Origin of the sequence: Streptosporangium sp. NPDC004379 (genome assembly GCF_042873875.1) — a bacterium.
In the GTDB taxonomy this organism is placed as follows: Bacteria; Actinomycetota; Actinomycetes; order Streptosporangiales; family Streptosporangiaceae; genus Streptosporangium.
This window is the reverse complement of record NZ_JBIAMC010000003.1, coordinates 112,167-226,491: the sequence shown is the minus strand read 5'-3', so window position 1 is coordinate 226,491 and position 114,325 is coordinate 112,167. Positions and strand designations below refer to the sequence as shown.

The 114,325-nt window shown below is 72.7% G+C and carries 98 protein-coding genes (2 of these 98 only partly in view); 39 read left to right on the top strand and 59 right to left on the bottom strand.

Going from position 1 to position 114,325, the window contains the following annotated elements:
• The 11 genes from ACFYSC_RS08280 to ACFYSC_RS08230 form a co-directional block, all read right to left on the bottom strand.
• On the bottom strand, positions 1–1,127 hold the 5' portion of the coding sequence (locus ACFYSC_RS08280; RefSeq protein ID WP_389958414.1) for an ADP-ribosylglycohydrolase family protein. Its footprint begins 85 nt before the window's first position; only the first 1,127 of its 1,212 coding nucleotides appear in the window; its start codon is at positions 1,125–1,127; the stop codon falls past the left edge of the window.
• Positions 1,124–2,095, bottom strand: a complete 972-nt coding sequence (locus ACFYSC_RS08275) for an ADP-ribosylglycohydrolase family protein (protein WP_389958410.1) — start codon at positions 2,093–2,095, stop codon at positions 1,124–1,126. The genes ACFYSC_RS08280 and ACFYSC_RS08275 overlap by 4 nt, the downstream gene beginning before the upstream one ends.
• A gap of 48 nt (positions 2,096–2,143) precedes the next feature.
• Complete coding sequence (locus ACFYSC_RS08270; RefSeq protein WP_389958407.1) at positions 2,144–3,106, bottom strand: ADP-ribosylglycohydrolase family protein; 963 nt, start codon at positions 3,104–3,106, stop codon at positions 2,144–2,146.
• A complete protein-coding gene (locus tag ACFYSC_RS08265) occupies positions 3,103–4,407 on the bottom strand; it encodes an ABC transporter substrate-binding protein (RefSeq protein WP_389958404.1) in 1,305 nt (434 codons plus the stop codon). Before ACFYSC_RS08265 ends, ACFYSC_RS08270 begins: the two co-directional genes overlap by 4 nt.
• 84 nt (positions 4,408–4,491) lie before the next feature.
• Entirely contained in the window at positions 4,492–5,310 is an 819-nt protein-coding gene (locus ACFYSC_RS08260; RefSeq protein WP_389958401.1) for a carbohydrate ABC transporter permease, read from the bottom strand.
• 1 nt (position 5,311) lies between these two features.
• Complete coding sequence (locus tag ACFYSC_RS08255; protein ID WP_362928823.1) at positions 5,312–6,244, bottom strand: sugar ABC transporter permease; 933 nt, start codon at positions 6,242–6,244, stop codon at positions 5,312–5,314.
• Positions 6,241–7,254: a LacI family DNA-binding transcriptional regulator gene (locus tag ACFYSC_RS08250; protein ID WP_389958397.1), complete on the bottom strand. Its 1,014-nt coding sequence runs from the start codon at positions 7,252–7,254 to the stop codon at positions 6,241–6,243. The genes ACFYSC_RS08255 and ACFYSC_RS08250 overlap by 4 nt, the downstream gene beginning before the upstream one ends.
• A 210-nt stretch (positions 7,255–7,464) precedes the next feature.
• Positions 7,465–8,280 carry a carbohydrate ABC transporter permease gene (locus tag ACFYSC_RS08245; RefSeq protein WP_389958394.1) on the bottom strand — a complete coding sequence of 272 codons (816 nt, stop codon included), beginning with the start codon at positions 8,278–8,280 and terminating at the stop codon, positions 7,465–7,467.
• The gene (locus ACFYSC_RS08240; protein WP_389958391.1) at positions 8,277–9,155 is read right to left on the bottom strand and encodes a carbohydrate ABC transporter permease; all 879 of its coding nucleotides are present in this window, start codon (positions 9,153–9,155) and stop codon (positions 8,277–8,279) included. Before ACFYSC_RS08240 ends, ACFYSC_RS08245 begins: the two co-directional genes overlap by 4 nt.
• 72 nt (positions 9,156–9,227) lie before the next feature.
• A complete protein-coding gene (locus tag ACFYSC_RS08235; protein ID WP_389958388.1) occupies positions 9,228–10,547 on the bottom strand; it encodes an ABC transporter substrate-binding protein in 1,320 nt (439 codons plus the stop codon).
• Between the two features lie 9 nt (positions 10,548–10,556).
• Entirely contained in the window at positions 10,557–12,845 is a 2,289-nt protein-coding gene (locus ACFYSC_RS08230) for a TIM-barrel domain-containing protein (protein ID WP_389958384.1), read from the bottom strand.
• A gap of 474 nt (positions 12,846–13,319) precedes the next feature.
• Here ACFYSC_RS08230 and ACFYSC_RS08225 point away from each other — a divergent pair, with 474 nt between their 5' ends.
• The gene (locus ACFYSC_RS08225) at positions 13,320–14,318 is read left to right on the top strand and encodes a pentapeptide repeat-containing protein (protein WP_389958381.1); all 999 of its coding nucleotides are present in this window, start codon (positions 13,320–13,322) and stop codon (positions 14,316–14,318) included.
• Positions 14,319–14,479: 161 nt separating this feature from the next.
• Here the strand turns inward: ACFYSC_RS08225 and ACFYSC_RS08220 are convergent, their stop codons facing one another.
• On the bottom strand, positions 14,480–15,874 hold the full coding sequence (locus ACFYSC_RS08220; RefSeq protein WP_362928809.1) for an NAD(P)H-quinone dehydrogenase: 1,395 nt from the start codon (positions 15,872–15,874) through the stop codon (positions 14,480–14,482).
• A gap of 140 nt (positions 15,875–16,014) precedes the next feature.
• On the opposite strand from ACFYSC_RS08220, the gene ACFYSC_RS08215 reads away from it, so the two are divergent.
• The 6 genes from ACFYSC_RS08215 (at position 16,015) to ACFYSC_RS08190 (ending at position 21,980) form a co-directional block, all read left to right on the top strand.
• Positions 16,015–16,467 (top strand): gamma-glutamylcyclotransferase, encoded by a 453-nt coding sequence (locus tag ACFYSC_RS08215; protein WP_179819533.1) that lies wholly within the window; start codon positions 16,015–16,017, stop codon positions 16,465–16,467.
• A gap of 99 nt (positions 16,468–16,566) precedes the next feature.
• Complete coding sequence (locus ACFYSC_RS08210) at positions 16,567–17,370, top strand: purine-nucleoside phosphorylase (RefSeq protein ID WP_389958373.1); 804 nt, start codon at positions 16,567–16,569, stop codon at positions 17,368–17,370.
• Positions 17,371–17,503: 133 nt separating this feature from the next.
• Entirely contained in the window at positions 17,504–19,150 is a 1,647-nt protein-coding gene (locus ACFYSC_RS08205) for a phospho-sugar mutase (RefSeq protein WP_389958370.1), read from the top strand.
• Positions 19,151–19,292: 142 nt separating this feature from the next.
• A complete protein-coding gene (locus ACFYSC_RS08200) occupies positions 19,293–19,904 on the top strand; it encodes a DUF1989 domain-containing protein (RefSeq protein ID WP_389958367.1) in 612 nt (203 codons plus the stop codon).
• A gap of 42 nt (positions 19,905–19,946) precedes the next feature.
• Positions 19,947–21,086, top strand: a complete 1,140-nt coding sequence (locus tag ACFYSC_RS08195) for an alkene reductase (RefSeq protein ID WP_389958363.1) — start codon at positions 19,947–19,949, stop codon at positions 21,084–21,086.
• Between the two features lie 27 nt (positions 21,087–21,113).
• Positions 21,114–21,980, top strand: a complete 867-nt coding sequence (locus ACFYSC_RS08190) for a polysaccharide deacetylase (protein WP_389958360.1) — start codon at positions 21,114–21,116, stop codon at positions 21,978–21,980.
• Positions 21,981–22,110: 130 nt separating this feature from the next.
• Here the strand turns inward: ACFYSC_RS08190 and ACFYSC_RS08185 are convergent, their stop codons facing one another.
• Positions 22,111–23,676, bottom strand: a complete 1,566-nt coding sequence (locus ACFYSC_RS08185) for a PucR family transcriptional regulator (protein WP_389958357.1) — start codon at positions 23,674–23,676, stop codon at positions 22,111–22,113.
• 104 nt (positions 23,677–23,780) lie between these two features.
• Between ACFYSC_RS08185 and ACFYSC_RS08180 the strand changes: the two genes are divergently transcribed.
• From ACFYSC_RS08180 to ACFYSC_RS08170, 3 genes are all read left to right on the top strand, one after another.
• On the top strand, positions 23,781–25,223 hold the full coding sequence (locus tag ACFYSC_RS08180; RefSeq protein ID WP_389958354.1) for a cytosine permease: 1,443 nt from the start codon (positions 23,781–23,783) through the stop codon (positions 25,221–25,223).
• Positions 25,223–26,206: an asparaginase gene (locus tag ACFYSC_RS08175; RefSeq protein WP_389958352.1), complete on the top strand. Its 984-nt coding sequence runs from the start codon at positions 25,223–25,225 to the stop codon at positions 26,204–26,206. The genes ACFYSC_RS08180 and ACFYSC_RS08175 overlap by 1 nt, the downstream gene beginning before the upstream one ends.
• A gap of 89 nt (positions 26,207–26,295) precedes the next feature.
• Positions 26,296–27,762 (top strand): ATP-binding protein, encoded by a 1,467-nt coding sequence (locus ACFYSC_RS08170; protein WP_389958350.1) that lies wholly within the window; start codon positions 26,296–26,298, stop codon positions 27,760–27,762.
• A gap of 469 nt (positions 27,763–28,231) precedes the next feature.
• Here the strand turns inward: ACFYSC_RS08170 and ACFYSC_RS08165 are convergent, their stop codons facing one another.
• The 5 genes from ACFYSC_RS08165 to ACFYSC_RS08145 all read right to left on the bottom strand — a co-directional run bounded on the left by ACFYSC_RS08165 (position 28,232) and on the right by ACFYSC_RS08145 (position 33,077).
• On the bottom strand, positions 28,232–28,969 hold the full coding sequence (locus ACFYSC_RS08165; RefSeq protein ID WP_389958347.1) for a PH domain-containing protein: 738 nt from the start codon (positions 28,967–28,969) through the stop codon (positions 28,232–28,234).
• A gap of 28 nt (positions 28,970–28,997) precedes the next feature.
• Positions 28,998–30,077, bottom strand: a complete 1,080-nt coding sequence (locus ACFYSC_RS08160; protein ID WP_362928786.1) for an adenosine deaminase — start codon at positions 30,075–30,077, stop codon at positions 28,998–29,000.
• A gap of 73 nt (positions 30,078–30,150) precedes the next feature.
• Positions 30,151–30,504, bottom strand: coding sequence for a cupin domain-containing protein (locus tag ACFYSC_RS08155; RefSeq protein ID WP_389958343.1), 354 nt, complete (start codon positions 30,502–30,504; stop codon positions 30,151–30,153).
• Between the two features lie 153 nt (positions 30,505–30,657).
• Positions 30,658–31,320 carry a hypothetical protein gene (locus tag ACFYSC_RS08150; protein ID WP_389958341.1) on the bottom strand — a complete coding sequence of 221 codons (663 nt, stop codon included), beginning with the start codon at positions 31,318–31,320 and terminating at the stop codon, positions 30,658–30,660.
• 317 nt (positions 31,321–31,637) lie between these two features.
• Complete coding sequence (locus tag ACFYSC_RS08145; RefSeq protein ID WP_389958338.1) at positions 31,638–33,077, bottom strand: MFS transporter; 1,440 nt, start codon at positions 33,075–33,077, stop codon at positions 31,638–31,640.
• A gap of 86 nt (positions 33,078–33,163) precedes the next feature.
• Here ACFYSC_RS08145 and ACFYSC_RS08140 point away from each other — a divergent pair, with 86 nt between their 5' ends.
• The 3 genes from ACFYSC_RS08140 to ACFYSC_RS08130 all read left to right on the top strand — a co-directional run bounded on the left by ACFYSC_RS08140 (position 33,164) and on the right by ACFYSC_RS08130 (position 35,376).
• Positions 33,164–33,559: a MarR family transcriptional regulator gene (locus ACFYSC_RS08140; protein WP_362928778.1), complete on the top strand. Its 396-nt coding sequence runs from the start codon at positions 33,164–33,166 to the stop codon at positions 33,557–33,559.
• A gap of 210 nt (positions 33,560–33,769) precedes the next feature.
• Positions 33,770–34,108 (top strand): PadR family transcriptional regulator, encoded by a 339-nt coding sequence (locus ACFYSC_RS08135; RefSeq protein ID WP_389958334.1) that lies wholly within the window; start codon positions 33,770–33,772, stop codon positions 34,106–34,108.
• Between the two features lie 113 nt (positions 34,109–34,221).
• Positions 34,222–35,376: a hypothetical protein gene (locus ACFYSC_RS08130; RefSeq protein WP_389958332.1), complete on the top strand. Its 1,155-nt coding sequence runs from the start codon at positions 34,222–34,224 to the stop codon at positions 35,374–35,376.
• 198 nt (positions 35,377–35,574) lie between these two features.
• On the opposite strand, the gene ACFYSC_RS08125 is transcribed toward ACFYSC_RS08130, so the two are convergent.
• The 7 genes from ACFYSC_RS08125 to ACFYSC_RS08095 form a co-directional block, all read right to left on the bottom strand.
• Positions 35,575–36,855, bottom strand: a complete 1,281-nt coding sequence (locus ACFYSC_RS08125) for a thymidine phosphorylase (RefSeq protein ID WP_389958329.1) — start codon at positions 36,853–36,855, stop codon at positions 35,575–35,577.
• Positions 36,856–36,857: 2 nt separating this feature from the next.
• Positions 36,858–37,271, bottom strand: a complete 414-nt coding sequence (locus tag ACFYSC_RS08120; protein WP_389958327.1) for a cytidine deaminase — start codon at positions 37,269–37,271, stop codon at positions 36,858–36,860.
• A gap of 23 nt (positions 37,272–37,294) precedes the next feature.
• Positions 37,295–38,572 (bottom strand): ABC transporter permease, encoded by a 1,278-nt coding sequence (locus ACFYSC_RS08115; protein WP_389958324.1) that lies wholly within the window; start codon positions 38,570–38,572, stop codon positions 37,295–37,297.
• Entirely contained in the window at positions 38,569–39,720 is a 1,152-nt protein-coding gene (locus ACFYSC_RS08110) for an ABC transporter permease (RefSeq protein WP_389958321.1), read from the bottom strand. Before ACFYSC_RS08110 ends, ACFYSC_RS08115 begins: the two co-directional genes overlap by 4 nt.
• Before the next feature lie 37 nt (positions 39,721–39,757).
• Positions 39,758–41,314: an ABC transporter ATP-binding protein gene (locus tag ACFYSC_RS08105; RefSeq protein ID WP_389958318.1), complete on the bottom strand. Its 1,557-nt coding sequence runs from the start codon at positions 41,312–41,314 to the stop codon at positions 39,758–39,760.
• A 91-nt stretch (positions 41,315–41,405) separates the two neighbouring features.
• Positions 41,406–42,485 carry a BMP family protein gene (locus ACFYSC_RS08100; RefSeq protein ID WP_389958315.1) on the bottom strand — a complete coding sequence of 360 codons (1,080 nt, stop codon included), beginning with the start codon at positions 42,483–42,485 and terminating at the stop codon, positions 41,406–41,408.
• 378 nt (positions 42,486–42,863) lie between these two features.
• Positions 42,864–44,105, bottom strand: a complete 1,242-nt coding sequence (locus ACFYSC_RS08095) for an amidohydrolase (RefSeq protein ID WP_362945209.1) — start codon at positions 44,103–44,105, stop codon at positions 42,864–42,866.
• Between the two features lie 674 nt (positions 44,106–44,779).
• Between ACFYSC_RS08095 and ACFYSC_RS08090 the strand changes: the two genes are divergently transcribed.
• Positions 44,780–46,126 carry a peptide ligase PGM1-related protein gene (locus tag ACFYSC_RS08090; RefSeq protein WP_389959254.1) on the top strand — a complete coding sequence of 449 codons (1,347 nt, stop codon included), beginning with the start codon at positions 44,780–44,782 and terminating at the stop codon, positions 46,124–46,126.
• Here the strand turns inward: ACFYSC_RS08090 and ACFYSC_RS08085 are convergent.
• Positions 46,085–46,348: an SCO4848 family membrane protein gene (locus ACFYSC_RS08085; protein WP_389958312.1), complete on the bottom strand. Its 264-nt coding sequence runs from the start codon at positions 46,346–46,348 to the stop codon at positions 46,085–46,087. The genes ACFYSC_RS08090 and ACFYSC_RS08085 overlap by 42 nt on opposite strands.
• Before the next feature lie 87 nt (positions 46,349–46,435).
• Between ACFYSC_RS08085 and ACFYSC_RS08080 the strand changes: the two genes are divergently transcribed.
• On the top strand, positions 46,436–47,680 hold the full coding sequence (locus tag ACFYSC_RS08080) for a D-alanyl-D-alanine carboxypeptidase family protein (protein WP_389958309.1): 1,245 nt from the start codon (positions 46,436–46,438) through the stop codon (positions 47,678–47,680).
• A 34-nt stretch (positions 47,681–47,714) separates the two neighbouring features.
• Here ACFYSC_RS08080 and ACFYSC_RS08075 read toward each other — a convergent pair whose 3' ends face one another.
• From ACFYSC_RS08075 to ACFYSC_RS08065, 3 genes are all read right to left on the bottom strand, one after another.
• Entirely contained in the window at positions 47,715–48,788 is a 1,074-nt protein-coding gene (locus ACFYSC_RS08075) for a YihY/virulence factor BrkB family protein (RefSeq protein ID WP_389958306.1), read from the bottom strand.
• A 104-nt stretch (positions 48,789–48,892) separates the two neighbouring features.
• Positions 48,893–49,897 carry a tryptophan--tRNA ligase gene (gene trpS, locus ACFYSC_RS08070; protein ID WP_389958303.1) on the bottom strand — a complete coding sequence of 335 codons (1,005 nt, stop codon included), beginning with the start codon at positions 49,895–49,897 and terminating at the stop codon, positions 48,893–48,895.
• Between the two features lie 14 nt (positions 49,898–49,911).
• Positions 49,912–51,297 (bottom strand): hemolysin family protein, encoded by a 1,386-nt coding sequence (locus tag ACFYSC_RS08065; protein ID WP_389958300.1) that lies wholly within the window; start codon positions 51,295–51,297, stop codon positions 49,912–49,914.
• Positions 51,298–51,419: 122 nt separating this feature from the next.
• Here ACFYSC_RS08065 and galE point away from each other — a divergent pair, with 122 nt between their 5' ends.
• Positions 51,420–52,379, top strand: coding sequence for a UDP-glucose 4-epimerase GalE (galE, locus tag ACFYSC_RS08060; protein WP_389958297.1), 960 nt, complete (start codon positions 51,420–51,422; stop codon positions 52,377–52,379).
• Between the two features lie 191 nt (positions 52,380–52,570).
• Here galE and ACFYSC_RS08055 read toward each other — a convergent pair whose 3' ends face one another.
• The 3 genes from ACFYSC_RS08055 to ACFYSC_RS08045 form a co-directional block, all read right to left on the bottom strand.
• Positions 52,571–53,407 carry a hypothetical protein gene (locus tag ACFYSC_RS08055; protein ID WP_389958295.1) on the bottom strand — a complete coding sequence of 279 codons (837 nt, stop codon included), beginning with the start codon at positions 53,405–53,407 and terminating at the stop codon, positions 52,571–52,573.
• A gap of 268 nt (positions 53,408–53,675) precedes the next feature.
• Positions 53,676–54,653, bottom strand: coding sequence for a malate dehydrogenase (locus ACFYSC_RS08050; RefSeq protein WP_362945193.1), 978 nt, complete (start codon positions 54,651–54,653; stop codon positions 53,676–53,678).
• Positions 54,654–54,784: 131 nt separating this feature from the next.
• Positions 54,785–57,166: a protein kinase gene (locus tag ACFYSC_RS08045; RefSeq protein ID WP_389958292.1), complete on the bottom strand. Its 2,382-nt coding sequence runs from the start codon at positions 57,164–57,166 to the stop codon at positions 54,785–54,787.
• Positions 57,167–57,490: 324 nt separating this feature from the next.
• Here ACFYSC_RS08045 and ACFYSC_RS08040 point away from each other — a divergent pair, with 324 nt between their 5' ends.
• Positions 57,491–59,026, top strand: a complete 1,536-nt coding sequence (locus ACFYSC_RS08040; RefSeq protein WP_389958289.1) for a sigma factor-like helix-turn-helix DNA-binding protein — start codon at positions 57,491–57,493, stop codon at positions 59,024–59,026.
• Between the two features lie 186 nt (positions 59,027–59,212).
• Here ACFYSC_RS08040 and ACFYSC_RS08035 read toward each other — a convergent pair whose 3' ends face one another.
• From ACFYSC_RS08035 to ACFYSC_RS08025, 3 genes are all read right to left on the bottom strand, one after another.
• Entirely contained in the window at positions 59,213–60,430 is a 1,218-nt protein-coding gene (locus ACFYSC_RS08035; RefSeq protein WP_389958286.1) for an NADP-dependent isocitrate dehydrogenase, read from the bottom strand.
• Between the two features lie 129 nt (positions 60,431–60,559).
• Positions 60,560–60,844: a DUF3017 domain-containing protein gene (locus ACFYSC_RS08030; protein WP_389958283.1), complete on the bottom strand. Its 285-nt coding sequence runs from the start codon at positions 60,842–60,844 to the stop codon at positions 60,560–60,562.
• A gap of 67 nt (positions 60,845–60,911) precedes the next feature.
• Positions 60,912–62,033, bottom strand: a complete 1,122-nt coding sequence (locus tag ACFYSC_RS08025) for a citrate/2-methylcitrate synthase (protein WP_389958280.1) — start codon at positions 62,031–62,033, stop codon at positions 60,912–60,914.
• A gap of 180 nt (positions 62,034–62,213) precedes the next feature.
• On the opposite strand from ACFYSC_RS08025, the gene ACFYSC_RS08020 reads away from it, so the two are divergent.
• On the top strand, positions 62,214–62,867 hold the full coding sequence (locus ACFYSC_RS08020) for an FHA domain-containing protein (RefSeq protein WP_362945181.1): 654 nt from the start codon (positions 62,214–62,216) through the stop codon (positions 62,865–62,867).
• A 22-nt stretch (positions 62,868–62,889) separates the two neighbouring features.
• Here ACFYSC_RS08020 and ACFYSC_RS08015 read toward each other — a convergent pair whose 3' ends face one another.
• From ACFYSC_RS08015 to purN, 4 genes are all read right to left on the bottom strand, one after another.
• Positions 62,890–63,747 carry a bifunctional methylenetetrahydrofolate dehydrogenase/methenyltetrahydrofolate cyclohydrolase gene (locus ACFYSC_RS08015; RefSeq protein WP_389958276.1) on the bottom strand — a complete coding sequence of 286 codons (858 nt, stop codon included), beginning with the start codon at positions 63,745–63,747 and terminating at the stop codon, positions 62,890–62,892.
• 71 nt (positions 63,748–63,818) lie between these two features.
• Positions 63,819–64,001 (bottom strand): hypothetical protein, encoded by a 183-nt coding sequence (locus ACFYSC_RS08010; protein WP_389958274.1) that lies wholly within the window; start codon positions 63,999–64,001, stop codon positions 63,819–63,821.
• Positions 64,002–64,230: 229 nt separating this feature from the next.
• Positions 64,231–65,775, bottom strand: coding sequence for a bifunctional phosphoribosylaminoimidazolecarboxamide formyltransferase/IMP cyclohydrolase (gene purH, locus ACFYSC_RS08005; protein WP_389958272.1), 1,545 nt, complete (start codon positions 65,773–65,775; stop codon positions 64,231–64,233).
• 82 nt (positions 65,776–65,857) lie between these two features.
• Positions 65,858–66,478 (bottom strand): phosphoribosylglycinamide formyltransferase, encoded by a 621-nt coding sequence (gene purN, locus ACFYSC_RS08000; protein ID WP_389958269.1) that lies wholly within the window; start codon positions 66,476–66,478, stop codon positions 65,858–65,860.
• A gap of 79 nt (positions 66,479–66,557) precedes the next feature.
• On the opposite strand from purN, the gene ACFYSC_RS07995 reads away from it, so the two are divergent.
• The 4 genes from ACFYSC_RS07995 (at position 66,558) to ACFYSC_RS07980 (ending at position 69,503) form a co-directional block, all read left to right on the top strand.
• Positions 66,558–66,968, top strand: coding sequence for a hypothetical protein (locus ACFYSC_RS07995; RefSeq protein ID WP_389958266.1), 411 nt, complete (start codon positions 66,558–66,560; stop codon positions 66,966–66,968).
• 305 nt (positions 66,969–67,273) lie between these two features.
• Positions 67,274–67,888 carry a dihydrofolate reductase family protein gene (locus ACFYSC_RS07990; protein WP_389958263.1) on the top strand — a complete coding sequence of 205 codons (615 nt, stop codon included), beginning with the start codon at positions 67,274–67,276 and terminating at the stop codon, positions 67,886–67,888.
• Between the two features lie 62 nt (positions 67,889–67,950).
• A complete protein-coding gene (locus tag ACFYSC_RS07985; protein WP_389958260.1) occupies positions 67,951–68,274 on the top strand; it encodes a YciI family protein in 324 nt (107 codons plus the stop codon).
• Positions 68,271–69,503: an RNA polymerase sigma factor gene (locus ACFYSC_RS07980; RefSeq protein ID WP_389958257.1), complete on the top strand. Its 1,233-nt coding sequence runs from the start codon at positions 68,271–68,273 to the stop codon at positions 69,501–69,503. The genes ACFYSC_RS07985 and ACFYSC_RS07980 overlap by 4 nt, the downstream gene beginning before the upstream one ends.
• Positions 69,504–69,650: 147 nt before the next feature.
• On the opposite strand, the gene ACFYSC_RS07975 is transcribed toward ACFYSC_RS07980, so the two are convergent.
• The 4 genes from ACFYSC_RS07975 to ACFYSC_RS07960 all read right to left on the bottom strand — a co-directional run bounded on the left by ACFYSC_RS07975 (position 69,651) and on the right by ACFYSC_RS07960 (position 74,375).
• Entirely contained in the window at positions 69,651–71,372 is a 1,722-nt protein-coding gene (locus tag ACFYSC_RS07975; RefSeq protein WP_389958254.1) for a DUF6350 family protein, read from the bottom strand.
• Between the two features lie 310 nt (positions 71,373–71,682).
• A complete protein-coding gene (gene sucD / locus ACFYSC_RS07970; protein ID WP_362945160.1) occupies positions 71,683–72,558 on the bottom strand; it encodes a succinate--CoA ligase subunit alpha in 876 nt (291 codons plus the stop codon).
• Positions 72,558–73,739, bottom strand: coding sequence for an ADP-forming succinate--CoA ligase subunit beta (gene sucC, locus ACFYSC_RS07965; protein ID WP_362945158.1), 1,182 nt, complete (start codon positions 73,737–73,739; stop codon positions 72,558–72,560). The genes sucD and sucC overlap by 1 nt, the downstream gene beginning before the upstream one ends.
• Positions 73,740–73,967: 228 nt before the next feature.
• A complete protein-coding gene (locus ACFYSC_RS07960) occupies positions 73,968–74,375 on the bottom strand; it encodes a cobalamin B12-binding domain-containing protein (RefSeq protein ID WP_362945156.1) in 408 nt (135 codons plus the stop codon).
• 259 nt (positions 74,376–74,634) lie between these two features.
• On the opposite strand from ACFYSC_RS07960, the gene ACFYSC_RS07955 reads away from it, so the two are divergent.
• Positions 74,635–75,390 (top strand): hypothetical protein, encoded by a 756-nt coding sequence (locus ACFYSC_RS07955; RefSeq protein ID WP_389958249.1) that lies wholly within the window; start codon positions 74,635–74,637, stop codon positions 75,388–75,390.
• A 448-nt stretch (positions 75,391–75,838) separates the two neighbouring features.
• Complete coding sequence (locus ACFYSC_RS07950) at positions 75,839–76,708, top strand: hypothetical protein (RefSeq protein ID WP_389958247.1); 870 nt, start codon at positions 75,839–75,841, stop codon at positions 76,706–76,708.
• A 203-nt stretch (positions 76,709–76,911) separates the two neighbouring features.
• On the opposite strand, the gene pcrA is transcribed toward ACFYSC_RS07950, so the two are convergent.
• The gene (gene pcrA, locus ACFYSC_RS07945; protein ID WP_389959252.1) at positions 76,912–79,170 is read right to left on the bottom strand and encodes a DNA helicase PcrA; all 2,259 of its coding nucleotides are present in this window, start codon (positions 79,168–79,170) and stop codon (positions 76,912–76,914) included.
• 141 nt (positions 79,171–79,311) lie between these two features.
• Between pcrA and ACFYSC_RS07940 the strand changes: the two genes are divergently transcribed.
• Positions 79,312–80,031: a PIG-L deacetylase family protein gene (locus ACFYSC_RS07940; RefSeq protein ID WP_389958244.1), complete on the top strand. Its 720-nt coding sequence runs from the start codon at positions 79,312–79,314 to the stop codon at positions 80,029–80,031.
• A gap of 186 nt (positions 80,032–80,217) precedes the next feature.
• Here the strand turns inward: ACFYSC_RS07940 and ACFYSC_RS07935 are convergent, their stop codons facing one another.
• From ACFYSC_RS07935 to ACFYSC_RS07910, 6 genes are all read right to left on the bottom strand, one after another.
• Complete coding sequence (locus ACFYSC_RS07935) at positions 80,218–81,078, bottom strand: CPBP family intramembrane glutamic endopeptidase (protein ID WP_389958241.1); 861 nt, start codon at positions 81,076–81,078, stop codon at positions 80,218–80,220.
• 187 nt (positions 81,079–81,265) lie between these two features.
• Positions 81,266–81,529, bottom strand: a complete 264-nt coding sequence (locus tag ACFYSC_RS07930; RefSeq protein ID WP_389958238.1) for a WhiB family transcriptional regulator — start codon at positions 81,527–81,529, stop codon at positions 81,266–81,268.
• Between the two features lie 188 nt (positions 81,530–81,717).
• The gene (locus tag ACFYSC_RS07925; protein WP_389958236.1) at positions 81,718–82,410 is read right to left on the bottom strand and encodes a neutral zinc metallopeptidase; all 693 of its coding nucleotides are present in this window, start codon (positions 82,408–82,410) and stop codon (positions 81,718–81,720) included.
• Positions 82,411–82,658: 248 nt separating this feature from the next.
• Entirely contained in the window at positions 82,659–84,128 is a 1,470-nt protein-coding gene (locus ACFYSC_RS07920; protein WP_389958233.1) for a glutamate--cysteine ligase, read from the bottom strand.
• Positions 84,129–84,312: 184 nt separating this feature from the next.
• Positions 84,313–84,951 carry a response regulator transcription factor gene (locus ACFYSC_RS07915; RefSeq protein ID WP_362942529.1) on the bottom strand — a complete coding sequence of 213 codons (639 nt, stop codon included), beginning with the start codon at positions 84,949–84,951 and terminating at the stop codon, positions 84,313–84,315.
• Between the two features lie 64 nt (positions 84,952–85,015).
• Complete coding sequence (locus ACFYSC_RS07910; protein WP_389958230.1) at positions 85,016–86,233, bottom strand: PspC domain-containing protein; 1,218 nt, start codon at positions 86,231–86,233, stop codon at positions 85,016–85,018.
• A 143-nt stretch (positions 86,234–86,376) separates the two neighbouring features.
• On the opposite strand from ACFYSC_RS07910, the gene ACFYSC_RS07905 reads away from it, so the two are divergent.
• The 3 genes from ACFYSC_RS07905 to ACFYSC_RS07895 all read left to right on the top strand — a co-directional run bounded on the left by ACFYSC_RS07905 (position 86,377) and on the right by ACFYSC_RS07895 (position 89,305).
• Positions 86,377–88,293: a PspC domain-containing protein gene (locus ACFYSC_RS07905; protein ID WP_389958227.1), complete on the top strand. Its 1,917-nt coding sequence runs from the start codon at positions 86,377–86,379 to the stop codon at positions 88,291–88,293.
• Positions 88,283–88,489 carry a hypothetical protein gene (locus ACFYSC_RS07900; protein ID WP_362942520.1) on the top strand — a complete coding sequence of 69 codons (207 nt, stop codon included), beginning with the start codon at positions 88,283–88,285 and terminating at the stop codon, positions 88,487–88,489. The genes ACFYSC_RS07905 and ACFYSC_RS07900 overlap by 11 nt, the downstream gene beginning before the upstream one ends.
• 150 nt (positions 88,490–88,639) lie before the next feature.
• The gene (locus ACFYSC_RS07895) at positions 88,640–89,305 is read left to right on the top strand and encodes a CGNR zinc finger domain-containing protein (RefSeq protein ID WP_389958223.1); all 666 of its coding nucleotides are present in this window, start codon (positions 88,640–88,642) and stop codon (positions 89,303–89,305) included.
• A gap of 138 nt (positions 89,306–89,443) precedes the next feature.
• Here ACFYSC_RS07895 and ACFYSC_RS07890 read toward each other — a convergent pair whose 3' ends face one another.
• Positions 89,444–90,115 (bottom strand): hypothetical protein, encoded by a 672-nt coding sequence (locus tag ACFYSC_RS07890; protein ID WP_389958220.1) that lies wholly within the window; start codon positions 90,113–90,115, stop codon positions 89,444–89,446.
• Between the two features lie 315 nt (positions 90,116–90,430).
• On the opposite strand from ACFYSC_RS07890, the gene ACFYSC_RS07885 reads away from it, so the two are divergent.
• The 8 genes from ACFYSC_RS07885 to ACFYSC_RS07850 all read left to right on the top strand — a co-directional run bounded on the left by ACFYSC_RS07885 (position 90,431) and on the right by ACFYSC_RS07850 (position 97,976).
• Positions 90,431–90,874: a VOC family protein gene (locus ACFYSC_RS07885; RefSeq protein WP_389958217.1), complete on the top strand. Its 444-nt coding sequence runs from the start codon at positions 90,431–90,433 to the stop codon at positions 90,872–90,874.
• A 19-nt stretch (positions 90,875–90,893) separates the two neighbouring features.
• Positions 90,894–91,835, top strand: a complete 942-nt coding sequence (locus ACFYSC_RS07880) for a pyridoxamine 5'-phosphate oxidase family protein (RefSeq protein ID WP_389958214.1) — start codon at positions 90,894–90,896, stop codon at positions 91,833–91,835.
• Positions 91,832–92,032 carry a ferredoxin gene (locus tag ACFYSC_RS07875; RefSeq protein ID WP_389958212.1) on the top strand — a complete coding sequence of 67 codons (201 nt, stop codon included), beginning with the start codon at positions 91,832–91,834 and terminating at the stop codon, positions 92,030–92,032. The genes ACFYSC_RS07880 and ACFYSC_RS07875 overlap by 4 nt, the downstream gene beginning before the upstream one ends.
• On the top strand, positions 92,029–92,457 hold the full coding sequence (locus tag ACFYSC_RS07870) for a nuclear transport factor 2 family protein (protein WP_389958209.1): 429 nt from the start codon (positions 92,029–92,031) through the stop codon (positions 92,455–92,457). Before ACFYSC_RS07875 ends, ACFYSC_RS07870 begins: the two co-directional genes overlap by 4 nt.
• A 104-nt stretch (positions 92,458–92,561) precedes the next feature.
• Complete coding sequence (locus ACFYSC_RS07865) at positions 92,562–93,116, top strand: (2Fe-2S)-binding protein (RefSeq protein ID WP_389958206.1); 555 nt, start codon at positions 92,562–92,564, stop codon at positions 93,114–93,116.
• A 53-nt stretch (positions 93,117–93,169) separates the two neighbouring features.
• A complete protein-coding gene (locus ACFYSC_RS07860; RefSeq protein ID WP_389959250.1) occupies positions 93,170–95,647 on the top strand; it encodes a xanthine dehydrogenase family protein molybdopterin-binding subunit in 2,478 nt (825 codons plus the stop codon).
• Positions 95,644–96,528: an FAD binding domain-containing protein gene (locus ACFYSC_RS07855; protein ID WP_389958203.1), complete on the top strand. Its 885-nt coding sequence runs from the start codon at positions 95,644–95,646 to the stop codon at positions 96,526–96,528. The genes ACFYSC_RS07860 and ACFYSC_RS07855 overlap by 4 nt, the downstream gene beginning before the upstream one ends.
• A 254-nt stretch (positions 96,529–96,782) precedes the next feature.
• The gene (locus tag ACFYSC_RS07850; protein ID WP_389958200.1) at positions 96,783–97,976 is read left to right on the top strand and encodes an SRPBCC family protein; all 1,194 of its coding nucleotides are present in this window, start codon (positions 96,783–96,785) and stop codon (positions 97,974–97,976) included.
• A gap of 153 nt (positions 97,977–98,129) precedes the next feature.
• Here ACFYSC_RS07850 and ACFYSC_RS07845 read toward each other — a convergent pair whose 3' ends face one another.
• From ACFYSC_RS07845 to ACFYSC_RS07830, 4 genes are all read right to left on the bottom strand, one after another.
• Positions 98,130–99,263, bottom strand: a complete 1,134-nt coding sequence (locus ACFYSC_RS07845) for a CU044_5270 family protein (protein WP_389958198.1) — start codon at positions 99,261–99,263, stop codon at positions 98,130–98,132.
• Entirely contained in the window at positions 99,260–99,799 is a 540-nt protein-coding gene (locus ACFYSC_RS07840; protein WP_389958196.1) for an RNA polymerase sigma factor, read from the bottom strand. The genes ACFYSC_RS07845 and ACFYSC_RS07840 overlap by 4 nt, the downstream gene beginning before the upstream one ends.
• Positions 99,800–99,922: 123 nt before the next feature.
• Entirely contained in the window at positions 99,923–100,453 is a 531-nt protein-coding gene (locus tag ACFYSC_RS07835; protein ID WP_389958193.1) for a GNAT family N-acetyltransferase, read from the bottom strand.
• A 172-nt stretch (positions 100,454–100,625) separates the two neighbouring features.
• Positions 100,626–101,192, bottom strand: coding sequence for a hypothetical protein (locus ACFYSC_RS07830; protein WP_389958190.1), 567 nt, complete (start codon positions 101,190–101,192; stop codon positions 100,626–100,628).
• 479 nt (positions 101,193–101,671) lie between these two features.
• Between ACFYSC_RS07830 and ACFYSC_RS07825 the strand changes: the two genes are divergently transcribed.
• Together ACFYSC_RS07825 and ACFYSC_RS07820 are read left to right on the top strand one after the other, a co-directional pair.
• Positions 101,672–104,929 (top strand): CDP-glycerol glycerophosphotransferase family protein, encoded by a 3,258-nt coding sequence (locus ACFYSC_RS07825; RefSeq protein ID WP_389958188.1) that lies wholly within the window; start codon positions 101,672–101,674, stop codon positions 104,927–104,929.
• A complete protein-coding gene (locus ACFYSC_RS07820; protein ID WP_389958185.1) occupies positions 104,926–106,152 on the top strand; it encodes a glycosyltransferase in 1,227 nt (408 codons plus the stop codon). The genes ACFYSC_RS07825 and ACFYSC_RS07820 overlap by 4 nt, the downstream gene beginning before the upstream one ends.
• A 155-nt stretch (positions 106,153–106,307) precedes the next feature.
• Here the strand turns inward: ACFYSC_RS07820 and ACFYSC_RS07815 are convergent, their stop codons facing one another.
• The 4 genes from ACFYSC_RS07815 to ACFYSC_RS07800 all read right to left on the bottom strand — a co-directional run bounded on the left by ACFYSC_RS07815 (position 106,308) and on the right by ACFYSC_RS07800 (position 112,843).
• On the bottom strand, positions 106,308–107,351 hold the full coding sequence (locus ACFYSC_RS07815) for a sulfotransferase family protein (RefSeq protein ID WP_389958182.1): 1,044 nt from the start codon (positions 107,349–107,351) through the stop codon (positions 106,308–106,310).
• 3 nt (positions 107,352–107,354) lie between these two features.
• Positions 107,355–108,365, bottom strand: coding sequence for a sulfotransferase family protein (locus tag ACFYSC_RS07810; protein WP_389958180.1), 1,011 nt, complete (start codon positions 108,363–108,365; stop codon positions 107,355–107,357).
• 25 nt (positions 108,366–108,390) lie between these two features.
• Positions 108,391–109,218 carry a CDP-alcohol phosphatidyltransferase family protein gene (locus tag ACFYSC_RS07805; RefSeq protein ID WP_362942484.1) on the bottom strand — a complete coding sequence of 276 codons (828 nt, stop codon included), beginning with the start codon at positions 109,216–109,218 and terminating at the stop codon, positions 108,391–108,393.
• Between the two features lie 202 nt (positions 109,219–109,420).
• Complete coding sequence (locus tag ACFYSC_RS07800; RefSeq protein ID WP_389958176.1) at positions 109,421–112,843, bottom strand: CDP-glycerol glycerophosphotransferase family protein; 3,423 nt, start codon at positions 112,841–112,843, stop codon at positions 109,421–109,423.
• Between the two features lie 455 nt (positions 112,844–113,298).
• Here ACFYSC_RS07800 and ACFYSC_RS07795 point away from each other — a divergent pair, with 455 nt between their 5' ends.
• A protein-coding gene (locus ACFYSC_RS07795; RefSeq protein WP_389958174.1) for an NAD(P)/FAD-dependent oxidoreductase crosses the window boundary here: on the top strand, positions 113,299–114,325 show its 5' portion. 464 nt of this gene lie beyond the right edge of the window; 1,027 of the gene's 1,491 nt are visible here — the first part of the coding sequence; the start codon lies at positions 113,299–113,301; its stop codon lies off the right edge, out of view.

Sequence of the window (114,325 nt, the reverse complement as noted above, 5' to 3'; positions counted from 1 at the left end):
AAGGCGGCCTCGTGGGCCCGCCGTGCGGCGAGGTCGGCCGCGTGGACCCGCCGGGCCACCCCGGCGATGGCCACGCCGGGAGCCACCAGATCGATCCTGCTGGCCTCCGACACCGGGCCGAGCCACTCCGGCGGCACCGCGCCGGCTCCGCCGAGCGCCCCGGCGATCGCGCCGCCCATGCTGGCGATCGAGTCGGCGTCGCGGCCGTAGTTCACCCCGCCGAGCACGGTCTCGCGGTAGTCGCCCTTCGCGATGAGCAGGAAGGCGAGCGCCAGCGGGAGCTCCTCGATGCTGTGCAGGCGGCTCGGGCGGCGGGCGCCGAGCCCCTGGTCGCGGTAGGTGTCGGCGACGGTGTCGTAGGGGGCGACGGCCTCGCGCAGCGCGCCGAAGGAGCCGTCCCAGTGGCCGAGGCCGCGGGCCCGGTCGCAGACGGCCTCGATGGCGGCCCGCGTGCCGTCTTTGGCGAGCCGCAGGCAGGTGGCGACCACCGAGTCGGGGGTCGCTCCCGGGCGCATGGCCTCGGCCACGGCGGCGGCCAGCACCCCGGCGGCCTCCCGGCCGTAGCTGGACTGGTGGGCGCCGGCCAGGTCGATCGCCTCGGCGTACGCCCCGTCCGGGTCGGCCGCGTTGACGACGCCGACGGGCGCCATGTACATCGCGGCGCCGCAGTTGACGATGTTGCCGACGCCGGCTTCACGGGGATCCACGTGGCCGTAGTGCAGGCGCAGGACCAGCCACTTCTCGGCGAGGAAGACCCGCTGCAGGGGCAGCGCCTCGGCCTCCAGCTCGGGGATCCACCGCTTCTCGCCCATCATCTCGGGCACCAGGTGCTCGGCCGCCGCGTACGCGTCGAGGTGACCGCCCGCCTTCTCGTAGACGCGGATCAGGGCGTGCGTCATGAGGGTGTCGTCGGTGACGTGGCCGTCGCCCTTGTGATACGGCGCGATGGGCCGGGCGTTGCGCCAGTCCTCGAAGTACGGCGGGACGATGCCCGTCACGTGGCCGCCGTAGCGGCGTCGTATCTGCTCGGGCGTCCAGCCCTCGGTCGCGCCGCCGATCGCGTCGCCGACCGCGGCGCCCGTCACGCATCCGACGGCCTTGTCGGTCAGCAGGTCCTGCGGCGTCATGCCAGTCCTCCAGCGATGTCGATGAGATCCGTTCCGGCCAGGTCGGGGATGCCGCAGCCGGCCAGCGTGCGCGCCGTGGCGCACCAGCCCTCCGGGAGGGCCCGGTGGCCGGTGTGCGCCCCGGTCAGCGCCCCGGTCAGCGCCGGGGCGGAGTCGGCGAGCGACGGCAGGCACGCGGCGGCGGACACGGCCGCGCCCAGCGCGCCTCCGGACACCTCGGCGAGCGCCAGGGCGGCGGCGACCGTCTGGGCGGCCGCGACGCCGTAGCTGTAGACGTGGTCCAGCAGGGCCGCGTCGAGCGCCGGGACCGCCGCGAAGGGGTCCCCCGCCTCACGGGCCGCCGCGAGCGCCGTCCGGGTCATGCAGCCGATCGCGGTGTCCTCGGGCAACTCGGCCAGGGCCGCCTCCACGGCGGAGGGCATCGGCCCGCCCGCGACGAGCTCCGCGACCGCCGCCGCCATCGCCGCGGCGGCGTGGACGCCGTCCCCGGCGTTGGTGACCGAGGCGTCGGCCCGCGGGTCGATGCCGGCCGCCCCGAAGGCGACGGCCCGGATCGCCGCCGCGTCGTCGAAGAAGTGCGGGTTGTCGTGCCCGCTGGCGGGCGGCCGCTTGCCGGCGGCCAGGTTGTCGAGCGCCGAGCGCACCGAGATCCGTACCCGCAGGTCGGAGCGTTCCGCGAGCCTGCCGAACGCCTCCGCCCGGTCGTCGTGGATCGTCAGCGCGGTCCAGGCCAGCCACTCGGCGTCGTCGGACGGCCCGATCGCCAGCGGCTCGACCGGCTGGTTCAGCGTGAACGGCACGGGCAGCGTGGTGACGCGGTGCTCCTCGGCGAAGGCGTCCAGCTCCCGCTCCAGCCGCCTGCTCCAGGGCGCCAGCAGGGTGGAGCGGTGCCGCGCCGACGGCCAGCCGGCCGCGTCGCCGATCGCGAGGCCGATGAAGGCGCCGCGGATCCTGTCCCCCGATGACATGTCTCTCCTCTGCTCGCCTCTACTCGTCGTACCGGCCCGCGGGCACGCTCACGCCGCCCGCTCCGACGCGGCCACCAGCTCGGTGGCCGCGTCGAGCACATGCCGCCCGGCGACGACCGGGAGGCACCTCCCCGTGGCCGGGCCGATCTCCGCGGCCCAGCGCTCCGGGACCGCGGCCTCGCCGCGCCCCGCCCCCGCGAGGGCGCCCGCGATGGCCGCGGTCGTGTCGGCGTCCCTGCCGAGGTTGGCGGCGGAGACGACGGACTCCTCCACCTCGCCGGCCCCCATGAGGTAACCGGCGAAGGCGAGGGCGACCGCCTCCGGTGCGAGGTCCGTCCACGGGTAGTGGCGCACCACCACCGCCGCGTACAGCCGCTCCACCGACCCGGCGGCGACGGCCTCGACGGCGGCCCGCAGGTTGCGGGAGGTCCAGGAGTCCTCGGGGACGGCGGCGATCCCGGCCTCGACGACCTCGCCGGGGGCCGCGCCGGTCATCGCGACGGCCACCGCCGCCGCGACCGCCTGACCTCCGTACACGCCCTCGCCGCTGTTGCTCACCACGCCGTCCACCGCCACCAGCCGGGCCGCCTCCGCGGGCCGGCCGGCGGCGAAGATCCCGTACGGCGCGGCGCGCATGGCCAGCCCGTCCGACCACCCGTGCGGGTGCCACAGGCCGGACAGCGGCGGGGCGAGGCCCCGGCGGAGCGCCTGGACGGCGCCGAGCTCGGAGAAGCCCGCGCCCCGCATCGGTCCCTCGATGCCCGGGATGATCTGCTCGCGGTACTCCCTGGCCACGTCGGCCGAGGTCAGCGCCTCGCCGTACCGGCAGAGCAGGGAGGCCGCGAAGAGGGTGTACTCGGTGTCGTCGGTGCCGCCTCCGCCGGGTTCGATCTCGGTGAGACGGCCCCACCGCCGGGCGATCTCCTCCGGGGTGAGGTTCTCCGCGGGGCGCCCGAGGGCGTCGCCGGCCGCGAGGCCGAGCAGGCACCCCCGGGCGCGGGTCGGCGTCACTTGTTGTACCGCTCCAGCACCTTGTTGCCCTCGTCGACGAGCGTCTTCGCCGCCTCGTCGAGGGTGATCTTGTTGGCGAAGTACTGCTGCAGGGTGGGGGTGGCCACCTTGCTCTTCCACTCGTCGAACCCGTTCACCTTGAGGTAGGGCGCGACCACGAGGTTCTTGGCGGAGGCGGTCGCCACGTCCCAGCCGTTCTCCTTCGTGGTCATGGACGGGTCGGCCGCGGCCTTGGCGCTGGTCGGGAGCAGCCAGTCGCCCTTGGCCAGCTTCGCCTGGTTGTCGCCGTTGAGGAAGAAGGAGATGAACTTCGCCGCCTGGTCGGGATACTTGCTGTCGGCCGCGACGGACAGGGTCTGCGAGGTGGCCCCCTGGTCGGAGCCGGTGCCCTTCAGCGGCGGGATCGTGACCCAGTCGAAGCCGGACGGGGCCTGCTCGGCGACCTGCTGCCGCAGGTAGACGCCTGCCGGGAGCATGGCGTACTTGCCCGCGTAGAAGCCCGGCAGCGGGTCGGCGGTGCCCATGCCGAGCGCGGACGGGTCGGCCGACCTGTCCTTGTAGAGCTGGTCGTGGATGCGCTGCAGCACCTCGCGCTCCTCGGGCCCCACCTTGACCGTCGCCTTGGCGCCGTCGGTCTGGAAGAAGGTGCCGCCGAAGTTGAGCCCGAGGTTGAGCACCTTGTTGACCGGTGACTTCAGCGGCCAGGCCACCCCGAAGGAGTCGCCCTTGGTGAGCTTCTTGCTGATCTTCGCGAACTCGTCCCAGGTCCACGGGTCCTCGGGGGTCGGGATGCGCACCCCGGCCGCGTCGAGCAGCTTCCTGTTGGCGATGATGACCTGCGACTCCTGGAGGAACGGCACGCCGTACACGCCCTGGCCGCCCTTGCCGTCGCCGAAGGTGACGGTGTCCCAGGCGGCCTGCGGGATGTCGCTCTTCAGGTCGGCGGGCAGCTTGCCCGCGAGGTCCAGGAGGTAGCCGCGGGAGGCGAAGCCGGCGAGCGCCGGGGAGTCGTCGTGGATGACGTCCGGCGGGTCGCCGGCCTCGAACGACGTGACGAGCTGGTCGTTGACGTTGTCCCAGCTGCCCTGGACGTACTCGACCCGGATGCCGGGGTTGGCCTTGTTCCACTCGTCGACGATCGCCTTGTTGGCGGCGATGGACTCCTTCTGCCAGGCCAGGCTCAGGAATTTCAGGCTCACCGGGTCGCCGGCCTTCTGGCCGCCGCCGTCGCCCGACGAGCAGCCGGCCGTCAGGGCGGCGAGCGCGGCGGCGGCCGCCACGAGTGCGGTTCTGGTACGCAACGGACTCTCCTATCGAGGGGTACGGCTCCGCCGGGTCCGGCTCGGCTCGCCCCGCTGGGGTCGGGGGCTTTTTTCGAAGATCGGCTAACCCTTGACGGCGCCGGCCAGCAGGCCGGACCTGAGCCGTCTCTGGATGATCGCGAAGAACGCCAGGCTCGGGATCGTGGCGAGCAGCGACGCCGCGGCGAGCGGGCCGAGACGCACGACCCCCTCGGCGCCGGTGAACTTCACCAGGGTCAGCGGCAGTGTGGCCACGTCGGGGTCCTTGAGGACGACCAGCGCGAAGAGGAACTCGTTCCACGAGGAGATGAAGGAGAACAGCAGCGTGGCCACCACGCCGGGTGCGAGGAGCGGTGCCACGATCCGCACCAGCGTGCGGATCCGGCCCGCGCCGTCGGTCGCCGCCGCCTCCTCCAGCTCGCGCGGCACGGACCGCACGTATCCCTGGAGCATCCACAGCGCGAACGGCAGCGTGAAGGTGACGTGCACGACCGTGAGGCCGGGCAGCGTGTTCACCAGGTCCAGGGTCCGCAGCACCATGAACAGCGGAATGATGATCAGGATGAACGGGAAGACCTGGCTGACCAGCACCCATCCGATCGCGACCCTGTTGACGAGCGAGCGGTGGCGGGCCATGGAGTAGGCCGCGGGCAGGGCGAGCACGACCGTCAGCACGGAGCTCGTGACCGCGACCACCAGGCTGCGCAGCGCGCTGCCGACGATGTCCTGCTCGGTGAACGCGTCGGCGAAGTTGGTGAGGACCGGGTGCCGCGGGATCCACGTCGGGGTCAGGCCCGCCATCTCCTGCGACGTCTTGAGCGCCGTGGACAGCAGCCAGAGCAGCGGGAAGGCCAGGAAGACGATGTACCCGAGGAGGGCGAGGTACTGCAGCGGCCTGCGCATGTCAGCTCGCCTCCCGCATCTGACGGCCGATGTAGAGACCCAGTACGGCCAGCACGACGATCACGATCGCGACTCCGAGGGTGGCGGCGTAGCCGAAGAAGCCGTAGCGGAAGGCCTCCTCGTAGGCGAAGAGCATCGGCAGCCGGGTCTGTCCGCCCGGACCGCCCTGGGTGAGGACGTAGACCAGGCCGAACTGGTTGATGTTCCAGACGAAGTCGAGTGAGGTGATCGTCACGATGATCGGGCGGAGCTGCGGCAGCGTGATGTTCCAGAAGCGGCGCCACGTCGAGGCCCCGTCCATGTGACCGGCCTCGTGCAGTTCCCTGGGCACGCCCTGCAGCCCCGCGAGCAGCACGACGGTCGTCTGCGGCATGCCGGTCCAGATCCCGACGACGATCACCGCGGGGAGCGCGATGGAGAAGTCGTTGAGCCAGTCGACGTTGTGGTCGAGCAGCCCCGCCCCCTGGAGCGTGCTGTTGAGGATGCCGGCGTTGGGGTGGTAGACGAGCCGCCACATCAGCCCGATGACGACCGGCGGCATCGCCCACGGCACCATGGCGAGCACCCGGGCGAACCCCCGGAACCGCAGGTTCTCGTTGAGCAGCAGGGCGAGGCCGAGCGCGGCGGCGAACTGCAGCACGGTGACCGAGACCGCCCAGATCAGGCCGATGCGGAACGACGCCCAGAAGTCCCCGTCGGTGAGGAGGTCGCCGAAGTTCGCCAGGCCCACGAACGAGGTCACGGAGTTGCGCCCGGACCTGGCGTCGGTGAAGGCGAGGTAGATGCCGTAGAGCAGCGGGCCGACGCTGAAGACCAGCACCGGGATCAGCGCCGGCAGCATCAGCAGGAGCGTCTCGCGCCCCTGCCGGCTCTTTTCGGGCCGGCCCCGGCGATCCGCCGCGGACCCCCGTTCCCTTTCGGCCGTCAAGGTCATGGAGACTCCTCCCCCAGGGTCGAGGCGCGGGTCACGAGGCGGGGTTCGACGGTGACCGTGCGGGGCGGCCGGCCGTCGTTCTCCAGGCGGTCGAGCAGGAGTTCGGCGGCGGCCCGGCCGCGCTCGGCCGAGCCGAGCCAGACGCTGGTGAGCGGCGGCCAGGCGATCGTGGCGAGGTCGGTGTCGTCCATGCCCGCCACGGCGACGTCCTCGGGCACCCTCCGCCCCGCGCGCCGCAGGACGTCGAGCGCCCCGAGGGCGATCAGGTCGTTGGCGCACAGCAGCGCGTCGAGGTCCGGGACGCGTTCGAGCAGGCGGGCCGCGGCCTGCGCGCCCTCGGCGCGGTAGAAGTCGCCCACCTCGACGAGGTCCCGGTCGTACGGCAGGCCGAGCGTCTCCAGCGCCTCCGCGTAGGCGGCGGAGCGGGCCGCGCCGGGGACGGTGTCCGGCGGGCCGTTCACGAAGCCGATGCGGCGGCGGCCCAGGTCGTGGAGGTGCCGGACGGCGAGCCGCACGCCGGTCCTGGAGTCGACCCGCACGTTGTCCACCGGGGTGCCCTCGGGCACGGAGCCGATGACGACGATGGGCGCGCGGGCGGCGGCGAACATCTCCAGGTGCCCGTCGGTCACCCTCAGCGGGATCATGATGAGCCCGTCGATGTACCGCTCCCCGAGGCCGCGCAGCACGTCGAGCTCGTCGGCCGCGTCCGCGTTGGTGGAGTGCAGGACGAGCCGGTAGCCGGCCGCCCTGAGCAGGGGCTGGATCTCCCGGACCATCGCGAGGTAGACCGGGTTCCCTATGTCGGCCATGGCGAAGCCGATCTGGTTGCTGCGCCGCGACTTCAGCGACCTCGCCGCCGAGTTCGGCACGTAGCCGAGTTCGCGCGCGACGCTCATCACGCGGCGTTCGGTCTCCGCCCTGGTGGGGAGGCCGTTGAGCACACGTGACACCGAGGCGATCGACACGCCCGCCCGGCGGGCGATCGTCGTGATCGTCGGTTCCTCGCTCATGCCCACCTCGGTCTCCGTAGACGGTAAACGTTTTCAGTAGGCGGCGTCACATCTCTGAAAACGTTTACGGATGGAGGACATGTAACGCCCATGTTTCCACCAGCGTCAAGTCACAATCGGATAAACCGGACAAAGAACCGGTCAACCGCGGCCCGGGGGCCGGTGAGAGGCCGGACCAGGGGCCGGGCCGGCCGAGACCGGGGGCCGTGGCTACTTGATCGCGCCGACCGTCACCCCGCGCGTGAGGGTCCGCTGGAAGATCAGGAAGAAGACGACCGCCGGAAGGATCCCCAGCAGCGCCGAGGCGCTCGACATGGTGGCGTCCATCATCTTGTCGCCCTGCAGCACACCCAGCGCCACGGGCACGGTCTGGTTCTCGTTGGAGACCAGGAAGACCAGCGGCAGGAAGAACTCGTTCCAGGTCCAGATGAAGAAGAAGACCAGCAGCACCGCGAGCGTCGGCCTGCTGACCGGGACGACGATCCGCCACAGCGCCCGCCACTTCCCGGCGCCGTCGAGGGCGGCGGCCTCCAGGATCTCGCGGGGGAACCGGCCGAGCACCGAGGCGAGCAGGTAGGTGCCGAAGGCGCTCTGGATCACCGTGAAGATGATGATCACGGCGAGCCGGGTGTCGTAGAGGCCGGCCTGCTTGGCCAGGTAGTACAGCGGGTAGACCAGCGCCTCCTGCGGCAGCGTGTTGGCCACCAGGAACGCCACCATGATCCACGTGCGGCCGCGGACCCGGCCGACGCCGAGCGCGTAGGCGTTGAGCACCGACAGCACGACGGCCAGCACGGCCACCGAGCCGCTGATCACCAGGCTGTTCCACAGCTTGCCGCCGAAGTCCGTCCGGTTCCAGAACGCGACGATCCCGTCCAGGTGGAGCCCGCCGGGCAGGCTGAGCGGCCCCCCGGAGGAGTACTCGGCCGGCGACTTGACCGCGTTGACCGCGACGATGGCGAACGGCACCAGCATCACGACGGCGAGGACGGCCAGCGCGGCCAGGACCGCGTACTTCCGGATCATGATTCCCTGTCCTGGATCCGCAGGAAGAAGGCCGTGACCATGATGATCAGGAGGGTGAGCACGGTCGCGATCGCCGAGCCGTACCCGACGTTGGCCTTCTCGAAGAAATTTTGATAGCTGAAGTACGACGGCACGAGCGTGGCACCGCCGGGGCCGCCGCGGGTCAGCACGAAGATCGGCCCGAAGACCTTGAGCGCGGCGATCGTGCAGGTCAGCAGCACCACGAAGATCTCCGGCCGGATCTGCGGGATCGTGACGTGCCAGAACCGCCGCCACCAGGAGGCCCCGTCCATCTCGGCCGCCTCGTACAGCGCGGGGTCCACCCGCTGGAGCCCGGCCATGAAGACGACCACCGGGTAGCCGATCTGGAACCACACCATGATCAGCATCACGCTCGGCAGCGCCCAGGCGGGGTCGCCGAGCCAGTTGCGCGGCTCCATGCCCACCAGCCCGAGCAGCTCGTTGAGCGCGCCGTACCGGGGGTGCATGATCCAGCCCCAGACGATCCCGGCGACCGCGACCGGCAGCACCTGCGGCAGGTAGTACGCCGCCCGCAGCGCGCCGGCCGTACGGGGGCCGAACCTCCTGCCGACGTGGTCGAACAGCGCGGCCGCCAGGACCAGCCCGATCGCGGTCGGGACGATCGCCATCGCGACGATCAGCGCGACGTTGTGCCGGAAGGAGGCCCAGAACCGCTCGTCGGCGAACAGCCGGGCGTAGTTGTCCAGCCCGATCCAGCGCGGGTCGCCGATCCCCTGCCAGCGGGTGAACCCGATCCCGACGTTCATCAGGAACGGAACCGCGATGACGGCCGTGAACAGCAGGGCGCTGGGCAGCAGGAACACCCAGTACCCGCGGCCGCGGGGCCTGTCCATACGGAGGACCTCGTCTCGTCTCGTGGTGCTCTTCGCGCGGCCCGCCGAAAGGGGCGGGCCGCGCGGGTGACGTCAGTTGCCGAGGTCGGCGAGGTTCTCCTGGTACGGCCCGGCGAGCTCCTCCAGGACCTGGTCCGGCTTCTTCGTGCCGTTGATCAGGTTCTGCACGCCGGAGACCAGCACGTCGTAGTAGCCCGGCGCCGGCCAGTCGGGGTAGAAGGCCAGCCCGTCGGCGCCGGAGAGCTCCGTGAAGTTCTCGATCAGCTCCTTGTTGCGGGCGTCGGTGATCGCCGCGGGGTCGGCCGCGACCGGGATGCCGCCTGCGTTCCCGAGCAGGTTCTGCACGTCCTTCTTCATCGTGATGTCGATGAAGTCGTAGGCGAGGTCCTTGTTGCGGGCGTTGGCGGGGACGACCCAGATGTTGCCGCTGGACCCGGCGTGCATCGTGTTGCCCGGCCAGAGGAACGTGCCCCACTCGAAGTCCTTGATGTCGGTGGCGAACCGGCCGAACCACCAGCTTCCGGTCACCGCCATCGGGTACTTGCCGGCGATGAAGGACTGTCCCATGTCCTCGGCCTTGACGCCGGCCGAGTCCTTGCCGATGTAGCCCTTCCTCACCCAGTCGGCGAAGGTCTCCGCGGCGTACTTCAGCTCCGGCCCCTTGAAGTCCACCTTGCCCTTGTAGAGCTGGAAGGCGTCCACCCACGGCCGCTGCGCCCTGCTCAGCGCGAGCTGGTAGAGGATCTGCTGCGCCGGGTACTCGGCGCCGCCGACGGCGAGGGGGGTGGTCCCGGCCTCGACGAACGCGTCCATCGCCGCGGTGAACTCGTCGAACGTCGCCGGCACCTTGACGCCCCGCTTCTTGAAGGCGTCCTTGTTGTAGTAGACCATCACGTACTCGGCGTAGTTGGGGACGCCGAACCACCGGTCGCCGCCCATCACGCCGCGGTCGTCGTACTTGGCGGTGGTCTGCAGGGAGGGGCTGAGCAGCTTGTCCCAGCCCCGCTTGGCGGCCTCGTCCGACAGATCGGTCAGCAGACCCTGCTTGGACAGCAGGCCGGCGGTGGCGTTGCCCTTGTTGTACTCCATGACGTCCGGGGCCTGGCCGGAGTTGAGGATCATGCCCGCGGACTGGCGGATCTGCTCGAACGCCTTCTCCTCGAACGCGACCTTCACCCCGGGGTGGGTGGCCTCGAACTCCTTGACGGCCTCGGCCCACGCCTTGCCCATCGCGCCGTCGGCGCTCTCGTAGTGCCAGAGCTTCAGGGTCCGGGGGCCCGCGGCGGGCTCGTCCGTGTCCTGCCCTCCGCTCCCGCAGGCCGCCAGGGCGGCCAGCAGGGCGGCGACGGCCGCGGCGGTCGCGGCCGTCCTCACCCTTCTCAGCTTGAGCATGACTGCCTCCTAGACGGTGGTGATGACGACCGGGACGTCGGCGCCCACCAGCTCGACGCCCGTGACGCGCGCGCCCCCCGAGACGGTCACCCGCAGCCCGTCCCCCTCGGGGACGGTGGTGACCACGGTGTCCCCGTCGACGTCGGAGACGACGGCGCGGCCCTCGCCCACCCCGTAGGCGACCAGCGTGATCTCCCCGAACGGCCCGTCGCCCACGGCCTCCCCCGGGTCCGCCAGGACCGGGATGAGCGCGCCGTGCCGGGCGAACAGCGGGATCCGGTCGAGCGGCGTGGAGACCGTCACGTACCGGCCGCCGGTGAGCACCTCGCCCGTCCAGTGGTCCACCCAGCCGCCCTCGGGCAGGTACACCTTCCGCACGCCGTCCGGCGAGGTCATCGGGGCCACCAGCAGGTCACGGCCGAGGAGGTACTCCAGGTCGGCCTGCCAGGCCACCGGATCGCCGGGATGGTCCACGCACAGGGCCCGCATCATCGGCGCCCCGGTGCGCGCGGCCTCGACCGCCGCGGTGTAGATGTACGGCATGAGCCGGTAGCGCAGCCTCAGCGCCGCGACGGCCTCCGCCTCGACCCGGGGGAACTCCCACGGCTCCCGGCTGGTGGTGCCGTGCAGGCGCACCAGCGGCGACAGCGCGCCGAACTGGGTCCAGCGGACGTACAGGTCGTCGGTGGGACGGCCGGTGAAGCCGCCCGCGTCGTGGCTCCAGAACGGGATGCCGGACAGGCCGTGCGACAGCCCGCCGCGCAGCGTGCTGCCCATCGCCGGGTAGCTCGTGTAGGTGTCGCCGCCCCACTGCGCCGCGTGCCGCTGGCCGCCGAGGAAGGACGAGCGCGCCCACACCATGCCGTGCCCGGCGACCTCCCTGGTCACCTCGGAGACGAGGTCGTTGAACAGGAGGGTGTAGACGTTGTGCAGGTCGGTGCCGGTCATCCCGTTGGAGGCGACCGCGTCGTGCGGCACGCCCTCGGCGAAGTCGGTCTTGAACGCCTGCACGCCCTGCTCCAGCAGCGGCCGCAGCAGGCCCCGGAACCACTCGGCGGCCTCCGGGTCGGTGAAGTCCACGATGCCGCAGGGCGGGTAGGAGCCGTGCCAGCAGTCGGCCACGTAGACCTCGCCGTCAGCCTTTTTCAAGAAATATCCGTTACGAGCGGCTTCCGGGAACGCCGGGCTCAGGTGGGAGACGTACGGGTTCATCCACAGGCAGACCTTGAAGCCCATCCGGTCCAGCTCGGCGAGCATCGCATCGGGGTCGGGGAAGTTCTCCGCGTCCCACCGCAGGTCCGACCAGTGCCCGTCGGTCTGCCAGTAGGTGTCCAGGTGCAGCACGTCGCACGGGATGCCCCGCTCCCGGATCGTCCGCGCCCGGTCCAGCACCCGCTCCTGGGTGTCGACGAAGAAGCCCGAGGAGATCCAGGTGCCGAACGCCCACTTGGGCGGCAGCGCCGGCCGGCAGGTCAGCCGGTCGAACCGGTCGAGCACCTCCGGCGGGGTGGGCCCGGCGATCACGTAGTAGTCGATGAGGTCGTCCGGCACCACGATCTGCACGCAGCTGTGCGTGGACTGGCAGACGTCGAACTCCACCGGCGTGCCGCTGTCCACCGCCACGCCGTAGCCGCGGCTGGACAGGTAGAACGGGATGTTCTTGTAGGCCCGCTGCGACTCGGCGCCGAAGGCGTCGAAGTTCCACATGACCGGCCGCTGGCCGCGCTTGTCCAGCGGGGTGAACGACTCGCCGAAGCCACCGAACGCCTCGTCGGCGGGGGCGGCGAAGCTCTCGTGGTAGGCGGCCACCTCGCCGTCCGCGCTGGAGCGTCCGAACGGCAGCGTGCGCATCCGGCCGCTGATGTCGGTGTGGCCGCGGTCCTGCTCCAGCAGGGTGGCGCCGGAGGCGTCGGTGAACCTCAGGTGCCAGGGCGACAGGGTGATCTCGGCGCGCAGCGAGCCGGCGTCGACGGTGATCGTCCCGTCGCCGGCCTCCACCCTCGCCCCGGCGAACCCGCCCGGGGTGACCATGGAGATCGCGGCGGCCGACCGGGTCCGCGCGTCCGCGTCCTGGCCGAGCCGTACTCGGATCACCCCCTCGCCCGCCACGCCGACCTGGGCCACCAGCGTCTCGCCGGTGGAGGTCGCGGCCTTCAGCGTCACCGAGGCGTCGTCGGACGCCACCGCCTCGGCGGCGGTCAGCGTCGCCGGGCCCGCCTCGCCCCGGACGCGCACCGGCAGTTCCGGGGGGTCGGCGACGAAGTACTCATGCGCGACGAGGGGAGGGCGATAGGGCATTAGGGCTCCAGCGCTCGGTGTTCCGGTTCCCGAATTAGTTTGGTGTCCAGACCAACAAACGTCAACGGCGACCCTTGAGGCGGGGGCGGGAGGCAGCGGGTGCCCATCCGGAACGGAGGACCTGACGTGGACCGGCCCGGAGGCATCGGCTGGAGCCGGAGCCGTCCCCCTTGAGCTGGTACGGCGTGGCGAATGGGTGTTCGCGGTCGACCACGGAGACGATGAACAGCAGGTCCCGGACGGTCCGCGGCCGCCTCCCGGCGGCTACGCCGTACGGAGGGTACGGCGGGGGCAGCGGGTATCGGGGCGGGCGCCACGGCCCGCCGCGCGGCCGGGACGACCCCGAAGGAGGTTCCCGTGCGCCGTCGCCGTCCCGTGCCCCCGGCACCCGTCCTCCGGGCTCCCACGCCTCCGTCGCCCGTCCCCGGCGCACCCGCGTCCCCGACGTCCGCCCTCCGGGGCCGTACGTCCCCGGTGTCCGCCGTCCGGGACCGCGCGGCCCCGGACGGCGTCGCCTGCGCACCCCCGGCGGCCGCCGTCGCGGCCCTCGTCCTCGTCGCCGCGGCGGTGGCACCGGTCTGCGCCCCGATCCCGGAGGCCGCCGCGGCCGGCGCGCCCGGAGGCCGGGACGGCCCCTGCCGGCCCGGTGAGGGCCGCGACCTGCGGGACGGGGACTTCACCCGCGCCCCGCTCCCGGCCGGCCTGCGCTGCGCCGACCTGACCAGGGCCGTGCTGAGCGGCGTGACGCTCGCCCACGAGGATCTGACCGGGGCCGTCCTGCGCGGCGCCGACCTGCGCGGCGCCGACCTCACCGGGGCCTCGCTCCGCTACGCCGACCTGCGCGCCGCCGACCTCACCGAGTCCCGGCTCGGCGAGGTGCGCGCCGACCACGCCGACCTGCGCGGCGCGTACCTCGCCGACGCCGAGGCCGTGCAGGCGAGGTTCCCCCACGCCGACCTCACCGGGGCCAAGCTGGCCCGCACCGACCTGGGACAGGCCGACCTCACCGGCGCCAAACTGGTCGGCGTCAACCTGGAGGAGAGCAACGCCGAGCAGGTGGCGGCGGTCGGGGCCGACTTCACCCGGGGCAGGCTCGGCGGCGCCGACCTGAACCAGGCGGGGCTGGGCGACGCCACCTTCACCGGCACCGACCTCACCGGCGCCGACCTCGGCCAGGCCGACCTGCATGGCGCCGACTTCACCGGGGCGGTCGTCGAGGGGACCACCTTCGACCAGGCGCGCGGTGTGGACCTGGCGGGCGCCCGGGGCTTCCCGGTCGGTCTGCGCGACCCGTGGAACCGGCGGCCCCGGTCCGCGGCGTCCAGCCCCCGGGTCGGGCCGCCGGAGACGAACCTCCTGCCGGAACGGCCCGCCGTCGGGCCCGTCATGGTGGCCTTCAGCACGGCGGGCATGATCCTGCTGCTGGCGGGCTGGGCCGTACGGACCCGGTGGCGGCGCCGCCGGCACGGCTGAGCGGCGAAAGGCCCGGGACGCCGCCGGCACGGCTGAGCGGCGAAAGGCCCGGGACGCCGCCGGCGGGCATGTCGCCGTCTCGGGCGGCCGACGGCGGGCACGGCCGTACGCCGGGCGCCGGGAACCCCCGGTGCCCGGACGCTCCGGGCCGGGAGCGAAGGTCAGATGCCGCTGGGGGTCATCGGCTGCATCAGGCGGCGGGCCGCCTCGGTGATGGAGCCGGACAGCGAGGGGTAGACCGCGAAGGTGTGGGCGACCTGGTCGACGGTGAGCCGCTGCTGCACCGCCACCGAGACCGCGAGGATCAGCTCGGACGCGCGGGGGGCGACCACCACGCCGCCGAGGATGATGCCGGTGTGCGGGCGGCAGAACAGCTTCACGAAGCCGTCGTTGAACCCCTGCATCTTCGCGCGGGCGTTGGTGGCCAGCGGCAGCTTGACCACGTTGGCCTCGATCTCGCCGGCCTCGATCGACTTCTGGGTGACGCCGACCGCGGCGATCTCCGGGTCGGTGAAGATGTTGGAGGCGACGGTGGCCAGCCGCAGCGGCTGCACCGCCTCGCCGAGCGCGTGCCAGACCGCGATCCGGCCCTGCATCGCGGCGACCGAGGCGAGCATCAGCACTCCGGTGCAGTCACCGGCGGCGTACACGCCGGGCGCCGAGGTGCGCGAGACCTTGTCCACCTGGACGAAGCCGTTCCGGTCGAGGGTGACCCCGGCCTCCTCCAGGCCGATCCCCGCGGTGTTGGGCACCATGCCGACCGTCATCAGGCAGTGGCTGCCCTCGGCGGTGCGGCCGTCCTCCAGCGTGACGACCACGCCGTCGGCGGTGCGCTTGACCGACTCCGCGCGGGAGCGGCCCATGACGTTCATCCCGCGCCGGCGGTAGACCTCCTCAAGGACCTCCGCGGCGTCGGCGTCCTCGTTGGGCATCATCCGGTCGCGCGAGGACACGAGCGTGACCTCCGAGCCGAGCGAGCGGTAGGCGCCCGCGAGCTCCGCGCCGGTGACGCCGGAGCCGACCACGATGAGGTGCTCGGGCAGCTCCGTGAGGTCGTACAGCTGCCGCCAGGTGAGGATGCGCTCGCCGTCGGGCTCGGCGCCGTTGAGGATGCGCGGGGTCGCGCCGGTAGCCACGATGACCACGTCCGCCCGGATCGTCCGGTCACCGGCCCTGACCACCTGCGGGTCGACCAGCCGCCCGGGTGCCCGGACCACCTCGACCCCCTCCGCCGACAGCCTGGCCGCGATGTCGGCCGACTGCGCGCGGGCCAGCTCCTTGACGCGCCGGTTGACCTCCGGCATGTCGGCGATGACGCCGCCGGCGTCGCCGTCGGGGCCGCCGGTGTAGTGGACGCCCAGCATGCTGGCGTCGAGGAGCGCCTGCTTGCGCACGGAGCTGGCGATCAGCGTCTTGGACGGCACGCAGTCGGTGAGCACGCAGGCCCCGCCGGGACCGTCCTGCTCGACGACCGTGACCTGCGCGCCGAGTTGCGCGGCCACGAGCGCCGCCTCGTAACCGCCGGGTCCGCCGCCGATGATAACGATCCTTGTCACGTCCCTATTCTCCCGCATTACCGGACCGGTCGGCTCGCCGTCCCCCCGGAAAATCCCGGAACCCGCGACACACCGGCGAAAATCGCCGTCGGCCGAGCCTGCGTGATCGCCGGGTGGTTCTTCGATTAGTGTTTGGTGCCGTGCCTGTCTACGCCGCCTACGGCAGCAACATGGACCCCAAGCAGATGGCCCAGCGGGCCCCCCACTCCCCCATGCGGGGGTCGGGCTGGCTTCAGGGCTGGCGTCTGACGTTCGGCGGGAACGACCTCGGCTGGGAGGGCGCGCTCGCCACCATCGTGGAGGAGGCCGGAGAGCAGGTCTTCGTCGTCCTCTACGACGTGCCCGAATGGGACGAGACCACCCTCGACCAGTGGGAGGGCGCCGCGGCCGGCCTCTACCACAAGGTCAGGCTCCGGGTGCAGACCCTGGAGGGTGAGGTCGTGGCCTGGTTCTACGTGCTCGACGGCTACGAGGGCGGGCTGCCCTCGGCGCGCTACCTCGGCATCCTGGCCGAGGCGGCGGAGAAGGCCGGGGCGCCGGACGACTACGTCCGGGCGCTGCGCGAGCGCCCCTGCTCGTCCCTGGGAAGCTGAGCCCTGGGCCAGGGGACCGGATCCGCCGGCGGCGGAGCCCTCGCTCGTCCCCGGGCAGCTGAGCGACGTGCCGTCCTAACGGCGAGTAACCTCTGATGCGTGACGAATGACCCTTATGCACTCGCCGAGGACGCCGCGACCGCTCTCAAGGACGCCCTGGGAGTCGAGTCCGTCGATGTCGCCCTGGTGATGGGGTCGGGCTGGGTCCCGGCCGCCGACGCGATCGGCGAGACGATCGCCGAGGTCCCGGTGACCGACCTGCCCGGGTTCGCCCCGCCGCTGGTCGCGGGCCACGCGGGCCGGATCCGCGCGGTGCGGACCGCGCAGGACAAGATCGCGCTGATCTTCCTGGGCCGCACCCACCTCTACGAGGGCCGCGGCGTGGAGCCGGTCGTGCACGGCGTGCGGACCGCGATCGCCGCCGGCGCCCGCACGATCGTGCTGACCAACGCCGCGGGCGGCCTGCGCCCGGAGACCCAGGCGGTCGGCGAGGCCGTACTGATCAGCGACCACATCAACCTGACCGGGGCCAACCCGATCACCGGCGCCACCTTCGTCGACCTCACCGACGTCTACACCCCGCGCCTGCGCGCCCTGGTCCGCGAGGTGGACCCGTCCATGGCGGAGGGCGTCTACGTCGCGTTCCGCGGCCCGACGTACGAGACCCCGGCCGAGGTCCGCATGTGCCGCGTCCTCGGCGGCGACATGGTCGGCATGTCCACCGCGCTGGAGGCCGTCGCCGCCCGCGAGGGCGGGGCGGAGGTGCTGGGGATCTCGCTCGTCACCAACCCGGGCGCCGGGCTGGTGGGCGAGCCGCTGAACCACCAGGAGGTGCTGGAGGTCGGCCGCGCCACCGCCGCGCGCATGGGCGGGCTGCTGTCGAAGGTCGTCGACAGGCTCTGACCGACCCTTGACCCCGTCCCGGCCTCGTGAGACGGCCGGGACGCCGACAACCACCCGGCAGGGCCCGCGGAGGCGGGCCGAACCGATGACGGACCCGGCGGAGGCGGCGGGCCGCCGCCGGCAGGAGGCGACGTTGAACAGCGATCTCGTACGGCTCGCACGGGACTGGCGGGCCCAGGACCCCGACCCGGAGACCCGCGCCGAACTCGGCGCGCTGCTGGAGGGCGGCGACGAGGCGGCGCTGCGCGAGCGGTTCGGGGCCAAGCTGGAGTTCGGCACCGCGGGGCTCCGCGGCGAGCTGGGCGCCGGCCCCAACCGGATGAACCGGGTCACCGTCATGCGCGCCGCCGCGGGCCTGGCCCGGGTGCTCGGACCGGGCGGGCACGTCGTGATCGGCTACGACGCCCGGCACAACTCCGACGTCTTCGCCCGCGACACCGCCGCCGTGCTCACCGGCGCCGGGCTGCGCGCCTCGGTGCTGCCCGGCCCGCTGCCCACCCCGGTGCTGGCCTTCGCCGTACGGCACCTCGTCGCCGACGCCGGCGTGATGGTCACCGCCAGCCACAACCCGCCCCGGGACAACGGCTACAAGGTCTACTGGGGCGACGGCTCGCAGATCGTGCCGCCGGTGGACCGGGAGATCTCCGACGCGATCGACGCCGTCGGGGACGTTTCCGGTCTGCCGCTCGGCTCCCCCGGCGACGACGCCTGGACCACGCTGGGCGAGGAGATCGTGGCCTCCTACGTGGACGCGGTCACCGCGCTGCCGATCGGCGACGCCCGCGACCTGAAGGTGGCCTACACGCCGCTGCACGGCGTGGGGGCGGTGACGCTGACCGGCGCCTTCCTGGCCGCCGGGTTCGAGGCCCCGGCCATCGTGGAGGCGCAGGCCGCCCCGGACCCCGGCTTCCCCACCGTCGCCTTCCCCAACCCGGAGGAGCCGGGCGCGATGGACCTCGCGCTGGAGCTCGCCGGGCGGATCGGCGCGGACATCGTGCTGGCCAACGATCCCGACGCCGACCGCTGCGCGGTGGGCGTGCCCCTGCCGGACGGCGGCCACCGGATGCTCACCGGCGACGAGCTCGGAGCCCTGCTGGGCGAGCACGTGATCCGGAACACCTCCGGCGGCGGGCGCCTGGTCGCCACCACCATCGTCTCGTCCTCCCTGCTCGGCAGGATCGCCGCCGGGTACGGCGTGCGCCACGCCGAGACCCTCACCGGCTTCAAGTGGATCATGCGGGCCGAGGGCGGCGACCTCGTCTTCGGCTACGAGGAGGCGCTGGGCTACAGCGTCGGCACCGGCGCCGGCCTGCCGGTCCGCGACAAGGACGGCATCGGGGCGGCGCTGACCGTCGCCGGCCTGGCCGCCGCCGCCAAACGCGACGGCCGCACCCTGCTCGACCTGCTCGACGACCAGGCCCGCCGGTACGGCCTGCACGCCACCTCCCAGCTCTCGGTGCGGGTGGACGACCTGTCCCTGATCGCCGGCGCGATGGCCCGGCTGCGCGCCACGCCGCCGGTGGAGCTGGGCGGCCGGAAGGTCGAGTCCGCCGACGACCTGCGCGAGGGCGCGGGCGGCCTGCCGCCCACCGACGGCCTGCGCTACCGGCTGTCCGGCGGCGCCCGCGTCGTCGTCCGCCCGTCGGGCACCGAGCCCAAGCTCAAGTGCTACCTGGAGGTCGTCGTCCCGGTCGCCGGGGAGGTCTCCGAGGCGCGGGCTCGGGCCGCCGCCGACCTGGACGCCCTCCGCGCCGACCTGTCGTCCGCCCTGGGCCTCTGAGCCCGCCCGGCCCTCTGAGCTGAGCCCGCCCGGCCTTCTGAGCCCGCCCGGCCCCCGAGATGGAGATACGTCCATTCCGGGGGCCGGATGCCGGAGGAACCTCCATGGCGTGACCGGTCCGCCGGGTGGTTTGCTACCGGGCATGAAACCGACAACGGTCGAGGAACGGGTCGTCGTGCCCGCTCGCGAGGGACGCGCGGTCACGGTGACCGCCGGGCAGCGGGTGCGCGTCGTGGACCTGGAGGGCGGCCAGGTGGGCGACCTGTTCGCCTTCGCCGCCGACGACCCGGCCGAGCACCTCAGCGCCTCGCACACGCGCAGCCGTACGAGCCGGTTGTTCCCCGCGGTCGGGGAGCCGTTCCTCACCGACCGGCGCAGGCCGATCCTGACGCTGGTCTCCGACACCTCCCCCGGCTGGCACGACATGCTGATCGCCGCGTGCGATCCGGCACGTTACGCCGCGCTCGGCGTGCGCGGGACCCACGCCTCCTGCGCGGAGAACCTGCACCGTTCCCTCACCGGGCTGGGGCTGACCAGCGGCGTCACGCCCCAGCCGGTCAACGTGTTCATGCGCATCCCCGTCCAGGAGTCCGGAGAGCTCCGCTGGCTGCCCGCGGTCAGCCGCGCGGGCGACGCGATCACCTTCGAGGCGGTCATGGACTGCGTCGTGGTGCTGTCCGCGTGCCCCCAGGACCTGGTCGGGATCAACGGGAACGGCCCGTCTCCGCTGGCGATCGACGTGCTGTCCGGGTGACCGGCCGTTCTTCCCACATACCTACGAGAAGGAAGTCCAGACATGAGCGTTTTCACCTCCGGCACCGGGCACCCGGCGCTGGAAGCGGGACGGATCGGGGAGCTCACGCCGGCCAACAGGCTGGTGGTCTCGCCGATGACCAGGGTCTCGGCGGCCCCGGACGGCACGCCGACGGACGAGATGGCCGAGTACTACGCCGAGTTCGCCCGCGGCGGGTTCGGGCTGGTGATCACCGAGGGCACCTACACCGACACCGTCCACAGCCAGGGATACCTCAACCAGCCGGGGATCGTGTCCCCGGAGCATGCGGCGGCCTGGCGGGAGGTCACCGGACGCGTGCACGAGGCGGGGGCGGCCGTCGTGCTGCAGCTCATGCACGCCGGGGCGTTGTCGCAGGGCAACCGCTACCGTGACGACACCGCCGGCCCGTCCGCCGTGCCGCCTCTGGGGGAGAAGATGCCCGAGTACGGCGGTCACGGGCCGTGGCCGACGCCGAGGGCGATGGACGAGGCCGACATCGAGGCCGCGGTGCGCGGCTTCGCCGAGTCGGCGGTGCGCGCGCGTGAGGCGGGCTTCGACGGGGTCGAGGTGCACGGCGCCAACGGCTACCTGCTGGACCAGTTCCTCACGGACTACACCAACCGGCGCGAGGACCGTTACGGCGGCCCCGTCACCAACCGGATCCGTCTGGCCGCGGAGGTCGTGGCGGCCATCCGCGCGGAAGTGGGACCGGACTTCTGCGTCGGCGTCCGCCTGTCCCAGACGAAGGTCAACGACTTCACCCACCGGTGGCCCGGAGGCGTCCACGACGCCGAGACCGTCTTCGGGGCGCTGGCCGACGCGAACGCGACGTATCTGCACATCGCCAGCGAGGGCCGGGACTGGATCGAGACCGCGCGGATGGAGAACGGCGTCACGATCACCGGTCTGGCCCGCAGGGTGAGCGGTCTGCCGGTGATCGCCAACGGCGGCATGCACGACTTCGGCCAGGCCGCGAAGGTCCTGGCGGACGGGCACGCGGACTTCCTGTCCATCGGCCGGGCGGCTCTGGCCTCCCCCGACCTGCCCCGCCGCCTGGCGGACGGGACGCCGCTGGAAGACTTCGACCACATGATGCTGCAACCCATGGCGACCCTGGACAACGCGCGCCGGTGGCGGCGCTCCGCCCTGACCGGGGCGTGACCTCTTCCGAGGAGGATGGTGGCCGACATGAGTACGGACTGGTGCGGCGAGGCCGCCGCCGTCGTGACGCTGACCTTCGACGTCGACGCCGAGACGCCGATCCTCGCGCGGGGACGCCGCTACGCCGGGCACGCGAGCACGATGTCGCACCAGGCGTACGGGCCGGATGTCGGGTTGCCCCGCATCCTGGACCTGCTCGACGACCTCGACGTGCCCGCGACGTTCTTCGTGCCGGGCTGGGTGGCCGAGCACCGCCCGGGTCTGGCCGGGTCGATCGTGGAGCGGGGGCACGAGGTGGCCCACCACTCCTACAGTCACCGCCCGCCCACGTCGATGACCTTCCAGGAGGAGCGGGACGACTTCGCCCGGGCGCTGGAGGTGTTCTCCGGCCAGGGCATCGAGATCACCGGATACCGGGCGGCGCTGTGGGAGGCCACCTGGCGCACCGCCGGGCTCGTCGCCGAGTACGGCCTGCTCTACGACTCGTCGCTGATGGGCGACGACCGCCCCTACCGGCTCCCCACGGAGCACGGGGAGATCGTCGAGTTGCCGGTGCACTGGTCGCTGGACGACTGGGAGCAGTACGCCTACCTTCCCGAGCCGCACGTCGGATCGGTCATCGAGTCACCGGCGAAGGTGCTGGAGATGTGGTGCGCGGAGCTGGACGGCATGCGGCACTACCGCTCCCTGTTCAACCTGTGCGCGCACCCCTTCCTGTCGGGCCGCCCGGGAAGGGCCCTGGCCCTGCGCCGGTTCGTCGAGTACGCGCTCGCGTGCGGGGACGTGCGGTTCGCCCGCTGCCGCGACGTGGCGAGGGCGGCGGCGGCCGATCCCGGGCTCGCCAGGCGCCCGCACCGGGCGCCCGAGGCGGACCCGGAGGTCTATCCCCGCTGAGCGACGTCCGTCCCCGCCGGGCGGCTCGGGCGGCCCGTCCCCGGATCCCGGGCCCGTCCGGACGACGCCGTCCGGAGCGGGCCCGGGATCCGGTCCGCCGCGCGGTGCGGACGCGCCGGCCCGCGTGCTCTCACCGCGGGGCCATGTCGTCGGCGCGCAGGGCCAGGAACAGATCCACCCGGCCCTCGGTGCGGTTGATGTCCCGGCCGGTCAGCTCCACGATCCTGGAGAGCCGGTTGCGCAGCGTGTTGACGTGGACGTGCAGCGCGGCGGCGGTCAGCGCCCAGTGCCCGTCATGGTCGAGGAAGGCACGCAGCGTCGGCTCCAGCTCCCCACCCCGCCTGGCGTCGTACCTCCGCATCGGCGCGAGCACCTCGTCGGCGAAACCGCGCAGCGTCCCGGATTCCTGCAGCCCCAGGAGCAGCCGGTGCGCGCCCAGCTCGGCGAAGGACCGCACGGCGGGGCCGCTGCGGCTGCGGCGCAGGACCCGGCAGGCGTCCTGCGCCCGCACCAGGGGTTCCAGCAACCCCGCCGACCCGGTGACGACGTCACCGAGACCCGCCACCGGACGCCGCCCGGGGAACCGCTGTCCCACCGCCTCGACCAGCCGCTCCGCCATGGACGTCAGCCGCTGCCCGGAGTAACGCCAGGGCAGCACCGCCACGACGTCCTGGGTGCCGCCCGCCACCACGACCGGTACGCCCTCGGCCACGAAGAAACCTCCCACGACCTCGGCCAGACCGGGCAGCGTCGCGGCCTCGCCCTCGGCGAAGGCGACGGCGCACACCGCCAGCGGGCCGTCGGGGTCCACCCCGAAGGCCCGCAGCCTGTCGGGCACCTCGGCCGACCGGTGCCCGCCGGAGAGCACCATCTCCCGCAGCTCACCGGCGAAGCGCATCTCGATCGCCTGTACGGCCTGCCGCTTGGCCACCTCCAGGCTGAGGAAGCGCGCCGCCTGCTCCAGCGCGTCCCGCTCCGCCCGGTCGAGGGTCGTCATCGGGCGGAGGCAGACCAGGGCCGCGTCGACGTCGCCGACGGCGCCCACCAGGAACAGGGTCGCGCGTCCGGCCGGTCCCACGGACACCTCCAGCGCGGGCGGCCGGCGGGCGAGTCCGTCGGCCACCTCCCGGAGCTCTCCGGCGTCGAGTCCGGCCCCCTCCGCCGCGATCAGCCGGCCCATCCAGTCGACCACCGCGAGCGGCAGATCGTGGTCGCGCCGGAGCACCTGGAGCACGCCGGAGGCTCCGGCGCCGTGTGAGATCGCGCCGGCCAGCGCGTCGCCCCTGCGGATCATGCCGACCAGCTCGCCCTGGCGTTCCTCGGCGTAGACGGCGGCGACCGCCTCGGAGACCGCGGTGAAGGGGACCGCGGGGGAGATCTCCAGCAGCGGCAGGCCGGCCTCCCGGCAGGCGTGGACCAGCTCCCGGGGCGTCGCGGGGGTCTCCTCACGCAGTCCGAAGACGATCCCCGCCGCCCCCGCCCGCGTCAGCCCGGCCACGAACTCCGCCGGGGTCACCCGGTCGAGCCACAGGCCGTTGGTCAGCACGAGCTCGCGTTCCCGCACGTAACGGGAAGGGTCCGGCAACTCGGTGTTGTGGATCCAGGCGACCGGGGACTCCATCGCCCCGGCCGGGCCGGGGACGAGCACGCGCAGCTTCAGCGAGGCGTTCCGCGTGAGGGAGGACAGGGTGAACACCCTGTGAATATATCCATGTCCATCGCGATATATGGAGATATTTCTCCACTGTGAACGGCGGTGACCCGGGTGCTTATGTGGTGCGCATCACCAAGGAGGCAGCCATGTCGACCAGCGACCCCGCCCGAGCGGACGTGTCAGGGACCACCCGCTTCGACGAACACGGCATCGAACCCATCCCCCCGGCGGCTCGTGACTCCACGCCGTGGCAGCAGTTCTGGATCTGGTCGGGAGCCAACATCGCACCGATCAACTGGGTGCTCGGAGCCCTGGGCATCACCCTCGGGCTGAGTCTGCTGGAGACCCTGGCCGTGATCGCCGTCGGCAACCTCGTCGGATGCGCCGTCTTCGGACTGTTCAACGTCATGGGGCACCGTACCGGGGTGAACCAGATGGTCCTCGGCCGCGCGTCGTTCGGCCGCAGGGGCGCCGTCGTCCCCGGCCTGGTGCAGGGCCTGCTGACCATGGGCTGGGTCGGCGTCAACACCTGGGTCGTGCTCGACCTGGTGATGGCGATCCTCCAGCGGTTCGGCGTCGAAGGCGGTGCCGGCCTGAAGTACGGGGTCGCCGCGATCATCATGGCGGTCCAGCTCGGCCTCGCGCTGTACGGCTTCTACGCCATCCGCACCTTCGAGAAGTACACGGTGCCGATCACCGTGCTGATCATGGTGATCATGACGGTGATCGCGCTCTCCAGGACCACCCTCGACTGGACGGCCACCACCGCCGTGACCCCGGTGTCCAAGGTCACCGCCGTCACCCAGCTGCTCACCGCCATCGGCATCGGCTGGGGGATCAGCTGGCTTCCCTACTCGGCGGACTACAGTCGTTTCGTCCGGGTCCGGTCCTCCGACCGGTCGGTGTTCTGGTCGACCGCGCTCGGCACGTACGTGCCGACCGTCTGGCTGGCCGCCCTCGGCGCGTGCCTGGCCAGTGCGGGCGCCGGCGCCGATCCGTCCACGCTGGTGACCGAGGTGTTCGGCGTGATGGCGCTGCCCGTCCTGCTCCTGATCATGCACGGGCCGGTCGCCACCAACATCCTGAACCTATACTCCTGCTCGCTCGCCGCGCTGTCGATCGGCGTGCGCGTCGCCCGGTGGAAGCTCACCCTCGTCGCCGGCGCGGCGGCGTCGGCCGTCCTGGTGGTGTTCGTCCAGGCCGACAGCTTCGCCCACGCCTTCGACAACTGGATGGTCTCGATCCTGGTGTGGATCAGCCCGTGGGCGAGCATCGTGCTGGTGGACTTCTTCGTGCTCCGCGGGGGACGGATGGACGTGGCCTCGCTGTACCGGGACGACGCCTCGCCGTACGGCACGGTGAACCGCAGAGCCCTGGTCAGCCTCGGCCTCGGGCTGGTCGCGGCGTGGAGCTGGCAGTTCGGGCTCGTCCCGGCGACGCAGGGACCGATCGCCCGCGCGCTGGGCGGCACCGACTTCTCCTGGTTGTCGGGAGGGCTGGTGGCCGGCGGCCTGTACTGCCTGCTCTCCGTCCGGGCACGCAGGGCCCACGCCGGTCTGGGCGTGGCACGCGAGGGGGCGCTGTCCTGATGGGACCGAGGATCCGCATCCTGACGACCGGCGGCACGATCGCCTCACGCCCGGCTCCGGAGGGCGGGGTCAGCGTGGCGGTTCCCGGCCACCGGCTGGTCACCGCCGCGGAGACGGCCGTGACGACCGAGGTCCGCGAGGTGATGCTCGAACACAGCTTCAACCTCACCCGGGCCCGGATGCTCGAACTCGCCGGGCGGATCGTGGCCGAGGTCCGCGACCCCGAGGTGGACGGCGTCGTCGTCACGCACGGCACCGACACCATGGAGGAGAGCGCCTACCTGCTCGACCTGCTCCTCCCCCCGGGGAGCACCGTGGTCTTCACCGGAGCCCAGCGGCACGCGGCCGAACCCGACGGGGACGGGCCGCGCAACATCCGCGACGCCGTACGGGTGGCCGCCGACCCCGCGGCACGCGGACTCGGCGCGCTCGTCGCCATGGCCGGGCTCGTCCACGCCGCCCGGCACGCGACCAAGGCCGACACCCTCGCCCCCGAGGCGTTCGCCTCCCCCGGCCACGGTCCCGTCGGCCGGGTCTCCGGCGACCGGGTCCGGATCGCCTTCCATCCCGTGCGTCCCGCCGGATTCGACCTGGCGGAGATGGCGGGCCCGCAGCCCCGGGTGGACATCGTGCCCGTCCATCCGGACGCCGACGGCGTCCAGGTGGCGGCGTGCGCGGCCGCCGGCGCCCGCGGGCTGGTGGTCGAGGCTCTGGGCGCGGGGAACCCCACGCCCGGGGTGCTCCGCGAGATCCGCTCGTGCGTCGCCGACGGCGTCACCGTGCTCGTCACCTCCCGCTGCGCCCGGGGGCCGGTGACCCCGGTGTACGGCGCGGGCGGCGGCGTCGACCTGGCCGAGGCGGGAGCGGTGTTCGCCGGGTCGCTGCGCGCACCCAAGGCACGGGTCCTGCTCGCGACCGCCCTCGCCGCCGAACCACGCCCGGACAGGGCACTGGCCCGCCTGGTCCCGCACCTCGGTCTGTAAGACGGTCTCAAAGCTAAGAGTCTCAAAGCTGAGAGTCTCATTTCTGGGACACTCGGAAATGAGTGTCCCAGAAATGAGACCATCGAGCCGTGGACGGGTTCATCGGAAGGTCACGGGAGCTCGGCAAGCTGCGCAGGCTGCTGTCCAAGGTCGAGGCGGGGGACCGCGTCGGCCGGCCGGGCCGGGCCATCCTCATGCGCGGCCGACGCCGGGTCGGCAAGTCACGCCTGGCCGAGGAGTTCATCCGGCGCGCCGGAGTCCCCCATCTCTTCTACTCGGCCACCCGCGGCTCCGAGATGCAGCAGATCCGGAGGTTCGTCGAGGCCGCCTCCACATCCGACCTCCCCTCCGCCCACCTGCTGACCGGGCAGTCACCGGACTCCTGGGACTCCGCCCTGCGTCTCCTGGCCGCCTCACTCCCTCCGGACGCCCCGAGTGTCGTGGTCATCGACGAGCTGCCTTATCTGATCGCGAGCAGCCCCGACCTCGAAAGCGTCCTCCAGGTGCTGTTCGACCGGGAGTTCTCTCGCCTGCCCGTGCTGCTCATCCTGATCGGCTCCGATCTGTCGATGATGGAGGCGATCAACCAGTACGACCGGCCCTTCTACATGCGGGCCACCGAGATGGTGGTCAGCCCGCTCACCCCGGCGGACGTGGCCGACAAGCTGGAGCTGCCCGCGGCCACCGCCGTGGACGCCCATCTGGTGACCGGCGGCCTGCCGATGCTCTGCGAGGAGTGGGAGCCGGGGCTCTCCGTCCAGGAGTACCTCCGGGAAGCCCTGACGGACTCCACGTCGTCCCTGATCGTGAGCGGCGAACGCGCCCTCTCCGCCGAGCTGCCGCCCGACGCCCAGGCACGGATCGTGCTCGGCGCGATCGGCTCGGGCCAGCGCACCCGCTCCTCGATAGAGCGGGCGGTCCCCGGCGTCCCGAGGGCCTCGCTCAACCGGGCCTTGCAGCTCCTGTTGGAGAAACGGCTGGTCACCGCCGAGCTTCCACTCTCCACCCGGCCATCACGCGAGACCCGATACCACATCGCGGACACGCACCTGCGGTTCTGGCTGGCCTTCGTCGGCCCTTGGCTCCCGGAGATCGAAAGGGACAGGGGCGACCTGGCCCTCGCCAACTTCCAGCGGACGTGGACGTCCTGGCGGGGAACCGCGGTCGAACCGGTCATCCGGGAGTCCCTGCGGCGCATGGACGGACTGCCCGAGCAGACTGGAGCCGTCGGCGGCTACTGGACCCGCACCAACGACCCGGAGATCGACATCGTCGGAGCGGACCGCGAACCGATCGCCAAAAAGATCACCGTGGTCGGATCCGTCAAATGGCTGGAGAACCGGCCGTTCGACCGGCACGACCTGAACGAGCTGATCGTCCACCGGTCCAGGCTCCCGGGCGCCGACGCCTCCACCCCGCTGCTCGCCGTCTCCCGCAGCGGGGCCACGACCGGCGAGGTGAGACTGATCACGCCGGAGGACCTGATCGGCGCCTGGCGCCTCGAAGCCGACCCGCCGAAGGATGAGCCACCCGGCGAACCGGCCGCCGGCGCGTAACCGACAACGGTCCCGTACGCGCCGTGGCGGCGGAACACCACGAGCCCTCCACCCGATGACGAGACCGTGCCCGGCCGCATACACCGACCGTGCACCCGGCCCGGCCCGGACCAGGATCACCGACATTTCACGGGTTGCGTAACCGACAGTTCACGGGGTGCCGACCGACATTCGACGGTCGCTTGGAACCGCAGCTCAGGGCAGCAACACCGACATTTCACGGGGCTTGGAACCGACAGTTCACGGACCGCCGACCGACATTCGACGGGGCGGGAAACCGACAGGTTTCCACGCCGCCTCGGAGGCGGAGGCGTCTTTACGGTGACGGGTCGTGGCCGGGCGGGCGGGACGGGGGTACGGCGGGCGGGGACGGCGCGCGGCCACACCCGCCCGTGGCCCAGACCCCGGGTCCGTGTTCCGTGGTCCAGGGCCCGGAGCACGTGAGGTCGGAACGACCCGGTGTCTCCCGTCAGGAGACCACCACGGCGGCGATCACCACGGCGAGCGCGCCCAGCAGGGCGACCATGGCGGCCGGGGCCCAGACGGACCTGACCGGGGTCCGCGCGGCGTCTCCCGTGTCCCCGGTGCTCCCGGCGGCCGTGCCGGCCGTACCGGAGCCGGGGGTTCCGGCCGTACCCGAGGTGCCGCTCGCGTCGGGGGTCCCCGTCGTGCCGGTGGGCTGCGCGGCGGTGAAGGCGGAGGCCCGCCGGGCGGACTCGGCCCGCTCGGCGATCTGCTCGGCCACCCAGTCGGCGTGGGTCTTGCCCGCCAGCAGCTCGGCCGCGGCCTGCTCCCCCTTGGTGGGCGTCGCCTCGGTGCGGAACCGCCCGCCGGTGCGGGCGGGCCGTGCCCGCCGCGTGGCCGACGCCCGCTCGCGACCGGAGGTCTGCGGCGTCCAGCAGCGCACGACCGCGTCACCAGAAGTGATCTTGATCGCGTGGGAGACCGCGACGTCGTCCACGGCCGCCCAGGGGAAGAACGTGTCCCTGAGCGGGTTGCGCACCAGCACGCCGTCCTCGGCCAGCACGACCCCGGGGCGCAGGCAGGTGATGTAGACCAGCGCGGTGATGACCGCCAGCACCGCGCCCGCGACCATCGACTCCGGCCCGCTGTAGCGGACGACGAGGTCCACCGCGTTGAGCGCGGCGAACGCCGTCCAGACCCAGCCGAGGATCAACGCGGCCCTCGACCGGAACACCTGCTTCATGACACCGACCCCACTCCCGGAGCCCCGCTCACGCCTGCCACTTGAGCCGCGCGAGACCGGGCTTGATGACACCGTTGATCAGCGCGAGGCGCTCGTCGAACGGCAGGAACGCCGACTTCATGGCGTTGATCGTGAACCACTGCAGGTCGTCCCAGCCGTAGCCGAACGCCTCCGACAGCTTGGCGAACTCCTGCGAGACGGTGGTGCCGCTCATCAGCCGGTTGTCGGTGTTGACGGTGACCCGGAAGTTCAGTTTCCGCAGCAGGCCGATCGGGTGCTCGGCGATGGACGGCGCCGCGCCGGTCTGCAGGTTGGAGGTCGGGCACATCTCCAGCGGGATGCGCTTGTCGCGGACGTAGGCGGCGAGCCGTCCGAGCTTGGCCTCGCCGTCACCCGTCACCGTGATGTCGTCGATGATGCGCACCCCGTGGCCCAGGCGGTCGGCGCCGCACCACTGGATCGCCTGCCAGATCGACGGCAGCCCGAACGCCTCACCGGCGTGGATGGTGAAGTGGGCGTTCTCCCGCTGGAGGTACTCGAACGCGTCGAGATGGCGGGTCGGAGGATAACCCGCCTCGGCCCCGGCGATGTCGAAGCCCGCCACGCCGACGTCGCGGTAGCGGACCGCGAGCTCGGCGATCTCCATGGACCTGGCCTGGTGGCGCATCGCGGTGAGCAGGGTGCCCACCCGGATGTCGCGGCCCTCGGAGCCGATCCGGAAGCCCTCCAGGACGGCCTCGATGACCTCCTCCAGGCTGAGCCCGGCCGAGGTGTGCTGCTCGGGGGCGTAACGCACCTCGGCGTAGACGACGCCGTCGGCCGCCAGGTCCTCCGCGCACTCGGCGGCGACGCGGACCAGCGACTCGCGCGTCTGCATGACGCCGACCGTGTGGTCGAAGGTCTCCAGGTAGCGCTCCAGCGAACCGGAGTCGGACGCCTCGCGGAACCAGGTCCGCAGCTCCTCCGGATCGGTCGTGGGCAGCCGGTCGTAGCCCGTCTCGCGGGCGAGCTCCACGATGGTCTCCGGCCGCAGACCACCGTCGAGGTGATCATGGAGCAACACCTTCGGAGCCCGGCGGATCTCCTCAAGGGTGGGTAGCTGACTCATCTCGCCATCTTATGTCGCAGGTCGGAACGGAAATCTTGCGGACAGAGCGGCCCCGCCCGCTCCTCGCGTCCGGCTACTCCTCGCGTCCGGCGCTCTCGGGCGAGAAGGCGGGCAGGCAGACCGCGACGTACTCGGCGCCCTCGGGGCCGCTGCTGTAGCGGATCTTCTCCCCCGGCTCGCTCACGAACGCCTGCCCGGCGCCGACCTCGGTCGTCCCACCGGCGTGCTCGACGATGACGACGCCCTTGAGGACCAGCGTGTACTCGGCGAACTCCGGGGTCTGGGCCGGTTCCTCCCACCCCGCCGGGGCCTTCATGCGGGCGATCGAGAGGGCCTCGTCACCGCTGTTGACGCGGCCGACGTACTCCTCGATCACCTTGCCGCCGGGGACCGGGATCCGTGTCGCGCTGTCGATTCTGCGTACCATGCGACCAGTTTGTCACTTTGCGGGCCGCGAACCGGTCGCGAACCGGCCTCGAACCGGCCGTGGTCCTCCGCAGACCGGCCGTGGTCCTCCGCGAACCACCGCGGACCGATCGTGAACCGGCCGCAGACCGATCGTGAACCCTTCGCGGGCCGGTCAGTGGGCGATGTCGACGACCAGCCGGTTCGGGCTCCGCTGCTCCGTCACCCGGAACCCCGCCCGGTGGTCCAGGACGATGCCGACGCCCACCACGCCCTCGAAGTCGCCGGTCTTGACCACGTTCTGCACGTTGCCCAGCTGGGCCTGGAAGACCGGCCCACCCGTCCAGGTGGGCTTCCCGGAGTCGCCGTGCGCCGCGGCCGGCCGCATCTTCACCTCCAGGTAGGCCCCGCCGACGGCGTCGATCGGGTCGCCCGACCCCTCCTGGACCAGTTTGGGCACCCAGCGCACGGTGTAGCCCGGCAGTGCCCCCTTCACGTCGATCACCACGCGGTCGAACCCGTCGTGCTCGGCGAACCGCGCGCCGGTGACGATCGGCGACTCGTCGAGGTCGCGCTCGACCTCGACCTCCCGGGTGCTCGTCGGGGGCTTCTGCCCCGGCCGCGCGACCGGCGGAGCCGACGGGGACGACGAGGAGGACGGGGAGGACGGCGGCGCGGCGGGGTCCGAGGAGGCGCCCGGATCCTCCGGGGCGTCCGAGGTCGCCGTGGCGGCCGGTGGGTCGGCGGGGGTGAAGCCGGCGTCCCGTGCGGCGGCGCCGCAGCCGGCGGCCGGCAGGCCGAGAAGGACGAGGGTGAGGGCGACGCGGATGCGCTTCATGGTGGGCCTCCTACGTCTTAGATGCCCCGGGGGCGGGGGCGGTTCACCCCGTGGACGGCACCGGCCACCGCACCGCTTCGATCATCGCAGGTCAGGTGGGGAAGGTGGCGGAATCAAGGCCGTGCGGCCCGAAAGGACGGGGGCTTCGGTCCTTTCGGGCCGCACGGCCGTACGGTTCCTGGGAGCGGCCGTACGGCCGTGGCGGACACACGCGCCGGCCGCCGCGCGAGCCGGGAGGGCCAGCGCGGCGGCCGGTGAGCCGGTCCTTCCGTACGGGCCCCTGTGTCACCGTGCGGAAGGCGGAAGACGGACGGAGGTCAGACGGTCTCCAGCACCCTCTCGTCCGGCGTCCCGCCGTCCGCCGCCGGGACGGCCGTGCGGGTACGGCGGAGGCCGGTGAGCGCGATCGCCAGGCCGACGAGTCCGAGGATCGCCGAGACGGTGATCGCCGCGCGGAAGCCGTCGAGCGGGTCGGCGCTCGTGTTCGAGGTGAGCACGGCCGTCACGACGGCCAGCACGACCGCCCCGCCGACCTGCCCGGAGGTGTTGAGCAGGCCGGAGGCCAGTCCCTGCTCGTCGTCGGCGACGCCGTTGGTCGCCTGGATGTTCAGCGATGGGAAGGACAGCGCGAAGGCGATGCCCAATAGGACCATGCCCGGGATGACCAGCGTGACCAGGTCCGGGTCGGCGTTCACCCGGAGGAAGAAGGCGTAGCCGCCGGCCAGCGCGGCCGAGCCGACGACGATCAGCCTGCCGGTGCCGAACCGGTCGGCCAGATCGCCCATTTTGGTGGAGGTCACCGCGACCAGCAGCCCGGCGGGCAGGAAGGCCAGCGCGGTCGCCAGTGCCGACCAGTGCAGGAAGTTCTGGAAGTACTGCATGGCCACGAACTGGAAGCCGACGTAGGAGCCGAACAGGATGACCAGGCCGAGGTTGGCCCGGACGATCGGGCCGGACCGCAGGATGCCGAGCCGTACCAGGGGGTGCCTGACCCGCCGCTCGGTGACCACGAACGCGGCCAGCAGCGCCACCACCCCGGCCAGCGAGCCGATGGTGCGGAGCGAGCCCCAGCCGGCCTCGGGGGCCTGGACCACGGTGAACACCAGCAGCAGCATGGAGGCGGTGATGGTGACCGCGCCGATGAGGTCGTGTCCGCCCTCGGCCCGTTCCTCCTCGCGCCTGGGCAGGTACCGCAGCGCCGCGACCAGCGCGATGACGGCGACGGGGACCGGCATGAGGAACGTCCAGCGCCAGCCGAGCTGGGTCAGGAAGCCCGAGATGACCAGGCCCAGGGAGAAGCCGCTGGCGCCCGCGGCGGTGAAGACGCTGAGGGCCCGGTTGCGGGACGGGCCCTCAGCGAAGGTCGTGGTGATGATGGACAGCGCGGCGGGGGCGGTGAAGGCGGCGCTGACACCCTTGACGAACCGGGCGGCGATCAGCAGGGTTCCGTCGTTCACCACGCCGCCGAGGAGCGAGGCCACCGCGAAGACGGCCAGCGCGGCCAGGAAGACCCGGCGCCGGCCGAGCAGGTCGGCGGTGCGGCCGCCCAGCAGGAGCAGACCTCCGTAGCCGAGCACGTAGCCGCTGACCACCCATTGCAGGGCGGAGGTGGAGAGGCCCAGGTCGGCCTGGATGGACGGCAGGGCCACGCCGACCATCGACACGTCGAGGGCGTCGAGGAACACCACGGCGGAGAGCACGGTGAGCGCGGCCCAGAGGCGCGCGTCCCAGCGCTCGTCGGGGGACGAATGAGGCATGCCGCACACTTTTCCATGCAGATGCATCTAATGCAAACGAATTAAGTTCTTGTGCATTAAATGTTCACGCATGGTATGATCCGCGCATGAGCGAGGAGTCCCTGGTCGGCGCCTGGCGCGAGGTGCTGGCCAAGCACGCCATGACCACCTGCGCGCTGGAGCGCGAGCTCTCCGAGCGGCACGGGCTCGGCATGAGCGAGTTCGAGGTGCTGGAGCGCATGGTCGAGGGCGGCCGGGAGAAGTACCGCGTCCAGGAGGTGGCCGACGCGGTCCACCTCAGCCAGAGCGCCTGCTCACGGCTGATCGCCCGCCTGGAGAAGGCGGGCCTGGTGTGCCGGGGGATGTGCGAGGACGACCGGCGGGGCGTCTTCGTCCTCATCACCGACGAGGGCCGCGCCCGCCACACCGAGGCCACACCCACCCACCGCGCCGTGCTGTCACAGGTCTTCGCCCCCGCCGAACGGCTCGCCTCCCCCGCCTGAACCGCCCCGGGCCCCTTCCCGGCCGCCCCGCACACTCGCGCGCCTCCGGACCGCCCCGCACCTCCGGGTGGCTCCACACACCCCCGACCTCCCCGCACCCCCGGCCGCCCTCGCACGCCCGCAGCCCCTCTCCGACGCGGCATACCGGGGCTCCCGACGAATCCTGGTTCGTGCCGCCTAATATCTTGCCTTCCACGATATTGTGGATTCATGAGCCCGCGAACGATGACGGAACCCGCGTTCCTCGTTCTCACCGCCCTCGTCGACGAGCCGCGCCACGGCTACGGCATCGTCCAGGAGGTCGAGAGGCTGTCCGGGGGGCGGGTCGAGCTGAAGATCGGCACGCTGTACGGCGTGCTGGACCGGCTGGCCGCCGACGACCTGGTGGCCCTCGACCGCGAGGAGGCCGAGCGGGGGCGGCTGCGCCGCTACTACCGCCTCACCGAGTCCGGGGCACGCGCCCTGGAGGCCGAGGCCGTACGGCTGGCCGGAAACGTCGAGGCGGCCCGCACCCGGTTACGCGCCCGGTACGCGGGAGGCGCGGCGTGAACGAGCACGGCGAGCGGACCGGTCCGGCGGACCCGCCCGGCGAAGGCGGAGGCATGCACGAGCGCGGTGACGAGTACGGCGGTCCTGCGGACGCGGCCGGCGAAGGAGGAGACGTGCACGAGCGAACGGATGGGCACGGCGTCCCCGCGAACGCGGCCGACGAAGAAGGCGGCGCACGCGAGCGGGCCGGGCACAGCGATCTGCTCGAAAAGCGTTACCGCCGCGTGCTGCGTCTGCTGCCCGTCTCCTACCGCGCCGAGCGGGAGGAGGAGATGGTCGACGCCTTCATGGAGGGCTCGGGCGGCCTGACCGACGCCGACGATCCCCGGCCGCGCTGGCCGGAGGTCGCCAGCGTGGCCGCGCTGGCGGTGCGGGTGCGTCTCGGCGGCGTGGGCGCGACACCGCGTCACGTCGTCTGGGGCGAGGCCGTCCGCCTGGCGGCCGTCATGGGCCTCGCCTTCCAGGCGATGATCAGCTGTACCTGGCCCGTGTACCTGCTGATCGCTCGCGGGTTCCCCGGCGCGATGTCCGCCGAGTACCACTCGTTCTTCGAGAACCTGTCGATATCGCAGTTGCTGGACTTCACCGGCCTGCTGTGGATCGGCGCGTTCGTCGTGCTCGTCCGCGGCCGCGTCCGTGCCGCCAAGGTCCTCGCCTGTCTCGCCCTCGTCCTGCACCTCGGGCCTCATGCCCTGCGGGAGGGTCTCTTCGGCCCGGGCGGCGGCTTCCTGCTGACCTACAGCCTGATGTACGTGGTGCCCGTGCTGGCGTTGCTGGCCGGGTTCCACCGTGACGCGCCGCCGCCGCGCGCCGCCCGGTGGGTGATCGTCCTGTTCTTCGGCGGCGGGCTCTCGCTGCACCTGGCGCTGACCCTGATGACGATGACCTCGGTCGCCGACCCCGAGGCCCTTGCCTGGGCATGGTCGTGGACGAGTGCTACAGGGATGGCCTGCCTGGCCTTCCTGCTGGCGGGCGCGACCGTCCTGGGAGGACGCCCGTGGATGCCGGACGGGTGGCGGAGTCCGGCCCTGCCGCTCGCGCTGGCGATGCTCGCCGTACCGGTGGCGGCGGTTCTCGCCAACGAGCTGACCTTCGACCTGAACCACGACCCGGCCGACCAGGCGAGCCGCTTGATGACCTCGACGACCGCCGCCCAGCTCGCCGCGGTCGTGCTGTGCGGTCTCGTCCTCACCGTGGCGGCCGTACGGTCGATGCCCGCCCCGGCACCGGCGACCCCGATCGCCGATCCCCCGGCCGGGGCCCACTGACGCCGCATCCCCTCCGTGCCCCTCCGCGCCTCCCTTCCGGCCCGGAAAGCACGTCGCCCTCCCTGCCCGGGACAGACCGGACGGGGAGGGCGGCGTGCTTTCCGGGTGATCTCCGGGGCGTCTTCCCGGGCGATCTCCGGGAGCGTCTTCCCGGGCGGCCTCCGGGGACGTGCTTTCCGGGACGGCCTCCGCGCGGCGTCAGGCGGTGACGCGGTCGATGACCAGCGGGAGCAGGCCCGGGTCCGCGGCCTCGCCGACCGTGTAGGCGCCCTCCAGAGCCTCCAGCGCCCGCTCGAAGCGTGAGGCGTCGTCGGCGTGCAGGGTCATCAGCGGCTGCCCCTCGCGGACCTCGTCACCCGGCTTGGCGTGCAGCGTGATCCCCGCGCCGAAGGACACGGGGTCCTCCTTGCGCTCCCGGCCCGCGCCGAGCCGCCAGGCGGCCAGGCCCACGCCGTAGGCGTCCAGCGTGGCGAGCACGCCGGAGGCGGGGGCGAGGACCCGCGTGGTCTCGGCGGCGACGGGCAGCGGGGCGTCGGGGTCGCCGCCCTGGGCGCTGATCATCCGCCGCCAGACGTCCATGGCCGAGCCGTCCTTCAGCGCGTCCGCGGGGTCCTTGCCGCCGGTCAGGCCCGCGGCGTCGAGCATCTCGCGGGCCAGCCGTACGGTCAGCTCGACCACGTCGGCGGGGCCGCCGCCGGCGAGGACCTCGACCGACTCGGCGACCTCCAGCGCGTTGCCCACGGCCAGGCCCAGCGGGCGGTCCATCGCGGTGAGCAGCGCGACCGTGGTGACCCCGGCGTCGGTGCCCAGCTCGACCATGGTGGTCGCCAGCTCGCGGGCCCGCTCGGGGGTCTTCATGAACGCGCCGGAGCCGACCTTGACGTCCAGCACCAGCGCGCCGGTGCCTTCGGCGATCTTCTTCGACATGATCGAGGAGGCGATCAGCGGGATCGCCTCGACGGTGCCGGTGACGTCGCGCAGCGCGTAGAGCTTCTTGTCCGCCGGGGCCAGCCCGTCGCCCGCCGCGCAGATGACCGCGCCGGACTCACGGAGCACGTCGAGCATCTCGGCGTTGGACAGCGAGGCCCGCCAGCCCGGGATGGACTCCAGCTTGTCCAGCGTGCCGCCGGTGTGGCCGAGGCCGCGGCCGGACAGCTGGGGGACGTGTCCGCCGCACGCGGCGACCAGCGGGGCCAGCGGCAGCGTGATCTTGTCGCCCACGCCGCCGGTGGAGTGCTTGTCGGTGGTACGGCCGGGCAGCGCCGACCAGTCCATCCGGTCCCCCGAACGGATCATGGCGGCGGTCCACTCGGCGATCTCCCGCCGGTTCATGCCGTTGAGCAGGATCGCCATCGCCAGGGCGGACATCTGCTCGTCGGCGACGACGCCCCGGGTGTAGGCGTCGATCACCCAGTCGATCTGCGCGGTGGACAGCTCGCGGCCGTCCCGCTTGGTGACGATGACGTCGATCGCGTCCACGGTCAGTCCCCCCGGCTGAGGTTGTCGGGCCCGAAGGCGTACGGCAGGATCTCCGCCATCGGCTTCGGGCCGTCCACGGTCTCCACGAGCAGTTCGTCGCCGCCGAACTCGTACAGCAGCTGGCGGCACCGGCCGCACGGCATGAGCAGCTCCTCGTGCCCGTCGACGCAGGTGAAGGCGACGAGCCGCCCGCCGCCGCCCGCCTGGAGCGCCGACACCAGCCCGCACTCGGCGCACAGCCCGACGCCGTAGGAGGCGTTCTCGACGTTGCAGCCGGACACGATGCGCCCGTCGTCCACCAGGGCGGCGGCGCCGACCGGGAACTTGGAGTAGGGCGCGTACGCGTTGGTCATGGCCTGCACCGCCGCGGTCCTGAGCGCCGCCCAGTCGATGCCGGTCTCGTCGTCCTCACCCATGGAGGGTCCCCCAGATGTCGTGGTCACTTCGCCTGTCCCCTGCGGTACGGCACGCCGTCCGCGGCCGGCGGGCGCAGGCGCTGCGCGGCCAGCGACAGCACCAGCAGCGTGGTGATGTGCGGGGCGACCGAGGTGAACTGCGCCGCGATGGTGTCGGTCAGCGCGAACACGGCGAACACCGCGACCGCGGCGACGGCGGCGATCAGCGCCGCCCGGGTGCGGCGCTGCCGGACGAGCTGGTAGACCGCGACGCCCGCGATCAGGATCGCGACGAGCAGCAGCAGCGCGTGCACCGACTCGCCGCCCCGGCGGAGCTGGAGCGCGTCGGTGTAGCCGAACAGCGCCGCGCCGGCCGCCAGGCCGCCCGGACGCCAGTTACCGAAGATCATCGCGGCGAGGCCGATGAAGCCGCGCCCGCCGGTCTGCCCCTCACGGTAGGCGCTGGCGGCCACCAGGGACAGGAACGCCCCGCCGAGGCCGGCGAGGGCGCCGGAGACGACCACCGCGACGTACTTGTAGTAGTACACGTTGACGCCCAGCGACTCCGCCGCCACCGGGCGCTCGCCGCAGGAGCGCAACCGCAGGCCGAAGGCCGTCCGCCACAGGAGGTAGAACGTCAGCGGGACGAGCAGGATCGCCAGGATGGTGAACAGCGAGACGTTCGTGGTCAGGCCGCGCAGGATGCCCGCCAGGTCCGACAGCAGGAACCACTGCCTGGACTCCAGCGAGGTCAGCGCGTCGGAGACCCCGGGCAGGCTGACGGTGCCCGGTTTGGGAACCGGGGGCGACTGGGTGTCGCCGCCGCCGGGCATCTCCGCGAACGTGATCTTGGAGAGGAACTGGGTGACGCCGCCGCCCAGGATGGTGATCGCCACACCGGAGATGATGTGGTCGACGCCGAACGTCACGGTCGCGATCGCGTGCAGCAGGCCGCCCAGGGCGCCGCCGATCGCGCCGGCCGCCACGCCCGCCCAGGGGTTGGCGAAGTGGATCGCGCCCCAGGCGCCGCACCAGGTGCCCAGGATCATCATGCCTTCGAGGCCGATGTTGACCACGCCGGCCCGTTCGGACCACAGGCCGCCGAGGCCCGCCAGGCCGATCGGCACGGCCAGCGCGACCGCCGCGTTGACCGCTCCGGCCGAGGTGAGGTCGACGGCGCCGGTGAGGGCGCGGACGACCGACAGCAGGACGATCAGGGCGGCGAGGCCGAGCAGCAGGAGCCGCCAGGTCACCCGGAGCCTGCCGGTCCCGCCCGGCTCCTGGATCCGCGCCTTCTCGGCGGTGAGGGCACCTTCGCTCATGCCGACGCTCCTTCGGGCCGGGCCGGGGTCTTGCCGGCCAGTTCCTTGCTCACCCGGCGCTGCCCGGCGGAGATCTGGTAGCGGTGGACCAGCTCGTAGGCGACGATGACCGACAGGACGATCGTGCCCTGCATGATGGCGACGATCTCCGGGGAGATGTCGTGCAGCTGCAGGATGTTCGACGAGGCGTCCAGGAAGCCCCACAGCAGGGCGCCGAGCGCGATGCCGACGGGGTGGTTGCGGCCCAGCAGCGCGATCGCGATGCCGGTGAAGCCGAGGCCGGTGGGGAAGTCCAGGCTGTAGCTGTAGGACGCGCCCAGCAGCTGCGGCATGCCGATCAGTCCCGCCATCGCGCCGGACATGATCATCGCGATGAGGACCATCTTCTTCACGTTGACGCCGCTGGCCACCGCGGCCGACTCCGAGCGGCCGGTGGCGCGCAGGTCGAAGCCGAAGCGGGTGCGGTTGAGCAGGACGTGGTACAGCACGCCCATGGCGACCGCCAGGATGATCAGCCCGAACACCTTCGTCCCGGTCCCGGGGATGAGCGCCAGCCCGGGTACCCGGGCTGCCTCCGGGATCGGCTTCGTGCCGATGTTGTTGCTGCCCGCGACCTCGACCGCGAGGCGGTCGGTGTTGAGCAGCCAGGCGCCGAGGGCGGTGGCGATGGCGTTCAGCATGATCGTCGAGATGACCTCGCTGACGCCGCGCCGTACCTTCAGCAGGCCGGCGATCGACGCCCAGCCGGCGCCGACCAGCATGGCGACGACGACGACGAGCACGGTGTTCAGCGGCCCCGGCAGGACGGCGGCGCCGCCCACGGCCGCGGCGATGAGCGCCGCGAGGCGGTACTGGCCGTCCACGCCGATGTTGAACAGGTTCATCCGGAACCCGATCGCCACCGCCAGCGCCGACAGGTAGTACGTCGTCGCGTAGTTCAGGGTGAGCACCATCGTCCGCGGCTGCACGCCGTAGTCGACCATGACGCCGAGCGTCTCCAGCGGCGGGTCACCGGTGGCCAGCAGGACGATCGAGGTGATCAGGCCGGCGAAGACGATGGCCAGGACGGGCGCGACGAGCGAGAGCAGGCCGCCGAGCCTGGCCCGGCCGAGCAGCCGGTCGGTGAAGCTCGACCCGGCGGTGCTCATGCGACCACCCCGGCCGTGCCTCGCGTTGCGAAGATGTTCATGCCGCCTCTCCAGCACCGGTCATGGCCGATCCCAGCCGCTCGGGGGTCACGTCGCGCGGATCGACGTCCGCGACGATCCGGCCGCGCAGGATCACCTTCAGCGTGTCGGACAGGCCGATGAGCTCGTCCAGGTCGGCCGAGATCAGCAGTACGGCCAGGCCCGCGGCGCGCGCCGCGCGCAGGTGGTCCCAGATCGCGGCCTGGGCTCCGACGTCGACGCCGCGCGTCGGGTGGGACGCGATGAGGAACACCGGGTCGCCGCTCATCTCCCGGCCGACGATCAGCTTCTGCTGGTTGCCGCCGGACAGCGCCGCGGCGTCCACGTCGATGCCGGGGGTACGGACGTCGTACTCCTCGACGATGCGCCGGGTGTCGGCGCGGGCGCCGGACCGGTCGATCCAGGGGCCCTTGACGTTGGGCCGGCGCGTCTGGTGGCCGAGGATGCGGTTCTCCCACAGCGGGGCCTCCAGCAGCAGCCCGTGCCGGTGGCGGTCCTCGGGGATGTAGCCGATGCCGGCCTCGCGGCGGCGCAGCGTCGGCCAGGCGGAGATGTCCTCCTCGCCGAGCCGGATCCCGCCCTCGGCGGCCCGCATGCCCATGATCGCCTCGACGAGCTCGGCCTGGCCGTTGCCCTCGACGCCGGCGATGCCGAGCACCTCGCCCTTGCGGATGTCGAAGCTCACGTCGTCGACGACGGGGCGGCCGTGGGCGGAGCGGACCGTCAGGCCCCGCACCGACAACTCGACCGTGTCGGTGACGGTGGACTCGCGGGTCTCGGGGCTGGGCAGCTCGCTGCCGACCATCAGCTCGGCGAGCTGCCGGGCGGTGACGTCCTTGGGATCGACGCTCGCCACGGTCGTGCCGCGCCGGATGACGGTGATGGCGTCGGCGACCGACAGCACCTCGTCGAGCTTGTGGGAGATGAAGATGATCGTGAGGCCCTCACGGACCAGCTCGCGCAGGTTGGCGAACAGCTCGTCCACCTCGTGGGGCACGAGCACGGCGGTCGGCTCGTCCAGGATGAGGATCCGGGCGCCGCGGTAGAGGACCTTGAGGATCTCCACCCGCTGCCGGGCGCCGACGCCGAGGTCCTCGACCAGGGCGTCGGGGTCGACGCCGAGGCTGTAGGAGCGGGAGATCTCCCGGATCCTCTCGCGGGCCGCGCCGAAGTCGAGGCCGAGTCCGCCCTTGCGGGGCTCGCTGCCCAGGACCACGTTCTCCAGCACGGTGAGGTTGTCGGCGAGCATGAAGTGCTGGTGGACCATGCCGACGCCGACCTCGATGGCGTCCGCCGGGGAGCGGAAGCCCACCGGCCTGCCGTTGACGCGGATCTCTCCCTCGTCGGGGCGCTGCATGCCGTACAGGATCTTCATGAGGGTGGACTTGCCCGCGCCGTTCTCGCCGACGATGGCGTGGACGTGTCCCTGCCGCACGGACAGGGAGATGTCACGGTTGGCCACGACCCCGGGGAATCTCTTGGTGATTCCCTCGAGCTCGACGGCCGGGGTCGAGGTGCTGATGACGGCCTCCTCCGCACGGACTGCGCGGGTCACGGAAGGTGAGTGAGGGTGGGAACGGACCGAAGGGCCCGGGGGTCGTCCGCCGGGCCCTTCGTCACTACCAGCTCAGGAAACGAGATCCGGTTCAGGAGTTCTTGTCGGGAACCGTGATCTCGCCAGAGATGATCTTCTGCTTGTACTCGTCGAGCTTGGACTTGATGTCGTCGACCTGGCCACCGGTGGTGGAGTAGTCGACGCCGCCGGCCTTGAGGTCGTAGGTGGCCACGCCGCTCTTGACCGCACCGTCGGCGTAGCTCTTCAGGAAGTCGAAGACCGCGACGTCGACCTTCTTCACCATCGAGGTCATGATGACGCTCTGCAGGTCGGGGGCGGCGGTCTTCGCCTGGTCGGAGTCGACGCCGATGGCCATGCCCTTGGCGGCCTTGGCGGCCTCGAACACGCCGCCGCCGGAGCCGCCCGCGGCGTGGTAGACCACGTCGGCGCCCGCGTCGAACATGCCCTGGGCGGCGGTCTTGCCCTTGGCCGGGTCGTTGAAGCCGCCGAAGTCCGGCGGCTCGCTGATGTACTTGCTGTCGATCTTGATGTCGGGCTTGACCGCCTTGGCGCCGGCCATGAAGCCCGCCTCGAACTTCGCGATCAGCGGCACCCGGACGCCACCGACGAAGCCCACGTGGTCCTTCTTGCTCTTCATCGCCGCGGCGGCGCCGACCAGGAAGGAGCCCTCGTGCTCGGCGAACATCAGGTTGGAGATGTTGGCGCCGGTCGCGTCGGCGTCGTCGACGATCGCGAACTTGGTGTCCGGGAACTCGGCGGCGACCTTCTTCAGCGGGCCGGAGTAGGCGAAGCCGATGGCGATGATCGGGTTGTAGCCACCGGTGGCGAGCAGGCGCAGCCGCTCCTCCTTGGCCGCCTCGGTCTCGCCGTTGCCGGCCTCCAGCTCCTTGGTCTCGGCGAGGCCCAGCTCGCCCTTGGCCTTGTCCAGGCCCGCGGCGGCGGCGTCGTTGAACGACTGGTCGCCGCGGCCGCCGATGTCGTAGGCCAGACCGACCTTGGCGCCCTTGCCTCCGGCGGCGGCGCTGCTGCTCCCACCGTCAGCGGGCTTGGCCGACGACGGCTCCTCGCTTCCACCACATGCGGCAGCTCCCATGAGCATGCTGCCCGCCAGTACGGCGGCGGCCAGCCTGCCGTATCGGTTCTGAAGCAAGACGGACTCCCTTCGCGAATTCGTGCACGCGCGAAGAGACGCACGGCAACCCTGCACGGAAGATAGTTGGTTGACCAGCATTGACCAAACCAGCACACGAGTCCGCAATAGGTCCGTTATGCAGCTCAGGCCGCCCTGTGACACACGGCGGCGGCCCCATCTACCTACCGGTAATGTCGGTCGGCGCACCGAACCGCCCGTCGCCCGGCGGTTTCCCGTACGGGAGCCCTCCTCCGGACGGTCCCGGCCGCCGCCCCCGGTGTAGCGCATCTCACATCGTGGACAGACCGTAGATCTTTCCGGCGGGCCGCTCCGGGAGGCGCCCGGGGAACCGTACGGAGTACGGCGTGACCGGGGGGAGGACCGCCGGCGGGACCGTCAGTTGTCGGCGTTCAGCGCCACGAGCGGCTCGCCGCTACTGGGCCGCTGCCCCTCCCACAGGGCGGTGAGCGCGGTCGCCGCGAGGAAGCGCACCCCGGCGCCGACGCAGCTCTCGTCCACGTCGAAGGTGCCCTGGTGGATGTCGGCCAGGTGCGGCGAGCCCGGGGTGCGGGTGCCGAGCCGCGCGTAGGCGCCGGGGATCGACTCGAGGTACCAGCCGAAGTCCTCGCCGCCCAGGCTCTGCTGGGTCGGCGCGGGAGCCGCGTCGCCGAGGACGCCCTGGGCGGCCTCGGTGAGCATCTGCACGCTGACCGGGTCGTTGACCACCGGCGGGACGCCCCGGATGTAGTCCATGTGCGCCTCGACGCCGTAGGCGCCGGCGACCGAGTCGAGCAGCCCCTTGATCAGGTCGGGGGCGGCGTGCCAGGCGTCCTCGTCCAGGCAGCGCACGGTGCCTTCGGCCACGCCGTCGTCGGGGATCGCGTTGGCCACCGAGCCCGCCTCGACCCGGCCCCAGACCAGGCTCAGCGACGAGCGCGGGTCGACCCGGCGCGACAGCGCGGCCGGCAGCTCGGTGAGGATCTTGGCGAGCGCGAAGACGAGGTCGGCGGTGAGGTGCGGGCGGGCGGTGTGGCCGCCGGGGCCGCTGACCCGGATGGAGACCCGGTCGCAGGCGGAGGTGATCGGCCCGGACTTGAGGCCGACCTTGCCGACGTCCAGGCGCGGGTCGCAGTGCAGGCCGAAGATGCGGTCGACGCCGCTGATGCCGCCGGAGGCCATGACCTCCAGCGCCCCGCCGGGGAGCTCCTCGGCGGGCTGGAAGATCAGCCGCACCCGGCCGGGCAGCAGCCCGGCCTCGGCCTGCTGGGCCAGGAAGAGCGAGGTGCCGAGCAGGACGGTGGTGTGCACGTCGTGGCCGCAGGCGTGGCACACGCCGGGGACCGTCGAGCTGTAGGGCACGTCCTTCTCGTCGGGAACGGGCAGCGCGTCGATGTCGGCCCGCAGCCCCACGGTGGGGCCGTCGCCGCTGCCGACCTCGCAGATCACGCCCGTGCCGCGCGGCAGCACCGAGGGGACGAGGCCGGCCGCGGTCAGGCGGTCGGCGATCCGCTGCGTGGTGCGGTACTCGGCGAAGGCGAGCTCCGGGTGCATGTGCAGGTCGCGGCGGAAGTCGATGAGCTCCTGCTCGGACCCGGCGAGAAACGTATCGAGCTCTCCCCGGAGATTACGCCCCCGCATTGTGCACCTTCCCATCCGCGTCAGCGGCTTCGAACGTCGCGGCAATCATGAACGACTGCCCCGGAATCAAGTGATCCAACCGGCAACCTGAAAACGGCCGTCGCGCCGATGGGCCGGAGTGGATGCGTGGGCCGCGCCGGCGCGAACCGAAGAACGCCGACACGGAGGAACGAGCCAGTGTGAGGCGACCGGCGTACCGACGATGACATCGACTTTATCCCTCCCACGCGGCACCTCGCCGCCATCTGGACCAAATGTTTTGACGCCCCCTGGCCTTCTCAGGCACCTTCTGACCCGTTCGAACCACGAGTGATGACCCGTATTGGCCATGCCGGTAGCCGTACCGGGGGGTGGCGGGGAGGGTGCGCGGGCGCCGGGGGCGGTCCGGAGGCGATCCCGGAGGTGACAGGGGGGCGATCCGGGGAAGCGGGGTGAGGACGATGAGGACACGGCGCCCGGCGCCGGGGACGTCCGGGGCGGGGGGTGGCCCGGATCGGCTCCCTTGAAACATCAACGAACTGGCAATTTACGTCACCTCAGGTGCCAGTGATCGAACCCGGCGGAGTGATGTCACCGGGAGAAACGCGTGCTTCACTCCGCATATGATCGCTCACATCCCGTTTGGGGAGAATCACTCCAGATTGAGCATCTTCGAACCGGATGAGGGGACCTTGGTGGTCATCCCATCGCTGTCCCTGCCCCAGGACGAGCTCCGCAGGATCACCGGCGCCCTGTGCTACGAGGAGCGGCTGCTGTTCCTGCTGCTGACACTCGGGCGGCCCTCCGTCGAGATCGTCTACGTCACCTCGACGCCCGTGGACAGCGCGATCGTGGACTACTACCTCGGCTTCCTCGACGACCCGGACGAGGCCCGCACGCGCCTGCAGATGATCAGCCTCGACGATCCGGACACCGCGCCGCTCAGCGCGGCGCTGCTGGACCGCCCCGACCTCCTCGACCGGATCCTCGACCGGACCTCCGGCCGGCCCGGCGGCGCGTGCCTGGTGCCGTTCGTGGTCAGCGAGCACGAGGAACGGCTCGCCGGGCTGCTCGGCCTGCCCGTCTACGGCCCGGCAACCTCACTGGCCCACCTGGGCTCCAAGAGCGGCGGGCGGACGCTGGCCGAGGAGGCGGGGGTGCCCACCCCCCGGGGCTTCTCCGACCTGCGGTCGCTGACCGAGGTCGAGCACGCGGCCCGAGCGCTGGCCCCCGCCACCAAGCTGATGGTCAAGCTCAACAACAGCTACTCCGGGCTGGGGAACGCGATCGTCATCAAGGACGACCGGCCGCTCACCGCCTGCCCCACGAGCTTCTCGGCGGCAGGCGAGACCTGGACCACGTTCGCCGAGAAGATCGCCGAACGGGGCGCGGTGATCGAGGAGTTCGTCCAGGGCCGGCCGCTGCACTCCCCCAGCGCCCTGGCCATGGTCACGCCGGACGGCGGCCACGGCGTCATCGCCACGCACGAGCAGATCCTCGGCGGCCCGAACGGCGACGTCTACAAGGGCTGCGTCTTCCCGGCCCGGCCGGAGTACCGCGCCGAGGTCGCCGCCTGCGCCGAGCGGATCGCCGGGGCCCTCGCCGCCCGCGGCGTGGTCGGGCTGTTCGGCGTCGACTTCTTCGCCGTCAAGACCGACGGCGGCTACCGCACGCTGCTGTGCGAGGTCAACCTGCGCATCGGCGGCACCACGCACCCCCTGGGCGCGGCGATGCTCAGCACCGGCGCCGTCTACGACCCGGTCTCCGGCACGCTGCGGTGCGGGGACCGCGCCAAGCACTACGTGGCGACCGACAACTGCGACGCCGAGAGCCTCCGGGGCCGTACCCCCAGGGAGGTCATCAAGCTGGTGCAGGACTTCGGGCTGGGGTTCGACCGCGAGCGGCGCACCGGCAACGTGCTGCACCTCATGGGAGCGATCCCCCGGTACGGCAAGCTCGGCTTCACCAGCGTCGCCGACTCGGCGGAGGAGGCCGCCGCGCTACACCTGCGGACGCTGGAGGCCCTCCGCCGGGCCGTGTAGCCCCCGCGGGTCCGAGGAGCCGCGGGCCCTCCGCAGGCCCAGCACGCCGATCGTGCCGATGACGAGCGCGAGGAGGACGTTGAAGGCCGCCAGCACGCCGTGCACCACGTAGAAGGACGTCGGGTGCCCGTCGGCGAGGTTGAAGCCAAGATTGATCCACTCGAAGATCATGAAAGCGGCGACGCCGACCAGGAATCCGGCGATCTTTCGCGACATTTGCATGGCTTCAGTATCGCGGTGCGACATTCCCCCCTGGTCAGGGCGTGGGGCGGCTTCTCCGAAACCGGGCGAAGCTACCCTGAGATCACTATGGGGATGAGACATGCCGCGCCCGCGGGGGCGCTGATCGCGGCGACCGCCCTCCTCGGCGTTCCCGCCCACGCGGAGGCCGCCGCGCCGGCCGCGCCCGCCCACGCCGGTGACGGGCCCGCCGCGGCCGCCCACGCGAGCAGCGGACCGGTCGCGCCCGCACGCACGGGCGACGCGCCGGCCACGGCCCCCGGCGCGGGAAACGCGTCCGGCGCGCCCGCCCGCGCGGAGAACGGGCCGGTCGGCGGCGCCGAGCTCGGCAGGCACGGCGTCATCGCGCCCCTCGGGACGAAGGCCCCGCCCAAGACGGCCGCCCGGTCCTACGTGATCGCCGACGCCGACACCGGCGAGGTGCTCGCGGCCAAGGACCCCCACGGCCGGTTCCTCCCGGCGAGCACGCTCAAGACCCTGACCGCGCTCACCCTCATCCCGAAGATCGACAAGAAGCTGAAGATCAAGCCGAGCCGGAACGCGGTGGACCAGGAGGGCAGCGCCGTCGGCCTGGTCACGAGGCCGCTCTACACCGCCGAGGACCTGTTCAAGGCGCTGATGCTGGTCTCGGGCAACGACTGCGCGATGGCGCTGGCCGAGGCGAACGGCGGACTGGACAAGACCCTCCGGGAGATGAACGCCGAGGCCCGGCGCCTGCAGGCGTACGACACGGTGGCCAAGACGCCCAGCGGGCTGGACAAGCCGGGCCAGAGCAGCTCGGCCTACGACCTGGCGCTGATCGCCCGCGCCGGGCTGGCCGACCGGGACTTCCGGCGCTACGTCAGCCTGAGGACCGACAAATTCCCCGCGCCCAAGGGCTACTACGAGATCGGCAACCACAACAGGCTGCTCGGACGCTACCCGGGCATGATCGGCGTCAAGAACGGCTGGACGACCAAGGCCCTGGGCAGCTTCGTCGGCGCGGCCCGCCGCGACGGCCACACGATCATCGTGTCGATCATGCGGCACGAGGGCTACTTCTGGGACGACGTCGCCAAGCTGCTCGACTGGGGCTTCTCCGCCCGCGGCAGGGTCACGCCCGTCGGACGGCTCGTGGACCCGGTCCCCGAGCCCGCCCCGACCCCGGTCCTCCCGGCCGCGCCGCAGGTGCGCGCGAGCGCCACCCCGGCCGCCGCCGTCCGCGAGCCCGCGGGCGGCCCCTCCCCCGTCGTCTGGTACGCGCTGGGCGCCGTCCTGCTCGGCGGCACGACCTGGCTGGTGTACGGCCTGCGCCGGCGGCGCCGGGCGGGCTGAGGACCGTTCACGGGCCGGGCGGACCCCCGGCCCGTCAGGACCGGTCCCGCGGGCCCTCGCCGGTCCGGTCGCCGTCGGGCCGGTCGTCGTCGGGCCGGCCGCCGTCAGGCCGATCGTCGCCCGGCTCCGCGACGTCCCGCCGGTCGTCCCGCCGGTCGTCCCCCGGCGTGCTCCCGCCGGGCGGGAGCACGCCGGGCGGGACGGGCGTGGGCTCGGGCGGCGGGCCGAACGTGGCGGTCTCCGTCCACGCCGCCGCGAAGAGGATCACCCTGGACGACAGGTTGATCCACACCAGCAGCCCCACCATCACCGCGAACACCCCGTAGATGGGATTCTCCAGCGTGCGGGACAGGATGAACGTGGCGAGCTGCTTGAGCAGGCCGAAACCGATCGCGCCCAGCAGCGCGCCGCGCAGCAGCGCCTTCCCCGGCTGCCGGGAGCGGCCCACCCAGCGCAGGATGATCAGGAAGAGGACGACGTCGGCCCCCAGGCTGACCGCCAGGCCCGCGAGCCGGATCGCCGTCCAGCCGACCGGCGAGTCTCCCAGCCCCAGCCATCCGGCCACCGTGCCGCCCGCCTGGGTGGCGAAGCCGCCGACCAGCACCGAGGTGATCGCGGTGACGCCGATCAACGCGAAGGCGGCCAGGTCGCGGAGCTTGGCCAGCAGGAAGTTCAGCGGCGGCTCGGTGGTCATGAAGACCTCGCGGAGCGCGCCGCGCAGCGCGTCGATCGCGCCGAGCCCGGCGTAGAGCAGGCCGACGAGGCCGATGATCCCGGCGCTGGCCCGCGAGTCGGCGATCTGCTTGATCGGGAGTCTCGACGACAGGCCGGGCAGGTAGGCGTTGATGGCCTTCTCCAGGGCCTCCGTGGCGTTGACGTCCACCGCCAGGAAATAGCCGAAGACCGCGAAGGCCAGCGCGATGATCGGGAAGAACGACAGGAACGCGAAGTAGGTCACCGCCCCGGCCAGCCGGTCGCCGGACTGCACCTGGTACCGCTGCACGCTCCGGATGAGGTGGTCGAACCACGGCCACCTGATCCGGTTGTCCTCGATGGCGTCCCGGCCCCGCTCGCGGGCCTTCCGGATCCGCTCCTGCACGCTCGTCACGCGGTCCTCCTACCCCGATCACCGCCGTGCAGCGCGTGGGACGCACGCCGTACGGCGGCCGGGTGCGGGAAGGCCGGGGTCCGGGAGGCCGGAGGACGGGCGGGTCAGGGTGTGGGCAGGAAGCCGACGCGGTCGCGGACCCTCGCCATCGTCTCGGCGGCCACCGCGCGGGCGCGCGCGGCGCCGGCGGCGAGCATCCGGTCGAGCTCGGCCTCGTCGGCGAGCAGCTTCTCGGTCCGCTCCCGGATCGGCGTGAAGGTCTCCGCGACGGCCTCGGCGACGTCCTTCTTGAATGTGCCGTAGCCCTGCCCGGCGTACCGGGCCTCCAGTTCGGGGATCGGCGTGCCGGTCAGCGCGGACTGGATCCGCAGCAGGTTGGTGACGCCGGGCTTGTTCTCCTCGTCGGCGACGACCTCCGAGCCGGTGTCGGTGACCGCCCGCATGATCTTCTTGCGGAGCGCGGAGGGCTGCTCCAGCAGGTCGAGGATGCCGGCGGGCGAGGAGGACGACTTGGACATCTTGGCCGTGGGGTCCTGGAGGTCCGTGATCTTCTCGACGCCCTTGACGATGTGCGCCGCGGGCATCGTGAACGTCTCGCCGAAGCGGTGGTTGAAGCGCTGCGCGAGGTCGCGGGTGAGCTCCAGGTGCTGCTTCTGGTCGGCCCCGACCGGGACCTGGTCGGCCTGGTAGAGCAGGATGTCGGCGGCCTGCAGGATCGGGTAGGTGAACAGGCCGACCCCTGCCGAGCTCTCGCCGTGCCGGGCCGACTTGTCCTTGAACTGGGTCATCCGGGCGGCCTCGCCCATGCCGGTGAGGCAGATCAGCACCCAGGCCAGCTCGGTGTGCTCGCGGACGTGGCTCTGGACGAAGACGGTCGAGCGCTCGGGGTCCAGGCCGGCGGCGAAGAGCTGGGCGGCGGCGACGCGGGAGCGCCTGCGCAGGACCTCCGGCTGGTGCTCCACCGTGATCGCGTGCAGGTCGACGACGCAGTAGAAGGCGTCGTAGCCCTCCTGCATGGCGACGTACTGCCGCACCGCACCCAGGTAGTTGCCCAGGTGGAAGGAGTCGGCGGTGGGCTGGATACCGGACAGGACACGAGGACTGGCCATGGCATGCAATTCTGTCAGCTGTCAGGAGTGGTCGGTGCCTCCGCGGCCCCCGCCCGCCCGGCGGCCCCCGCCGGTTCCCCGGGCTCCATCGGGTCGGCGGGGTCCGACGGCTCCGCGGGCACGAGGCGGCGCTTGACGCGGACCCGCGAGACCCTGCGGCCGTCCATGCCGGTGACCGACAGCTCGAACCCGGGGATCTCCACCCGCTCCCCCATCGCCGGCAGGTGGCCCAGGGTCGCCATGACGAACCCGCCGAGGGTCTCGTAGGGGCCGTCCGGCAGGCGGATCCCGGTCTCGGAGGCCACCACGTCGAGGTTGGCCAGGCCGTCCAGCTCGACCTCCCCGGCAGGCAGCACGACCGGCTTGTCCTCCAGGTCGTGCTCGTCGCGGATGTCGCCGATGAGCTCCTCGACCAGGTCCTCCATCGTGACGATGCCGGCGGTCCCGCCGTACTCGTCGACCACGATGGCCAGGTGGTGGCCCTCGCGGCGCATCTCCGACAGGGTGGCCATCAGCCGCTTGGTGGTGGGCACCAGCTTGACCGGGCGGATCGGCACCAGCTCGCTGATCGGCTCGATCGACCCGGTCAGCACCGGGTCGAGCAGGTCGCGGATGTGCACGAACCCCACGACGTCGTCGTAGGAGTCGCGGTAGACGGGGAAGCGGGAGTGCGGCATGGCGGCGGCCAGGACGGCGGCCTCGGCCAGCCGGGTGTCGGCCGACATGAACTCCACCTCGGTGCGGGGCAGCATCACCTCGCGGAGCTGCCGCTTCCCGGCGGCGAAGACCTCCGCGATCAGGTGGCGCTCGTCGGCGGTGAGCTCCTGGTGGCCGACCACCATGTCGCGCAGTTCCTCGGTGGTGATCGCCTCCCGGTCCTCCTCGGGGTTGCCGCCGAGCAGCTTGACCACGCCGTCGCTGGACTTCGACAGCGCCCAGATGACCGGCCGCGACAGCGCGGCCATCCGGTCCAGGAACGGCGCGACCAGCAGAGAGATGCCCTCGGCGCGCTGCAGGGCGATCCGTTTGGGCGCGAGCTCGCCCAGCACCAGGGAGACGTAGGAGATGGCGAGCGTGACCAGCACCAGGGACAGCGGGGCGGCGAGGGTCGAGGGCACCCCCCAGCCGGCCACGGCCGGGACCAGGTCCCGGGCGAGGGTGTCGGCGCCGAAGGCCGCCGACAGCATGGTCGCCACGGTCACGCCGATCTGCACGGCCGACAGGAAGCGGTTGGGGTCGCGGGCCAGTTTCGCCGCCCGCGCCCCCCTGCGCCCCTGGGAGTCGAGCCTGCGCACCTGGCTCTCCCGGAGGGAGACCATGGCCATCTCGGCGGCCGCGAAGAAGCCGCCGATCAGTATGAAGAGCAGCACCAGGGCGATGTTCGCCACGACGCCGTTCACGAGTACGTCTCCGTCATGGCCGTCGCCCGTTCCGACTGTGCCCGATATTTGATGTGCCAGCATATGCTGGCATCAGGTGTACAAAAGTAAACAAGTGTAAACACCACCAAACAGGAGGGTCTGTGAAGCTGCTGGTCACCGGGGGGGCCGGGTACATCGGGAGCGTCGTGGCGGCTCAGCTCGTCGAGGCGGGCCACCAGGTCACCGTTCTCGACGACCTCTCCACGGGTCACGCCGACGCGGTGCCCGCGGGCGCGCGCTTCGTCGAGGGTTCGATCACCGACGCGGCGGACGCGCTGGCGGGAATGGACGGCGTGCTGCACTTCGCGGCCAGGTCCCTGGTGGGCGAGTCGGTGCGCGAGCCCGCCCTCTACTGGAACCACAACCTCGGCGGCACCCTGGCCCTGCTGGACGCGATGCGCACCGCCGGGGTCGGCCGGATCGTCTTCTCCTCCACCGCCGCCGTGTACGGCGAGCCCGAGCGCTCCCCGATCGAGGAGGGCGACCCGACCCGGCCCACGAACCCCTACGGCGCCTCCAAGCTCGCGGTGGACACCGCGCTGACCGCGTTCGCCCGGATGTACGGCCTGGCCGCGGTCAGCCTGCGTTACTTCAACGTGGGCGGCGCCCACACCGCCCGCGACGGTCGCTCCTACCGCGAGCGGCACACCGTGGAGACCCACCTGATCCCTAACGTTCTCGCCGTCGCGCTCGGCGGACGCGAGTCGGTCGACGTGTTCGGCACGGACTACCCCACCGCCGACGGGACATGCGTGCGCGACTACATCCACGTGGCCGACCTCGCGCGGGCGCACCTGCTGGCGCTGGACGCCTGCGCGCCGGGCGAGCACAAGGTCTACAACCTGGGCAGCGGCTCCGGCTTCTCGGTGCGGGAGGTCGTCGAGGTCTGCCGCGAGGTCACCGGGCACGCGATCCCGGCGGTCGTCCGCGAGCGCCGGGCCGGGGACCCCGCGGTGCTGGTCGCCTCCTCCGCGAGGATCCGGCACGAACTGGGCTGGAAGCCGGAGCGCACCACCCTCCGCGAGATCGTCGCCGACGCCTGGGCCGCCCTGCCCCGCTGACGCCCCCGTACGGCGGGCGGCCTCCGGCCTCGCGGAGCGATCCGTACGGCGGGCCGGGCGCGCCCGCCGTACGGACGTCGGCCCCGTGCGGCGGGCGGCGCACGGACGGTGAGCGGCGAGCGTCCGGCGGGCGGTGCGCGTCCGGCGGGCGGCCGGCGCCGCGGGCCGTCCGGCGCTCCCCGGCACGGGACCTAGCGGAGGTCGATGCGGGCGATGTTGTTGCCGGGACGGCGGTCGCCCACGTGCGGCGAGTAGACCGTCGCCCTGGCCCGCGACGCGTGCCCGGCGGCGCGCAGGGCGAGCCTCAGCCCCACCCGGCCGCCCGAGCCGACCGCGCCCAGCCGGCAGCCGACGTGCCCCTCGGAGGGGTGGCAGCGCGCGCCCCGCACCGACAGCAGGCGGGCCGCGCCGGTGTCGAAGAAGACCGTGGCGTCGCGGACCGTCCCGGGCCCCAGGTTGCGGACCACGGCTCCCACGGCGACCCGCCGCCCGGCCCGCCGCTCACCCGACAACCGCACCGCGAGGTCGGCCCCCTCGTCCACCGGGGTGACCGCCCGGGCGACGTTGTCGGCCTCGTTGGCGTCCACGACCTCCGAGGAGAGCATCGCGGTGGCCGTCAGCGGGCCGCCGGCGCCGGGCCGGACCAGTCCGCTGACGGTCACGCCGCCGGTCTCGCCGACCAGGACGTCGCGCTGGGAGGGGCAGACCACCTCCCGGGCCGTGATCCCGGGCCGGCACTCGGCCACGTCGACGCGCAGGACGTCCACCCCCCGGGGCAGGCGCACGGTCAGCAGGGGCAGCACCGCGTCCTCGGGGCCGTTGTTGCGCACCTCGGCCCGGTAGACCAGGATCTGGCCGGGCTGCGCCGGCTTGGGCGACGACACCAGCCGGACGGACAGGTCCGCCCCGATCGTCTTCCCCTCCTGGCGGGACGGCTCCTGACGGGACAGCGACGGCGCCATTCCCCACGTCCCCAGCAGGGCAAGACCGACGAATCCCGCGACGACCCCCGCTGTACCACGCGCCATGACCACCGATCCCCCGAACATCAATGATCATTTAACGCCGGTGTGCCCTCATCCCGTGGGAATGACACGCCGCTGGAACGGATTTCGGCACGTCACGGGCCTGATCCGGCACGGAACCGCCGTGCCGCCGCGGCCACGGGAAGACCCAAGGCATCGGGGAGACCGGGAACGCCGGAAAGGCCCGGGAACGCGGAAGGGACCCCGGATGACCGGGGCCCCCTTCACGGGTTTCGCCGGGCACTCACCCGGCGAGGCGGTCGCGCGGCTCTCAGATGAGGCCGAGCTTGCGGACTGCGTCGCGCTCCTCCTCCAGCTCGCGCACCGAGGCGTCGATGCGCTCGCGGGAGAAGGCGTCGATCTCCAGGCCCTGGATGATCTCCCACCGGCCGCCGCGCGAGGCGACCGGGAAGGAGGAGATGAGGCCCTCGGGCACGCCGTACGAGCCGTCGGAGACGATCGCGGCGGAGGTCCACTCGGTGCCGTTGACCCAGTCGTACACGTGGTCGATCGCCGCGTTGGCGGCCGAGGCGGCGGAGGAGGCGCCCCGGGCCTCGATGATCGCCGCACCGCGCTTGGCGACGGTCGGGATGAACGTGTCACGCAGCCACGACTCGTCCACCTGCTCGGCGGCGATCTTGCCGCCGACCTCGGTGTGGAACAGGTCGGGGTACTGGGTGGCGGAGTGGTTGCCCCAGATGGTCATCTTCTTGATGTCGGCGACCGGGACCCCGAGCTTGGCGGCGAGCTGCGACAGCGCGCGGTTGTGGTCGAGGCGGGTCATCGCGGTGAAGCGCTCCGCCGGGACGTCCGGGGCGTGCTGCTGGGCGATGAGCGCGTTGGTGTTGGCCGGGTTGCCCACCACCAGCACCCGGATGTCGCCGGCGGCGTGGTCGTTGATCGCCTTGCCCTGCGGGCCGAAGATGCCGCCGTTGGCCTCCAGCAGGTCGCCGCGCTCCATGCCCGCCTTGCGCGGCATGGCGCCGACCAGCAGCGCGACGTTGGCGCCGTCGAACGCGACGTTCGGGTCGTCGGTGATCTCGATGCCGCTCAGCAGCGGGAACGCGCAGTCGTCGAGCTCCATAGCGGTGCCCTCGGCTGCCTTGACCGCCTGCGGGATCTCCAGCAGGCTCAGCTTCACCGGGACGTCTGCGCCCAGCAACTGGCCCGACGCGATGCGGAAAAGCAGCGCGTAGCCGATCTGACCGGCGGCGCCGGTGACGGTGACCTTTACGGGAGTCTGGGCCATGACCTTCCCCCACTCGAGGATGAACTGTGACGCTCGGATGTTACCCGTCGGGTGTTCCCGGCCCTGAGGCACCCGTCCGGATACGGTTCCCGGCCGGTGGACGACCCGCCGGGGAACGGCCCGGACGGGGATCAGCGGCAGTCGGCCATGGCGGGGACGCGGTGCTCCCGGGTGGGGAACCTCACCCGGGAGAGGTGCCGGTCCAGCAGCTTGCGGATCGTGCCGTTGCCGTACAGGTCGGCGACCACTCCCCGTACGGCCTCGCAGGTGCGCTCGTCGCCCTTGCGGAGGGCCACGGCGTAGCGCTCGTCGGTGAGCCGCAGGCCGAGCACCCGGTAGCGGACGCTCTCCCGGGCGGCGAACCCGGCCAGTATCAGGTCGTCGCCCGCGATCCCGTCGACCTTTCCGGCGGCGAGCATGTTCACGCACTCGGTGTAGTTCTGGGCGGGGACGACCGTGAGCCGGCCCGCCTCCTTCCGCACCCGGTCGGCCGCGGCGCCGTCGGGCCCGCACAGCCGCCCGTCCTCCAGACCGGCCGCGGAGGTGATCGGGGATGAGTCCTTGACCAGGACGTCCGTGTGGGCGACGTAGTAGGGCCCGGCGAACGTGACGCCGGCACCCGGGGTGATCGGGTAGGTCGAGATGACGAGGTCGAGGTCGCCGGAGGCCAGCAGGGCCGGCCGTTCCTGCCGGCTCGTGGCCCGGAACGCGATGTTCTCCCGGGGCACCCCGAGCGCCCTGGCGATCTCGACGGCGAGGTCCACCTCGAAACCGCTCCACCTGCCGCCGCTGTTCAGCGCGATGCCCGGCAGGTAGTCGCGCAGCCCCACGGAGAGCCTGTGGGTCCGGGCCGCCTTGTCGGCCACCGAGGCGAACTTCGCCGGCGACGGGGACGACGAGGGCGAGTGCCCGGTCCAGAGGGCGGCCCAGGGACGCCAGCCCGCGGCGGTCGCGGCGACCGCGCCGCCGCCCAGCAGGACGACCAGGACGAGGACGGCGACGACGACTCTGCGCCGCCCGGACGGCCGCCCCGGCCCTCCGGAGCCCGGAACCGCGGCACCGGCTCCGGGACGGGCGCCGAGGCCGGAGCCTGAACCGGGACTGATCCCGGGACCGGGGCCGGGGCCGGTCCCGGGTCCAGAACTCGGGCCCGGGACCGGTACGGCGCCGCGGCCGGGACCGGCGAGCCCCGGGCCGGACTCGGGAGACGGGCCCGTGGCGGGGCCGGTGGGACCGGGGCCGGGCGCGGAGGACGGGCCCGTGGCGGGGCCGGACGGGAGGGTGGCCCGCCGGCCCGGCGGCACGGACGTGGACCCCCTGGGCACGGCGGACGGTATGGGGGTGACCCCCGGCGTGGGCATCCGCATGGGCCTGGTGGACTCGTCGGAGCCGGAACCCGGGCCGGAGCCCGGCCCGGAGGCCGTACCCGCCCCCGAGGCCGTGCCCGGCCCGGAGGCGGTGCCGTGCGCCGGGGCGGGATCGGAGCCGGAGGCCGGGCCGCTCGCCGTACCCGGGCCGCTCGCCGTACCCGGTCCGGAGGCCGGGCCGCCGGGCGAGCCGGAGGCCGGGCCGCCGTCCGTGCCCGTGGCGGGGGACGGACCGGTCCCCGTGCCCGGGACCGGGACCGGGACCGGGATCGGGCCGGAGACCGGGTCGGCGGCCCGTACGCCGCTGCTGAGCAGGGCCGGGGAGACGTCCGCGGACTCCGGGCGGCCGAGAAGACGCAGCAGGATCTGGTCCGCCGAGGGGCGCTCGGACGGCGACTTGGCCAGCGCCGAGCGGACCACCCCGCGCAGCGGCTCCGGCATGGCGGTGACGTCCACCTCGTGGTTCAGGATGCGGTTGAGCACCATGGCGAGCGACTTCCCGGCGAAGGCCGTCTCGCCGGTCGCGGCGAACGCGATCGTCGCCCCCCAGGAGAACACGTCGCTGTGCGGGCCGACGTCGTCGCCGGAGATCTGCTCGGGCGCCATGTAGGCGGGGGTGCCGATGGCCCGGCTGGTGATCGTGCCGGTGGAGTCGAGGATGCGGGCGATGCCGAAGTCGACCACGCGCGGCCCGTCGGCGGCCAGCAGCACGTTGTCCGGCTTGAAGTCGCGGTGCACGATCGACGCCTGGTGGATCGCGGTGAGCGCGGTGGCCGTCCCGACCGCCAGCCGCTGCAGCGCGGTGCCGCGCAGCGGGCCGTCGTTCTCCACGGTCTCCCGCAGCGACCTGCCCTCGATGTACTCGCTCGCGATGTAGGGGGTGTCGCCCTCGACGTCGACCTCGATCACGGCGGCCGTGCAGAACGAGGAGACCCGCCGCGCGGCGCGCGCCTCCCGGGCGAACCGGGACCGCGCGATCGCGTCGCCGGAGAACTTCACGTGCAGGAGCTTGATCGCCGCCCGTTCCCCCGACTCGCTCTCGCCGAGGTAGACGATCCCCTGGCCGCCCTCGCCGACGCGGCCGACGACACGGAACCGACCGAGCCGTCGAGGCTCCCAGGCCTCCAGTGGCGCGATCTCCGGCATGCCGTCCCCATGATTTCGTGAATGCCCGACCCGCTGAACTTTACGGTGTCCCGGGCCTCTCCCGAAGTGACCTTGACTTCCCGCCGTCCCGCCGGGCGCGGACCCCGCCGTCTTCCCGGCGCGGACCCCGCCGTCCCGCCCCTCACGGGCCCCGCCGTCCCTCTCCTCACGGGCCCCGCCGTCCCGCCCCCCAGCGGGTTCCGGACGGGGGTGTGGGCATGACCACTCGTCCGTTGATCGCCATATCGCCCCGAGATGGCGCAGAAACCGCTTAGATCGCTACCGTTGACCGTCCCCTCAGGCAAGGCCGGAGCAGAAAACCCCATGCGCCGATATATCGGTTATCGTGACTTCGTCGAGCGTGCCCAGCGTTCCCTGGTCGGCACGGCACTCCTCCTGACCGGCAGTCACGAGCAGGCCATCCGCCTGGCCCTGTGGTCCTTCCGCACCGTGGGCCTGGCCTGGCCGCCCACGCCGTGGGAGAACCCCGCCACGCACGCCCACGTCACCCTCTACCGCCGCTTCCTCCGCAAGCCGAGCGCGGCGGGCAACACCGCCCTGGTACGGCTCCCGCCCCGGCAGCGCGTCCTGGTCGTCGCCTGCCTGCACGACGGCCGCTCCCACGCCGAGATGGCGGACCTCCTCGGCCTGCCCGTGGAGACCGTGGAGAAGGAGCTCGACGAGGCGGTGGACACCCTGACCAAGGGTGACGTGCCGCGCCTCACCAAGCGGCTGGCCACGCAGGCGAGTGAGGCGTCGGTCCCCGACCTCAGCACGCGGGCCCTGCGCACCCTGCGGCGCCGCCGCAACCGCGGCGTCCTCCTGGCCGCGGCCGCGGTCCTGGTCCCGCTCTGCATGATCGCCGCCTTCGTCCTGCTGCCGCCGGGGATGGCGTGGACCTCCTCGCTGCGCGACCGTCCCGTCCCGGAGACCGGACAGAGCGCGGCGGCCACGCCCACTCCGCGCACCATGCGGGCGGCCCCCGCCACCCCGCAGCCGGGCCCGGAGCCGTGGAAGCCGCCGCGCACGCCCCTCGCGATCCGCTACGCCGTCCCCGCGAAGTGCCCCGGCGACGCCGTGCCGGCGGGCGGCGCGGGCGAGGTCACCTGCGCCGGCTGGACGCTCAGGCTGTCCGGCGACGCCGACCGCTCGACGCTCGCGTCCGCCTCGTGCGCGCGGCCCGGCCGCTGCGAGTCCACGCTGCGCGTCGGGGACGCGGCGCAGCGACTGGCGGGAGGCGGCGAGAAGGGCCTGCGGGTGGAGCCGGCCGTGAGCCCGGACGGTCACCGCGTGGCCTACCTCAGTGCCGCCGAGCGCAGGTACGTCGCCCATGACCTGCGGACCGGGGTCAGGCGGTATCTGTCCCCGGTGCTGGCTCCCTCCGAGGTCGCGGCGGGCACCCGGGTGAGCGTCTCGGCGGACGGCCGCCGGTTCACCGTGGAGCTGGGCGGGCGGCGGCTGCGGACCGACTTCGCGACCGGGAGGACCACGTCCCGGCCGGACGGGCGTCGGGCGGCCTCCGTCCAGACCGCCGGGTGGCTCCGGCAGAACTACCGCGCCTGGTGCGACTCCCCCGACGGCCGGCACTCGGCGGCGGTCAAGGGCGCCGGGGACCTGCACATCATCGACGCCGGGTCGCGGCAGGTGGTCAGGCGCCTTCCGCTGCCCGTCGCGAAGCGTCCGTCCGAGCCCGGGGTCGTCGGCTGGCTGGGCACCCGGGAGGTCGTCGTCAGGCTGAAGGAGAAGGACGGCGGCCGGACGGCCTTCTACCGGGTGGACACCGTCACCGGTCAGGCCCGGCCGGTGGAGGGCCTCCCCGACGGGGAGCCCATCGTGTTCGGCGCCCTGACGGCCCCCTGAGCCCCTCCACACGGGCCTGGAAACGCGAGAAGGGCCGGGGGTACGCGAGAAGGGCCGGAAGCCGCGGACGGACCCGGGAGACGCGAGAAGGGCCGCCCCCGCGGGGACGGCCCTCTCCGTGTCGTTCCGCGCCCCTCCGCGTTCGGGAAGGGACCGGGACGGGTCACGCGGGTCCTTCGGACGGCTTCAGACGGCCATCTTCTTCTTGAGGTTCTCGTCCAGGGCCGCCAGGAAGTCCTGGGTGGTCAGCCACTGGGCGTCGCCGCCGACGAGGAGGGCGAGGTCCTTGGTCATCTGGCCGCCCTCGACGGTCTCGACGCAGACCTGCTCCAGCTTCTCGGCGAACTCGATGACCGCGGGGGTGTTGTCGAGCTTGCCGCGGTGGGCCAGGCCCCGGGTCCACGCGAAGATCGAGGCGATCGGGTTCGTGGAGGTGGGCTTGCCCTGCTGGTGCTGGCGGTAGTGGCGGGTCACGGTGCCGTGGGCCGCCTCGGCCTCGACGGTGCGGCCGTCGGGGGTCATCAGCACCGACGTCATCAGGCCCAGCGAGCCGAAGCCCTGCGCGACGGTGTCGGACTGGACGTCGCCGTCGTAGTTCTTGCAGGCCCAGACGTAGCCGCCCTCCCACTTGAGCGCCGACGCGACCATGTCGTCGATCAGGCGGTGCTCGTAGGTCAGGCCGGCGGCCTCGAAGTCGGCCTTGAACTCGCTCTCGAAGACCTCGGCGAAGATGTCCTTGAAGCGGCCGTCGTAGGCCTTCATGATGGTGTTCTTCGTCGACAGGTAGACCGGGTAGTTGCGGGTCAGGCCGTACCGCATGGAGGCGCGGGCGAAGTCGCGGATCGACTCGTCCAGGTTGTACATCGCCATCGCGACGCCGGGACCGGGGAAGTCGTAGACGTCCAGCTCGATCGGCGCCGAGCCGTCCTTCGGCGTGTAGGTGAGGGTCAGCGTGCCCTCGCCCGGGATCTTCAGGTCGGTGGCGCGGTACTGGTCGCCGAACGCGTGACGGCCGACGACGATCGGCTTGGTCCAGCCGGGGACGAGCCTCGGCACGTTGGACATGATGATGGGCTCGCGGAAGATGACGCCGCCGAGGATGTTGCGGATGGTCCCGTTCGGGGACTTCCACATCTTCTTCAGGCCGAACTCCTCGACCCGGGCCTCGTCCGGCGTGATGGTGGCGCACTTGACGCCGACGCCGTACTGCTTGATCGCGTTCGCCGCGTCGATCGTCACCTGGTCGTCGGTGGCGTCGCGGTGCTCGATCCCGAGGTCGTAGTACTTAAGGTCGACGTCGAGGTAGGGAAGGATCAACTGGTCCTTGATGAACTGCCAGATGATCCGGGTCATCTCGTCGCCGTCAAGCTCGACGACGGGACCCTCTACCTTGATCTTGGGCATGCGTGTGGTTCCCCTTCTGAACTGATCACGGGCCAGAAGTCCTTTTGAGGCTCACTGGCCGTTGAGGCTATCGGACGGGCGGGAACGTCCCGCGCTCCGCCCGTCGCTCCGGCATCGCCGCTTTCGTGCTCATCGCGAGGTGAGCTCCGTCCAGGCGAGTGCGACGGCGCCGCCCATCAGGGCGGCGCCGAAGACGGCGAGGGTCAGGGCGTCGGTCGCCCTGCGGCGTACGGCCAGGATGCCGCCACCGCCCGAGAGCCGGATGAGGGCGGCCAGCACCATGATCATGCCGAGTGCGAACCCGCCCCACCGGGGGTCGCCGACCACGGCCGTGGACGCCACGGCCAGGACGGCGCCCAGCAGGACGAGCGGGTAGGCCCCCCATCGCTCCTGCCGCGGTCTGCTTCGGCTCATCGCTCGCCCCCGTGGCCGCGGCCCCGTCCGGGGGCGGCCGGTTCGTTCTTCGTCACGTCCGTCCGGCTCATCGCTCGCCTATCGGCTTCCACTTCCGGTCGCGCTCGCCGATGTACTCGCTGTCGGGGCGGATGAGGCGGTTGTCGGAGTGCTGCTCGATGACGTGCGCCGTCCATCCCGACATGCGGCTGATCGAGAAGACCGGGGTGAACAGGTCGGTCGGTATGCCAAGGTAGTGGTAGACGGTCGCGGCGTAGAAATCGACGTTGGGGTAGAGGCCCTTCGTCTCGAAGACGACCTCCTCCATCTCCTTCGACATGCGGTGGAGGGTGTCGTCGCCGGAGGCCTCCGCCAGTTCCCGCGACATCCGGCGCAGGTGCGTGGCGCGGGGGTCCTCGGTCTTGTAAACCCGGTGCCCGAATCCCATGATCTTCTCGCCCGCGGCCAGCTTCTCCCGTACGGCCCGCGCGACCCCGGACGGGTCCATGGCCTGGAGGGTGCGCATGACCTGCTCGTTGGCGCCGCCGTGCAGCGGGCCCTTGAGGGTGCCGATGGCCGCGACGACGGCCGAGTGCATGTCCGACAGGGTCGCGGCGCAGACGCGGGCGGCGAACGTCGAGGCGTTCATCGTGTGGTCGGCGTGCAGCACCAGGCAGGCGTCGAAGATCTCCACCGCGCGCCGGTCGGGGACGCGGCCGGTGATCTGCAGCAGGAAGCCGGCCGCGATCCCGAGCTCGGGGTCGGGCCCGGGGAGGTCGGCGCCCGTCCTCGCCGCGTGGTAGCGGGCCACCAGCACCGGCTGCCGGGCGGTCAGCCGGGCCGCCTTGCGCAGGTCGGCCTCGGCGGCGTTGGAGTCCTTGTCGGGGTCGTCCGCGCCGGTCAGCGAGACCAGCGTGCGCAGCGCCTCCATCGGCGACTGGCTCCCGGCGACCCGCGGGAGGCACGACTCGGCCAGCTCGCCCAGGTCCCGCCCTCCGGCGAGCTCCGCCCCGTAGGCCGCGAGCCCCCCGGCGTCGGGGAGCCCGCCGTACTGCAGCAGATGGGCGGTCTCTTCGAAGGTGGCCCGGCCGGCCAGGTCGTGGATGTCGTAGCCCCGGTAGAAGAGGCGACCGGCCTGACCGTCGATGTCACTGATCGCCGTGGAGGCGGCCACGACATCGGCGAGGCCTTTGGTGGGCTTGTCCGCCATAAGTGTTTCCTCCGCTTATCTTGTACGGAGTCTACCTGTGAGCAGGGGAAACCCTCCCCGCCGGGTAAAACTAATTTCAGAACCGATTCTCCTTCTGGCAAAGGAGATTCCCCATCACCTCGTCTGGGTAAGCCGACGCTGTAGGAATAGTTACGGCGGGCTACCTGGGGAGGAACTGCCGTGGAGGGGCCGTTCATACGCATCGAGGACACAGGCGAGGTGGTCCCGTTGCGCCCCGAGATCACGACCATCGGTCGTGGCCGGGGAGTCGACATCCGGCTCACCGATCCGAGTGTTTCTCGGCTGCACGCGGAATTCGTCCGGCGCGGACCCTACCTGTACGTCGTTGATCTGGGCCTGTCCCGCAACGGCACGCGGGTGAACGGCAGGCCGATCGCCCGGAGGGTCCTGGACGACGGTGACGTCGTCTCGTTCGGCGCCGCGCGGGGCCGGATCGGCGGGGTCCCGCGTGAGGACTTCGTCCCGGAGGTCGAGCTCCGCAGGGCCGCGGCACCGGAGCTGACCAGGCGGGAGGTCGACGTGCTGACGTCGCTGTGCCGCCCGGCGCTCTCCGACGAGGCGTTCGTCGCGCCGGCCACCGCGCGGGAGATCGCCGACGACCTGGTGGTGACGGAGGCGGCGGTCAAGCAGCACCTCCTGCGTCTCTACCAGAAGTTCCGCATCCCGGAGGGGACCAACCGGCGCACCAGGCTGGCCAACGAGGTCGTCGCCCTGGGGCTGGTCAGGCCCACCCCCGTGGTGCCGCCCCAGCGCTCGGGCGGTGCGGCGGAGACGCAGGCGGCGGGCACGTCCGGCGGGCGCCGGGCGTCCTGAGCCCGGCCCGGGGCGATCCGGCTCAGCCCGCGGCGGCCTGCTTCTCGGCCGCCTCGACCACGTTGCTGAGCAGCAGGGCCCGGGTCATCGGCCCCACCCCGCCGGGGTTGGGGGTGAGGAAGCCCGCGACGTCGGCGACGCCGGGGTCGACGTCACCGGCGATCCTCCCCTCGACGCGGGAGACGCCGACGTCGAGCACGGCGGCGCCGGGCTTGACCATGTCGGCGGTGATCAGGTGCGGTACGCCCGCCGCGGCGACGACGATGTCGGCGCGCCGGGTGTGCGCCGCCAGATCCTGGGTGCCGGTGTGGCAGAGGGTGACGGTGGCGTTCTCCGTACGGCGGGTCAGCAGCAGGCCGAGCGAGCGGCCCACGGTGATTCCGCGGCCGACCACCACGACCTCGGCGCCCTTGGTCGGCACGCCGTACTCCTGCAGGAGCAGGACGATGCCGTGCGGGGTGCACGGCAGCGGCGCGTCCACCGTGTGGACCAGCCGGCCGAGGTTGATCGGGTGCAGGCCGTCGGCGTCCTTCGCCGGGTCCATCCGCTCGATCAACGCCATGGTGTCGAGGTGGCGCGGCAGCGGGAGCTGGACGATGTAACCGGTGCACTCGGGGGAGGCGTTGAGCTCGTCGACGACGGCCTCGACCTCGGCCTGCGCGGCGGTCGCCGGGAGATCCCGGCGGATGGAGGCGATGCCGACCTCGGCGCAGTCGCGGTGTTTGCCCGCGACGTAGATCTGGCTGCCCGGGTCGTCGCCGACGAGGACCGTGCCGAGACCGGGGACGACGCCCCGCTCCCGCAGCGCGGCCACCCGCCGCGCGAGGTCCGCCTTGATCTTCGCCGCCGTGGCCTTGCCGTCCATAATCCGCGCGCTCATGGGCCCCATCCTTCCACGGGGCCGCCCACGGCCCGCTCCCGCCATGGGACCGCGGGCCGCGCGCTCCCGCCTCAGGTGAGGTCGTCGGCCGCGCGCTCCCGGCGCTCGATGATCCGGCGGGTGAAGGGAATGATCTCCACGATCTTCGCCCCCAGGTAGGCGGCGCCGACGGCGACGATCAGCAGGAGCCAGGGGCTCTGCCAGAGTCCGCTCATGATCACAAAAGCGTTCAGGACGACGGCAAGCAGCGACATGAGCGATCTCCACGCGCAGACGACACGAATCGCTTCACACTATCCGCGCCCTAAACATGTTTTGGCCAAAGATTTCTGTCCTGTTGGCCACTTCATTGTCTCCCGTACACGGCCGTCCCAGACGCGACGCCCGCCGGGGACACCGCCGAAGTGCCCCGTGAGCACCGCATGAGCACTTGTGCGCCCGCCGCACGGCCCTCGGGCGCGGGCCGTACGGCGGGCGGAGGCGTCAGTGGAAGAAGTGCCGGGTCCCGGTGAAGTAGAGGGTGATCCCGGCGGCCTCGGCCGCGGCGATCACCTCGTCGTCCCTGACCGACCCGCCGGGCTCCACGACCGCCCGCACCCCGGCCCCGGTGAGCACCTCCAGGCCGTCCGCGAACGGGAAGAACGCGTCGGAGGCCGCCACCGAGCCGCGGGCCCGGTCGCCGGCCCGGGTGACGGCGAGCCGCGCCGAGTCCACCCGGTTGACCTGGCCCATGCCCACACCGACGCTGGCGCCGCCGGAGGCGAGCAGGATCGCGTTGGACTTCACCGCGCGGCACGCCTTCCAGGCGAAGGCCAGATCGGCGAGGACCTCCGGGGAGGCCGCGGGACCGGCCTTCAGCTCCCAGGCGGAGGGGTCGTCGCCGGAGGCGTCCACCCGGTCGGCGGTCTGCACCAGCAGGCCGCCGTCGATCCGCCGGAACTCCGTACGGTTGCCCGGTCCCTTCGGGCAGGTGAGCAGCCGGATGTTCTTCTTGCGGGTGAGCGTCTCCAGCGCCCCGGCGCTGAACGACGGCGCGACCACGACCTCGGTGAACACCTCGGCGATCTGCCCGGCCAGCTCCTCGGTGACCTCGCCGTTGACCGCGATCACGCCGCCGAAGGCGGAGACCGGGTCGCAGGCGTTGGCCCTGCGGTGCGCCTCGGCGACGTCGGCGCCGACCGCGATGCCGCAGGGGTTCTGGTGCTTGATGATCGCCACGGCGGGCTCGGCGAAGTCCCAGGCGGCCCGCCAGGCGGCGTCGGCGTCGAGGTAGTTGTTGTAGGACATCTCCTTGCCGTGCAGCTGCTCGGCATTGGCCAGGCCGTCCCGCTCGCCGGAGTAGAGGGCCGCGCCCTGGTGCGGGTTCTCGCCGTAGCGCAGCGGCGTCCGAAGCTTCCAGGCGGCGCCCAGGTAGCGCGGCCAGGCGCCCTCCTCCGCCGCGTAGACGCCGGAGAACCAGGAGGCGACCGCGGTGTCGTAGGAGGCCGTGTGGGCGTAGGCCGCCGCGGCGAGGCGGCGGCGCTCGGTCACGGTGAAGCCCCCCTCGGCCACCGCTGCGAGCACGTCACCGTAGGCGTCGGGATCGACCACGACCGCGACGGTGCCGTGGTTCTTGGCCGCGGCGCGGATCATCGCGGGGCCGCCGATGTCGATCTGCTCCACGCACTCGGCGTCGGACGCGCCGGAGGCCACCGTCTCCTGGAAGGGGTAGAGGTTGACCACCACCAGCTGGAACGGCTCGATCTCCAGCTCCTCCAGCTGCTTGACGTGCGCCGGGTTGCCGCCGTCTGCCAGCAGGCCCGCGTGCACGCGCGGGTGGAGGGTCTTGACGCGGCCGTCGAGGCACTCGGGGAAGCCGGTCAGCGTCTCGACCGGGGTGACGGGAACGCCGAACGAGGCGATCCTCGCGGCGGTGCCGCCGGTGGAGACGATCTCCACCCCCGCGGCGTCGAGGCCCCGGGCCAGCTCCTCCAGCCCGCTCTTGTCGTACACGGCGATCAACGCGCGCCGGATGGCGATGCGGCTCACTTCCTGGTCCTCCTGATCGGTTCCGGTCATGTCCGGGGCGCCCGGCTCATGTGCCGGGTCGTCCTCCAACGGCGCGCCCGGCTCACCGGCCGGAGCGTCCGAAGCGAAAGGTCCTGCCGGTGACGGTCCAGCCCTCGCGGGCCATCCGGCCGACGACGCCGACGAGCAGGCCGCGCTCGACGGTCTTGATGCGCTCGTGCAGGGCCGCCTCGTCGTCGCCGTCCAGCACGGGCACGGCCTCCTGGGCGATGATCGGCCCGGTGTCGACGCCGGCGTCGGCGAGCATCACGGTGCAGCCGGTGACCCGCACGCCGTACGCCAGGGCGTCGCGGACGCCGTGCGCGCCCGGGAAGGCCGGCAGCAGGGCGGGGTGGGTGTTGAGCACGGGGAAGGCGGAGATCGTCGGCGCGCCGAGGATCTTCATGAACCCCGCGCAGACCACGAGGTCCGGACGGTGCGCGGCGATCCGGGCGGCGAGGGCGCGGTCCCAGTCGTCGCGCGCGGGGTGGTCGGCCAGTCTCTCGACGAAGACCGGGACGCCCGCCCGCTCCGCGCGGGCCAGACCCTCGATCCCGTCGCGGTCGGCTCCCACCGCGACGATTTCGGCACCGTACGCCGGATCGGCCGCGGCGTCCAGAAGGGACTGTAGGTTGGTTCCAGAACCGGACACGAGAACCACGAGCCGAACGGCCTGGGATGACACCGACAAACTCCATTCGGACGGGGATTCACGCCGCTGCAAGGGTATCTGCCTGTCCGCAACCGCTACACAAGGAGGTCAGGTGACGACACCGGTCAAGACGCGTCCTGAGGAGGGGGCGGGACGGCGGGCGCTCTGGCTCGCGGTCGCCGCGGCGGTCCTGACGGTTCTGCTCCCCCCCGCGGGAATCGTCATGTCGGCCATCGCCCTCGTGGTCTCGGTCCGCGCGATCCGGACCCTCCGGTCGGCGACCAGGCCCACGGGCTCCGGCGTGGTCGCGGTGGTCGTGTCGGCCCTGGCGCTGGTGCTGGCGATGGCGCTGGCGGCCACGCAGTTCTACTTCCGCGACGAGCTGGCCGCCTACACCGACTGCCGCACGGGCGCGGGCACCGTCGCCGCGCAGGACGAGTGCCAGCAGCGCCTGGAGCGGGCGATGGAGAAGAAGCTCCCGTTCGTCCGGCCCGGCGAGCTCCACCTGCCGATCGCCCCCTGACCCCGCCGCCGGTCCCGCCGGTACGGCCTCGCGGGTCGTCCGGCGGGCCGCGCGCCGTCCCACCGGTCCGCCGATCCACGACGCCGTCTCCGTCCGGCCGGACGGACCCGTACGCCACGTCCGTGGGCACGACCCGGCCGCTCCCGGGCCCGCCCGGCGGAGACGTACGCGATCCCCGGCCGGGTCCCGCCGGAAATTCTCCGAAGGAATTCCGGGATGCGGTGTCGGATCCGGGCGGAGGCGTTCGTGGTGATGGTGAACGGCCGCCCGCGAGGGGCGCGCCCCCAGAAGAGGGAGCCACGACCATGAGGCTGACGACCATGACGCAGGTCACCATCGACGGAGTGATGCAGGGGAACGGCGGGGTGACGGGCGAGGACCGCGCGGACGGGTTCGATCGTGGCGGGTGGGCCCTCGGGGCGGGCGACGACGAGACCAGGGCGCTCATCGCCGAGACCTACCGGCGCGCCGACGCCTTCCTGTTCGGCCGGCGGACCTACGAGCTGTTCGCCGGCTACTGGGGGGCGACCGAGGAAGGGCGCGCCCACCCCATCGGCGTGGCGTTGAACGAGAAGCCCAAGTACGTCGCGTCGACCTGGCTCACCGGCCCGCGGTGGGCGGACACGACCGTCCTCTCCGGCGACCTCGCCGCCGCCGTCGGCGAGCTGAAGGCCAGGCCGGGCGGTGAACTGCAGGTGCACGGCAGCGGGTCCCTGTTCCGCTGGCTGCTCCGCAAGGGGCTGATCGACGAGCTGACCCTCCTCACCGTCCCCGTGGTCCTCGGCCAGGGAGCGCGGCTGTTCCCCGACGCGGGCCCCGACATCGCGCTCGACCTGGTCGACTCGCGTGTCGACTCCAAGGGCGTGACGATCCAGGTCTTCCGGCCCGGCGGGCGTCCGCAGTACGCGCAGACCCGGTGACACGCCGGCCGCAGGGCCGGATACCGCACCGGGACGAGAAGACCACAGGAGATGATCCGCAGATGCGATACCTGCTTTCCGTGATCCACGACAGGAACGACCTCTCCACCCCGGAGGAGGACGCGGCGATCGACGTGTTCAACGACCGCCTGGTGGCCGAGGGCCACTGGGTCTTCGCCGGCGGCCTCGGGGCGCCCGTCGCGGCCACCGTGGTCGACAACCGGGGCGGGGAGGCGATGCTCACCGACGGGCCCTTCCTGGAGTCGAAGGAGTATCTCGCCGGCTTCTGGATCATCGAGGCCGCGGACCTCGACGTGGCGCTCAAGCTCGCCGTCGAGGGTTCGAGGGCCTGCAACCGGAAGGTCGAGGTGCGGCCGTTCCTGTGAACGGGACCGACGTCCAGGCGGCGATCACCCAGGCGCACCACACGGAGTGGGCGCGGGTGGTCGCCACCCTGACCAGGCGCTTCGGTGACCTCGACATCGCCGAGGAGGCGACGGCCGAGGCGTTCGCGACCGCCGTCCAGCGGTGGCCGGCCGACGGCGTGCCCCCCAATCCGGGCGCCTGGCTGACCACCACCGCCGTCCGCAAGGCCATCGACCGGATCCGGCGTGAGAACAGGCGCGACGACAGGCATAAGGAGGCTCAGCTGTTGTACGACGACGACCCGCCCGAGCCTGCCGGCGTCATCGGCGACGAGCGACTCCGGCTGATCTTCACCTGCTGTCACCCGGCGCTGGCGATGGAGAGCCGCGTGGCGCTGACGCTGCGCATGGTCGCCGGTCTGACCGTGCCCGAGATCGCCCGCGCCTTCCTGGTGCAGGAGAGCGCCATGGGACAGCGGATCACCCGCGCGAAGGCCAAGATCAAGGCCGCCCGCATCCCCTACCGGGTGCCGTCCGCGGAGGATCTCCCGGGCCGTGTCGCCGGCGTGCTCGCCGTCCTCTTCCTCGTCTTCAACGAGGGCTACCTGGCGACCGGCCCCGGCACCGACCCCGTGCGTCACGACATGACCGCCGAGGCGATCCGGCTCACCCGCCTGGTCCGTGCCCTCATGCCCGAGGACGGCGAGGCGACCGGGCTGCTGGCCCTGATGCTCCTCACCGAGGCCCGCCGCGCCGCCCGGGTCTCGGGCGGCGGCGAGCTGGTCGCCCTCGGTGAGCAGGACCGCGGGTCCTGGGACGCGGCGCTGATCGCCGAGGGCCACCGGCTGGTGCGCGAGCGCCTGGCCTCCGGGGAGGCCCCGGGCAGATACCAGATCCTCGCGGCGATCAACGCCGTGCACACCTCCGCCCGCGACGTACGCGACACCGACTGGTCGCAGGTCGTCGCCCTCTACGACCAGCTCGCCCACCTGGATCCCTCGCCGATCGTCGCGCTCAACCGGGCCATCGCGGTCGCCGAGCTCGACGGCCCGGAGGTGGCGCTGGCGGCCGTCGACCGGCTCGGGGACAGGCTGGCCGGCTACCACGCCTACCACGCGACCCGCGCCGACCTGCTGCGCCGGCTGGGCCTCGGCCGGCAGGCGCACGCGGCGTACGGCGAAGCCATCGGGCTCGCGGGCAACACCGCCGAGATCGCCTACCTGAGACGCCGCCGCGACCAGCTGGGCTGACGCGCTCCCCGGCCTGGGAGCCGGGGAGCCGGCCCGTGCCGCGCGTTCACGCGGCAGCTCTGAGGCTTCCCGCTTCGCCGCACCCGGCGACGGTCACCCGGGCGGGCCGGGACCCGGCCCGCCCCCGGCGGACCGGGCGGGGCGTCGTCAGTCGCGGTCCCAGGCGTAGGGGTCCACGTAGATCACGTGGCCGCCCCGGTCGTCCGACTCGTCCACGATGTCGCGCCGGGGCGGTCGCGGCGGCGCGGGGCGCGGCACCCTGGGGCCGGTCTCCGCCGGTTTCCCGGCCTCCGGGGCCTTCGGAGCCTTCGGGGCCGTCGCGGGTTCCTGCGGGTCCGCCGCCGAGGCGTGCTCGTCCTCCCAGTCGTCCCTGATCACCGGGATCGGCTGGGTGTCGCACTCGGTGGCGTCCAGCCAGTGACCGGGCAGCGCGCGGTGCTCGTCCGGCTCGGCCAGCCCGACCCGGCCGGCGACCGCCCCCGCCGCCCGGAACAGCCTGGTCCCGGCCCGGCGGACCGGTGCGGTGGCCGTGCCGACCCTGGCGGCGGCCCGGACCACGGCCGCGTTGTGCCCCCGGAAGATCAGCCACCAGTTGGTCAGGCCCGCCGAGATGCCGGCCGCGACGCCCACCTCCAGCGTCACCGACAGCATCACCTCCCAGCCCGCGGGTCCGACCGCGGAGAGGCGCGCCCCGCCGAGCGAGCCGCCGGACAGCGCGGCCAGCGCCCCGGCCGCCGCGCCGGTCACCACCCCGCAGACGAAGCCCCACAGCGGCGCGCCCTCGTAGGAGGGCGAGGGGGCGATCCGCGCCCCCAGCACGCCGGCCACCGTCCCCGCCGCGAACGGCAGCGCGATCACCGCCATCACCCACGCCGGGGTGGGGCCCGCCTCGGGCAGCGCGCCCAGGATCGGCAGGCTCGGCACCGTGCCGAGCTGGACGCCGGTGGGCGCGACCAGCGTGCCGGCGCCGAGGCTGAAGCCCGGTCCCGCGATGTAGGCCATGCCCCAGACGACGGCGTTGAGCAGGTAGAGGCCCTGCAGCAGCAGGAGCAGCAGTCCGCCGACGAACCCGGGGGCGAGGACCTCCGACAGCCTCTGGACCTGGTCGAAACCGGCCGCGACGGCGCCGAGCACCAGGGCGGCGCCCGCGACCAGCATGATCCCCAGCGCCGCGGCGGAGCTCACCACGAGCGAGCGCACCCGCTCGGGCAGCAGGCGCAGCATCGACCGCCACGGCCCGATCGTCCGGGCGACGGCCGCCGAGCCCGCGAGGAAGGCCAGCACCAGGTGGCTTACCAGGGTGTCGCCGAGATAGGGCTGGGTGATCTCGTTCCGGGTGACCAGCGCGATCATCCCGGCCAGCAGCGCGTACGGCGCGGCCAGCGAGACGCCCGCCTGTGCGATCAGGGCCAGCTGCGCCCGGCGGCGGGCGTCGGCCTGCTCCTTGGGGCTGTTCCTCGGCAACCGGGCGGGCAGGCGCAGCCGCAGGTCGGCGTCGCGGGCCATCCAGATCCCGGCGCGGTACAGCAGGAAGGCCGGCAGGACCGTCAGGCCGAGCGGGAGCAGACCGATCGAGCCCCCGGGGATCGCGAACCCGGCGTGGTGGGCCGCCAGCCAGAGCTGCGCCGCGGCGCGGAACACCCCGGGCAGCCCCGGGCCGAGCGAGCCGCGGGGGGAGGCGATCCAGCCGACCAGGGTGAGCGTGGTGAGCACCGCCAGTCCCACGCCCAGGGTCCACGCGGCGGCGAGCATCCCGGAGACGGGAAGCGGGCGGCGGACGTCGTCGTCGTCACCCGTGACGCCGGGCAGGGGGAGGCGGCTGAGGACGTTGCGGGGAGCCGTCCGGAGCTGATCTAGAAGGGCCGTCACGATAACCGATGGTCTCAGGATCTTCCGCGCGGACGAGACTCATCGTCCCGCGTGTCGCGGGCCGTACCGAAAACGGGACGGCGGGCCGTACGGAGAATCGGGACCGCGGGGCGTGCGGGACGGCGGAGAGGCGCACCGCGGGCGTACGGCGGGCGGCGCGCGGGCCGGGCGTACGGCGGAGCGGGCCGGGAGACGGTGAGAGGCGCCCGCGGACGGCGGGCGCCTCTCACCGGTGAGCCGGATGGACCGTCGGACCGGATCGGCCGGACCGGATCGGCCGGGCCGGGCCGCGGTACGGCCCGAGGGCCGGCTAACGGTTCTGCATGATCTCGCGCATCAGGCGGGCGGTCTCGCTCGGGGTCTTGCCGACGCGGACGCCGACCTTCTCCAGAGCCTCCTTCTTCGCCTGCGCGGTGCCGGCCGAGCCGGACACGATCGCACCGGCGTGACCCATGGTCTTGCCCTCGGGGGCGGTGAAGCCCGCGACGTAGGCGACGACCGGCTTGGTCACGTGCTGCTCGATGTAGGCGGCGGCCCGCTCCTCGGCGTCACCGCCGATCTCACCGATCATGACGATCGCGTCGGTGTCCGGGTCGTCCTGGAACGCCTGGAGAGCATCGATGTGCGTGGTGCCGATGACCGGGTCGCCGCCGATGCCGACGGCGGTGGAGAAGCCGAAGTCACGCAGCTCGTACATGAGCTGGTAGGTCAGCGTGCCCGACTTCGAGACCAGGCCGATGCGGCCGGCGGTGGTGATGTCGGCCGGGATGATGCCGGCGTTGGAGGCGCCGGGCGAGGCGATGCCGGGGCAGTTCGGGCCGATGATGCGGGTCTTGTTGCCCTTGGCGACGGCGTAGGCCCAGAACTCGGTGGTGTCGTGGACCGGGACGCCCTCGGTGATGACCACGCAGAGCGGGATCTCGGCGTCGATGGCCTCCTTGACCGCGGCCTTGGTGGCCGCCGGCGGCACGAAGACGACCGACACGTCGGCGCCGGTCTGCTGCATGGCCTCGGCGACGGTGCCGAAGACGGGCAGGCCCTCGTGGGTGATGCCGGCCTTGCGGGCGTTCACGCCGCCGACGACCCTGGCGCCGGAGGCGAGCATGCGGCGGGTGTGCTTGGTGCCCTCACCGCCGGTCATGCCCTGGACGATGATCTTGCTGTTCTCGTTGAGCCAGATGGCCATTACGCACCTACCGCTGCGAGCTCGGCGGCACGCTTGGCCGCATCGTCCATCGTGTCGACCAGCTCGACGCCGGACAGGGCGGCGTCGGCCAGGATCTTGCGTCCGAGCTCGGCATTGTTGCCGTCCAGCCGGACGACCAGGGGGCGGCTGACGGTCTCGCCGCGGCTCTCCAGAAGCTGGAAGGCCGAGACGACTCCGTTGGCGACCGCGTCGCAGGCGGTGATGCCGCCGAAGACGTTCACGAAGATCGACTTCACCGACGGGTCGGAGAGGATGATCTCCAGGCCGGCCGCCATGACCTCGGCGGAGGCGCCGCCGCCGATGTCGAGGAAGTTGGCGGGCTTGGGCTGCCCGGGGAACGCCTCGCCGGCGTAGGCGACGACGTCGAGGGTCGACATGACCAGGCCGGCGCCGTTGCCGATGATGCCGACGCTGCCGTCGAGCTTGACGTAGTTGAGGTCCTTGGCCTTGGCCGCGGCCTCCAGCGGGTCCTCGGCCGCCTTGTCCGCGTAGGCCTCGTGCTCGGCCTGGCGGAAGACGGCGTTGTCGTCGAGGGTGACCTTGCCGTCGAGGGCCTTCACCTGGCCGTCGGCGGACAGGATCATCGGGTTGACCTCGACCAGGGAGGCGTCCTCGTCGACGAAGACGGCCCAGAGCTTCTCGATGATCTCGGCGGCGCCGTCCAGCGCCTTCTCCGGCAGGCCGCCGGCCACGGCGATCTCACGGGCCTTGTCGCGGGTCACGCCGTCCAGCGGGGACACGGGGACCTTCGCGACCTTCTCGGGGGCGGTGTGCGCGACCTCTTCGATGTCCATGCCGCCGGCGGCGGAGCAGATGGCGATGAAGGTGCGGTTGGCGCGGTCGAGCAGGAAGGAGAAGTAGTACTCCTCCGCGATCGCGCTGGCCTCCTCGATCAGGACCTTGTGGACCGTGTGGCCCTTGATGTCCATGCCGAGGATCTGGGTGGCCTTCTGCTCGGCGTCGGCGGCGTCGTCGGCGACCTTGACGCCGCCCGCCTTGCCGCGACCACCGGTCTTGACCTGTGCCTTGACGACGACACGGCCGGTCAGCTGCTCGGCTGCCGCGCGCGCCTCCTCCACGGTGTGCGCGACGATGCCGCGCGGCACCGGGATGCCGTACTCCGCGAAGAGCTCCTTCGCCTGATGTTCGAACAGGTCCACGAGGGTCCGTCCTTGCTTGTCCGGCTGGTGTACTGAAAATGTCGGCGGGCCGGCTCCGTGGTGTGAGGGGAGCCCGGCGGTTTTGCGCCAATGAAGCCTAGCCCCCCGCGCGCATGACCAGGTCACCGGGTCCGCGAACGGCTACGGGCGAGGCCAATGAGGCGAGGGTGGCGAACGTCCTGGGGATCATATCGGGACGCGGCGGGGAAGCGTCCGCGTCCCGCGGGGTCAGACCCGCGCGGGGATCGCCCCCCGCACCCACTCGACGATCTCCTGGGTGGTCGCCCCGGGCGTGAAGACCCGGGCCACGCCCATCCGCTCCAGCTCGGGCAGGTCCGCCTCCGGGATGATCCCGCCGCCGAAGACGACGATGTCGCTCGCGTCGCTCTCCGCGAGCAGCTCGATCACCTTGGCGAACAGCGTCATGTGCGCGCCGGAGAGGATGGACAGACCGATCGCCGCGGCGTCCTCCTGGATCGCGGTGCGCACGATCTGCTCGGGCGTCTGGTGCAGGCCGGTGTAGACGACCTCCATCCCGGCGTCCCGCAACGCCCTCGCGACGATCTTCACACCCCGGTCGTGCCCGTCCAGGCCGGGCTTGGCGATGACAACGCGGATCCTCGGCTCGGCGTCCATCCAGACCTCCTTGTCCGTGTCCCACGCGTGACGTGGGAGCTGAGCTGACGGCAGCCTAACGGCCGCGCCCGGAGCGCTCCGGACCGCGTGCCCGTCACCTCCTCGGGCGCGTGCCCGTCACGCTCCTCCGGGGCCGCGCTTTCCGGTGGGTCTTTCCCACCATCAGTGCTTTTCACCACTTTTATTGTTATGAATGCCTACATTCCATAGGACATGCCATAGGGTTTCTGATCTTCTAGCCTCAGGAGGAAGCTCCCCCATGAAGCGATGGATCATCGTGGCGGCCACCGCGCTGGCGGTGCCCACCGCCGCCGTCCCCGCCACGGCCCAGGCCGCGCCCGCCGACCCGGCGGCCGCGCTGCAGGCGCGGTTCGTCGCGGGCCACGGCGTACGGATCACCGAAAGCGGCCGGACCTACTCCGGGCGCGAACTCCTCTCCGCCCAGATACGCCGGGGCACCGTGGAGTTCGGCCCCTCCGGCGTCACGGGTCACGACATCCGGTCGAAGTCCGCCCTCCCCGGGGACGACACCGCGCCGCTGCGCACCCTCAGCGCCGGCGGGGACACCTACCTCAGCGGCGGGATGGTCGGCAGGAGATGGGTCAAGTCCTCCCGCGCCGCCTCCCCCTTCTTCACCCCGGTCATGCTCCTGGAGCCGGACACGCTGAAGTCGCTGCTGCCGGCCTCGGGGAAGGGCGGTTCGGCCGGGAAGAAGGCCGGTCCGTCCACGCTCAAGGGGACCACCACCCTCGGCGAGCTCTACCGCGTCTCGCCGTCCTACCGCGCCTCCCTCGGCGGGAAGCGGCCCATCGCCGCCATGGCGGCCACGAAGGTGAGCTGGCGCCTGTGGCTCGGCCGCGACCGTCTCCCCGCCCGGCTGGTCACCTCCTGGACCGTGCCGCCGCGCGGCATGCACGTGACCCGCGTCAGCGACGTGCGCTTCACCTCCTGGGGCACCCCCGTCACCCTCACCGCGCCCACCCCGGCCCCCGCCTCCGGAGAGCCGACGAGCTGACATCCGGAGCGACCGGCGGAAACCCGGTGGGCCGAAGCCGTACGGGCTGACACGCCGGAAGAACACGGGCCGGTGAGCCGGAACCGCACGGCCAATGGGCCGAAACCAGATGAGCCGGTGAACCGAAACCATGCGGACCGATGAACCGAACCCATATGGGCCGATGATCCGGAACCGTACGGGTTGATGATCCGAAATCGTGCGGGCCGATGAGCCGAAACCGTACGGACCGGCGAACCGGCGGCAGACGGGCCGGCACGAAATCGCAGAAAGCGAAAGAAGCCGGAAAAGGGCCGGTGGCCGGGGCGGACGATCCCCGGCCACCGGCCCCGCCGGTCTTCGACTTCCCGCTGTTCCCTTTATTTCCCTTTATTTCGTGATCTTTCCTGATAGAAATACTTCCGCCCCTCCCACGCAGGGTGGAGGGAACATTCAGGAGGACTTTCCTTTGAAGCGACACATCGCCGTTCTGGCATGCGCCGCGACGGCCGCGCTGGGCGTCCCCGCGATCGCCACGACCGCGCACGCCCAGACCGCCCGGGCCAAGGACCCGCTCGCCGCGCTGCGGAGCCAGATGGGCGGCGGCCGCGGCGTGTCCTTCGTCGACAAGACGAAGGTCACGAGCCCCCAGGGGAGCCGCGTCCTCGCCCAGCGCGACGGCGTCCTCGGATTCGGCGCCTCCGGAATCGCCGCGTCCGACCAGACGGGCAAGATGCGGATCAAGCTGAGCGATCTCGGCATCGATCCCGACGACGAGGACACGAAGGGCATCGCCGGGTTCGCCAAGCCGGAGAGGGTCGTGCGCGTCGGCAAGGCGAGCTACATCTCCGGCGGATACTTCGGCGAGTTCCTGCCGGAGGGAAAGACCTGGCTCCGCTACCCCGCCGAGACGCTCGGCATGCTCGGCGTCATAACCCAGAAGGTCAACGCCGCCGAGCCCGCGACGCTCAAGGCACTGCTGGCGCACGCCACCACCGAGCGTCCCGGGTTCTACTCCGGAAAGATCACCTACGGCGAGCTGAACAAGATCTCGCCGTGGTTCCGGGCCTCGGTGAGCGGCGCGAGGATCACCGGCAGGTACGCCAAGATCAAGGTGAGCTGGAAGCTCTTCCTCGGCTCCGACCGCCTTCCCCAGCGGCTCGTGACCAGCGAGGCCAGTACGGCCGACGACGGCAGGTCGACGATGGAGACCGACACCCGCTACACCGGCTGGGGCGCCGAGGTGTCGGTCAAGGCTCCGGCTCCTGAGGATGTCGCGACGGCCAAGGACCTCCAGGACGGCGCGACGGCCGAGGTGCCCACCCCGATCGGCAGATGACCGTCTCTCCCCGGAGGCGCTGAGCCGCATCCGGTCCCGGACCGCCTTCGGTTCGGGACCGCGTACGGCTTGGAACCGCGTACGGTTCAGGACCGCGCCCGGTTCCGCGCCGCGCCCGGAACCGGACCTCGTCCGGCCGTGGACCGGCCGGGCGTCACCGGTCCGGTGAGCACCCGCTCACCGGACCGGCGGGCGGGCGCCCGTCAGAGCTTCTCCACCGGCGCGTAGGCGAGGAGCAGGGTCTTCTCGCCGCCGCTACCGAAGTCGATCTTCACCTTGGTCTTCTCCGCGACGCCGTCCACCGACACGACCGTGCCGAGGCCGAACTTGTCGTGGGTGACGCGGTCGCCGGGGGTGAGGCTGGGGATCTGACGTCCGCCGGGCTTCTTCGCGGGCGCGGCGGCACGCGGCTCCCGCCGGGTGGCCGCGACCCAGGCGTTCTTGCCCGGATCGGTGCGCCAGTCGACCAGCTCACCGGGGATCTCGGAGACGAACCGGGACGCCGGGTTGAACGCGGGCGCTCCCCACGCGCTGCGCACGGCCGCCCGGGAGACGTAGAGCCGCTTCTGGGCCCGGGTGATGCCGACGTAGGCCAGGCGGCGCTCCTCCTCCAGTTCCTTGGGCTCGCCCAGCGAGCGCACGTGCGGGAAGACGCCGTCCTCCATGCCGGTGAGGAACACCACCGGGAACTCCAGACCCTTGGCGGTGTGCAGGGTCATCAGCGTGACCACTCCCTGGCCGCCGTCGTCGGCGGGGATCTGGTCGGCGTCGGCCACCAGCGAGACCTGCTCCAGGAACTCCACGAGGGTGCCCTCGGGGTTGGCCTCCTCGAACTCCGACGCCACCGAGATCATCTCGTCGAGGTTCTCCAGGCGGCTCTCGTCCTGGGGATCGCCGGAGGCGGCCAGCTCGGCACGGTAACCGGTGGCCTCCAGCACCTCCTGGGCCAGCTCCGACGGCGGCATGGTGGCGGCCTTGGCGGTCAGGTCGTCCAGCAGGGCGAGGAACTCCTTGATGGCGTTGACCGAGCGGGTCGCCATCCCCGGCGCCTCGCCGGCCCGCCGGAGCGCCTCGGCGAAGGGGATCCGCTCCCGGGCGGCGAACGCCTCCACCATCGCCTCGGCCCGGTCGCCGATGCCGCGCTTGGGCACGTTGAGGATGCGGCGCAGCGAGACGACGTCGCCGGGGTTGGCCAGCACCCGGAGGTAGGCCAGCAGGTCACGGACCTCCTTGCGCTCGTAGAAGCGCACCCCGCCGACCACCTTGTACGGCAGGCCGGTGCGGATGAACACCTCCTCGAACACACGGGAGGCCGCGTTGGTGCGGTAGAACACCGCCACCTGGCCGGGCGTGACGTCCTCCTCGTCGGAGAGCCGGTCGACCTCCTGCGCGACGAACATGGCCTCGTCGTGCTCGTTGTCCGCGACGTAGCCGACGATCTTCGGGCCGGAGCCCTGGTCGGACCACAGGTTCTTCGGCTTGCGGCTCTCGTTGCGCGCGATCACCGCGTTGGCCGCGGTCAGGATCGTCTGGGTGGAGCGGTAGTTCTGCTCCAGCAGGATCGTCTTGGCGTCGGGATAGTCGCGCTCGAACTCCAGGATGTTGCGGATCGTCGCGCCGCGGAAGGCGTAGATCGACTGGTCGGCGTCGCCGACCACGCACAGCTCCGCCGGGGGGATCCCGGCGGTGCCCTCCCTGACCAGCTCGCCGTCGGCGGTGCGCAGCTCGGGGGTGCCGACCAGCTCGCGGATCAGCGTGTACTGGGCGTGGTTGGTGTCCTGGTACTCGTCGACCATGACGTGCCGCCAGCGACGGCGGTAGTGCTCGGCCACGTCGGGGAAGAGCTGGAACAGCGTGACCGTCATCATGATGAGGTCGTCGAAGTCCATCGCGCCGGCCTCGGTCAGCCGCCGCTGGTAGGTGCGGTACGCCTCGGCGAGCGTGCGCTCCAGGTGGCTCGCCGCCTGCCCTGCCGCCGTCTCGTAGTCGATCAGCTCGTTCTTGAAGTTGCTGACCTGCGCGGAGAAGGACCGCGGCGGATAGCGCTTGGGGTCGAGGTCCATCTCGCGGCAGACCATCGCCATCAGCCGCTGGGAGTCGGCCTGGTCGTAGATCGAGAAGCTCGTGGGGAAGCCCAGCCGCCCCGCCTCCCGGCGCAGGATCCGCACGCACGCGCTGTGGAAGGTCATCACCCACATCGCCGCCGAGCGCGGCCCGATGAGCCGGTCGACCCGCTCCTTCATCTCCCGGGCGGCCTTGTTCGTGAAGGTGATCGCGAGGATCTCCTGCGGCCGCGCGCCCCGCTCCTCCAGGAGGTAGGCGATGCGGTGGGTCAGCACCCGCGTCTTGCCCGACCCCGCGCCCGCGACGATGAGCAACGGGCTGCCGTGGTGCACCACGGCCTCGCGCTGCTGGAGGTTGAGCCCGTCGAGCAACGGGTGGGTCACTGAGGCGGCTGGGATCGACACGTCACCTAGATTAGGCCGACCGGCCGACAACCGCGGCCCGCGCCCCGGAGGAATGCCCGCGGACACGCGGGAAGTTGCCAGAATCACGTACAGCTGGATATGAGCGGAAACCGGAAAGCATCGGAAGGGTCAGGCATGCTGTCTGAGAATGAGATAAACCGGGTGCTCGTCGTGACCGCCCATCCCGACGACGTCGACTTCGCCGCCGCGGGCACGATCGCCGGGTTCACCGACCGCGGGGTGGAGGTCGTCTACTGTGTCGTGACGGACGGCGACGCGGGCGGATTCGACCGCGAGCTGGACAACACGGGCATGGCCGAGCTGCGCCGTACCGAGCAGACGGCCGCCGCCAAGGCCGTCGGCGTGACCGACCTGCGCTTCCTCGGTCACCGCGACGGCACGCTGGTGCCCGGCCTGGAACTGCGGCGCGACATCACCCGGGTCATCCGCCAGGTGCGGCCCGACCTGGTCATCACCCACAGCCCCGAGCGCAACTACTCGTTCATCGCCCCCAGCCACCCCGACCACCGCGCGGTCGGCGCCAGCGCACTCGACGCCGTCTACCCCGACGCCCGCAACCCCTACGCCTTCCCCGAACTGCTGCGCGACGAGGGCCTGGACGCCTGGACGGTCCGGGAGGTCTGGCTCAACGGCGGCCCCTCCCCCGACCACTTCGTCGACGTCACCGGCGCCTTCGACCGGAAGATCGCCGCGCTGCGGGCCCACGCGAGCCAGGTCTCCCACGTCGAGGGCTTCGAGGAGTTCCTGCGGTCGCGCTTCTCCCAGGCCGCGTCCGAGGCCGGGCTGCCCGAGGGCAGCTACGCCGAGGGCTTCCAGCGGGTCGCCACCGACTGACCGGCCGACCGACCGCTCGCCACCGACTGACCGCGACCCGGTCGCGTCCGGCGGGCCTGAGCCGTCCGGGTGCCCGGCATCCCCCGGGACCGTACGGCTCAGGCCCGCCCAGGCCGCAGAGGGTTCCACTCAGGCCCGCTCAGACCGTACGGAGGTCTCGCCCAGGCCGTACGGCGGAGGCCCCGCTCAGACCGTACGGCGGGCCGTGCCGCCGGGGTCGCCGGGGGCCAGCCGGGCGAACAGGTAGCCCAGCGAGTTGGTGGCGAGGTGCAGCAGCGCCGGCGCGGCCAGCCCGCCCCGGCGGCGCAGCTCACAGAAGAGCAGCCCGGCGAGCGCGGTCGTCGCCACCGACCCGGCCACCACCCGCGTCGTCTCCACCGCCGTCCCATCGGACATCTCAGCAGACGTCTCACCGGCCCCCTCACCGGCCGTCTCGGCAGACGTCTCGGCGGACGTCTCGGCGGACGTCTCGGCGGACGTCTCGGCGGACGTCTCACCGGTGGCCAGGCGGGTCAGCGCGGGGTTGGCGGCGGCCATGTCCGTCGCCGGGAGCACATGCCACAGGCCGAACAGCACCGAGGAGACGGCGGCCGCCACCCGGGGGCCGTGCGACCGGGCGACCAGGGCGGGCAGCACTCCGCGGAAACCGGCCTCCTCCAGCAGGACCGTGCCGAACGGCACCTGCAGGAGCGCCTCCTCCAGGACACGGGCGCGCGACAGCGACAGCGCCCGCTCGTCGCGGAAGAGAGGGCGGGTGGCCGGGAGGGCGATCCCCACCGCGTAGCCGCCGGCGACGGCCGAGGCCAGGAGACCGCCGATCCGCAGTCCCCGGGCGGGGTCGCGGAACCCGATCTCGGCCCAGGTGATCCCGCGGTGCCGGGCCAGGGCCAGCAGCGCGCCGGTGGCCGCGGCCGAGGTCAGCGGGGCCAGACGCGGCGCGACCCGGTTGTTGAGCACGTTGGCCGCCGCCAGCACGGCCACCGCGCCCGCGAGCGCGGCCCCGTCACCTCCGCCGCCCGCCTTCCGGCCCGCCCGCAGCTCGCCCATGTCTCCCCTTCCGCCTGCTCACCTGCTCGCCTGCCGAACCTTCGTCCCGGACCGGTCCCGTCCGCGGCCGGCCCCGGACCGACCCTGCTCGCGGCCCGCCTCAGCCCGATCCCGCCCGCGGCCCGATCCCGCCCGCGGCCCGCTCCGGACCGGTCCCGCCCCCGGGCCGTCTCAGCCGGTTCCGGCGTCAGCCGGCCGCGGGCCGTCGCCATCCGGTGGGGAAGCGCAGGCCGCGCCGCTCCCGCACGGTCAGGCCGCCCCAGATGCCCTCCGGTTCCCCGCTCCGTACGGCGTAGGCCCGGCAGTCGGCCAGCACCGGACATCTGGCGCAGACCGCCTTGGCTCGCGCCTCCTGCTCCGCCGACTGGGTCAGCGGGAAGAACAGCTCGGGATCGCTCGCGCGGCAGGCGCCCCGTACGGCCCAGCCGATCTCGGGCGTCATCCTGCGCATGGCCCACACCCCCCTGGTCGATCACCGGACCTCAGCGTAGGCCGCGCACGGCGGTGCGGCATCAGCCTTCCGGCGTATTCACCGGTGGTCCCGGCGGCTCGCCGGAACCCGGCAGGACAGAGCGGAACCCAGCGGAACCCGGCAGGACCCAGCGGGACCCGGCAGGACCAGGCCGGACCGAGCGGGGCTCAGCAGGAGGAGGTCCCCTCGTTGTAGCCCCGGGCGAAGACCTGCTGGCGCTGCTGCGCCGTACCGTGGGCGTCGGGGCGCAGCCAGTCGTCGGTGGGGTCTCCGGCGGCGGCGAGGTTGAGCAGCAGCTCGTCCTTGTCGCCCGGTTCGGCCTGAAGGGCGTTGCCCCTGACCAGGGCGCCCAGCGTGCCGCCCGCGTAGCAGTCGGCCTGCAGCTCCCGCTGGATGCTCAGGCCGCCCGCGTTGTTCAGCTGGGCCTGCACGGCGTGCCCCAGCTCGTGCGGGATGATCACGTAGACGGAGCCGTCGCCCATCCGGTCGTACAGCCCGCGCATCCAGTTCTCGTCATAGGCGACGAAGTGCCCGAAGGGGCAGTAGAAGGCGTTGTCCGGCACCGCGGGCTGGTTGCCGCAGGCGGGGCCGTTCTGCCCGATGTAGGGGATGAAGGCGCTGATGGGCCGGTAGCTCATCCCGGCGGCGGCGAAGGTCTGCTTCCAGTACTGCTCGCTGAGCCCCCTGGCCAGGCTGACGTCCGACTCGAAGTCCTGTCCGAGCGGGGCGGGCGTGGTGGCCTCGACGCTTCCCCGGTCGTCGTCGGGCCGCTCCCCGCCGCTCCCCGTGGGTTCGCTGCCGCAGGACACGGTGACGGCCAGCAGGAGGAGCGCCAGGACGACGCGGCGGAAGGTGCTCATGTCCCCATCGTGGCCCAGCGGGCGGCGGCATGCGGGGTACACGCGCGATTACACTCCGGCGCATTCGCTGATCACGACACGCGGGGTGGGCGGGGCGGGCAGGGCCGGTGGGACAGGCGGGACGGGCCGCGCGGGACAGGCGACCCGACGGCGTGAGGGGCTGGTGGGCGGGCGGGCCGCGCGGGCGGACGGGATCAGGAGGACCGGCTCAGGGAGACCGGCTCGGGGGGCCGGATCAGGGAGCCGGATCAGGGGGACGGCCAGGTGTGCACGGGCTCGTTGGTGTGCATGTGCTCGACGTAGCTCAGGGTCATCCGGCGCAGGGCCTCGTGCCGGTCGGCGCCGCCGTACGCCTCCACCGTCTCGGCCTGCCAGTGGGCCCCGGTCCTGCCGGTCACGCAGCGCCGCTCGATGATGCCGAGGAGGCGGTCGCGGACGGCCGGGTCCACCTCCCACCGGTCGAGCCCCTCGTGGGCGAGCGGCAGCAGCCGCCGCAGGATCAGCTCGGCGGCGGCCACCTCACCGATCCCCGGCCAGTAGAGCCGGGCGTCCAGGCCGTGCCGGGCGGCGGCGTGCAGGTTGTCGGCGGCGGCGGCGAAGGACATGCGCGTCCACACCGGGCGCTCGGCGTACGGCAGCACCCCCATGAGGCCGTAGTAGAAGGCGGCGTTGGCGGCGATGTCCGCGACCGTGGGGCCCGCGGGCAGCACCCGGTTCTCCACCCGCAGGTGCGGGACGTTGCCGACGACCGCGTAGACCGGCCGGTTCCACCGGTAGACGGTCCCGTTGTGCAGGGTCAGCTCGCCGAGCTGCGGGGTGACCCCGCGGGCCAGTTCCTCGCGGGGGTCGGCGTCGTCGCACAGAGGCAGCAGTGCCGGGAAGTACCGGGCGTTCTCCTCGAACAGGTCGAAGACCGAGGTGATCCACCGCTCCCCGAACCACACCCTGGGCCGCACCCCCTGCGTCTTGAGCTCCACCGGGCGGGTGTCGGTGGCCTGCTCGAACAGCGGGATCCGGGTCTCCTGCCAGAGCCTGCGGCCGAACAGGTACGGCGAGTTGACCGCCACCGCGACCTGGGGGCCCGCGATGGCCTGCGCCGCGTTCCAGTTGGCGGCGAACGCCTGGGGGCTGATCTGGAGATGGAGCTGGAGGCTCGTGCAGGCGGCCTCGGGGGTGATGCTGTCGGCGTAGGCGTCGAGGACCTCCTCGCCCTCGATCAGCAGGTGCAGGTCCTCGCCCCTGGCCGCGAAGACCTGCTCGTTGAGCAGCCTGTAACGGGGGTTGGCCGACAGCGTGCCCTCGTGCACGTCGCCCTCGCGCAGCGTGGGCAGGATGCCGACCATCATCAGGTGCCCGCCGACCGTCCGGGCCCGTTCCTCGGCGTGGTTGAGGCGGTCGCGCACCACCTTCTCCAGCCGGGCGACGCCGTCTCCCGACAGGGTCTCCGGGCTGACGTTGATCTCCACGTTGAACCGGCCGAGCTCGGTGCCCCAGTCAGGCTGCGCGATCGCCGCCAGCACCTCGGCGTTCCTCATGGTGGGCTCGCCGCGCTCGTCGACGAGGTTGAGCTCTATCTCCAGCCCGGCCCTGGGACGGTCGAACTCGAACCGGGACTCCCGCAGCATCTGCGCGAAGACGTCGAGGCACCGGCGGACCTTGTCGCGGTATCGCCGCCGGTCCTCCCGGCTGAACACCATCGCGGGTACGTCACGACCCATACTTCGCAGAGTCGCATATAAGCAACAAGTCGTACAGACCGGGTCTCGTTCCCAGGTCAGAACCGGTCCGGACCCGCCGTACCTCCGGACCGTCACGGCGGTGCGGACCGTACGGCGGGCGGACGGCGGCCCCGTCAGAGCAGGCCGGCGCGACGGCCCCCGTCAGAGCGGGAGGGCGGCCCCGTCAGACCAGGCGGCGCGCGGTGGCCCAGCGGGACAGCTCGTGGCGGTTGGAGAGCTGGAGCTTGCGCAGCACCGACGAGACGTGGGTCTCCACGGTCTTCACCGAGATGAACAGCTCCTTGGCGATCTCCTTGTAGGCGTAACCTCGGGCGATCAGGCGCAGGACCTCCCGCTCGCGCTGGGTCAGCGAGTCGAGCTCGGGGTCGATCGGCGGGGCCTCGCTGGAGGCGAAGGCGTCCAGCACGAAACCGGCCAGCCGCGGCGAGAACACCGCGTCGCCCTCGGCCACCCGGCGGATCGCGTCGGTGAGCTCGCGGCCGCTGATGTTCTTGGTGACGTAGCCCCGGGCGCCGCCGCGGATCACCCCGATGACGTCCTCGGCGGCGTCGGAGACCGACAGCGCCAGGAACCGGACCTGTGAGCCCGCGCCCAGGACGCGGCGCAGCACCTCCTGGCCGCCCCCGCCGGGCATGTGCACGTCGAGCAGGACCACGTCCGGCGTCAGCTCGCCGATCGCCCGGACGGCGGACTCGACGTCCTCGGCCTCGCCCACCACCTCGATGGAGTCGCCCAGCTCCGCGCGGACCCCCGAGCGGAACAGCCGGTGGTCGTCGACGATCAGAACCCTGATGGCGCCCATGCACCCTCCCCAACGCGCCTCGCGGACCGCCCGCGCCGGCCGCCGCCGCTCCGGGCCCGCTCGATCACGCCTTCTCCAGCTTCATGGTCAACATGACTTCGGTGCCCTCTCCGGGCTCGGTCCGGATACGGGCGCCGCCTCCGTTGCGCTCCATCCGGCCGATGATCGACTGGCGGATGCCCATCCGGTCCTCGGGCACCTGATCCATGTCGAACCCGGCGCCGCGGTCCCGGATGAAGACGGTGACCTCCTCCGGCTCCGCCTCGGCGTAGACGGAGATGACGGAGGATCCAGAGTATTTCGCCGCATTGACCATAGCCTGTCTGGCCGCCTGCATCATCGACGACAGCTCGGGGGTCAGCGGGCAGTCGCCCACGCAGACGACCTCGATCGGGACGCCGTGCGCGTCCTCCTCCTCGGCCGCGACCCGGCGCACGGCCGCGGCCAGGGACGCGTCGGCGTCCTGCTTGGGCTGGTAGAGCCAGTTGCGCAGCTCACGCTCCTGGGAGCGGGCCAGCCGCGCCACCTCGCGGGGATCGTCGGCGTTGCGCTGGATCAGCGTCAGCGTGTGCAGCACGGAGTCGTGCACGTGCGCGGCCACCTCGGCGCGCTCCTCCTGCCGGATGCGCTCGCGGCGCTCGCGCTGCAGTTCCTTCCACAGCGCGGCCAGCCAGGGGGCCGCGATGAGCGCGACACCGCCGACGACGACGAGCGTGAACACGATGCCGGGCCGGGCCGCGTCCAGCTCGTCGGTGGCCACCAGGAAGCCGATCGCGCCCACGACGACCAGCACCAGACCGGCGAACGTGCGCACCCGGTTCCGGCGCACCTGGCCGACCGTCGTGCTCATCCAGCGTCGCCGCCGGTCGGGGTCGGCCTGCTGCCACAGGATCAGCGAGCCGATCCCGCCGACCGCGATCGGCCAGGCGCCGATCCCGCCGGTCCGGGCGCCCGTGAGCCAGCCCAGCGCCAGCAGCGCCAGCCCGACCGCCGCGTAGGAGGCGACCTGACTCCAGTCGCGGGCGGGCTCCTTGCCCTCGTACGGCTCGCGCGACGTGAACAGCCACAGCGCCGCGTACGCCACAGCGCCGATCCCGTCCAGGACGGTGAGCAGCACGAACGCCAGCCGCAGCACGACGGGGTCGAGCCGCAGCTGTGCGGCGGCGCCCTCGGCCACCCCGGCGACCAGGCGTCCCTGGACGGGGCGCACCAGCCGGGGGAAGGGGGCGGGCTCTCCGGAGGTCACCGGGGCCGCGTCACGAATAGTCTCTCGGTCAGCCATATCGTCTGCATCGTCACATGTGAGAGTCTGCCAGCGCATCAGGCGTTCCCCTGATGCGACCCTGACGGCGGCCCGCATCCTCGGGGACCGTTCAGGGGTGTCCCGGATGCGGCCCGGGAGGCGGGAAGGCCACGATGGGTGACATGACCGATTCCGGGAACGCCCACGACCCGGCGAGCCCCCCCACCGGCTCGTCGTCCCACTCCGCCTCCGGGACCGGCCCGTCGTCCCCCCTCGCGTCCGGCGAGCGGGGACCGCTCCGGCGCAGCGACGAGGGCCGCATGCTCACCGGCGTCTGCGCCGGTCTCGGCCGCCACGCCGGAGTCGACCCGCTGCTGTTCCGCATCGGCTTCGCGATGCTGGTCCTCGGCTCCGGCATCGGCATCATGCTGTACGTGGCGGCGTTCCTGCTGATGCGGGAGCCGGACGGCGGCCCGGGATACATGGAGCAGTGGACCCGGCGGTCCTTCGACGGCGAGACCGTGCTGGCGCTGCTGGCGGGGGTGTTCACCCTCGGCCTGATCGTGAACGTGTCCTCCGGCGGCATCGGCACCGGAACGGTCGTGGTCGGCACGCTCTTCGCCATCGCCCTGATGGCCGCGCACGCGCGCGGGGCCGACCTGCTGGCCACGATGCGGTCCCTGCCGGAGCGGCTGCGCGGCAGCCGCGTCCCCGCCGGGTCCGGCACGCCGTACGGTGACCCTCGCGGCCCCCACGGCGGCCCGTGGCACGAGCGGCACGCCGGTCCGTACGGCGGGCCCCTCGCGGGGACGGCCGTCTTCGACCCGGCCGGGTCGTCCGCCTTCGGCTCGGAGGCGCCGCACGCCGCGCCGCGGGAACCGGCCGCGCCGGCCCGGCCCGGCGGGCCCGCCGGGAGCCGTCCCGCGGCGGCGCCGGGCGCGTCCGGGGTCACCGAGCGCCTCCCGGAGCCCGCCGCCCCGCCCGCCGAGCCTCGGCCCGAGTCCGTGACCGGGGTCTCCCCCGCCGAGCCCGTGACCGGGGCCTTCCCCGCCGGGCCGCCCGCCGGGGCCTCTCCTGCCGGGGACTCCCCCGCGGAGCCGCGGACCGAGGCGTTCCCCGCGACCGGCCCGGTCCCGGAACCGGCGTCCGCGTCCTCCGCGGGGCCGGCCCGCGAGGACGACCGGCCCGCCGGGCCGTGGCCCGGCGAGGGCGACCGGCTCACCGGACCGCCGTACCCCGGCTCTCCGGCAGGGCCGGCCACCCCCTCCTACGACTCCTCCGGCGAGCCGTTCTCCCCCTACGGGCCCTACCGGCCGCTGGACCCCCGCATGCGGCAGCCGTACGACCGCCGCTACGGCGGCCCTCCCGGCGACTACGGCGCCCCCTACGACCTCTCCCTGATCGGCGGGCCGGTCGAGACGTCCGCCCGGCGCGAGCGGATCGAACGGGCCGACCGGCCCCGGCGGCCCAGGTCGTTCGTGGCGGGCGTCACCCTGATCCTCGCGCTGATCGTCGGCGGGCTCACCCTGGCGGCCCACCCGGCCTTCGGGACGGCGGACATGACGGCCGCCGTGACGACCGCCGGCGGCGCGGCGCTGATCACCATCGGCTGTGGTCTTCTCGTCGCCGCGTGGTTCGGCCGGGGCGCGGCCCTCGTCGCGGTGGGCACCCTCGTCTCGATCGCCGTGGTGACGGCGTCGCTGCTGGCCGGCATGCCGGGGCGCTTCGGCACCTACGAGTGGGCGCCCACCACGATGTCGGAGGTCACCGAGGAGGGCGGCGGAGGCTACGTGATCGGCGTCGGCGACGGCACCGTCGACCTGAGCACGCTGCCGCTCCCCGCGGGCTCGCGCACGCTCGTGGAGGCGTCGGTGACGATAGGCGAGATGCAGGTGATCGTGCCGCCGACGGCACGGGTCGAGGTCGAGGGGTACGCCAAGGTGGGCGATGTGAAGATCGATCAGATGACCCAGGGCGGCACCGGCGTCCGGCACGTCAGGGTGCTGGAGCCGGAGGTGCGGCCGAAGGGCGACGTGGCGACCATCGTCCTGCGGGTCAGCGTGGGCATCGGGGACGTGGAGGTGCGTCGTGCGGCCTGAGGTGGAGCGGCCCCGCCGCGGACGGGTGCACCGTACGGACTGGATGGCCCTGCTCAGCGGCATGATCTTCATCGCCGCCGGGGTCGTCCTCATCGGCCGGCCGTCGATCGAGCCGCTGATCATGCTTCCGGCCGTCCTGGGGGGCCTGGGCGTCGCGGGGCTGATCACCATCCTCGCCCGGCTGATCCGCCGCTGACCGCTCCGGTGTCCCGGAGGCGCCGACGAGGACCCGGCGGGTCCGCAGGCCGTGGGTGAACGCATGTCCAGGGGCCCTCACCGCCGGGCCGGTGACCCGGCGGTCCCGCGTCTCACGGTTGGAAGTGCCGCCACGCGTTAGAGTGGGACGATGCCGGTCCTGGAGTTCGTCAGCACGATCCGCGCGACGCGGACCGGGCCGGTGGACGTGCTCTCCGATGTCGCGGGCGCGACCGCCTGGTGCCGCGAGCACGCCGCCGACCTGGACCTCCCCGCCGGGTTCACCGCCTCCGAGGAGTTGCGCCGCGAGCTGGTCGGGCTGCGGCAGGCCGTACGGGCCCTGTTCGCCAGGGCCGTCGCCCCCGGCCCGGCGAGCCGCGCGGACGCCGGCCGGCTGCCGGGGTTCGCCGAGTCCCTCGACCTGGTCAACGCCACCGCGCTCGCCGTCCCGACGGCTCCCCGGCTGGAGTGGCCCGCCGGGCCGGCGCCGGCGGGTCCGGCGGGTCCCTCCGACCTGTCGAGTCCGTCGGACCCGGCGAGCCCTTCTGGCCCTTCGGCCCTTTCCGTCCTCCCGGCCCCTTCGGTACGGAAGGTCCCGGCCGTGGCGGCGGACGACTCCGCCCGCGCCCGCGCCGCGCTCGCCGCCGCGGCGATCGGCTTCCTGGCCGGCCCGCACCGCGAGCGGCTCCGCGCCTGTCCGGCCCCCCGCTGCGTGCTGTATTTCGTCAAGGAGCACGCCCGCCAGGAGTGGTGCTCCGTGGCGTGCGGCAACCGGGCCCGCGCCGCCCGCCACTACCGCCAGCACCGGGACGACTGAGCCTCGGCCCCTCCGTCGCCCGGCACACGTCCTCAGGTACGGCCCGCTCGCCCTCGCCGTCCGCTCCTCGTCGCGGCATGCGTCGGCCCGGGTACGGCGGGGCTCCGCCGTACCCGGGCCGTCCGGCCGCCGTCACCGTCAGCGGGCCGCGTCCACGGTCACCGCTCCGGACGCCGTCCCGGCCGGGGCGATCACGCGGCCGTTCACCCTCCACAGCTCGTACGCCAGCCAGAGACCGCCCGCGGCGAGCAGCGCGCCGTGCGCGATCCGGATCGCCGGCGAGCCGTAGAACTGCGGGATGAACAGGACGAACCCCACCGCCAGCGGGACGCCGCTCCACCGCGGGAGAGCACCGGAGCGCCGGATCTCCACCGCCGCCATGACGACGCCCACGGCGAGCAGCGCGAGGCCGGCGGCGAACATGGCGACCGCCGCGGGTGTGAAGCGGAACTGGTCGACGAGCTCGATCAGGCCGGCGTCGTGGTCCCGTACGGCCCGCGCCCCGATCACCCGCAGGCCGAACGTCTCGGCGCCGTAGTAGGGCAGCGTCAGCCCCGCGCCGAGCCAGGTCACGACCGCGGCGGGCAGGAGGCGGCTCCGGCCGAGCACGAGGTAGAGGCCGAGGATCCCCAGCGAGACGAGGACGAACCCGACCGACGCGGCCAGGTGGACGGCCGTCCAGGAGGGAGAGGCCATCGCCGCGGCGCCCTCCAGGGTGCTCTCGTCGGCGTAGGGCCGGGCGGCCTGGTAGATCAGGAAGAGGACGCCGCCTGCGGCGAAGGCCGAGGCGGTGAGCCGGGCACGGTTCATGGGGGCTCCTGGGACCAAGGGGAGGAACAGCGCTTCTTTGCGAGAGCAATGCTCTCACTATGGAGCGACAGACTCAAGAGCGGTGCTCTCTTTTGTGACCGGCGATTCTCCCCTTCCCTCCAGGGGACGGCGCGCACTCGGACATCTCCCCCACCCCACCAGGGAGAACACCCCTGTCCGACCAGAAGGACGGTCACCCCTCCGGGCATTCCCGTGACGCACATCACTTTTTTCTAACGGAAAAACTTCGCTCTTTGCGTTACATTCTTCCCAGCACCTAACGGAACGATCCGTTAGAAACAGCGAAGGGAACCCATGAGCCTCCGGACCGGCCACATCGGCCTCAACGTCTCCGACCTCGACCGGTCGAGGGACTTCTACGTCAAGGTCTTCGGTTTCGAGGTCGTCGGGGAGTCCGGCCGGGAGGACCGCCGCTTCGCCTTCCTGGGCCTCGACGGCACGCTCGTGCTGACCCTCTGGCAGCAGAGTGAGGGCCGCTTCGCCACCGGTCTGCCCGGCCTGCACCACCTGTCCTTCCAGGTGCCGGACGCCGAAGCCGTACGGCGGGCCGAGAGCGTGGTCCGGGAACTCGGCGCCACGCTCCACCACGACGGCGTGGTGCCGCACGGCGAGGGCGCCTCCTCCGGGGGGATCTTCTTCGAGGACCCGGACGGCATCCGGCTGGAGATCTTCGCCCCCGACGGGGCCGGTGATCGCCCTGCCCCGACCACCGACGCCCCGACCTGCGGCTTCTTCTAAAATGATCACGAGAGCGGCCATGAGGCACCCGGGAGAGCTGGCGGTGCGGCGACGGGCCGGGGTGGACGCCGGCGACTGGGGCTCGGCCGGGACCCGGCCGGAGATACCGCCGGTGGCGATGGGCTTCCTCGCCGCGCAGCGGATGCTGCTCATCGGGGCGACCGGCCGGGACGGGCGGCCGTGGGGGACCCTGCTGACGGGCCCGGCGGGGTTCGCCCGCGCCGTGGACGACCGGACCGTCGTGATCGACGCCGTGCCCGGCGGGCATGACCCGCTGGCCGGTCTGGAGGAGGGTGAGATCGGGATCCTCGCCGTCGAACCCCACACCCGGCGGCGGATGCGGATCAACGGCACGGTGCGCCGGGACGGCGGACGGCTGACGGTCCGCACCGACCAGACCTACGCCAACTGCCCCAAGTACATCCAGTCGCGGGCCGTCACCGGGGAGGTGGCCGGGCCTTCCACGGGGGCCTCCGCGACCGGCTCCCTCACCGCGGGTCACCGGGCGTGGATCGAGGAAGCCGACACGTTCTTCGTCGCCACCCGGGCCGCCGGGTTCGGCGCCGACCTGTCCCACCGGGGCGGCGCCCCCGGGTTCGTCCGGGTGACCGGCGAGCGGAGGCTGGTATGGCCCGACTACGCGGGCAACGCGATGTTCATGACGCTCGGCAACCTCGAGCTCGACGACGCCTGCGGCCTGCTCTTCCTCGACTGGGAGGGCGGCGACGCGCTGCACCTGACCGGGCGGGCCCGCGTGGAGTGGGAACCGGGCGACGTGCCGGGCGCGCAGCGGCTGGTCGCGTTCGACGTCGAGCGGGTCGTGCACGTGCGCCGGGCGAGCCCGTTGCGCTGGACGTTCGAGAGGCACTCCCGCTTCAACCCGCCGGTCCGCCCCGTGCCCCGCACGGATCCGGCGGGAGCCGTAGGGGCGGGACCCGGGGAGAGAGGGGACGTCCGATGAGGGTCGTGGTGGACCGGGAACTGTGCCAGGTGCACGCCCAGTGCGTGTTCGCCGCGCCGGAGGTCTTCGAACTGGACGACGACGACCGGCTCGTCCACGTCGCCGAACCGGGCGACGAGCTGATCGGCGCGGTCGAGGAGGCCGCGCGGGCCTGCCCCGTGCAGGCGATATCCCTGGAGGACCTGGAGGAGACGTGAACTTCACCGAGGAGACGGCCCGGGCCAAGGTGCGGGCCGCCGAGGACGCCTGGAACACCCGCGACCCCGAACGGGTCGCGCTCGCCTACACGCCGGACTCCGTCTGGCGCAACCGCGACGAGTTCCTCACCGGCCGGGAGGAGATCCGGGGGTTCCTGACCCGCAAGTGGGCCAGGGAACTGGACTACGCGCTGCGCAAGGAGCTGTGGACGTTCGGCGGGAACCGCATCGCCGTACGGTTCCAGTACGAGTGGCACGACGCCGGCGGCCGGTGGTGGCGCAGCTACGGCAACGAGCTGTGGGAGTTCGCCGACGACGGGCTGATGCGGCGGCGCGAGGCGAGCATCGACGACGTCCCGATCGGCGAGGCCGACCGCCGCATCCGCGGCCCGCGCACCGGGGAAGCTGACCTTCCGCTGGCGTGAACCCCGGCTTGGCGAAAACCTTGACCGGGCAGGACAGGGGCGTACGTTCACTCATGTCGGCTTCCATCTCTCCCGCCCCTTTCGGGGGCGTGCCTGGAGGACGTATGCCTCGGATCACCGTCAGCGTCGACGGAGTCACCTACGAGGAGGAGGTCGAGCCGCGCCTCCTCCTCGTCCACCTGCTCAGAGACCGCCTCGGCAAGACGGGGACCCCCGTCGGCTGCGACACCGGCAACTGCGGCGCCTGCACGGTGACGCTCGACGGCCGCAGCGCCAAGAGCTGCTCGGTGCTGGCCGTACAGGCCGACGGGAGCGAGGTCGTCACGGTCGAGGGCCTGGCACAGGGCGGCCGGTGGCATCCCATGCAGGATGCCTTCCACGCCGAGCACGCCCTGCAGTGCGGCTACTGCACCCCGGGCATGATCATGGCGGCGATCGATCTGCTCCGCGACGACCCCGACCCCTCCGAGGAGGACGTCCGCCGGGGCCTGGAGGGCAACCTGTGCCGGTGCACCGGCTACACCAACATCGTCCGGGCGGTACGGCGCGCCGCGGCGGAGATGGCGCGGGCGCCGGGCGAGCGGGCTCCGGAGGAACGGGCTCCGGAGGAGCGGCCGTCCCCGGGGGCCTCCGGGGAACAGGAGGTGACCGCGTCATGACCGAGGAGCTCGACGCCGGCCTGATCGCCGCACGGATCGCCGAGAGCGACCAGATGAACGAGCCCTCCGCCGCGCGCGAGATGGGCCGGGCGCGCAGGCGCAAGGAGGACGCCCGGCTCGTCACCGGCCGGACCATGTGGACCGACAACATCCAGCTCCCGGGCATGCTGTACGTGGCGTTCCTGCGCAGCCCCATGGCGCACGCCAGGATCACCGGGATCGACGTCTCCGCCGCGCGCTCCCGGCCCGGCGTGGTCGCCGCCTTCTGCGGCCGCGACCTCGCCGGGGAGCAGGGCAGCCTGCCGTGCGCCTGGCCGGTCACCCCCGACATCGTCATCCCCGACCACCCGCCCATGGCGGTGGACGAGGTCCGCTACCCCGGCGAGGCGGTGGCCTGCGTGGTCGCCACCGACCGGTACAAGGCCGCCGACGCGCTGGAGGCCATCACGGTCGACTACGAGCCGCTTCCGGCGGTGCTCGACATGACCGAGGCGCTCGCCGAGGGCGCCCCGAAGGTCCACGAGGCCGGGAACCGCGCCTTCACCTGGAAGTTCGCCGGGGGCGACATCGACGCGGCGTTCCGCGACGCCCCCGTGGTGATGAGGCGCACCTACGTCCAGCAGCGCCTCATCCCGACCGCGATGGAGCCCAGGGCGGTCGTCGCGACCACCGACGGCGACGGCTTCACCCTCTACTCCGCCACGCAGATCCCGCACGTGCTGCGCGTCATGCTGGCGATGACCACCGGCATCCCCGAGCACAAGCTGCGCGTGGTCGCCCCCGACGTGGGCGGCGGCTTCGGCTCCAAGCTTCAGGTCACCGCCGAGGAGGTGCTCGCCCTGCTGCTGACCCGCAGGCTCGGCAGGCCGGTGAAGTGGACCGAGTCCCGCTCGGAGGGCAACCTGACCGTGCACCACGGCCGCGACCAGCTCCAGCGGATCGCCGTCGCCGCCGACCGCGACGGGCGGATCAGGGGCGTGCGGGTGGAGCTGCTCGCCGACATGGGCGCCTACCTGATGCTGGTCACGCCGGGCGTGCCGCTGCTCGGCGCGTTCATGTACAACGGCATCTACAAGATGGACGCCTACGACTTCACCTGCACGGGCGTCTTCACCACCAAGATGCCGACCGACGCCTACCGGGGCGCCGGCCGTCCCGAGGCGACCTTCGCCATCGAGCGGGCCGTGGACGAGCTGGCCTGCGAGCTCGGCATGGACCCCGTCGAGCTGCGGCGCCGCAACTGGATCACCCGCGAGGAGTTCCCGTACACCACGATCGCCGGGCTCACCTACGACTCCGGCGACTACGAAGCCGCGACCGACAAGGCGCTGGCCATGTTCGGCTACGACGGGCTCCGCGCCGAGCAGGCCGCCCGGCGCGAACGGCGCGACCCGGTGCAGCTCGGCATCGGCGTCTCCACCTACACCGAGATGTGCGGGCTGGCGCCGTCGCGGGTGCTGGGCTCGCTCAGCTACGGCGCGGGCGGCTGGGAGCACGCCGCGGTCCGGCTGCTGCCCACCGGCAAGGTCGAGGTCGTCACCGGCACCAGTCCCCACGGCCAGGGGCACGAGACGGCCTGGAGCCAGATCGCGGCCGACGCCCTCGGCGTGCCGTTCGAGGACGTCTCGGTGCTGCACGGCGACACCTCCGTCGCGCACCGGGGCATGGACACCTACGGCTCCCGGTCACTGGTCGTCGGCGGCGTCGCCGTGCTCGCCGCCTGCGAGAAGGTCAAGGAGCGGGCCCGCGAGCTGGCCGCGCACCTGATGGAGGCGTCCGCCGACGACATCGAGTTCGACGGCGGGAGGTTCCTGGTGCGCGGGACCGACGAGGGGCGGACCATCCAGGAGCTGGCGCTGGCCTCCTTCGCCGCGCACGACCTGCCCGGCGGTTTCGAGCCCCGGCTGGACGCCGAGGCGACCTTCGACCCGGACAACTTCTCCTTCCCGCACGGCACCCACCTGTGCGCGGTCGAGGTGGACACCGAGACGGGCCGGTGCGCCATCCGGTCGTACGTCGCCGTGGACGACGTGGGCTCGGTGGTGAACCCGCTGATCGTCGAGGGCCAGGTGCACGGTGGAATCGCGCAGGGCATCGGCCAGGCCCTGTTCGAGGAGGCCGTCCACGACGCCGACGGCAACCTGGTCACCACGACGATGGCCGACTACCTCATCCCGTCCGCGGCGGACCTGCCGGAGTTCACCACCGACCGCACCGAGACCCCGGCGACGAGCAACCCGCTGGGTGTCAAGGGCGTCGGCGAGGCCGGGACGATCGCCTCGACCCCCGCCGTGGTCAACGCGATCGCCGACGCGCTGCGCCCGTACGGTGTGCGCGACGTGCGGATGCCGTGCACGCCGGAACGGATCTGGCGGGCGCTCGCCGAGGCGGAGGCCGCCGTCCCGGGCCCTTCACCCACGCCCGAGTCCGATTCCGCGTCCGATTCCGCGTCCGATTCCGCGTCCGATTCCGAGTCCACGTCCGATTCCGAGTCCACGTCCACGTCCGCGCCCGAAGGAGGCTCCCGGTGATCCCCGCGCCGTTCGACTACATCCGGCCCGCGTCGGTGGAGGACGCCTGCCGGGTCCTCTCCGACGCCGAGGCCGCCGGTGACGAGGTGAAGGTGCTGGCCGGCGGCCAGTCCCTGCTGCCGCTGCTGCGGCTGCGGCTGGCCTACCCGTCCGCGCTGGTGGACCTCGGGCGGCTGCCCGAGCTGCGCGGCGTGGAGGACCGCGGCGACCACGTGTACATCGGGGCGCTCACCACGCACGACGAGGTGATGCGCTCCGGCGTCGTGCGCGAGCACGTCCCGCTGGTCGCGCTGGCCACCGCCACCGTGGCCGACCCCGCCGTACGGCACCGCGGCACGTTCGGCGGTTCGATGGCCCACGCCGACCCGGCCGGCGACCTGCCGGCCGTCGCCCTCGCGCTGGACTGCGTGTTCGTGGCCCGGTCGGGTGACGGCGAGCGGGAGATCCCGGCCGCGGAGTTCTTCGTCGACTACCTGGAGCCGGCGCTGGAGCCGGACGAGGTGCTGCTCGGCGTCCGGGTGCCCAAGCTGGGACCCGGCTGGGGCTTCCACTACGAGAAGTTCCACCGGACCGCCCAGGCGTGGGCGACCGTCGGCGTGGCGGCGGCCGTACGGCGCGGCGACGGCGGGGCGATCGAGGAGGCGCGGATCGGGCTGACCAACATGGGCCCGACCCCGGTGCGGGCCCGGGTGACCGAGGCCGCGCTGCGCGGCGTCGCCCCCTCCCCCGGCGGCTCCGACGGGAGCGACCCGCTCCGGGACGCCTGCGCCCAGGCGGACGCCGGCACCTCGCCCCCGACCGACCTGCACGCCCCGCCCGACTACCGCCGGCATCTGGCGCGGGTGCTGACCCGCCGGGCGATCGGAGCCGCGCTCGGCTGAACCGCCGGGGAGTCCGGCACCCGCCGGGCGGGGGCCGCCTCCCGGCGGACGAGGCTCGTGTTCCGTCCGGCGGCGGTTCGCGTTCCGTCCGCCGGGAGTTCGTCTCCCGGCGGACGGGGCAGACAAATGGGTGGAAGCCGCCGGTCCGGCGCGGGCAGGTCCGCGCCGAACCGGAGACCGGCGGATCCGGCCGGCGTGGTTGGTGCGGTTGGTGAGAATTGGCCCAGGTTGGTCCGGCGACGAGGAGTGGATCGATGGCGATGCGGTTCGAGCACGAGTTCACCGTTCCGGTTCCGGTCGAGCAGGCGTGGTCCGTGCTGCTCGACGTCGAGCGGATCGCACCGTGCCTGCCCGGGACCGCACTGGAGAAGGCGGAGGGCGACTCCTTCACCGGCCGGATGAAGGTGAAGGTCGGGCCGATCACGGTGACCTACCGGGGAGAGGCCGCGTTCGAGAACGTGGACGAGGACGCCCGGATCCTGACCCTGCGGGCCTCGGGCCGGGAGACGCGCGGCTCCGGCACGGCGAGCGCGACGGTCACCGCGCGGCTGCGCCCCGATGACGCCGGTGGCCTCGGGCGGCCGGACATGGAGGGCGCAGTGGGCACAGCGGGCACAGCGGATTCCGAGGAGGCCGTGGGCTCGGCGGACACGGCGGCGTCCGGAGGCCCGGCGGGCCCGGCGCGATCGGGCGGCCCGGCGGATTCGGTCACCCGGGTCATCGTCGAGACCTCCTTCAACGTGACCGGCCGCCCCGCGCAGTTCGGCCGGGGCGTGATGGGCGAGGTCGGGGCGAAGCTGATCGACAGGTTCGCGGCCAACCTCGCCGCGCTGCTGGAGGCCGGCGAGGCGGGGACCGCCACCGCGGGCACCGCCCCCCTGACGCCGGTCCCCGCGCCCGAGCCCGCCGTACCGGAGAAGGCCCCGCCCGGCCGGGCGACCGGAACCCCCGAGGCGGCCGTCCAGGGAACGACTGGAGCACCGCGGGCGAACGGGCAGGGGACGACCGGGGGGCCGGGGACGGACGGTCAGGGCGTGGACGGGGCGTCCGAGGCGGACGGACGGGGGTCGGCCGGCCGGGGCGCCGACGGCCGGAAGGAGACGGCCCGCCACCTCACCGCCGTGCCCTCCCCGACCGAGACGCCCGAGGGGGCCGAAGCCGCCGAGGCGAAGGAGCCGGAGCGGCCGGACACGCCGGAGACGGCCGGCACCCCCGCGGTCCTGACCCCGGTCACGGGGCTCCCACCGGTCGCCACCGAGCGGACCGCCGGCCGGGACGCCCATCCGGCCGGGACCTCCCGGACCTCCCTCACCCCCGACGAGGAGGCCCTCGACCTGATGGAGATCGCCGGGATGCCCCTGCTCAGGCGCGCCGCTCCCCTGCTGGCGGCGGTGGCGGGCCTGGCGGTCGCGGCCTGGCTGACCCGCAGGGCCCTGCGCCGCCGCTGACCCGTCCGCCGCCCGCCCATACCGAGTCCTCAGTCGTTCCATGGCGCGGGCGAAGGCGCGGGGCAGGGGCCGTGCGTCGCCGTACGGACACCTGTCACCGTCCGCAGCCGGTCCGGGCCGGATCGGGACCGAGTCGGACGGCGTACGGCCGGCTCAGCGCAGGCAGTCCTTCTTCCCGTCCGGATCGCATCCCTTCGGGACGACCGGTTCGTCGTCGGTCCAGCCGAGCCGCTTGACCATCCTGGAGTACAGGCGGTTCACCGGAAGGCGCTCCTGGCCGGCGGCCGGGGCGGGCGACACCTGCTGGACCGCCAGCGGCTCGCCCGTCTCCCGGTCGACCACGAGTTGCTTCTCCGGCTCGCCGCGCCCGTCCCCGCGCAGGACGGCCACTCCCGCCCGTCCGTCGGCGTCCCGGATCCCGTCCACGACCCGGGCCCTGGGGAGCCCGGCGAGCATGCGGTAGATGGCCGCCCTGGTCCCCGGGGTGGCGGGGGTGCCCAGGAGGAGGCTCTCACCGATCCCCCACAGCCAGTCGTCCCGCTCGGCGGACTCCGCGCGCACCTGGGCGGGCACATTCTTCTTCATGGCCTTCCACTGGGCGGGCCAGTACGACAGGAGCCTCTCCCTCAGCGCCGCGGGATCCCGGGGAAGATCGCGGATCTCCCGCCCGTTCAGTTCCAGGGCCCCCTGCTGGAGCACCTCCTCCGTGTCGGAGACGATGTACCGCGTCTTCCCGTCGGGGACCATGTCGTTGTCGCAGTCGGTGTCCGCGCCGCAGAGCCGGGGTGAGCCCGCCTTCCGCCACTCGGCCCGGTCGGCGGCGGTCACGGGCCGGGTGCCGAGCCCGCTGATCACGATGGTCCGTTTCCGGCCCGGCCCCAACCACGTGGTCTGCCCGACACGTTCATCGGCGAGGAACGTGTGCCCCGCGACGCCGATCCGCCTCCGGACGACCTCTTCCGTCTCCCCACGCCAGTACCGGCGCCCGGTCGCCTCCGGCCGCCGGGCCAGCCGGTCGGCGGCGGCGGCGAGCACCTCCTCCGCGTTCACCCGCGTCACCGTGACGGCCGGGCCGGCCGGACCGCCACCGAGGCTCGGAACGGCCACGACCGCGACCGCGCCGATGACCGCGGCGGTCGCGGTCGCCGCCGTCAGCACCCCCGCCCATCGAGGGACGCTCCGGCGTCTCCGTCCGCCCAGCACCCGCGCCCTCGCCTCGGCGGCCTTCGCCGGGTCGGGCGGTGCGACGTCGGGCATCACCGCGTCGACGAGCCTGAAATCGTTCATCGGACCTCCATCCCCAGCGACGTGTGCAGCTTGTTCCTGGCCCGGCTGAGCCGTGAGGCCACGGTGCCGTAGGCGACTCCGAGTGCCTGGGCGACCTCGTCGTAGGTCAGGCCGCCGTACGCGACGAGCAGCACCACGTCGCGCTCGCCCTTCGACAGGCCGGTCAGCGCCCCCGAGAGCAGGCCGACCGTCACCCCCGCGGTCACGCGGTCGGCGACCCGCTGGTCGTGGCCGTCGTCGTCGGGTGGCGGGCCGGTCCTGGCCAGCGCCCGGTAACGCCGTACCTCGGCCCGGCGGTGGCGGCCGATCAGGTTGGTGGCTATGCCGTACAGCCAGGGACGGACCCCGCCCCTGGCGGGGTCGAACCGGTGGCGGCGGCGGAAGGCGACGAGGAAGGTCTCGGCGGCGAGGTCCTCGGCGATGTCGAGGCCGAGCCGCCGCCCGATGTAGCGGCGGATCTCCTCGTAGTGCGCGTCAAAGACGGCGCCGAACCGCTCGGGATCGGCGACCGACGCGGCGTCGGGGACGGTGATCATGCAAGGGTCTCCCTTGCCAGAAGGACAGGACGTCTCTTCTTGCCCTTCACCCACCACCCCCTTCCCGGGTTTTTTCAGTCGCGCCGTTCCGGCCGGGGCCCGCGCCGCCCGGAACGGCGCGGTTCACCCCTGCCGGGCGAGGCGGTAGTGGGTCTCCTCAATCGGGGGATACGACTCGGACAGCGGGTGGGTGCCGGTGCGGCCGGACGGGACGAAGCCGAAGCGCTCGTAGAAGCGCCGGGACCGGTCGTTGCGGGTCGCGACCCACAGGCCGACCTCCTCGTGCCCGGCGGCGCGCAGCCGGGTCACCGCGTCCGCCAGCAGGGCCCGGCCGAGCCCGGCGGACTGCGCCTCGGGCAGCACGTAGAGGGCGAAGACCTCGCCGCCGCCGATCTCCTCGTCCCGGCTGCGGTTGAAGTTGACGAAGCCGACGATCCCATCTCCGGTCTCGGCGACCACGAGCGGCGTGCGCCCCTCGGCAAGGGCATTGGCCAGCCCCCGCTCCATCTGGGCCACCCTGTCCGGGTCGACCCCGAGCGCGTCGAGGTAGTCGTCGGGCATGAGGCCGCGGTAGGCGGTCCGCCACGTCGTCACCCGCACCCGTTCCACGGCCGCCACGTCCTCGGGGGCACCGGGTCTGATCTTGAATTCCATGGCGGAATGATCCGGTGTCCGCCGCACGGGGGCAACGGGATATCGCGGCCTCATGAGAACGGTTCCCTTGACAGAGAAGCCATATCGTTTACCATGGGTACCGCATGGCTCACTCGGAGTCATGAAGTGAAGCCGGGTTAACCTCCGCAGGTGGTGGCCCGGCTTTCGCGTTTCAGAAGGGTTCACAGCCGACGTATGACAGCACCGGCCCCAGAGCGCAGGCCGTAAGGTCTTCCCCACGGACGAGCGCTCTGGCCGTACTGCTGACGATCACGTCCGCGACCCAGAGGAGCGGCTCCTTCGCGAATGGAGCATGGCTGTACTCGAAACGGGGAGGCCGCCCGGCCAGACCTCCGAGAACTCTGCGGTCATGCCGATCCTGGCTGGCCTCGCGCTCCGCCAGGACCATCCAACGAACCTCCCACGGCAGATCCTGCACCAACCATGCCAAAGCGCGAGCCCGCGCAGCTTCCTTGCGTTTGGGACGTTCGAAGCGACAGCCGTATACCCTCGCAGAGATCGGGAGTGATTTGATCTCGTGGATCAGCGCGGCGCGCGTCTTCTCATCCTCCTGCGACCAATGTGGGGTGCGGGCTGTCGGCACCGCCGAACACAGAAGCTTTCTGGCGTCCTCCGACAGAGCTGGATCCGCGAGCACCAATCCGATCACATAGAGGCAGGCGTCGGTGTGGATGGACTCATCGATGAAACCTGCGAGGGGAAGGCCAGTTCCATGCATAGGGTAATCATGCGGTAAGCCAAAGGTTGGGAGTGGTCTTTTCAATCACTCCACCGCAGCTCACCTGAAATGAGATGCCTCATTTATCCAGATATAGCGAATTAACGCATCCAGAGGTGAAATGTTCACCCGCACAGAGAGATCTCTTTCTCCGCTCTCCCCCAACCCCACCCACGGGAAACGTCGTCGAATGGCTTCATAGTCGAGCGGCTCCTCATCGTTCGCCCTCCCAGAACAGATGCATGCCTCAGGACGGACAGGCCGATCTTCACCGTGAGCGGATTTTGACATAGATCCACCATGCCACCGCGTGGAGAGAAACATCACTTGTTTTCAAGCCCTGCCCAAATGGGCAGGGCTTGTTCGAACACACCCTGGCGGGTTCGGGTAAAAAGTCCTGTGTTTAATGGGCAAACCGAACGAAATCCGTCCCATGCTAGGGAACACCTCGGAATGTGATCAATTCGCCGGACTGTAGCGTGGTCGTCATCACCTGCGACGACGCCGCCCGTCTGCCCCGGGCCGTCCGGTCGGTGCTGGACCAGTCGCTGCGGAACCTCGAAGTGGTCATCGTGGACGACGCGAGCACCGACGGCACGGATCGGGTGGCGCGTGAACTCCAGAGGGAGGACCCCCGGGTCCGCTACCTGCGCCGCGACGTCAACAGCGGCGGCTGCGGCGCTCCGCGCAACCAGGGGACGGCGGCGGCCCGCGCGCCCTTCGTGATGTTCCTCGACAGCGACGACCGGCTGACCCGGCACGCCTGCAAGAGCATGCTGCTGGAGGCCGAGCGGACCGGTGCCGACTTCGTCACCGGGCAGATCTCCCGGCTGTACGAGGCGAGCGGCCGGACCCGCCCCTACTACCCGGACCTGTTCGCCCGGCGCAGGACCGTCGAGGGGATCGCCCGCGAGCCGGAGATGTTCCTCGACTCCTTCAGCACCAACAAGCTCTACCGGGCCGAGTTGCTGCGGCGGCTGCCGTTCCGGGAGGACCTGCACTACGAGGACCACGTCTTCAGCGCCGAGCTGTACTGCGCGGCGCGCCGGTTCGCCGTGGTTCCGTGGGTCGTCTACCTGTGGCACCGGGTCCCCGCCGGCGGTCCGGGCAGGCCGTCGATCTCGCTGCGCATCACCGACATGGACAACGTCCGGCACCGGGTCCGGGCGGCCCGGCTCAGCGACGACGTGCTGCGCGGGAACGGCCTGGATGACCTGGTGCCGGACCGGCGGCGCCGGTTCCTCCGGCAGGACCTGCGGGTCTACCTCGACCCGCTGCCGCGCCGCGATCCGGCGTGGGCGGCGGAGTTCGCCGAGGTCGTCGGCCCGTACCTGGCGGAGTTCGGGTCGCGGGAGTTCGCGGGGATCGACCCGGTCGTGCGGGTCTGCTGCCGTCTCATCGTCGCCGGGCGGGCCGACGAGCTGGTGGTGGCCGCCCGGTCGCTCAGCGAGCCGAAACCCCCGCCGCGCTTCGCCGTACGGCGGGACGGGCGGACCTACTGGGCCCTCGGCCCTCCGGGGACGGACGGAGCGGACGGCGGGGGCCGGGAGCGAGTCCCTTCCGGGGAACCGGTGCGGGCCGGGGAACCGGGCACCGCCGCGTCGGCCGGAGGGCGGAAGCCGGACCTGGTGGCGCCGGAGGGGATGGAGATCACCGCGCTGCGGATGGCCGAGCTGCCGTTCGGCGACTCCCGGCTCCGGCACGAGGTCGCCGTGACCCCCGCGGTCACGGGCGCGGAGGCGGGGACGGGTGCGGCCTCCGGTCCCGGCTCGGACTCGGACTCGGGCACGGGCATGAGCGCCGGCGGTCGCGCGGGGACGGAGGCCGTCCTGACGATCCGTACCTACGACCCGTTCGGGATGCTGGCCGCCAATCCCGGCTGGCGCGCGTACCTCGACGTCGCGGGCCACAGGACGCGGCTGCATCCGCGGCGGCGGGACGACGGCGTCCACGTCAGCGAGGTGACCGTGGACCTGGCCGTGCTCGGGCGCGGCCGTCCCGGCGCCGGGCTCCATGGACTCTACGGACTCCACTGGCTCCACTGGCTCCACGGGTTCCGCGAGCTCGGTCACGATTCGCGGGTCGTGGTGGTCCGCCCCGACGGCCGGTCCACCGCCGACCCGCTGCTCACCGACCCGGGAACCGGGCCGGTGACCGCCGCCCTCCCCTGGTGCACGGTCGTCTTCGGGGCGGAGGGCCGGGCCGGGTTCCTGCGGGTGCGCCGCCGGCGGCGAGGAGTGCTGCGGCCCGCGGCCCGGGTGGCGAGGATCGGCCGCGCCGCCGTACGGCGGGCGGTCCGGCGGGCCGGGGACCCGCGGGTCAAGCTGCGCGTCTACCGGTGCCTGATCAGGGCGGTCCCTCCCCGCCGGAACCTGGTGCTGTTCGAGTCGGACGTCGGCGCCGGATGCACCGGCAACCCCCGCTACGTCTACGAGGAGCTGCTGCGGCGGCGGGCCCCGTTCACCATGGTGTGGTCGGTGGCGCGGAACCGGCGGAACTTCCCGGCCGGCGCGCGCCTGGTGCGGCGGATGAGCTGGCGGCACGTGTGGACCATGGCCCGCGCGGGGTACTGGGTGGACAGCCACGGCATGCCGCTGGACTTCCCCAAGCCCGCCCGCACCCGCTACCTGCAGACCTGGCACGGGCAGGGCATCAAGACGGTCGGCTTCGACGCCCCGGACCTGCGCGCCGACTTCCCCGGGCCGCGGGCGCGGTGGCGGGCGGCGGTGGCGCGGTGGGACGCGCTGGTCTCGCCCAGCGCGGAGTTCGAACGGATCTTCCTGCCGTCCAACGGTTACCGCGGCCCGGTGCTGCGGTACGGCTCGCCCCGCTGTGACGTGCTCGTGCGCGGCGACGACGAGGCCGTACGGCGGGTGCGGGACGAGCTGGAGATCCCGCCGGAGCGGAAGGTCCTGCTGTACGCGCCCACCTACCGGGACCACGCCATGTCCTCCGGCCGGTCGGTCCGGGCCGACCTGGAGCTGATGGCCCGGGAGCTGGCCGGCGAGTGGACGGTGGTGCTGCGCCCGCACCCCGTCGAGCGGTACGCGGTGCCCCGGCACCTGCTCCACTTCGTCCGCCCGGCCGGGTCGTATCCGGAGGTCAACGACCTCATGCTGGCCTCGGACGCGCTGCTGACCGACTACTCGTCGCTGATGTGCGACTACGCGGTCACCGGACGGCCGATGCTGTTCCTGATCGACGACTGGGACGAGTACCGGCGTCTGGAGCGGGGCGTCCTCCACGACCTGCCCGCGATCGCCCCCGGACCCTGCCTGACCACGACGCGGGAGGTGGTGGAGACCCTGCGGGACCTGCCGGCGGTGTCGGCGTCGTTCGCCGGCCGGTACGCGGAGTTCCGCGCGCTGTGGTGCGCGGAGGAGAAGGGGAACGCCGCTTCGAGGGTCGTCGACGCCTTCTTCGGCGTCCCGCCGGAGCCCGGTTCCGGGCGGGACGGTCCCGGCGGGGACGGGCGGGCCCGCCGGCCGTCCCCCGGGCGGCTCCCGGCCCGGAGCGACGTGGCCACACGCGTCCTCATCCGTGCGGGCCTCCCCGGGCGGCTCCTGACCCGAAGCGGCGCGGCCACACGCGTCCTCGCCCGTGCGGGCCTCCCCGCACGGCTCCTTACGTGGACCGGTCTGTCCAGATTCGCCGAGACCCGGCTGATCGGACGGTTCCCGGTCCGGCGCGGTGCGTTCCGGGCGGCCGGGACACGGTTCCGGAGGACCGGGCGATGACGTCGGTGGTGTTCGCGTGCCTGGACGCCGACACGCTCGGCGGGATCCAGCGGGTCACCCACACCGTGGCGCAGGGCCTGGCCGGGCGGGGCTACGACGTGCACGTGGTGGGACTGCACCGCGCCGAGACCCCCGTCCGCTACGTGGACCGGCCCGGCTACCGCCACCACGTGATCCACGCGACGCCGATGGGTGCGGGCCGGGTCTCCCGGACGGCCGCCCGGCGGGAGCGGCGGTGGCTGCGGGAGGTGTTCCGGCGGGCGGGGCCGGGTTTCGCGGTGCTGACCTCACCGGGCGTGGTGCCCCGGGTCATCGGTGCGCTGCCGGACCGGCTGCTGCCGATCGGCCAGTACCACGGCTCCTACGAGCACGCGCTGGGCTCCTGGCACCTGCGGGCGATCCGCGACCGCTACGGCGCGCTGGAGGCGGCGGTGTTCCTCAGTGAGGACGACGCGTGGCGGTTCGCCGAGCAGGCGCCGCTGCCCAACGCGTGGGCGATCCCCAACCCGCTGCCCGGCCGGGCGCACCGGGCCTCCGGGCTGGACGGGCGGCGGGTGCTGGGGGTGGGGAGGCTGGAGGGGGTCAAGCGGTTCGACCGGCTGATCTCCGCCTTCGCCGAGGCCGTCCGGACCGTGGACGGCGGGCGCCCCGGCGGGCCACCGTACGGCGAGGCGGCTGCGCACGACGCGGAGACGGACGGCGGGACGGCGCACGGCGCGGAGACGGACGGCGGGACGGCGGCGCACGACCCGGCGGGTGACGCGCCGGGCGGGCGGTGGGAGTTGCACCTGGTCGGGGACGGCGCGGAGCGGGAGCGGCTGCGCGAGCACGCGGCGGCGTGCGGGGTGGCGGACCGGGTGGTCCTGCGCGGCGCGGTGCCCGCCTCCGGCATGGAGCGCGAGTATCTCGCCGCGTCGCTGCTGGCCCTCTCCAGCGAGCACGAGGGGCTGCCGCTGGTCGTGGGCGAGGCGGCGGCCTGCGGTGTGCCGGCGGTGGCGTTCGACGTGTCGGGCGGGGTGCGGTCACTGGTCGTCCACGGGCGGACCGGGCTGCTGGTCCCCCCGGCCGACGTGCCCGCCCTCGCGGCGGCGCTCGCCCGGCTGATGGCCTCCCGGGACGAGCGGCGGCGGCTGGGCGCCGCCGCCCGCGCCCACGTCGAGGCGTTCCGGCCCGAGCGGGTCCTGGACCGCTGGGAGGACCTGTTCACGCAGGTCACCCGTTGACCGATCGGCCGGCCGCCGTACCGTCCCGGTGTCCCGCGGTCGTCGGCGCGGGCGGGACGGCGGAGCGGCGGGCCGTACGGGTCACCCGACGGTCGTCGGCGCGGGCGGAGCGGCGGGCGTACGGGTGACCCGTTGATCGGGGCAGGCCCGACGGGTCACCCGTTGACCGAGACGGGCTCGGTGCGCGGCTGCGGCACCCCGGCCAGCACGATCTGGGCGGAGGTGAGCCGCGCGCCCAGCGGGTTGGGCTCACGCAGCCGGATCAGCCGGTCGAAGGCCACCCTCTTGACCCGGGCCAGCTTCCGCTTGGCGGCGGTGCGCTCGTAGGCGACCATCCGCGCGGCGTCGGTCCTGGGCGCCCCGCTGAGCTCGTAGCCGTACGCCTGGAGCCGCTCGCCGAGGACGCTCTCGCACAGGGAGACCTCCCACGGGTCGAGGCGGTCGCGCCAGGAGCCCGTCCTGGCGGTGGTCACCTCGTCGTGGGTGCGCGAGTGCCAGGTCTTGCGGTCCGGGACGGCGATGTCGGCCACCCGCTGCGGCTCGCACATCGCCGGGTCGTAGTCCTCGCCGAGGAACTCGCACAGCCTGCGCAGCTGGGCCTCCGGCGCCGAGGTGAGGTCCTCGTAGCGCAGCTCGTGGTAGCTGCCCGCGGGCAGCTTCGGGGCGCCGTGCCGGGCGAAGTCGATCGCCTCGGCCCACGCCGCCACCGCGCTGTAGACGGTGCCGTTGTACCAGGGCATCTCCTTCAGCGACGCCACGCAGTCGCGGCCGTCCCTGATCAGGTGGACGAACTGGGCGTCAGGGAAGAGCCGCAGCAGCACCTCGACGTGCTGGAAGTACGACGGCCGCTTGTCGCCCCAGCGCGGCCTGCCGTGCCGGGCCGCGTAGGAGCGCAGCACGATGCCCAGCGCCGAGCCCAGCGTCGGCGGGCCCTCGGCGATCTCCTCGATGACCTTCTCGCCGTCCAGTCCCAGCTCGTGGAAGCGGGACTGGCGGCGGTTGACCACCCACTCGGCCAGCTCGCGCCTGCGCGCCGGGTCCTCCAGGTCGCCGAAGTGCAGCCGCCGCTGGTAGGCGGTGACCATGAACCGGGTCTCCGGGGGGATCGCGATGCGGCGGTGGGCGTGCGTCATGAGCTGGAGCAGCGTCGTGCCCGAGCGGGGGCAGCCCACGATGAAGATCGGCCGGTCGGATTCCATCGGTCAGACCTTCGCCAGTTCGCCGAGCTGCCGGGTGGTGAGCTGCGCGGCCACCGGGCTCGGCTCGCGGAGCCGGTTGACGCGGTCGCGGAGCTCCTTGCGGCGGCGTGCCCAGCGCCGCTTGGACGCCGCCTTCTCACACGCCTCGACGTGCGCCTTCTCGGCCTTGGGGGCGCCGGACGGCTCGTAGCCGAACGCCTGGAGCCGCTCGCCCAGCACGGTCTCGCAGACCGAGATCTCCCACGGCTCCAGCCGGGTCCGCCACGAGCCGGACCGGGCGGTGGTCACCTCGCCGTGGGTGTTGCTGTGCCAGACCTTGTGCTGCGGGATCGCCATCCTGGCCACGTGGGACGGCTCGCACATCGCCGGGTCGTAGTCCTCGCCGAGGAACTCGCACAGCCCGGCCAGCTCGGTCGCGGGGTCGGCCGTCAGGTTCTCGTAGCGCAGCTCGTAGTAGGAGTCCGCCGGGAGGTTCTTGGCGTGGCGGCGGCCGTAGTCGATGGCCTCGGCCCAGTTGACCACCGCGTGGAAGATGTCCTTGGTGTACCAGGGCATCTCCTTCAGCGACGCCACGCAGTCGCGGCCGTCCCTGATCAGGTGGATGAACTGGGCGTCGGGGAAGAGCCGCAGCAGCAGGTCCACGTGGTGGTAGTAGCTGGGCCGCTTGTCGCCCCAGCGGGACTTGCCGTACTGCTCGGCGTAGGAGCGGAAGGCGATGCCCATCGCCGAGCCCAGCGTCGGCGGGCCGGCCACGATGTCCTCGATCAGCTTGTCGCCGTCGAGCTTGAGCTCCTTGAACTTGGTGTCCTTGTCGTTGACGATCCACCTGGCCAGCCGGCGCCGGTTCCCCGGCTCGCGCAGGTCGCCGAAGACGAACCTGCGGTAGTAGCCGGGCACCACGAACCTCGTCTCGGGAGGCACCGCGATACGCGGGTGGGAGTGCAACATGAGCTGCAGCATGGTGGTGCCCGAGCGCGGGCACCCGATGACGAACACAGGTCGGTCTGACTGCATGACGACGAACCCCCGTAGAAGATGATCAGACGGCTACGCGCTGCATGCTCTCCGGGCGCGGCGCGGAGGGCACCGCCCGGGCGAAGAGCCACATTCGGTGGATCAGGAAGACCTCGTTCAGCAGGAGCAGCCCCCCTGCCACGACGACCACCGGCAGCAGCGCCACCACCCCGATGAGCGGGGCGACCACGAACACCGCCGCGTGGAACTCGATGCCGCTGATGAGGTGGCTGCGCACCCGGTGCCGGGCGAGGAACCGGTTGGCCCTGCGGCGCAGCGTGGGTCTCCTGGCGGGCCTGGGCGGCCGGGGCTCCACCGGGTGGAGCCCGTCCTGGAGCTCTGCCTCGCGCTCTGTCCGGCGCTCGGCCCGGTTCTCCCTGACCACCTCGCGCACCCGCTTCATCTGCGGCGCGTTCACGTAGCGGAACAGGTCGAGTACGGCGACGCCGGCGCCGAGCAGGATGTAGGCCAGCTCCCCCGTCGCCGCGTACTGACCGAACGCCAGCCCCCCGGCGCAGCAGACGACCCGGATGCGGTCGCCGACGTAGTCGAGCCAGAGGCCGAACGCGGTCCCCGTCCCCTTGAGGCGGGCGATCTTCCCGTCCATGCAGTCGACCGTGAAGCTCACGTAGAACAGCGCGGCCCCCGCCACGAGCTGTCCGAACGCGAAGCACGCCGCCGATCCCATCCCGAGGGCCAGTGACAGACGAGTGAGCCCGTTGGGGGTGACGGAGGTGTGGTTGGCGGCGAACAGGGTGAGCCTGCACGCCACCGGGTCGACCAGGAACACCGTCCACCAGGAGTCTCTTCGTTTGCGGGTCGCGTGAACGTCGTTCAACGAATAGGCCCTCATGCGTCCAAGCATGGCGACACATGGTCGCTTCACATCTACGCTCTGTAACTACCGGACGATGTCCATGCCAGTTCTTGACCGTCCCCCGCCGTTGAGATCGGCGGCTTTGGGAGAGGGAGAGACCGGACCGGTCCGCCGGACACGTGGCCCCCGGCCCCATGGGAACGCCGCCATGGGGAGACCGCCACGGGGGCCCGCGCCGTCAGCCGAACACCCGATCCACGACCCGCGCCGCCGCGCCGCCGTCGTCGAGCGGGCAGAACCTCGCCCGGAACCCCTCGTACAGCGCCGCGTACTTCGTCTCCGCCTCGGCGGCGTCCCTGATCGCCGCCGTCACCTCCTCGGTCGTGCGGGCCAGGGGGCCCGGCGCGTCGGCCTCGAAGCCGAAGGTGAAGCCGCGCAGCTCATCGCGGTAGTGCTCCAGGTCGTGGACATGGAACACCATCGGCCGGCCGGTCACCGCGAAGTCGAACATCGCCGACGAGTAGTCGGTGACCAGCGTGTCGGCGACCAGGTACAGCTCGGTGGCGTCCGGGTAGCCGGAGACGTCCCGGACGAAGTCCCCGCCGGCCCGGGGCACCCGGTCCACCACGTTCGGGTGGCGGCGGATCAGGAGGATGTGGTCGCCGCCCAGTTCCTCACGCATCCGCTGGAGATCGAGCCGCAGGTCCAGCCGGTAGCGGCCTCTGGCGTAGAGCTTGTCGTCGCGCCAGGTCGGCAGGTGCAGGACGACCCGGCGGCCCTCGGGAAGGCCGAGCCGCGCCCTGATCGCCGCGGCGTCGCCGTGCCGCAGGACGTCGTTGCGGGGCAGGCCGGTCTCCAGGATCTCCCCGTCGAAGCGGAAGGCGCGCCGCAGCAGCGGGGTGCACCAGGGGCTCGGCGAGACCAGGTGGCTCCACTGGGCGACCTTCCAGGCCAGCCGTTCGTGGTGGTCGGGCCGGGCGAGCGGCATCCTCTCGACGTCGAAGCCGACGCGCTTGAGCGGCGTGCCGCGGCCGGTCTGCAGCACGACCTGGTCCGGGCGGCGCTCGAACCAGCCGGGCAGGTCGACATTGGTGACGACGTGGCGGCAGCGGGCCAGCGCCTCGTAGTGTTCGCGCCCGTACCGCCGGACCGGCGTGACCCCCTCGGGCAGTTCCACCTGGCCGTCGCGGACGCACCACAGGAACTCCAGGTCCGCGCCGCGCCGCCGCAGCTCCTCGTAGATCGCCCGGGGGCTGTCGGAGAACTGCCGCCCGCCGTGGCTGTCGAACAGGACGGCGTCCCGGGGCGGCTCGGCGCGTCGGGAGGGGTAGAACTCCTCGCGCAGCAGCCGCTGCTGCTTGGGCCTCCCCTCGGCGCCCAGGTCGCCGCTGATCGTGAGGACCGCCTCCGACATCAGGTCGGTCTCGAAGGTGAGAACGCGGCTGCCGGTGGCGTGCTCCAGCGGCTCGGGCTGCCGGAACTCCACCCTCATGTCGCCCGCGGCGGTGCGGACCGTGAAGCCGTGCGCGCCGGACGGCAGCGGCAGACGGCCCCCGAGGGTCTCGGACGCCTCGGGGGTCACCGTGACACGCTCGCCGTCGATCGGGAACAGCCGCTCGCCGAACCGGCCGCGCGAGGTGACGACCAGCCACGCCGGGCCGTCGAGCGGGCGTATCGGGGCGCCGGCGAGTTCCAGGTGGCCCCGCTCGCTCCACCGGACCCGCTCGACGTGGAAGGTCGGCCGCTGCTCGCGCAGCACCAGCCCGCCCGACGCCGACCGGCTCACCACCACGTCGCGGCCGAGCCTGCGGTGCAGGCCGCGCTCCACGCCGTCGCCGACGACCAGCGGCCGGGCGGGCCCCTCCTGGGGGACGACGTCGAAGCGCCACTCGGCCCCGGGGTTCAGGGCGCTCATCTCCAGGCTCGACGGGTCGAGGTCCGGCCACCGCTCGGACAGCACCCCGTCGAGGTCGATCATCACGTCGAACGCTCCGTCGTCCGAGATGATCATCGGGTGACGCCGGTCGCGCCCGCCCTGGGGGCGGGTGAGCCGCAGGTGCGGGCCGGCGCCCAGGTCGTCCTCGCACCGGCCGCTGATCCACAGCCTGCCGTCGACCACCCGGTGCCCGGTGACCCGGGCGGCGGGCCGGTCGACGCGCAGCCTGAGCTCGTCGGCGGCCGTCCACTCCGTCCACGCCACCGTCCCCCGGTCGTGCTCGGCGAACACCGGCCGCCGCGCGACCGGGCCGGGCTGGCCCAGCGTGGCGCGCCGCAGGAGGCCGCGGTGCAGGACGCGCAGCTCGACCCGCCACGACGAGCCGGCGGGCAGCTCCGCCGTGTCGATCGCCAGGCGGAACCCGCACCAGTCCCTGCGGCGCCGCGGGCCGGTGTCCACCAGCGACGGGCCGCGCCGCCTGCGCACCCGGAGCCGGACGCGGCGGCCGGTGTCCTCATCGACCAGCCAGGCGGCGACGTGCTGCTGGATCCGCTTGCGGGGACGCAGGTGACGGGGCGAGATCCGGCCGTCGACGACCAGCCGGTCGTCCTGCCAGCGCAGCTCGTCCACCCGCTGGCGCAGGTCCAGCTCCGTGCGCATCCGGGTGACGGAGCCGGGCAGCGGCACCGGGCAGCCGAGGTGGTAGCCGCGCACGCCGCCGCCGGTGACGCGGGTGTTCGCCTTGGCGGTCCGCTCCCACTCCAGCACCCGCAGCAGGTCGTCCACGCGGTCCTGCCGTACCAGCTCCCACTTGACGCGGCGCGGCGCGGGGACGGAGGCGAGGACCTTCGGGCCGGCCTCCTCCAGGTAGGCGCGGGCCAGGTCGCCGAAGCGCCGCCGGAAACCGTCGTCGGCCTGGTCGAGCACCTGCAGGAAGTTGGGCAGGTCGCTGTCGAGGACCGTCCGGTCCCAGGCGGGCAGATGACGGGCGCGCCCGGTCCGGACGAGGAAGTCCCGCACCGCGCGGACCGCGGCGAAGCGGTCCTCGACGCCCTTGACGTGCGCCCGGTTCTGGGTGATCGAGGTGCTCTCCCCCTCGCGTTCCCGCCACAGGTAGACGGGGACGCTCAGCACCTCCACGGCCTCGGCGAGGAAGTGCGCGGGCAGCGCGACCGCGATGTCCTCCCACAGCACCCCCTCGGGGAAGCTCAGGTCGTTGCGGTCCCAGAAGGCGCGGCGCCACAGCTTGTTGGTGACCAGCCGGTCCTTGAGCAGGATGTCGTCGCGGGTGACGTGGGTCCGCCGGGCCGGGCGGGCGAAGATGGCCCGGTGCATCGGCGACTGGCGCACCCCGTGGCCGCTGAAGCGCAGCACGTTGCCGGTCGCCAGGTCCGAACCGCTCTCCAGCAGGGCGCACGCCATCGTCTCGATCGCGGTCGGCGGGAGCAGGTCGTCGCTGTCGAGGAAGGCGAGGAACTCGCCGGAGGCGTGCCGGACGCCGGTGTTGCGCGCCGTGCCCAGGCCGCCGTTCTCCTGCCGGACGAGCCGGAACCGCCCGTCGCGGGCGGCGAAGGCGGCGGCGATCTCCGCGCTTGAGTCGGGCGAGCCGTCGTCCACCATGACGACCTCGATGTCGCCCCACGTCTGCGCCGCCGCCGACGCCAGGCACGCCTCCAGGTACGGTTCCACGTCGTAGATGGGCACGATGACGCTCACTAGGGCCACGATCGGTCCTCCGGTAGTCGAAAATCGCCCGCCCGGCCCGCCTGCCCGGCGTGGCCGCGTCCGCGAGTCAGCATGGCCGCGTCCACGGCCCGGCGGGCACGGAATGCGGCCGCGATGGAGGCGAGCTGACCGAGTCTTGACCGTCTTCCTTCTCACTCGCTTTCACTCAGGTACCGGCCCTTGTGACATGGTCACAGCCCGCCACCTTCTGCTCACTGTGACGGCGCGAGATCCTGCTGGGCCACCGGGCCGGCGTGCGGCTGTGCGCCTTCTTCAACGAAGGTCCATCGTCTTCCCGGTGAAAGGTCAAGGCTGAGAATGCACACTCCCTAGCAAGTCGCGATGACCCTCCGTAATCATCCTCGGTCCGACACGATCGACTCGCCGGGCCGCCGGGCCGCCGGAAACGGCCGGGATCGGCAGGGAACGGGGAAATCGTCCGCGGGGGGAAGCGCATGGAGTCGACAGTCGTCGTGGGAGCGGGGCCCGCCGGGCTCACCGCCGCCTACGAGCTGACCCGGCGGGGCCTGCCGTGCGAGGTCTTCGAGGCCGACCACGTGGTCGGCGGGATCAGCCGGACCGTGGAGCGCGACGGCTGGCGCTTCGACATCGGCGGCCACCGCTTCTTCACGAAGGTGGCGCGGGTGGAGGAGTTCTGGAACGAGATCCTCGGCGAGGAGGACTTCCTGCTGCGGCCGAGGATGAGCCGCATCCACTACGGCGGCCGCTTCTTCGACTACCCGCTCCGGGCGTCCAACGCGCTGCGCAACCTCGGCCCGCTGGAGTCGGCGCGCTGCGTGGCCTCCTACGCCCGTGCCCGGCTGCGCCCGCCCGCCGACCTGTCGACGTTCGAGGGCTGGGTCACGGCCAGGTTCGGCCGCCGGCTGTACGAGATCTTCTTCCGCACCTACACCGAGAAGGTGTGGGGCGTGCCCGCCTCCAGCATCCAGGCCGACTGGGCGGCGCAGCGGATCAGGAACCTCTCGCTGGGCCGGGCCGTGCTCGCCGCGCTGCGGCCGGGCCGGGGCGGCACCGACGTCACCAGTCTGATCGAGGAGTTCCGCTACCCCCGGCTGGGGCCGGGCATGATGTGGGAGGCCTGCGCCGAGCGGGTCCGTGAGCGGGGCTGCCCGGTCCACCTGGGCGTCCGGGTCGGGCGGGTGCGCCGCGGCCCCGATGGGCCGGTGGTCACCGTCCTGGGCGACGGCGTCAGCCGTGAGGTCCGCTGCGGCGCGCTGATCTCCTCCATGCCGCTCGGCGACCTCGTCCGGGCGTTCGGCCCGGACGTGCCGGACGTCGTGGCCGAGGCCGCGGCGGGCCTGCGGCACCGCGACTTCCTGACGGTGGCGCTGGTGGTGCCCGAGCGGTTCTCCTTCCCGGACAACTGGATCTACATCCACTCCCCCGAGGTACGGCTGGGCCGCGTGCAGAACTACGGCTCCTGGTCGCCCTACCTTGTGCGGGAGGGCCTGACCTGCCTGG

Bases quoted from the DNA above. Each gene is read 5' to 3' on its own strand.
- ACFYSC_RS07830 (WP_389958190.1), bottom strand. From the start codon at position 101,192: ATGCATGGAACTGGCCTTCCCCTCGCAGGTTTCATCGATGAGTCCATC.
- ACFYSC_RS08260 (WP_389958401.1), bottom strand. From the start codon at position 5,310: ATGCGCAGGCCGCTGCAGTACCTCGCCCTCCTCGGGTACATCGTCTTC.
- ACFYSC_RS08200 (WP_389958367.1), top strand. From the start codon at position 19,293: ATGAAACCGACAACGGTCGAGGAACGGGTCGTCGTGCCCGCTCGCGAG.
- ACFYSC_RS08085 (WP_389958312.1), bottom strand. From the start codon at position 46,348: ATGCAAATGTCGCGAAAGATCGCCGGATTCCTGGTCGGCGTCGCCGCT.
- ACFYSC_RS08235 (WP_389958388.1), bottom strand. From the start codon at position 10,547: ATGCTCAAGCTGAGAAGGGTGAGGACGGCCGCGACCGCCGCGGCCGTC.
- ACFYSC_RS08155 (WP_389958343.1), bottom strand. From the start codon at position 30,504: ATGGTACGCAGAATCGACAGCGCGACACGGATCCCGGTCCCCGGCGGC.
- ACFYSC_RS08135 (WP_389958334.1), top strand. From the start codon at position 33,770: ATGAGCCCGCGAACGATGACGGAACCCGCGTTCCTCGTTCTCACCGCC.
- ACFYSC_RS08050 (WP_362945193.1), bottom strand. From the start codon at position 54,653: ATGGCCCAGACTCCCGTAAAGGTCACCGTCACCGGCGCCGCCGGTCAG.
- ACFYSC_RS08030 (WP_389958283.1), bottom strand. From the start codon at position 60,844: ATGAGCCGAAGCAGACCGCGGCAGGAGCGATGGGGGGCCTACCCGCTC.
- ACFYSC_RS08180 (WP_389958354.1), top strand. From the start codon at position 23,781: ATGTCGACCAGCGACCCCGCCCGAGCGGACGTGTCAGGGACCACCCGC.
- ACFYSC_RS07885 (WP_389958217.1), top strand. From the start codon at position 90,431: ATGAGCCTCCGGACCGGCCACATCGGCCTCAACGTCTCCGACCTCGAC.
- ACFYSC_RS07910 (WP_389958230.1), bottom strand. From the start codon at position 86,233: ATGGCTGACCGAGAGACTATTCGTGACGCGGCCCCGGTGACCTCCGGA.
- ACFYSC_RS07865 (WP_389958206.1), top strand. From the start codon at position 92,562: ATGCCTCGGATCACCGTCAGCGTCGACGGAGTCACCTACGAGGAGGAG.
- ACFYSC_RS08055 (WP_389958295.1), bottom strand. From the start codon at position 53,407: ATGGCGCGTGGTACAGCGGGGGTCGTCGCGGGATTCGTCGGTCTTGCC.
- ACFYSC_RS07875 (WP_389958212.1), top strand. From the start codon at position 91,832: ATGAGGGTCGTGGTGGACCGGGAACTGTGCCAGGTGCACGCCCAGTGC.
- ACFYSC_RS08045 (WP_389958292.1), bottom strand. From the start codon at position 57,166: ATGCCGGAGATCGCGCCACTGGAGGCCTGGGAGCCTCGACGGCTCGGT.
- ACFYSC_RS08120 (WP_389958327.1), bottom strand. From the start codon at position 37,271: ATGGGTGAGGACGACGAGACCGGCATCGACTGGGCGGCGCTCAGGACC.
- ACFYSC_RS08160 (WP_362928786.1), bottom strand. From the start codon at position 30,077: ATGAGTCAGCTACCCACCCTTGAGGAGATCCGCCGGGCTCCGAAGGTG.
- ACFYSC_RS08250 (WP_389958397.1), bottom strand. From the start codon at position 7,254: ATGAGCGAGGAACCGACGATCACGACGATCGCCCGCCGGGCGGGCGTG.
- ACFYSC_RS08255 (WP_362928823.1), bottom strand. From the start codon at position 6,244: ATGACCTTGACGGCCGAAAGGGAACGGGGGTCCGCGGCGGATCGCCGG.
- ACFYSC_RS08035 (WP_389958286.1), bottom strand. From the start codon at position 60,430: ATGCCCAAGATCAAGGTAGAGGGTCCCGTCGTCGAGCTTGACGGCGAC.
- ACFYSC_RS07935 (WP_389958241.1), bottom strand. From the start codon at position 81,078: ATGGGCGAGCTGCGGGCGGGCCGGAAGGCGGGCGGCGGAGGTGACGGG.
- ACFYSC_RS07915 (WP_362942529.1), bottom strand. From the start codon at position 84,951: ATGGGCGCCATCAGGGTTCTGATCGTCGACGACCACCGGCTGTTCCGC.
- ACFYSC_RS08275 (WP_389958410.1), bottom strand. From the start codon at position 2,095: ATGTCATCGGGGGACAGGATCCGCGGCGCCTTCATCGGCCTCGCGATC.
- ACFYSC_RS07985 (WP_389958260.1), top strand. From the start codon at position 67,951: ATGCGATACCTGCTTTCCGTGATCCACGACAGGAACGACCTCTCCACC.
- ACFYSC_RS08165 (WP_389958347.1), bottom strand. From the start codon at position 28,969: ATGAAGCAGGTGTTCCGGTCGAGGGCCGCGTTGATCCTCGGCTGGGTC.
- ACFYSC_RS08040 (WP_389958289.1), top strand. From the start codon at position 57,491: ATGCGCCGATATATCGGTTATCGTGACTTCGTCGAGCGTGCCCAGCGT.
- ACFYSC_RS08245 (WP_389958394.1), bottom strand. From the start codon at position 8,280: ATGATCCGGAAGTACGCGGTCCTGGCCGCGCTGGCCGTCCTCGCCGTC.
- ACFYSC_RS08080 (WP_389958309.1), top strand. From the start codon at position 46,436: ATGGGGATGAGACATGCCGCGCCCGCGGGGGCGCTGATCGCGGCGACC.
- ACFYSC_RS08010 (WP_389958274.1), bottom strand. From the start codon at position 64,001: ATGTCGCTGCTTGCCGTCGTCCTGAACGCTTTTGTGATCATGAGCGGA.
- ACFYSC_RS07810 (WP_389958180.1), bottom strand. From the start codon at position 108,365: ATGCAGTCAGACCGACCTGTGTTCGTCATCGGGTGCCCGCGCTCGGGC.
- ACFYSC_RS08110 (WP_389958321.1), bottom strand. From the start codon at position 39,720: ATGAGCACCGCCGGGTCGAGCTTCACCGACCGGCTGCTCGGCCGGGCC.
- ACFYSC_RS07905 (WP_389958227.1), top strand. From the start codon at position 86,377: ATGACCGATTCCGGGAACGCCCACGACCCGGCGAGCCCCCCCACCGGC.
- ACFYSC_RS08015 (WP_389958276.1), bottom strand. From the start codon at position 63,747: ATGAGCGCGCGGATTATGGACGGCAAGGCCACGGCGGCGAAGATCAAG.
- ACFYSC_RS07805 (WP_362942484.1), bottom strand. From the start codon at position 109,218: ATGAGGGCCTATTCGTTGAACGACGTTCACGCGACCCGCAAACGAAGA.
- ACFYSC_RS07890 (WP_389958220.1), bottom strand. From the start codon at position 90,115: ATGAACCGTGCCCGGCTCACCGCCTCGGCCTTCGCCGCAGGCGGCGTC.
- ACFYSC_RS07925 (WP_389958236.1), bottom strand. From the start codon at position 82,410: ATGAGCACCTTCCGCCGCGTCGTCCTGGCGCTCCTCCTGCTGGCCGTC.
- ACFYSC_RS07860 (WP_389959250.1), top strand. From the start codon at position 93,170: ATGAACGAGCCCTCCGCCGCGCGCGAGATGGGCCGGGCGCGCAGGCGC.
- ACFYSC_RS07955 (WP_389958249.1), top strand. From the start codon at position 74,635: ATGAAGCGATGGATCATCGTGGCGGCCACCGCGCTGGCGGTGCCCACC.
- sucD (WP_362945160.1), bottom strand. From the start codon at position 72,558: ATGGCCATCTGGCTCAACGAGAACAGCAAGATCATCGTCCAGGGCATG.
- ACFYSC_RS08240 (WP_389958391.1), bottom strand. From the start codon at position 9,155: ATGGACAGGCCCCGCGGCCGCGGGTACTGGGTGTTCCTGCTGCCCAGC.
- ACFYSC_RS07895 (WP_389958223.1), top strand. From the start codon at position 88,640: ATGCCGGTCCTGGAGTTCGTCAGCACGATCCGCGCGACGCGGACCGGG.
- ACFYSC_RS07845 (WP_389958198.1), bottom strand. From the start codon at position 99,263: ATGAACGATTTCAGGCTCGTCGACGCGGTGATGCCCGACGTCGCACCG.
- ACFYSC_RS08175 (WP_389958352.1), top strand. From the start codon at position 25,223: ATGGGACCGAGGATCCGCATCCTGACGACCGGCGGCACGATCGCCTCA.
- ACFYSC_RS07940 (WP_389958244.1), top strand. From the start codon at position 79,312: ATGCTGTCTGAGAATGAGATAAACCGGGTGCTCGTCGTGACCGCCCAT.
- ACFYSC_RS07930 (WP_389958238.1), bottom strand. From the start codon at position 81,529: ATGCGCAGGATGACGCCCGAGATCGGCTGGGCCGTACGGGGCGCCTGC.
- ACFYSC_RS08115 (WP_389958324.1), bottom strand. From the start codon at position 38,572: ATGAGCGAAGGTGCCCTCACCGCCGAGAAGGCGCGGATCCAGGAGCCG.
- ACFYSC_RS07815 (WP_389958182.1), bottom strand. From the start codon at position 107,351: ATGGAATCCGACCGGCCGATCTTCATCGTGGGCTGCCCCCGCTCGGGC.
- ACFYSC_RS07990 (WP_389958263.1), top strand. From the start codon at position 67,274: ATGAGGCTGACGACCATGACGCAGGTCACCATCGACGGAGTGATGCAG.
- ACFYSC_RS08140 (WP_362928778.1), top strand. From the start codon at position 33,164: ATGAGCGAGGAGTCCCTGGTCGGCGCCTGGCGCGAGGTGCTGGCCAAG.
- ACFYSC_RS08150 (WP_389958341.1), bottom strand. From the start codon at position 31,320: ATGAAGCGCATCCGCGTCGCCCTCACCCTCGTCCTTCTCGGCCTGCCG.
- ACFYSC_RS07920 (WP_389958233.1), bottom strand. From the start codon at position 84,128: ATGGGTCGTGACGTACCCGCGATGGTGTTCAGCCGGGAGGACCGGCGG.
- ACFYSC_RS07960 (WP_362945156.1), bottom strand. From the start codon at position 74,375: ATGGACGCCGAGCCGAGGATCCGCGTTGTCATCGCCAAGCCCGGCCTG.
- trpS (WP_389958303.1), bottom strand. From the start codon at position 49,897: ATGGCCAGTCCTCGTGTCCTGTCCGGTATCCAGCCCACCGCCGACTCC.
- ACFYSC_RS07820 (WP_389958185.1), top strand. From the start codon at position 104,926: ATGACGTCGGTGGTGTTCGCGTGCCTGGACGCCGACACGCTCGGCGGG.
- ACFYSC_RS08195 (WP_389958363.1), top strand. From the start codon at position 19,947: ATGAGCGTTTTCACCTCCGGCACCGGGCACCCGGCGCTGGAAGCGGGA.
- ACFYSC_RS07850 (WP_389958200.1), top strand. From the start codon at position 96,783: ATGGCGATGCGGTTCGAGCACGAGTTCACCGTTCCGGTTCCGGTCGAG.
- ACFYSC_RS08095 (WP_362945209.1), bottom strand. From the start codon at position 44,105: ATGCGGGGGCGTAATCTCCGGGGAGAGCTCGATACGTTTCTCGCCGGG.
- ACFYSC_RS07835 (WP_389958193.1), bottom strand. From the start codon at position 100,453: ATGGAATTCAAGATCAGACCCGGTGCCCCCGAGGACGTGGCGGCCGTG.
- ACFYSC_RS08145 (WP_389958338.1), bottom strand. From the start codon at position 33,077: ATGCCTCATTCGTCCCCCGACGAGCGCTGGGACGCGCGCCTCTGGGCC.
- ACFYSC_RS07840 (WP_389958196.1), bottom strand. From the start codon at position 99,799: ATGATCACCGTCCCCGACGCCGCGTCGGTCGCCGATCCCGAGCGGTTC.
- ACFYSC_RS07880 (WP_389958214.1), top strand. From the start codon at position 90,894: ATGAGGCACCCGGGAGAGCTGGCGGTGCGGCGACGGGCCGGGGTGGAC.
- ACFYSC_RS08230 (WP_389958384.1), bottom strand. From the start codon at position 12,845: ATGCCCTATCGCCCTCCCCTCGTCGCGCATGAGTACTTCGTCGCCGAC.
- ACFYSC_RS08190 (WP_389958360.1), top strand. From the start codon at position 21,114: ATGAGTACGGACTGGTGCGGCGAGGCCGCCGCCGTCGTGACGCTGACC.
- ACFYSC_RS08025 (WP_389958280.1), bottom strand. From the start codon at position 62,033: ATGGCGGACAAGCCCACCAAAGGCCTCGCCGATGTCGTGGCCGCCTCC.